The organism is Parasphingorhabdus sp., from assembly GCF_039977335.1.
Lineage (GTDB): Bacteria > Pseudomonadota > Alphaproteobacteria > Sphingomonadales > Sphingomonadaceae > Parasphingorhabdus.
Window position 1 is genome coordinate 1 of record NZ_JBDWDI010000002.1, and the last position, 114,170, is coordinate 114,170.

The following is a 114,170-nucleotide window of genomic DNA, read 5'->3' on the forward strand; positions in this document are numbered from 1 at the left end:
GGATGGTTGTGGCGGCGAACTGGCTGTCCGGCCAGCCCCATCAATCTCGTTTACCAGCTCTGCACAATCATCGCCTTTGCCAATGCCCTCTAACAAATCATCAAACTTCTCCGCTGCCACCCGTGCAGGCTTGCCCGCCAGGTCAACCCCGTCCGCCATCTTGTCGAGCCGGGATAGCGCTGCGAGAAACAAAGGTGCGCTCCAGCGTTCGCGCGTGCCGACTTCCTCCCCTTGATGCCACACCGCCTCACGCCAGCCATTGAGACCCTTGTCCATCAGCTCATCCTGAAAAATATCCCGCGCATGGATGATCGCTGCATCCCACGCCCGGGCAAAGGCCCGCGCGTCCGGTCTGCGTCTCAGCTTATAGGCGCTCTCCCGCGACAGCCCTGCATAGCGCGCCGCCGCCCTAACATTGCCGGTCCGCGCCAAAGCTTCGAGAAACACCACCTGCTTGTCCGGCGACCAGCCATCATGGCGCGCCCGGGGCTGGGCCAGATCGTCGATGGCTGGGATGTCGGTGAAACTGTCGTGTGTAGTTTGTTCGGTCATAGTGGTGTTCCTTTGCGTTAGAGAAACGCTAAAGATAATCTATTTGGTACATTGTAGGAAAGAAGGGCGGTGGGTAATGTCCGCTTCATCCAATCAACGGACGTTCAACTTTATCTGCAAACGCGGTCTGACACTGTTCGAAAAACCGACTGCCTGTTGAGACGATTCTCTTCCATTTTATCGGGGCGATTCCAGTGCGCGATTACATGCTTGTGTAGTGCATCCAAAAACTGTTCGCCGCACGATATGCTCGGATTACCCTCAAAACCAAACATATGGTCGTAAGCGTTCATACGCCAGAAAGGATGAACTGAACAGTTACAAGAGGCCCACGCCGCACATCGCATATCGTTAGATGAAAGGGCTTCTGACAGCCGGACACGCCATCATGGGCCCGGTCGGAGGAAAAGCCGGGAAACCGGCAGGGTCGGCTCATATTATTTGAAGGAGAAGAGCAATGAATAACATTACCAAAAGTTCGCGAATCGCTCTCGTGCTTGCCACGCTTGCCGTAGCAGTACCAGTCAGCGTGTCTGCGCAGCAGGATGCGCCAACCGCTGACAGCGATATCACCGTAACCGGTTTGCCTCCGGCGGACCTTTCTGGCCTGGCAGAAGGTCCAGAGATTAAGGGCTTTATTTCCGCACGCAAAGCCGACCGGATGCAAGTGACCACCGCCGAAGGCGCTCGCACAGCCGTTACGGTTGCGGAAGCCACCGAAATCAAGGCCAGCAAGGGCTTTTTGGGAATTGGCCGCAGTAAACTTGGTGCCGATTCGCTCCTCAATGGTCTGCCGGTTACGGTCAAGACCGTCGAATGGGGCGATGGCCTGGTGGCGAGCAAGATCAGTTTGCGTAACAACGATCTCAAGACCGCCAGCATGATCCGTAATGGCACGGAACAGGGCTTTTCAGAACAGACCGCAGCGACCGAAGCATTACGCGGCCGTGTGGGCGACCTTGATCAATATAATATCAAAGGCACGACAAACGTGAATTTCGACACTGGCAAGGCCGTGCTGTCCGCGGCAGACAAAGCCGAATTGTGCAACACAGCTGCCCAGGCCGAGGGACTGGACAATTCGCTGCTGCTTATTGTCGGTTACACGGATTCTACCGGAGACTATGAATTTAACCAACGGCTTAGCGAAAAACGCGCCAGCCGCGTGGTGAATTATATGCAACAAGCCTGCGGCTGGAAGCCGTATCGCATGTTGACCCCTACCGGGATGGCCGAAGCCGATCCATTGGCGGACAATAGCACCCGTGAAGGGAAAGCACAGAACCGCCGCGTCGCGGTGAATATCATGGTCAGCAAAGGCCTTGACGGTATCTAATATTAAGCGGGGTGGGCTCTTGCTCACCCCGTATTTCTTACGCTCAACCGTACGGCTAACACGGGTCAGGAATACCAATCTTTTCTCAGTATCAAAGCGGTGGCCTCTTTGATCACCTCTGTAGCTGTCCGCCGCATGTGATCCTCACGAGATGGCTCCAGCCCCCAATTTTCCATGAAATGCTGAGCGGCGGCGGCCGTGTAAATCTGCCATAGTGCAAATCTGTTTTCGTCCACATCCCGATATTGGGAATAGGCCTTCTGGAAGCGTAGCATACCCTTTTCCCCGTAAATGTATCGCAACTCCAGACATGTGCAGGCAACATCGGAAAGCGGATCACCAACAGCGGCATCTTCCCAATCCAGAATCGCCGCGATCCGATCTTCCTGCCAAATAAGGTTTGCTGGCCAAAAATCTCCGTGCAGCAGAACAGGTGTCCCGCCAAATGCGGTGTTTTCCAGTTTAGAGAGATTATCGCGTAATTCTTGCCAGTCGGGGCCGACGGGGAGGTAGTCGAATAGCTCCGGCAAGGGATTTAGTCGCGGCGGCAGAACCGGAAACGCTTCGGTCTCCGTTTTGTGCACCATCGCAAGTGTTTCGGCCATTATATCGATATGTTTATCGGCCATAGTCTGCGCTGCGGTTGAGGAACCATCGACAAAGCCAATCAACAGATACGGGTACTCCAACAGTTCGCAGCTGGTATCTACAAAGAGCGGCTGTGCAACGGGAAGGCCTGTCTCCATCAAAGATCCAAGAAGATCGAACTCCAGTTCGGCATCATGTCCCGAATGTGTGGGGCCATGGCATCGCAGAACAACCTTGAGAGCGCTTCCGGTCGGTAGGAGCACGTCAAGCCGGTATACATCCGCCGAAACACCGCCCGTTAGGCGTTTTAAGGTGTCCAGCCGAGCGCCTGGGAAATGCCGTTCAACTACTAACGCGATCTCATTTTCCATGGGGTGAAGGTGACACTACCCTTTTTAAAGGTAAAGAACTTTATCGCTCTAACTGATGCACAGTCACTGAAATTTCGCTTTCATCTCCAAACCAAACGGCAACAACCCTTAATCCGCCAATAAAAAAGGCGACCCGCAGGCCGCCTCTTTCGAAACTCTGATATGATATCGCGGTTTAGCGTTTCGAGAACTGGAAGCTCTTACGCGCTTTCGCCTTACCATATTTCTTACGCTCAACCTTACGGCTATCGCGGGTCAGGAAGCCTGCCGCTTTGACCGTGGCGCGAAGCGTTGGTTCATATTTGGTCAGGGCCTGTGAAATACCATGTTTCACCGCGCCAGCTTGGCCGGAAAGTCCGCCGCCTTTTACGGTAACATCAACATCATATTGACCTTCACGCTCGGTGATGGCGAATACCTGGTTGAGAACCAGACGCAGCGTTGGACGAGCGAAATAGGTTTCCTGATCGCGGCCGTTGACTGTGATCTTGCCTTTGCCAGGCTTCAACCAAACACGGGCAACCGCATCTTTACGGCGACCGGTAGCATAAGCGCGGCCATATTGGTCCAGCTCCTGCTCGCGCAGTGGCATGGTTGATACGGGTGGCTCAACGGTATCGGTAGCGCCGCCTTCAGCAGCAGGCGCGTCGGTTACGGCATCGCCAGCAATTTCTTTAAGATCAGCGAGATCGGTTTTTACATCAGACATTATGCGCTCACCTTGTTCTTACGGTTCATGGAAGCCACGTCGAGCGGCTGTGGGTCTTGGCCAGCATAAGGATGCTCGGTGCCATTAAAGAGGTGCAGGGCACGCATCTGCGCAAAGCCGAGTGGACCTTTTGGAATCATGCGTTCAACCGCTTTTTCCAAAACACGCTCAGGGAATTGACCTTCGAGGACTTTTTCCGCTGTGCGTTCTTTCAAGCCGCCGGGATAGCCGGTGTGCTTGTAATAGATTTTCTGCTTGGTCTTGTTGCCGGTGAACTTCACTTTGCCAGCATTGATCACGATGACATGATCGCCGCAATCAACATGGGGCGTGTAGCTAGGCTTATGCTTGCCGCGCAAGATGTTGGCGATGATCGTGGCAACGCGGCCAACGACCAGATTTTCGGCATCAATAATATGCCATTTCTTTTCGACGTCTGCGGGTTTGACCGACTGCGTCTGTTTGCTGATAGCCTTCATGGGCTTGGGCTCCTTTGAAGCCCTCTTTTTGGGAGGGCGGCGAATCAAAATGATAAAAGCCGAGCTGATGCCCGGCCGAATGAGGCGCTATTGGGGATGTTTTCCGGCTAAGTCAAGCAAAGTGCGGCTTTGCTAGCGGGTATAATGATACCGCCCCATCTATTGGGGCTATTTATCGACCTGCCCGGAAAGCCATTTTGCATAGTCGGGATCACATTGATCGGCGGACCAGCATAATATCGCAGGCGTGTCATAGCTGTGGAGGGTTTTCAATCGTGCCATCGCGGCTTCCGCTTGGGATTCGACAGTTTTCAGGAGCACCGGATATTCCCGCTCTTCGCAATATTCGCCTTCCCAGATATATTGTGAGACAATTGGCGCGATATGATTGGCGCAAGCGATTAGCCTCTCTTCGATCAATGTTCTGGCAACATGCTTTGCTTCAGCGCTTAACCCGAACAGGGTGTAGATCAGAACCGGCTGGTCGGTCATGCCGCTATTGTTGCCGGTTTTTCACGGCCCAATATGTGCACGCCCCAGGCGGTCGAAGCAACAACCAGCGCGCCGACGGCCTGATGCAGGACCGCCAATGTGATATCCATGCTCGTCATTACGGTGGCGATGCCGAGCAATATCTGCGTGCCGAACGCGCTGTGGATGGCGATCGATGCCATGCGCGATTGGTCTCGGATCTTGCGGGCGAGTAAAATCAAAACACCAACCGTCACCCACGCCCACCAGCGGTGAATGAAATGGGTGAGATAGGGGTCATTGTTTATCGCCGCCCATGCGCCAAAGGTGAAATCAATGCCTTCCGGAATGAAGCTGTCATTCATCAGCGGCCATGTGTTGGAGACATAACCTGCATTGAGGCCAGCGACATAAGCGCCGAAGAGCAATTGCAGGAACAGCACCACAGCCACAATGAGGCCAAAGCTGGTCATCCGAGCGGACTTGGTTGCACCGTCGGCCAAACTTCTGAGGTCCAGCGCCGTCCAAACAAGGCAAGCCAATATGAACAGAGCGAGCAACAAATGGGTCGCTAGCCGGAAATGGCTGACATCGGTCAGCTCGGACAGACCGGAACTAACCATCCACCAGCCGATGAATCCCTGCAAGCCGCCGAGAAATAGCAAGCCGGTCAAGCGCCAGCCATAGCCAGCCGGAATGGCGCGTTTCACTGCGAAATAGAGAAACGGCAAAGCAAAAGCCAAACCGATGACACGGCCCAAAAGCCGGTGAATCCATTCCCAGAAATAGATGAACTTGAAATCCGCCAGCGTCATGCCCGCCGGGCCGGTAATTTCAATATATTCAGGGATCTGTTTGTATTTTTCAAATTCCGATAGCCAGTCCGCCTCACTTAGTGGCGGGATCGCCCCCATGAGCGGTTTCCATTCGGTAATCGAAAGACCTGATTCGGTCAGGCGCGTGATACCGCCGACAATCACCATGATAAAAACCAGAAAAGCGACCGATAACAGCCAATTGGCAATCGCCACCGGGCGAGTCCGCGATACATCGTCAATCGGTGCAATAGTCTGAGTTTTGCTGCTCATGCGGCGCTATGTGATGACAAAATCATCACCTGACAAGTATTCTTCATGGAAAACTGAGCAAAATCACCAAATGATATGTTGTATCTTAACACTCTGCCGCCTATATTGTTTGAAACACTCAAGCATAATGGAAAACTGAGTCGTGTTTACGACGTCGAATCTTTGGAACAAAGACGGCCTTACGGGCAAGGATGGATTTTGGGACCGTATCGCGGTGCTCGTCTCTGGCCTGTGCCTGGTCCATTGCATTTCGACCATGGTGTTTGTCGCGCTGCTGTCTTCGGCAGCCGGCGCGTTGCTCGATCCGATTGTCCATGAAATTGGCATTGGCGTTGCGATCGCTCTGGGTCTTTTCACCCTGGGCCGCGGCGTAATGGATCATGGCTTTATCATGCCTGCAGCCATTGGCGGTCTCGGCCTCGGTATCATGGCCGGAGCTATTACCATTGGGCATCAAGGTGATCATGGCAGCACGGAGATCATATTCACCATGGTGGGTGTAGGAATACTCGCGCTGGGCCACGACCTGAATTACCGCGCAACGCATTAGTTTATTTAACCTCAAGCGCCGGGCGCGGGCATCCGCCCGCTTGGCTACCCTCGCATAAGCTCGGGCGCGCAGTCGCGCTTGCCTCGCTGCACTCGGAGATAAGGTCTGTAACTGGCACCAGACCGACGCGAAGCGGAGGCAAGGCCGACCGGCCGCCGCGCCTTATGGCGCGTAGCCAAGCGGGCGGATGCCCGCGCCCGGCGCTTGAGGTCCAACAAAAAACCTTCCAATAAACAACACCTCTCCCACCTCCCCTTGCCCCCGCCCTCAAAAATCCCTAAATCACACCCATGGGAAAACATGATCATCACGAGCATCACGGCGAGTCTCTCGCCGATGCCGCGCGCCATAATCTGGAGGCAGCTGGCGAAAAATGGACCGATACGCGGGCAGCGATTTTTGAAGCGCTTGCTGGATTTTCGCGGCCTGCCTCGGCTTATGATATAGCCGAGCTGGTTTCTGCCGCGCGCGGGAAGCGTGTCGCTCCCAATAGCGTATACCGGATTCTCGATCTTTTCGTCGCCAAAAACCTCGCCATGCGGGTCGAAAGCGCCAATGCCTATCTTGCCAACAGCCATCCCGGCTGTGAGCATGACTGCATCTTCCTCGTTTGCGATACATGCGGAGAGGCTACCCATATTGACGATGATGCCTTGTCGTCCAAAGTGCGCGACGTGGCCCAGAAACAAGGATTTAGCTCGATCCGCCCGGTCATCGAAGTGCGCGGCATCTGCCAGAAGTGCAGCTAGCACCGCTTATATTGCGGACAAAATCAGATCGTCAGCATTCATATTGTCAGCAAATATTCAGGGGCTTTCTGCTGAAAGTTCGACATTAGCGGCCAATATAGCTAAAGCTGGGTCGAAACAGGGAGTACATATGTCAGGTCCAAAAACACCGCTTCTGGATACAGTATCAATTCCAGCGGATCTGCGAAAATTGAAGCCGGAACAATTGCGCCAATTTGCCGATGAGTTGCGCAGTGAAGTGATCGATACCGTTTCCGTGACGGGCGGCCACCTTGGTGCCGGGCTCGGCGTGGTCGAGCTGACCGCCGCGATCCACTATGTTTTCAACACGCCCGAAGATCGTCTGATCTGGGACGTGGGGCATCAATGCTATCCGCACAAAATCATTACCGGCCGCCGCGACCGCATCCGCACCTTGCGTCAGGGCGGCGGGCTATCCGGCTTCACCAAGCGTACGGAAAGCGAATATGATCCATTTGGCGCGGCACATAGCTCCACCTCGATCAGTGCCGCTTTGGGCTTTGCGGTCGCCAATAAAATGGCCGACAAACCGGGCCGCGGCATCGCGGTTATCGGCGATGGCGCGATGAGCGCGGGCATGGCCTATGAAGCGATGAACAACGCGCAGGCCGCTGGCAATCGTCTGGTCGTCATCCTCAACGACAATGATATGTCGATTGCACCGCCAGTGGGCGGCCTCTCTGGCTATCTGGCGCGGCTGGTCTCCTCCAGCGAATATCTCGGCATTCGCAAATTTGCGAGCAAGGTAACAGCCAAACTGTCCCGCCGCGTACACAAGGCCACCGCCAAGGCAGAAGAATATGCCCGCGGCATGGCCATGGGCGGCACATTGTTTGAAGAGCTAGGCTTCTACTATGTCGGTCCGATTGATGGCCATGATATGGACCAGTTGATCCCGGTCCTGGAAAACGTCCGCGACAATGCCGAGGGGCCGGTGCTAATCCACTGCGTCACCGAAAAGGGCAAAGGCTATAAATATGCCGAAGAAGCCGCCGACAAATATCACGGCGTTGCTAAATTCGATGTTGTGTCCGGCAAGCAAGACAAGGGTCCGGGCGGCGGACCACCTGCTTATCAAAATGTCTTTGGCGAAACGCTGGCCAAGCTCGCGGACAAAGACCCGCGCATTTGCGCGATTACAGCTGCGATGCCATCTGGTACCGGCGTTGATAAATTCGCAAAAGCCCATCCCGATCGCGCGTTTGATGTAGGCATAGCCGAACAACATGGCGTGACATTTGCGGCTGGTCTGGCTGCCCAAGGAATGCGGCCTTTTGCGGCGATCTATTCCACCTTCCTGCAGCGCGCCTATGATCAGGTCGTGCATGATGTCGCGATCCAGAACCTGCCGGTACGCTTTGCGATTGACCGCGCGGGTCTCGTTGGCGCGGATGGGAGCACCCATGCAGGATCCTTCGACATTACCTATCTCGCGACCTTGCCTAATATGGTGGTGATGGCGGCGTCCGACGAAGCCGAGCTCGCCCATATGACTTATACCGCAGTGGAATATGACGAGGGTCCGATTGCCTTCCGTTATCCACGCGGCAATGGCACGGGTGTAGAGATACCGGAGAAACTCGAAAAACTCGAAATCGGCAAGGGCCGCATCGTGCGCGAAGGCAGCAAGGTTGCCATATTGTCGCTTGGCGCGCGGCTCGGCGAGGCGTTGAAAGCCGCCGACCGCCTCGATGCCAAGGGGCTGAGTACCACCGTGGCGGATCTGCGCTTTGCCAAACCACTGGATGAAGATCTGATTCGCAAATTGCTGACCAGCCATGAAGTGGCGGTAACCGTCGAAGAGGCATCCGTTGGCGGCCTCGGCGCACATGTGCTGACGCTGGCCTCCGATACCGGCCTTACCGACGCGGGCCTCAAAATCCGCACCATGCGCTTGCCGGATGCCTTTCAGGAACAGAATAAACCCGACCTGCAATATGCCGAAGCGGGTCTCGATGCCGACGGGATTGTCGACACGGTGCTGAAAGCGCTGCGCCACAATAGCGCGAGTGTCGAAGAGGAAACGGGTGCGCGGGCTTAATTTTGGACCTCAGGCGCCGGGCGCGGGCATCCGCCCGCTTGGCTTTCCTCGCATAAGCTCGGGCGCGCAGTCGCGCTTGCCGACGCAGTGCGTCGGATCAGCGCGACATTCAGAGATTACGACTTTGGGCAGACCTCAAGAGCATCATCCGAGCGCAGTGAGGCAAGGCCGACCGGCCGCCGCGCCTTATGGCGCGTAGCCAAGGGCACGGATGTGCCCGCCCGGCGCTTGAGGTTAAACAAAATAACCCCTCAAAACTTCAGCTGAAACCGCACGGCAGCGCCGAAATCATCATCAAGCGCTTCAAAATGTCCCGGCTCCTGCCGCCAGAACAGGTTGGTGTTCAGATAGCCACCCCATAAAGGCGTTGCATAAACCAGTTCGCTGACCAGCTCGCGGCCTTGTGGTGCGAGATTAAGTGTCCTTTGGCCAAATTCGGTTTGCTGCGTTTCATAGCTGTAACCAACCGGCAGATTGAGGTTCAACCCGCCCGATGACACCCGCAGTGGCTGCGCAAAGCGGAAGGCAATCTGGTCTGAACTGCCAAATAGTCCGGCCTTGCTAATATCGGCAGAGAAGCTGTTTGTCCTGAGCGTCCCGCCGGTGACCAGACTGGCACTGTCCACTTGTGTCCAGCCCTGTCGCCAGCTCGCCCCGGCACGCCAGCCATTGCCCATATCATATCCGGCGCGGCCATCAACAAACCAGCTTTGCGCGCCGCGTGCGCCGATGGTGTCGACAAAGCGCGAACCCAAAATGGTGTCGCCTTCGCTGAGCCAGTTGGCCGCGATGCTCAGTGACGCGGCACCGATTTGACGATCAATCGCTAGGCCAAGGCCGCTAAACCGATACCGCTCACGATCTTGCCCGGTCAGATCATCCAGCCGGCTTTCTTCCGAATCCACACGAGCGGAGCCGCTTTCCGCGCTTGCGGTCAGTCCGAAACCAGCAATTTCACGGCGCAGTGCAAGGGCGCTTTTTACTTGTCCGGTAAAGCCGCGCTCGCTGGTCGGCGTCGGCGCGACCAGAAAGGCTGGTGAACGGGCGCCCTGCATCTGCGCGACCAATCCGCTGGCACCGCGCCGGAAGCCGAAGGCGACTTTCATTTCTGGCGAAACTTGCATCATGACCGAAGCTGCCAGCATCTTTGCCTTGCGCGCGTTGGTATCCGACAAAGTCAGATTGTTGCGATCAATCAATCCGGTGGATGTGCGGCCAATATTGACAGCGATCTGCACGCCAGCGCTGGACGCCGTCATATTGCGACGGTCCCCGCTCAGCGCACCAGTCAACTTATATTCCGGCACTGCAACCTTCAGATCATGCGCGAGGTTCAGCGCAAAGGCGCGATCAAAGCCATCCAATATCACGGCACCCACATTCTGTCCCTGCAAGGCCGCATCACCCATGGCTGCTGACGTCAGGCCAACGGATGCCGTCAGATCGACCGCAACCTTGCTACCGGCAAGCGAGGATTGACCCTGCGGCTGAAAGGCAGCGGCAATGTCGAGCACACCGCGGCCATAGATGGCATCGGTCCCGGCATCACCGGCATCACGCGCGCTGGTGAGCAACAGATCGACAATCTGCGCGCCGGTTAAGTTTGGAAAGGCCTGTGCCAACAATGCGACGGCCCCGGAAATTTGCGGTGCAGAGAAAGACGTGCCGCTCCACAAAAAGGCAGTGCCGGCATTATCGTCTGCCTGCACCCGCTCGCCCAATGCAGTCAGAAAATTGGCGGACTGCGCGCCGGCACGATTGCTGAACGAGGAAATATTTTCGCTCGCCCCGACGGAACCGGCGATGATGACGTGACCGTTTCCGCTGTCGGCGATACCGGCGGCGAAACCGTCCGGCGTTGCTGCGCCGTCATTGCCCGCGGAAACCACAACCACCACGCCTGCCGCGGCCGCGTTGGAAATTGCATTGCGGACCGAGTTGGAAATATCGGGGCCGCCCAGCGAGATATTGACCACGCGCGCGCCGCTGACCCGCGCCTGATTAATCGCCGACGAAATCGCGCCGCTATTGTGGCTGCAGCCGTCATCATCGGGATCATCGGGATCATCCATGGCGCAGCTTCCGGGACTGTCAGTGCGCAGCACCAATATTTCGCTGTCAAAAGCTATGCCGTGAATATCGACATTATTCTTACCGGCAGCAGCAACAGATGTCACAGCCGAACCATGGCCGCCTTCATCCCCAATGCCGCGATTACTAGCGAAATCGGCACTGTCAGGATGGATCCGGCCGGCAAATTCCGCACTGTTGGGATTAATGCCGCTGTCGATAACGCCCACTATGATGCCGTCGCCAGTGGCCCCCGCATTATAGGCGGCAATAGCGCCATGCTGGCTCGGCCCATCCGAGCGCCGAAATTCCGCCGTATCAAAGGATGGCGGCGTTGGGGTCGGGGTTGGAGTAGGCGCCGGTGTGGGTGTAGGAGTGGGGGTTGGGGTCGGCGTCGGTGCTGTTGGAGGGGGCGGTGTTGGCGATGGTCCGGACCCTCCGCCGCCGCCACAGGCTGACAATATCACCAGCGGCAATAATGAAGACCCGCAAAACAGTTTTCTGCCAAACCACTTGCTCTTTGTCATGTTACGCACTTCCCCGATTTCCCACTAACCTATAGCCCTATCGCGGTTACCGACAGCTTAACATGGATCAACGCTTGCCGGAACGCGGCGGAGTGATTAGGCGCTTTCGGCATGCCACCGGAATTTTCCCATATCGATCACTGGGTCTTTGATTTGGATAACGTCCTTTATCCTTCGGAATGTGATTTGTTTTCGCTGATCGACATAAAAATGGGCCAATATATCGCCCAAATGCTGGACTGTGATATCGGCGAAGCGCGCAAGGTGCAGAAAGCCTATTTTCATGACCATGGCACAACATTGGCCGGGCTAATGCATCATCACGGTATCGATCCGCACGAATTTCTGGACTTTGTCCACGATATTGACATGAGCCGCCTGTCCCATGCTCCGGACCTGCACAGCGCCATAGCGGCTTTGCCCGGGGAGAAACTGGTCTTTACCAATGGCGACAAACCTTATGCCGAACGGGTGCTGGAAAATCGCGGCCTTGGCGGGCTTTTTGATCAAATTCACGATGTTCTGGCCTGCGATCTGGTGCCAAAACCGGAAACTGCGGCTTATCATAGCCTCGTGAAAACGACCGGCATCGACCCAAAGCGCTCTTTATTTGTCGAAGATATGGCGCGCAATTTGCGTCCGGCGAAAGATTTGGGCATGACGACTATCTGGGTCAATACCGGTTCGGAATGGGGCGCGCGCGATCATGCACCGCACTTTATCGACCATGAAATACCCGATCTGGAAAGCTGGATCACCGGCTTACAAACGAACAAGGAAAACGTAACGTCATGACTGCCAATTTGATCGCCGCCATTGAAGACGCTTGGGAAAAGCGCGAATCGCTGAGTATCACGAGCCAAGGGGCGGAACGCGATGCGGTCAACGCTGCGCTGGCCAGTCTCGACAATGGCAGCGCCCGTGTTGCCGAGAAACAGGGTGACCAATGGGTGGTCAACCAATGGTTGAAAAAGGCGGTGCTGCTGTCTTTCCGGCTCAACGACAATCAGGTCATCGAAGGCCCCGGCGGCGCGAACTATTGGGACAAGGTACCGAGCAAATTTGCCGGCTGGGGCGAGAACCGCTTTCGCGAGGCTGGTTTCCGTGCTGTTCCCGGCGCGGTTGTCCGTCAAGGATCGCATATCGGCCGCAACACCGTGTTGATGCCCAGCTTCGTCAATATCGGAGCCTTTGTTGATGAAGGCACAATGATCGACACTTGGGCTACCGTGGGTAGCTGCGCCCAGATTGGCAAGAATGTCCATATTTCCGGCGGCGCTGGCATTGGCGGCGTGCTCGAACCCTTGCAGGCTGGCCCTGTGATCATCGAGGACGGCGCGTTTATCGGTGCCCGTAGTGAAGTCGCCGAAGGCGTGCGTGTCGGCGAAGGCGCGGTGCTCTCCATGGGTGTTTATCTCGGAGCATCTACCAAGATAATCGACCGGGTAACGGGCAAGGTTCACATCGGCGAAGTTCCGCCTTATGCCGTAGTGGTGCCCGGCGCTACACCGCCCAAGGCCAATATTGACGGCGTACCCGGCCCATCGCTTTATTGCGCGGTGATCGTCAAAACCGTCGATGCGCAGACGCGCTCGAAGACTGGGATTAACGAACTGCTGAGGGACTGATGAATATACCGGTGAACCAGATCAAGACTACATTGGGATCGAATGACCATCCCTATCGCAATGGCGCCTGGACACCGGTTTTTGAAGAGCTTGATACCGATGAACTTGAAATCATCGGGACGATACCGGCGGACATAGACGGCGTTTATATCCGCAATACCGAAAATCCGGTGCATGACAGTATCGGCCGCTATCATCCCTTCGATGGTGACGGGATGATCCATGCCCTTCGCATCAAGGACGGCACGGCCAGCTATCGCAACCGCTTCGTCCGTACCGAAGGTTTTGAGGCCGAGCAGGAGGCAGGCGAACCCCTATGGGTCGGGATCATGGGCAGACCATCCGATTCCAAACGGCCCGGCTGGGGCGCACATGGCAGCGTCAAGGACAGCAGCTCGACCGATGTTGTTGTGCATGCCGGAAAAATCCTCTCCACCTTTTACCAATGCGGCGAAGGCTATCAGCTCGATCCAGAGACACTGGAAACGCTGGGCACGGCAGACTGGGTTCCCGAAGACGGCATTTCCGCCCATCCCAAAGTGGACGAAAAAACCGGCGAACTGCTATTCTTCAACTATAGTACCAAGGCGCCCTATCTCCATTATGGCGTGGTCGGCCCGGATGATCAGCTCAAGCATCTCATCCCGGTTGAATTGCCGGGCGCGCGTCTGCCGCACGATATGGCATTCAGTGAAAACTATGCGATTTTCAACGACTGCCCGCTCTATTGGAAACCGGAGCTGATCGAACAGAATCTCTATATCCCGTCTTACCATCCCGACGAGCCGACACGCTTCGGGGTCATTCCGCGCATGGGGCAGCCGGAAGATATCATGTGGTTTGAGGCTAAACCGACCTATGTCCTCCACTGGGTCAATGCCTTTGAAGATGGGGATGAGTTGGTGCTCGATGGTTATTTCCAGAATCAGCCGGTGCCCAAGCCGCTGACCGATTTCTCGTCCGGCTATGAGAGCATGGGCGCGAGCATTGATCTCCATAGCTTTCAACCCGAACTGCACCGCTGGCGGTTCAATCTGAAAACCGGCGAGACGCGCGAGGAAACGCTGTTCGACGACTATCCGGTCGAGTTTGGTATGTTCAACCAGCAAGTGGCGGGCGGGCCCTATCGCTATGTCTATAGCGTCACCGGCCATCCCGGCTGGTTCCTGTTCAACGGTGTGGTCAAACATGATCTGGAAACCGGTACGGCGGAACGTCTCTATTTTGGCGATGACCGCTTTGGTTCGGAAGCGCCGTTTGTTCCGCGCAAAAATGCGGAATCAGAAGATGATGGTTATCTGATCAGCTTCATCACCGACATGGCGCAGGATCGCAGCGAGTGTATCATTGTCGATGCGCAAGATATATCGGCCGGCCCGGTCTGCACGATCATCCTGCCCCACCGGATCAGCAGCGGCACCCATGCGACATGGGCAGATGCGGAGCAGATTGGCTAGTTCGAGACCAGAAGCCTCGATTGGCTAAAAGCGCATTCGACCCTCGGCGCTCACCCTGAGCTTGTCGAAGGGTGGTTGCTACCAAGCCAGATGCTTCGACAAGCTCAGCATGAGCGCGGTTGGGGAATAAGATATTGCAAAAGCTCCAGAGCCCCGCACAAATCAATCGAACAACTGCCCGTCCACTTCCTTACCGGCAGGCGGTTTCAATCCGAGATGTTGCCAGCCGCGATCATTGAGCGCGCGGCCTCTGGCAGTGCGCGCCACCAGACCGAGTTGGATGAGATAGGGCTCGATCACTTCTTCGATCGTGTCACGCGGTTCGCTCAAACCCGCCGCCAGTGTTTCCACACCAACGGGGCCGCCTTTGTAGATATCGGCAATCATATGGAGATAGCGGCGATCCATGGCGTCGAGCCCGATGCTGTCCACTTCCAGCCGGGTGAGCGAGGCGTCGGCGGTTTTCTGATCGACCGTGGCGGTGCCAGCCACATTGGCGAAATCGCGTACCCTCCGGAGCAGGCGGCCAGCGATACGCGGGGTTCCGCGTGCGCGGCGAGCGACCTCGGTGGCGCCATCAGGTGCAATACCCAGATCCAGCAATTTGGCGGCGCGGTGGACCACCTTTTCCAGTTCCTCGACGCTGTAGAAATTGAGCCGCACCGGAATGCCGAAACGGTCCCGCAGCGGCGTCGTCAGAAGCCCTTGCCGCGTCGTCGCCCCGATTAGAGTAAATTGTGGCAGATCAATCCGCACACTGCGCGCCGACGGCCCTTCGCCAATGATGAGATCAAGCGCGCGGTCCTCCATCGCCGGATAGAGCACTTCCTCGACCACCGGATTGAGCCGGTGAATCTCGTCGATGAAGAGTACATCACCTTCCTCAAGGTTCGTCAGCAGCGCGGCGAGGTCCCCGGATTTGGCAATGACGGGACCGGATGTCGCGCGAAAACCCACGCCCAGTTCGCGGGCAATAATCTGCGCCAGCGTCGTCTTGCCCAGCCCCGGCGGGCCAAAGAACAAGGTGTGGTCCAGCGCCTCGCTGCGACTTTTCGCGGCCTCGATAAACACGCGCAAGTTGGAGCGCGCCGCTTCCTGCCCGATAAATTCATCGAGCGATTTCGGGCGCAGCGCAGCATCGATATCTTCGACTTTGCGTTCGGGATCGGAGAGGCGGTCTTCGTTCATTCCGGAAAACTCAAATGCAATGGTACAACTCTATCACTAGCAAGGTAATATGGATCGCCACCAAATAGATCAACGATCCAGTCAAGCCAACTTCGTTCAAACACATCAGCCACGAACTTTTTCGGATCCTTTGAACGCAGGTCCCTTCTCACAGCCAAATAGCCGACTTCACGGCCAAAGGTAGTGCAAGATGAAAAATCATCCGGACTGACTGAAATTGTATTACCTTTTAGTTCTGCTGGCCCTTCCAGAACCCGAACTCTGACAGTCCAAGATTTGGGCAAGTATTCCGTTATTTTCCCCCTTATCATCGTCGTATTGCCAGAAGCATCTGACGGCTTGGATTTGTATATCATCGCCTGCGGAACTGGCTCAGCCATGCATGCGTTTGCAGCCGATGGAGCCATGCAAACGAGCAAGATGAGAAGGGTGATTCTCACCTCACTTCGCCGCCTTCTTCAATGCCAGCCGCACTAGCGCATCCAATGTCACGCCATCACCCGCCTCGGCATCGGCCGCCGCCACCGCTGCACTCGCCTCCGCCGGTTTGAAACCCAGATTCTGCAGCGCGCTCACCGCATCGGCGCTGTTATTGGACGGTGCATGGACCGCGCCGCCAGCACCGGCAATCGGGTCGGTCGCAATGCCGCCGACTTTGTCTTTCAGCTCGTTGACAATGCGCAGCGCCAGTTTGGGTCCCACGCCATTGGCCCGCGCGACCATCGCCTTGTCGCCGGTCGCCACCGCGCGCGAAATCTCTGCCGTTTCCAGTGCCGAGAGGATCGCCAGCGCGACCTTGCCGCCGACGCCCTGTACCGAGATCAGCAGCCGGAACCAGTCGCGCTCCGACCCCGAAGCAAAGCCCATTAGGCGCATGTCAGTCTCGCTGACCTGCATTTCGGTATAGATGGTCGCGCCGTCGCCGACGCCGCCAATCGCAGTGATAGTCCGCGACGAGGCAAAGACCAGATAGCCGACGCCGTTCACATCCAGCACGATATTGTCGGTGCCGATTTCGTCGATAACGCCGGTGAGTTTTGCAATCATGATAGTGTTTTAGCGCGACTGGCGAATCTGTCGAGTTTTTGTTTTGTTCTTTTTTCTCTCAACGCTTTCGATGATGCGCGTGTGTAATAGCCACGGCCAAAGCATCAGCAGCATCATGGCCAGCCAGCTTCACACCTGGCAGCAGGATTTTGAGCATTGCCTGCACCTGCTCCTTGTCCGCCTTGCCGACACCGACCACCGATTTCTTAACCGCCCGCGCGGCATATTCTCCAACCTCAATCCCGGAACGCGACGCACCGAGCAGCACGACACCACGCGCCTGCCCCAGCTTCAATGTGCTTTGCGGATTGCTATTGACGAACACTTCCTCAACCGCCGCCGCATCCGGCTTATATTCCAGCAGCAGGTCAGTGAGTTCGAGATCGAGCTTCAACAACCGGCTCGCCAAAGCCATTTTGGGGTCGGTCTTTATCTGCCCATTGGCAATATGCGACAGCCGGTTGCCCTCTGCGCTGATCACGCCCCAGCCGGTAGTGCCAAGGCCGGGGTCGAGGCCCAAGATAATCATGGCTTCATGATCACTCGGCGTTCAGTTTTTCCATAATCTCGTCGGACACGCTGTAATTGCCGTGGACCGCCTGAACATCATCATCTTCTTCCAGAGCATCGATTAGACCCAGCAAGGTTTCTGCCTGCGCTGCATCCAGTTCAACCTCAACAGAAGGTCTCCATGCGAGCTTTACGCTTTCCGCTTCACCGAGAGATTTTTCCAACGCACCGGAAACTTCATGCAAATCTTCCATCGCGGTCCAGATTTCATGGCCGTCTTCGGAGGACTGGATATCATCACCGCCCGCTTCCATCACCGCTTCCATCACCGTGTCTTCATCGCCAGCGCTGGCTGGATAGGCAATAAAGCCAACCCGTTCAAAACCGTGACTGACCGAACCGGTTTCGCCGACATTGCCGCCATTACGCGACATGATCGTGCGGACATTGGTGAAGGTACGATTGGTATTGTCGGTCAGTGTTTCGATAATCAGCGATACACCGCCCGGGCCAAAGCCCTCGTAGCGCACTTCGCTATAATCATCGCCTTCATTGGCCGAGGCCTTGTCGATTGCGCGCTGAATGCCATCTTTCGGCATGGAAACCGCTTTGGCGTTGTTCACGGCCAGCCGCAGACGCGGATTCATGTCCGGATCAGGCATGCCCGATTTCGCTGCGACCGTAATCTCGCGGCTGAGTTTTGAAAATTGCGCCGAGCGCTTCTTGTCCTGCGCGCCTTTGCGGTGCTTGATATTGTTAAATTTACTATGGCCTGCCATATGATTCGTCCGTACCTGAATTATTGTTATTGAGGCTCTTTGCCGCATGTTCGAACCCAACTCAACCATTGGATGGGCCACCAGCCGTCTGATGGCGACAGCCCGCGATCTGCTGACCTTTCTGCGCGCGCCGAAACTGCCGGATAATGGCGCTCAGATAGCCGGGCAAATGAAAGGAAAGCCCAGTGACCTTATCTGGCTTTTCTTGATCAATTGCATGATCGTTGCGGCAAGCGCGATTGTCCTGTTCCCGGTCATGCTGGCCTTCGATGTCTCCATGTCTAACAGCATGTCAGACTTGTTTCAGCGTCCAGTCTGGCAGCTTTTGCTCATCGTCGTGATCGCAGGGCCCATTGTCGAAGAGCTGATGTTCCGATCCTGGCTCAGCGGTTCGCCGCGGCTCCTGATCCCCTTTTTCGGGCTCATATTGTGGATGGCCCTGACATATAGCTACGAGCAATTGGGATGGGCGGGCCCCGCTGCCATGGGCACAGCGCCGTTATTGGCGGTGATCGCCGGTGTCGTTCTGATCGGTGTGATCATATTCTGGAAACGGCCGGTGCCAGGATGGTATGTCCGGATATTCCCGGTCGTCTTCTGGATCCAGGCCTTGCTCTTTGGTTCCGTCCATGTGTTCAACTATGCTGGTGACAATCCCGCCGCGCTGCTCCCCTTTGTCTTGCCGCAGACGGTGGGCGGCCTGATCTGGGGCTATGCCCGCATCCGCCATGGCTGGTGGGCCAATATTGCGATGCACATGGCTTATAACCTGATCGCGACCAGCGGGCTGGTCTACGTCCTGCTGACGCGACCAGACGTTCTTTAATCGGTGACGACTGCAGTACCCGATGCCGATACCATCAGCATCGATCCCTTGTCGCCGACGACCTCATAGTCGAGGTCAACGCCAACCACAGCATTAGCACCCAGTTTCGCTGCCTCGGCCTGCATTTCCAGCAAAGCCTCATCGCGGGCGCGCTTCAGGACATTTTCATATTTGCCGGAGCGACCACCGACAATATCGGTGATGCTGGCAAACAAATCACGGAAAAGATTGGCACCGACAATCACCTCGCCAATAACGATACCGCGATAATCGCGTATCGCTCGTCCTTCAATGCTGGGGGTTGTGGTGACAATCATGCTTGCTCTCCCGCCTCTATAGCGTTGATATTAGTTTATTGATCAAGCGATACCAAGGGCCGACTTATAGGTGTCGAGTATCGCTTCCATTTCCTGACGGTCATGGGTTTCCATTTTGCGCAGCCGCACGATCTGGCGCATGATTTTGGCGTCAAAGCCAGTTGATTTGGCTTCGGAATAGACATCACGGATATCGTCCGCGATACCCTTTTTCTCTTCTTCCAACCGCTCGATACGCTCAATAAACAGACGCAGCTGGTCTGCGGCAACATTGCCTTCGCTCATTCTCAAATTCCCCAGAAATTGTGTTTTTGGATTCGGACGCCGTCTTTAATCTACCGCCGCATTCTTGGCTACGCTTTCCTTCATCCGTTGCAGCTTTTCTGGTGTTGCTTCGGTCTGATAGTTTTTCTTCCATTCCGAAGATGGCATGCCGTGAATCGCCTGGCGCGCTTCTTCCTTGGTCATATTGCCGCCGGCATCATTGGTCGCTTCCAGCACCCAGTCGGCAAGGCAGTTGCGGCAAAAACCAGCCAGCCCCATCAGATCGATATTTTCCGCATCATGGCGGTGCTGCAAATGCTTGACGAGGCGGCGAAACGCCGCCGCAGCCGCTGCATCAGAAATTTGTTCTGTCATGTGAAATGCTTCCGTTGCTTTTTGTTTTTATCCTGTCATGATTTGGGGCTAACAGGCGTGAATTTAAAGCACCAAAACAGGAATTTTTAATGGCAGCGCATATGTTCTCCCGCGACCGCAAAGTAAAGGTGCTTGCCACCCTTGGCCCCGCCAGCGGGAGCCCGGCCATGATCGAGAAAATGTACAAGGCGGGCGTCGATGCGTTTCGCATGAACATGAGTCATGGCGAGCATAAGGCCCATGCCAAAAATGTCTCATCCATCCGCGCGCTGGAGAAAAAGGTCGGGCGGCCGATTACAATCCTTGCTGATTTACAGGGACCTAAATTGCGCATCGGTACCTTTGCTAAAGCACCTGTCGCGTTGAAAACCGGGGCAAAATTCACGCTGGATCTGCAAAAGACCAAAGGCGATGCCAAGCGGGTCAACCTGCCTCACCGGGAAATTGTAGAAACGCTGCAACCGGGCCATACGCTGCTGCTCGACGACGGAAAAATCCGGCTGGAAGTTACCAAGACGGATGGCAAGAGCGTTGAGACCAAAGTGATTGTCGGCGGTCCGATATCGGACCGCAAGGGCGTTAATGTCCCCGAAGTTGTCCTGCCGGTCAGTTCACTGACCGACAAGGATCGCAAGGATCTCACCTTTGCACTGGAGCAGGATGTTGACTGGATCGCGCTGAGCTTTGTGCAGCGGCCCGAAGACGTCGCCGAAGCGCGGCGACTCATTGGCCGCAAGGCGGCTTTGCTGGCAAAGATTGAGAAACCGGCGGCGATAGACCGGCTAGAGGAAATATTGGAGCTATCCGACGCGGTGATGGTCGCACGTGGCGACCTCGGCGTCGAATTGCTGCCGGAACAAGTGCCGCCTCTGCAAAAACAAATTGTTGCCGCCGCCCGCAAGCTGGGCCGGCCGGTGGTCGTGGCCACCCAAATGCTGGAATCGATGATCACATCGCCAACCCCTACGCGCGCGGAAGTCTCTGACGTGGCTACGGCCATTTATGATGGCGCTGACGCGATCATGCTGTCGGCAGAATCAGCGGTTGGCGACTGGCCGATCGAATCCGCCACGATGATGGACCGGATAGCCGCGCAGGTTGAAAATGATCCATCCTATGCCGAGCGCGTGCATTTCACCGAAACTGTACCCGATGAAACCACCGCCGACGCACTGGCCGCCGCGAGCTATAATATTGCCCGGACCATAGAAACATCGGCGATTGTGTGCTTCACAACATCCGGCTCGACCGCGCGCCGCATGGCGAGAGAGCGCCCCTCGGTGCCGCTGCTGGTGCTGACCCCCAATCGTCAGACCGCACGCCGCGTCGGCCTGCTATGGGGCGCCCATGCCGTTGTCACGCGCGACGTCAGCGATTTTGAGGAAATGATTGCCAAAGCCAAACGCATGGCGCTGCGCCACAAATTGGGTGAGGCCGGATCGCGGTTGATTGTCTGTGCTGGTGTGCCTTTCGGGACACCGGGATCGACCAACTTGCTGCATGTGGTGCGTTTGTCAGGAAATGAACTGAAGCAGGGTTGATTGGAGGCGGGCTATCTGACCTGCATCCAATCATCATGTGGATGCCAGGAATGACCTCTTCAGACCGACAAGCAATCAATAAAATGATTCACGGTTGGTTCTGATCCGGCATCAACAAGAACAGCGCTGCTGACGGAAAAATGCAAATTATCCGGATGCGGAAACCCGATGACTTTCCCGTTTTGAATCAATGGATCAGCGACGGATTGCGGTATGGAAGTTAAAATATCGGACTGCATGACCAACTCGATACAGGCGGCTTGACTGAGCAACCGGTATTTGGGGAAGTCATGCTGTTTCAGCAGCGCCTGTGTTTCGGGCGGCAGGCTGATTTCAAACAGGCTGTCAAAACCGGCAATGACCCAATCAAACTGTAACACATCGGGCAAAAGACCAGCGGTATTCTTGACGGGATGGTCCGGACGGGCAATCACATAATAAGGTTCCTCAACCACCTTCTTGATACGCAGGCTACCGATATGAGGTAATTTGCTTAGCGTCGCGTCATTATAGAGCAGCAAGTGAATGCGCCGTTGCATCAGCTCTTCAACCGCCAGGGTCGGCGGCATCGTCTCGGCATTGATCTTGGTTTTCGGATAACGCTCCGCAAATTTGGTGATGGCCGGATGGATCATCGTGTCTAGGATCGCCGGTCCGCTGACGATTTGCAGTGTATGTTCCCCGCTTTGGGTCTCCGTTTTGACAGTCTTGGCAAAGCTGATCAGATCAATTGCCATAGGATATAGCTTTTTCCCGGCCTCTGTCGGGACGACCGTCCGGGTGGTGCGGTGGAACAGCTTAACGTCCCAATTTTCTTCCAACGCCTTTATACTTTTGGTCAAAGCGGAATGAGTAAGGTGCAATTCCTCGGCAGCCTGCGAAAAGCTGGAATGCCGGTATATCACTTCAAAATGGCGCATAAGGCGTAATTCATCCATATGTTCCTACTGGTAACAAATATGGTCTAAACTCTCAATTTATTTCAGTAAGCTCTGTCTCTATGAACAGCAAGATCGACGGGAGAGAGGATAAGCATCATGACATTGGAAGCTATCATAACATCGGATATCGCACTGATTGTGATACCGCTTTATTTTGCGGCTATTTTCTTTGAATCGATCTTCAATCATTTTTTTCATGAACGCGGTGCTGGTGACTGGAAAGACAATAGCGTTTCAATGTTCATGGGACTTGTCAGCGCCGTTACCAATGGCGCCATGGCTTTTATTTCGGTCGGAGCCTTGTTCTGGGCGCAACAATTTCAAATCTATACGATTCCCCTAACAATCACATCGCTCGTCGCCTGTTTCATCATTGATGATTTGCGCTTCTATTGGCATCACCGGGTCGCTCATCGTTGCCGCTGGGTATGGGCGATGCACGTAACCCATCATAGCAGCACACAGTTTAATTTCTCGGTCGCCCTGCGTCAGGGCTGGACCAAGCATTTTACCGGAACGATGATGTTTAAGGTGCCGTTGGTGTTGATCGGATTTGACCCTATTGTCATCCTGTTCTGCGGCGTGATTAATCCCACTTACCAATTCTTCCTGCATACCGAGCTGATCAACAAAATGCCGCGCTGGTTTGAAGCAGTTTTCAACACGCCGTCGCATCACCGTGTGCATCATGGCCGCAACCCACAATATCTGGATGCCAACTATGCGGGAACGTTGATCATCTGGGACAAGATGTTCGGGACTTTCGTGGCCGAGGATGAAGAGGATCGTGTCGACTATGGTCTGGTCAAAAATCTTGAAACCCTCAATCCGATCAAGATCATCTTTCATGAATATTGGAATATTGCGAAAGATGTTTGCGCTAGCGGCCTGACGGTTTGGCAGCGTATTCTCTATGTGCTGGCACCTCCGGGATGGAGCCATGATGGATCGCGCTTGTCATCCACCGATATCAAGCGCGCACACGAAAAGCAGATGACGAATGACATGCAGCCATCATCACCTGAACTTCAGATGCAGAAAGTCTGAAACTTGCCCGGCCCACATTATGCAATATCGGAGATGCTGATTGTGGTGGCTGCGATCTGGTCGGCGGCTTCGTGTACACCCAGAAGACTATGGTTGGCCGCTATCGGAAGCATTATCTTCGGGCTAGCTGCGGCTATTGGTGTTTATCGTTTTGGGACGGGGCAAATTGCCGAATTGGGCGGCTTTCATAAAGATTTCTCTCAGACTGGCGGCGCCATAGCTATGGCATTAATGTCAGCACAACTCTTGTTCGCATCAACTTTGGTAAAACGATTTTCCTATGGCCCCATAATCGTTGGAGGTCTGATCATCGCCACCATCATAGTCGCCTTGTTGGTAAGCTGGTCGGCCACATGGCTGTTTATTGGCTGGCTGTCTCTTGCCATATTGGCTGCAGCTTTTATCACCGACAAAGCTTTTGTCCGGCGACTATATTTGACAGCTATTGTCTCGATTTTTCTGATCAATTTGCTTCTTGTAAGGCGGTCCCCAGACCTCGGGCCGGATCTGAGTTGGCATCTCTTTCACGGCTTGATCGCGATTTGGCTAATTGGGATGATCTATGTCTACAAGGACTCTGCGGCACAGAATATGACGAGCTGACGTTCATCATTTGAACAAATGCCAACCTCTTGATTATCAAGACCGGGTGTTAGAGCAATTCCAACGCCTTAAGCGCCCGCTCCAGCATCGGAGCACTCTTAAAATGATGTCCTCTGATGCCAAGCGCTTCGGCACCTTCGATATTTTCGAGCCTGTCATCGATGAATAGGCATTGCTGGGGAGTGACATCAAACCGGTCGAGCGCCAGCTGGTATATCGCCGCATCGGGCTTGAGTAACTTCTCGTCGCCGGACACCACGATATCAATGAATTGGTCGAATATCGCTGCGGTCGGGCGGAAGTCCTGCCATAGTTCGGAACCGAAATTGGTGATCCCGAAAATTGGAACGCCTTTATCAGCAAGCTTCTCTACCAATGATAGGGAGCCGGCTACTGGACCCGGGATAGTTTCATTGAACCGCGCGGCATAGGCTTTGATATGGGTTTCATATTTAGGAAACTCTGCGATCCGCTCGGGCAGCATATCAGCCAACGGACGCCCCGCATCATGCTGGAAATGCCATTCAGGCGTCACAACATTCGCAAGAAACCAATCCAGTTCCTGCGGATCAGCAATCAGCTTTTCAAACAGACAACGCAAATCCCAGCGATATAGGACATTGCCTACATCGAAGATAACCGTATCGATTTTAGAAATGGCAGTCGCTCCTGCCATGAAACGAATTTAGCCCTGGCGCGCTTTGAACCGGCGATTCGTTTTGTTGATCACATAGGTGCGGCCACGACGACGGATCACACGGCAGTCCCGATGACGGTTTTTGAGCGACTTCAAAGAGTTGCGGATCTTCATTTTGGTACCACGCCTTAATATTTTGAATTTCGTGTAATAGCCGAAACTGCATGCAGCCCAACTCAATCAGGGAGTGCAGTTAGGGTTGCAGCCCGCCAAAGTCAAGCATACAGATGGCCTATTCCCCGCGAATTTCACCCAATTTGCGCTCCCAAGCCAGTGCATGGGCCACAATTTTATCCAAATCCGCATATTGAGGCCGCCATGGGAAGCTTTTCATGATCGCGCGATTGTCCGAAATCAGCGAATCGGGATCCCCTGCCCGGCGCCCTTCCATATTGCGGGAAATGGTCAGATTCGTAACCCGGTCCACGGCATCCAGTACCTCCAGTACAGAGAAACCCCGGCCATAACCGCAATTGAGCAAGTGATTCTGGTCAGGATCAGCGATCAAGGCTTCCAGCGCCAAAACATGGGCAGCCGCCAGATCGGAAACATGGATGTAATCGCGGACACCGGTGCCATCTGGTGTGTCATAATCGGTGCCGAAAACCGCAACGCTGTCCCGCTTGCCCAAAGCAGCCTCCACCGCGACTTTTATAAGATGGGTTGCACCTGCCGTGGATTGACCCGTTCGCGCTTCTGGATCAGCGCCGGCAACATTAAAATAGCGCAGCGCACAGAAATTTATATCATGCGCCGCAGACACATCGCGCAACATATGTTCGGTCATCAATTTGGACATGCCATAGGGATTGATCGGCAGCTGTGGTGTTTGTTCGCTCACCGGGCTTTCTTCGGGAATACCATAGGTGGCTGCGGTGGATGAGAAGATGAAATGCTTCACTCCGCCAGTCACAGCCGCATCAATCAGGCTGCGGCTTTTGGCGCTATTATTGTGATAATATTTGAGGGGATTTTCGACCGATTCCGGCACGATGATCGACCCTGCAAAATGCATGATCGCGCCGACATTCTCGTCTTCTATGATCTTCAGGACCAACGCCGTGTCTTCGATATCGCCTTCATAAAAAGCGACATCATCCGGTACGGCCCAACGGAAACCCGTGGTAAGATTGTCGATGACCGCAACTGGCCAGCCCGCATCTTTCAACGCCAGCACCGCATGGCTGCCAATATAACCGGCCCCGCCTGTGACCAATATTGTGAAGCGATCTGGCATATTGTCTCCTCAAAAACCTGATAAGTCAGGCGATATATCTTGAAAAAGTCGTCATCCGGTTAACCATAGAGCCATGCGGATGCAATTATTTACGTCAGGATCGCATTATTTGGGCTAAGATGGCGCACAGTTGGTCGGGAGTTAGAAAATATGTCACTACAAAAGCTTTTTGGGATCACGGCACTGTCACTCGCAATGACTGCCTGTGTCGCCACGACGCCGCCGGTAAATGTTACCCGTTTTCACACTGCACAGGACGCTCAAATAGCGACCGGAACAGTGGCTATTGTCTCGACGTCCGATGAAAGTGAAGGGCGCCTACTGGAACAAGGCACCTATGAAGCAGCGGTGCGGCGCGAGCTACAGCGGATTGGGTTTTCCGATCCAGGAACCGACGCGACCAATGGCGAATATATCGCCCGAGTCTCTGTCGAGCAAAGCCGCCTCTCTGCTGGTGGCGGCCGTTCTCCGGTATCCGTTGGCGTCGGTGGAAGCACCGGCAGCTATGGCTCCGGTGTTGGTCTGGGCATCGGTATCAATCTGAGCGGCAAGCCCAAGGACAAGATTGCAACCGAATTATCCGTTCGCATAACGCGACGCGCCGATGGCGAGACAATCTGGGAAGGCCGCTCGTCCGTAGAGGCCAAAGAAGGCTCACCAGCGTCACAACCCGGCCTCGCCGCATCAAAATTGGCTGAAGCGTTATTCAGGGACTTCCCCGGAGAGTCAGGAACCACTATCAGTGTGCCATGAGCACTAAAAACATTCAGATCACCGCCGCTTTCGATAGCGGAAATATCAACGTCCATGAAATTACCGGCACCAAAGCCGAGCTATCGATCCGAAAGGACAAGGACAGCGAATTTATGCAGTGGTTCCACTTTCGCGTTACCTGCGAAATTGGAGATACGCTTGAACTAAATATCAACGGCCTGAAAGACTCCGCCTATCCCCAAGGTTGGCCGGGCTATAAGGCCTGTGTCAGCGAAGACCGCGAATACTGGGGCCGCGCCGACAGCAGCTATGATGAGAACAAGGGCACGCTCTCGATAAGCTATACCGCCACCAGCAATATCATCTGGTTCGCCTATTTTGCACCTTACAGCATGGACCGCCATCACGACCTGATCGCTGAAGTGGCATCTGTAGAAGGGGTTACATGCCGAACCTTGGGGCATTCATTAGAGGGGCAGCCTATTGATTGCCTGTCGATGGGCGAAGGCGACAAACAAATCTGGCTCTATGCCCGGCAGCACCCCGGCGAAAGCATGGCCGAATGGTGGATGGAGGGCGCACTGGAAATGCTGGCCGATCCTGCCGACCCGCATGCACGAGCATTATTGCAGAAATGCCAGTTCCACATCGTACCAAATATGAATCCAGATGGTTCATTTAGAGGGCATTTGCGAACCAATCATGTCGGAACCAACCTCAACCGGGAATGGCACGAACCAAGTCCCGAAAAGAGCCCAGAAGTCCTGTGCGTCCGAAACGCGATGGATGAAAGCGGCGTGGATTTCGCCATGGATGTTCACGGCGACGAAGCGATCCCTGCAGTTTTTATCGCCGGATTTGAAGGCATACCTAGCTGGACCGACGAAATGGGCCGCAAATATAACGCCTATCGCGATCGGCTAGCGGCTCGCACCCCTGATTTCCAGACAGAACTAGGTTATCCGACAGCCGCCAAAGGCAAAGCGAACCTATCCATGTCCACCAACCAAGTCGCCGAACGCTTCAGCGCCGTGGCGATGACATTGGAAATGCCGTTTAAAGACAACCGTGATTTACCGGACAGCGAACAGGGATGGTCACCGGAACGCTGCAAACTCTTGGCTCGCGAGTGTTTAGCGACATTGGCGGAGTTGGTGGATGAGGTTTAGGGGCGGTTCAGTGGCAGACGCGGAGGGTGCAAGGGGTATTTGAGAGAAGGCTGGGACCATATAAAAAACTCTTGTCGTGGGACAAATGTTCCACAATTTACCTCACAAACTAACTGAGAGCCTTGGCGCTGCAGTGCAAATCGTCCCGCGGGTCCTCTGCTATATCCGTAACAATCCCACGCCATCATAATCTGAAACTAAACTAGCTCTCGAATACCTTAAACACAGTTTGAAATGCCCTTCAGATCATATTCACGACCATAGTGAGAATATATCGAACGCGCCAATAACGTTATCATCTGTTGTAGAACAAGCGAGCTAAATTCATGAAAAATTTGTTATCCAGACGGGCGGCAGTTCGTGGTTTGATGACTGCTTCAGCAGGTTTAGTTCTGGCCAAGCCAAATCAAGGAAAAACTCTGCAAAATCTTGCTGACAACGAGCCCGTCCAAATTGATGAATTTTACCAGACCCTTGATGGAGAAGACCATGCACCTGCCTTGATCAGGGCATTCGCATTCGCCCGCAAGGCTGGACGACCAGTTGCTGCGACGCCCAGGTCTCAATACAGACTGTTGCGACCAGTCGAAATATGGCCGGAGGTCGATGGAAAAATTCCCGATTTTAACGGTGCTTTAGCTGAGTTTATTCTGGGCTCTACTGACAAGTCAGTTAATAATGATGCTTGCGGATTTAGAATCCGCGGACGCAAATCAGGAGCGGCTTCAAATCCAGTGGCCGGAGTGTGGAGCGATTTAGTGATAAACGCCAATCATATTCAATCTCCGAACGGTGTGCGAGGAATATTTATTGAGAATGGAGGTGGGGACCTTCTTTTTAGGAACATTCATGGCAAAAACTATGTACAGGGCTATCATATTCAGAATTTTCGATATGCGGATGGTGGTTCTACAAACGGTGGCTTGAATATCCGAAACTGCGTCGTGAAAGGAGCTCGCGGCGGCGCCCCGCCCACACCCAGATGGTACGCAATAAGTGACGCCGGCGACTTGTCGGTTGCGATGCCCAGCGATTTGATAGCGTCCGGAACTTCTGTTGTGATTTCTACAGTCCAGAATGGCTCAACCGGTGGTGCGGTGCCAAAAGCAGCGACGGCATGCTATTGGAAAAATTCAACAACGCGCCCTATCGCTGTTCCTTCCGATTTGAGTGCCGCTTCCTTGTCAAAAGCCGGGTTCGACCAGGGCGCTTCAAACATTGAGGTCAATGGTGTTCTAACTCCGGCAATAGTGGCAGATTATTATCTATCTGGCGGAAAGAGAAAAGCGAACTGCGTCGTGCCCGCCGAAAACGGAGAAATTGACAATGTCAGAATAGACGGTGGATATTACGGTGCATATCTGTCTGGATGCGAGCAGTACAAGATTACGAAGTATCATTCGATCAACGCTGTTAGAGGCATCGCTTGCGAATGGGGTGCTAAAAATATTAGCCTTGTAGGCGCCAACATCGAAAATACTTTGTCCACCGCGATCTTGTTCGGATATAATTGCCCCAATGGGTTCATCGACAAGATTACTATAACGGAAAGCAACGACCGGTGGATCGGTGAGGCACTAATAAATGTGCAACTTTCTTCGCCGAAATTTCGTATTGCTCGAACTAGCATTACGACAGGAAATAGGCAAATATCAGGACAATATCATATCAAAATTAGTGTGGATTGTAGTGACTTTGAGATTGTGGGCCCGGTCGTCCTTTCGGGCGACTGTGCCAAAGCATATATTTGTGTTGAAAGCGCTTGGAATAGTGAATTAAGCAAAGGCCATATAGAGCACTACCCGCAAAGTCGTTTTTATTCAGGTGCCGCATCCAATGACATGACTGGTGGCTTGATTAGCAATGTATTAATCCATGCCAATAGTGTCAAAAAAGAAGTGCCGACCGTGTTATGCTTGATGCAAGTGAAAGATAGTGCCCATGGTGAAATTGCATTGGGACCAGTACATATTGAGAATATTAGGGTAGATTCGTCCAAACACAAAAAATATCTGAAACTTGTTGAGGGCTCAGATCCTGCCAAACGAATTGACAATTGCAGTTTGAAGAACTGCGCTTTCCCCCATAAGAGAGATATGTTTGAGCTGAATTCCAAAATGCAATTGCCCCGCAAACAGGCTCATTTCGAAAGAATTATAAGTGTCACCAATCTCGATAATTTGTCGCGGTGACACTTTCTGTACCCGACAGTTGACAGCGGATCGGATTAAAACGTATTTTTTACCTTAGAATTCCGAAAAAACCCTCGGATCGTGATTGGAAACTCGCGATGGACTCTTTATAAATATTGCGTTGAGGCTAGGGCAAGTACAGCACAGTTAACGTCCGCCCCCATTAGTTACAGTTTTCAAAGTACCTATTAGTTCGGCCATCTGTGCAATTTTATCACTAGGGATTCTTCCAACTCAGCACGGCGTGTTCGCAGCGCAACAGGGGATGCTGACGACGATAGTCAAAATAGGGAAACTGACACTAAGAGCCACACACCTTCCTTAGCCTAAATAATGGCAGCCTCGCTCACTCAAAGCCGGATACAACCGGGCCCTAGTTTAACAAAATACCTAATTTGTCGATTGCAATAATATCGGCAAGATCATATCGAAGCATAGTTTACCGTAAAAATTTCTGTAAAGTGACGCACTAAAATGGGCAGCTATTGTGAGGCCTTGAACATGCATATATATTTTCACAACTGGAGATACTCATAAAGTGAGTAGTTTACCCAATTCTGTCCTCATAACAGGCGGCACCGGAAGCTTCGGAAAAACGATGCTGACTGACCTTCTGGCTGATGGTGTTCCTGAAATCCGTGTTTTTAGCCGCGACGAAGAAAAGCAGGATGCCTTACGCAATCAGCTGAGCGATAGTAGGGTCCGTTTTTTCCTAGGAGATATCCGGGAACGATCGAGCATTGATCGTGCAATGGAAGGAGTCGATGCGGTTTTTCATGCTGCCGCGTTGAAGCAGGTGCCAAGCTGCGAATTTTTCCCTCTTGAGGCAGTCCGTACCAATATATTGGGTAGCGAGAATGTAATTCGATCGGCCGTTGAACACAGGGTAAAGTCTCTCGTCTGCCTTTCAACTGACAAAGCGGTTTTGCCAATCAACGCTATGGGTATGTCGAAAGCAATGATGGAAAAGTTAGCCCAATCGGCTGCTCGCGAAATCGGAGAGGGAGCCAAAACCACCATCAGTTGCGTGCGCTATGGCAATGTGATGTGTTCCAGGGGCTCTGTAATCCCGCTGTTCATAAAGCAGATAAAAACCGGCCAACCTATAACTATTACAGAACCCAACATGACCCGATTCCTGATGCCGTTGCGCGACAGTGTTTCATTGGTCCGCTTTGCCTTTATGCATGCTAGCCAAGGTGATTTGTTTATCAAGAAAGCGGCTGCCTCGACAATCGCTGATCTAGTGACAGCCTTATTGGGGCTGTTTGAAGTGCCGGATCATGAAGTGCAAGTCATCGGCTGGCGGCATGCTGAAAAACTATACGAAACTTTGGCAAGTGCACAAGAGCTAGCGACTGCAGAGGACATGGATGACTATTGGAGACTGCAACTCGACGAGCGCGACCTAAACTACAAAAAATATTTCAGTGAGGGTGATGTGGAGATCGTTCATCATGACGATTATCATTCGCATAATACCAGTCGCCTGGATGTAGATGGAGTCAAACAACTTTTACTGAGTCTACCGGAAGTTAGTTTAGAACTGGAATCTTGGAGGAAAGACCGTTGAGGATACTTGTCGTCGGGGCCGATGGCATGATCGGCTACTGTATGTGGACATATTTCACCACGCATACCCAAAATGAAGTGATCGGTTCGCTAAGAAGCCGCCGTGATATTGAGGCCTTTGATCCGAACCGTCGCAAAAGCCTATTCATTACAGGCGATATCGATGATGATAAATCTCTCGAGATACTTTTTGCCAACGCATGCCCTGATGTTGTGATCAACTGCGCTGGTGCTACGGCCCACATCGAAAACGGTGAAGATCCACTCACGGCTTTACCTGCCAACGCACTGTTGCCGCATCGGCTTCATAAGATGTCGAGAGAATTTGGAGCCCGTTTCATCCATTTAAGCACGGACTGTGTGTTTGACGGTGATGACGGTAACTATACCGAAGATAATCGTGTTAACGCCAAAACATTTTATGGGCTGAGCAAAGCCCTGGGCGAAGTTGTGAATGAAAGCGACTCCGTTACTATACGGACTTCCCCAGTAGGCTTTGAACTCTCTTCACGACGAGGATTACTAGCCTGGTTTCTTGATCAATCCAGTGTAATAAATGGATTCACCAACGCCTATTTTTCGGGACTCACTAACTTACAGTTAGCGAAAACTATTGATCAATATTTTATTGATCCGAGGCAAAATCTATATGGAATTTACCATGTAACAGGACCAAAGATATCAAAGTTCGATCTGATATCAAAGTTCAAACAACATTTTAAAAGTATCGCCGAAATAGAAGCCGACGGGCAGCTTGTACTCGACAGGTCACTGGATGGTCACAAATTCGCGGATAAAACTGGTTACCAGCAGCCCTCTTGGGATGAAATGATATCGCAGTTAATTGGCTTCGCCAAATACTATCCTGACACGGCGGTAACCCGTGCCCGTACGGATTTTTCAAATGCTTAAAGTCACAACAATCGTTGGCACGCGTCCCGAGATTATTCGCCTCGCTCCAACAATCGCTCTCCTTGATCAAGTTTGTGATCATCAATTGGTACATACAGGTCAGAATTATGATTACGAGTTAAACGAAGTATTTTTCAACGATTTGGGTGTCCGGAAACCTGACGTCTTCATGAAGGTGAATACCGCAAGCTTAGGCGCTGTTCTAGGCGACGTGTTGCTCAAATCAGAACAAGTTCTCAACGACAACCGCCCTGATGCTTTGTTAGTTCTTGGCGATACAAACAGCGCTATCTCCGCATTGATGGCGCGACGTATGAAAATACCTATTTATCATATGGAAGCTGGCAATCGTAGCTTTGATCGCAATGTACCAGAAGAAACCAATCGCCGAATGGTGGATCATATTAGCGATTTCAACTTGCCCTATACAGAGCATGCGAGGCGCAATCTTCTAGCCGAAGGGATTCATCCACGCAGGATATACGTCACAGGGTCCCCAATGCTCGAAGTCTTAAACCGATATCGATCGCAGATTGGATCATCAAATATATTGGATGAATTGGGTCTGGAAAAAGGTAAATATTTTGTTGTTTCGATGCACCGTGAAGAAAATGTAGATAGCAAGGAACGCCTGCTTTCGCTTGTAGCCACGCTAAACGTAATAGCTGAAAAATATGACTTCCCGATTATTATTTCGACTCATCCGCGGACAAAATCACGGTTCGACCAGTTGGAAAATATCGACTTGGATAAGCGCATACGTGATATGAAGCCGTTTGGCTTTCATGACTATAACCAACTGCAAATGAGCTCTTTTTGTGCGATTTCTGACAGCGGAACGATTTCTGAAGAAAGTGCAATTCTCGACTTCCCGGCTATAACACCGCGTGACGCAATCGAGCGGCCAGAGGCTATGGATACCGGAAATATTGTCAATACCGGTTTGAACCAGGACACGATTCTTCGCGCCATCGAACTTGTGACATCATTATATGCCGAACGACGGGAGAGTGGGAAACCCCATGACATCCCGCAAGATTATAAAGTAGCTAATACGTCAGAGCGCGTGGTCAAACTGATCGTTGGGACCGCCAAGCTGTCCAACGATTGGGACGGAGTCAGGATTCATGACTATATCTGAGATAGACAGGTACAATAAGACTGGCCAGAAAGCAGAAGCAGGCGATACTCGCCGTACGATAGTTTATATCGGCGGCTTTGAACTCCCGGACAAAAATGCCGCGGCGCAGCGCGTGATAACCAACGCGCAAATTTTTCAAAAGCTCGGATACCGAGTACTGCTGGTCGGACTGAGCAAAAATCGCCAAGCAAATGGCCATCTTTATCCAGCTGAATCGGGGGAGAGCGGTCTCGAAGCCTGGGAAATGGGATATCCTAGCAACCAAGTCAATTGGCTTAGACAGATTTTATCTGACGCACCCCTGCGAAAACTGATTTTGCTGACCGATATAGCCAATCTGCATACTGTCATTTGCTATAACCATCCTGCCGTATCGCAATGGCGTATAGCACATTTGGCAAGACAACATGGCGCTCTCGCCGTTGCCGACTGCACCGAATGGTACAGCAAACGCCATTGGGGCAGCGTGTCGGGCATTGTAAAAAATTTGGATGTGATGTTGAGAATGCACTACGTCAATTGGCGAATGGATGGATTGATCACTACGTCACCATTTATATCAGGCTTCTATAGATCAAGCCGAAAACCGATCGTTGAAATCCCTACTTTAATGGCACCCAATAGAACCGAGCAGACACCAATAGTGGATCGTTCAAACGGCATTACCAGACTCTTCTTTGCGGGTACCGGATTTGATAAAGCTAGCGCCTCTGAATCTGCCGATGGCATGAAAGATCGATTGGACTGGGTCTTTGATGTATTGCACCGCGCCAAGCTTCTAGGTGCCAGATTTCATATGGATCTATATGGTGTCGATCTTGACCAGTATCGGGAACTCGTTCCCGAGCAAGTTACGATACTGGATGATATGCAGGATGACCTTAGCTTCCACGGTCGTCAGCCTCGTAAATTACTCTTGGAAACGCTGCCAAAGGCCGCGTTCTCGATATTTTTCCGCAAAGAAACGCGAACAAACCTCGCAGGTTTTCCAGGAAAACTCTCTGAATCAATCAGCTACGGTACACCTGTTATAACCAATCCAATGCCCAGCAGCTCACAATATTTAATTGAGCAACAGACCTGTCACCTGGTTGAAATCACTGACTTCGATAAAGCTGCTGCAAAGATTGTCGAACTATTTGCCCAATCAGATAGCCAAGTCAACGCGATGAAGTCCTATTGCTACAATTCAAAGGTCTTTCACTATCAATCTTTCATTTCGCCCGTTGAAGACTGGCTTTACGCCTTAGAAGCATCTTGAACTTTATGTATTTCTCTCACTAACGGAAAATCCGATATGTGGCCTTCGCAATAGAACCAAGCAGCGGAATGGCTGATATCCGTTGCTTCAAGGATAGAATGACTGCGTCAGTTTTGGGTATTTTGCGAAGCTCTGGGGGATTGTCGTCGAATTTTTTAAACCTATCGAGAATAGCTGTAATTGCAGCATCTGACATCCGGTCATTTTCACCTTCCACCGCAGTGACGACCATCACCTGTTGGTTGGCAGAGTTTGATCCGACATAAACCGTTTCCAACCGGGGACGGCTTTCAGTCCAGTCGTCCCAAGCCTTATGTTCACCCCATGACTCACCATGAACGTCACGTGGGTCTTTCCAATCATCCCAATATAGAACGACGCCCGGGCGGAGCATTGGTTCGATAAAATCAAGCAACTCAATTGTCGAACTGTAAATATCAACGTCAATGTTAACAAAAATGAGGGGGTCAAATGTTTTGCGAAGTTCAGAAACAAGACTATCAGAATAAAAACCGTCGATTAATCGGAACTGCTTATCATCGGGTATCACTCCGATAAGATCCAGTTTTCCAAGCACTTCATCCTTCGGTGCAGCGTATTCACCCCGAGCATGTCTTTCTGGGATCCACACGCCCTCGGTTTCATCCGGAAGGCCTTGCCAGGAGTCAAAACCAGCGATGGAACTTGAAGGATAATATTTCTTTATCTGTTCGGCCTGATAAACATATGAACTACCCCGAAAAACACCGAATTCGAAACAGGCGCCGCCTTCTGGGAATATATCGTGAGCCAAATGGAATGCTCGTTCTAGTAAAGACATTTTGTCTCTCTTCCGGTTGATGTTGGAATATTGAGGAAAGTTAAGTGAACTGACGGCTCGTGTTGCCGCGCTTGTCTTTAAGGCCTCTTTTTACCCAGAGGGCACTATGCGGTTTGTCGACGACTGTTTGAGATTCTGGCCTGGCTGCCTTTGTGTAATAATAGAGAATAATCGAACGGCGAGGGTGTTCGTCCGGAAAGTTAATAGCTTCAGGAAAACCGTGGAAGCTATAATCATGGGTGTCAAATATTATCAACCTATTATGCAAAGGTGCTATTTTTTTGACACACTCTTGGCCTTCTGAGTCATAAATCCCAAATGCCCCCCCCCATTCGGGCTTCCACTCGGGATTCAAGTAGATCAGAGCGTTCAAGCGCCGGTTGAGACCCGTTGGGTCATGGTAGTTCCCATCAACATGTGCGCCAAGAAGTCCGCCTTTCACAGACACGTTCAATCCTCCGCCGGCGAAATAGGGATCCGGAACTATTTTGGGGATACCAAACTTCTCTCCCATCGCTAAAAGGAAGGGTGCGGAATTCATAAGACGCACAACGTCAACTATATTTTCTGGAATATCAAATTCGGATTGCCACCTAGACCGGTACTTTACTTCAATATCTTCATCAGTCGATTGGTCCCAATCTCCGTCCGCCACGCTTGGAAAACTGTTAAGACATCGATCGGCCAACTCGGCAGGAAGAAAATTATCAATTACAAGATGCTTGAAGGGTTCAGTAAAAAACTCGCCCTCTGCTTTTTCTCCAGCAATTTTGTCGACGCAGTCCTGGGCTATAATTTTGAGATTCGTCTGGCTAACGCCCGCCATAGCATTTTCCTTAGTCGAGAATTAACAGTTCCCAGCCCATTAGATATCTGTGTCTCCAAATGCAAGCAAAGGGTAAAACATGGAATCACCTTCCTGGCTTTTACTTGGCATCAGCTTTTCCAGCACCTAGTTTCGTTATTTGATGGGCTATTACCAACTTATCAAAATGCTCTGGATTGGGTACGCTGCTTGCCTATGCAATGACCTAAAATCATAACACATCGACTTAGCGAACTGGTTCCACTAAGAATGAAAGTGCAAAGCTGCGCCTATTCATTTAGCCACCCGTCTTATGACCCTGCGATTCTCGCTCACGTCTCAAAACTACCTGGAAGGTTCTTCAGATTGTCATACCGGCTTAAACCTATCGCAAAATTTCTGCCATCAACCGTTCATGCACAGCTATCGGCGGTTAAAATCACCACAGAAATCAATGATTACAAGCATGTCTTTGGGGTCGGGAAAAACCCAGAATGAAGAATGTGACTTCGCCGAGGCCGGTAATGGCATACACACCGCTCCGTTTTCTGCTGGCATATCTGTCGGTCACCTTGTTGATCGCCATTTTCGGACCCACGATCTATTTCAATTTTCCGATACAAAATACTGTTATTTTCATGGTGGCTACGATGGCAGTGATGACATTCGGTTTTATCAATGGCGTACGCTTGCCAATCAAACCACCTAAGTCAGGAGAAAAAGAAGATACCAAATTCGTTCGAAACCTTTTCCGAGTTTCTCTCTTTATTTCCGCAATGTCATTGATTTTTGTGGTTTCCGTAGCCCTTTTCGACGGTAATTTTAACACCGATATTACTGCCATAGGCGCCACCTACTTGGATGGATATGAAGGTTACGAACGAAATAGCGGAACTTACGGCCTGCAATTTCTAATATATTCCTTCGGGCTGCCATTTGCATTCATAACGAATATTTGGGGGCTATATTATTTTCGGACGCTCACAAAAGCGGAAAAACTGGCCGTGCTATTCGTATTGGTAGGTTCGCTTATTTTCTATGTTCTAGGTTCAGGAAAACAAAAACAGCTTGGCGATACAATTATATATATCATTGCTATAGTAGCAATAAAGAAAGGAGTTACAAATCAAGGAATCAAATTACGGACTTTAATTATTGGAATATTTGCCGGTATTTTATCTATATTTAGTTTTGCCTTTATATTAGCGCAGCGCTATGCGGCATTGTCTACTGATGCATTTAACTACAACCAAAAATCCCTTAACAATATCGCGATCAATGTTGATCATCCCATTTTCAAGCTTTTCGGTCCCGATATGGGGTTTTCGTTGACCGTTTTTCTTAGCTACCTCTCGCAAGGCTATTATGGTTTAGGACTGGCCACCACGGTCAATCACTCTTGGACGTATTTTTTGGGCTTCTCTTATTCATTGTCCGTCATTGCCAATCGTATATTCGGGGTCGAGTGGGTATGGCCAGATACATTGCTTTATCAAACCGGCGTCCAGACCGGTTGGGGAGAGACAAAATGGCACACAGCATTCACACATTTTGCTACAGATTTCACTTTTCCCGGCACCATATTATTATTCGGTTTTATTGCCTATTTGTTCGCTCGGTCTTGGATATCGGCAATACGATACGAGAATCCGTTTTCCATTCTAATGTTTTCCTTACTCACCCTTGGCGCATTTTTCTTGCCAGCGAACAATCAGCTTCTTCATTCGCCGGGCAACCTCTTGACCGTGATCATTATCTCTATTCTTTATATGGCAAAAGCACGCTCACACAACCGGCAACCCAGTTGACTAACTTTCGTTTGCGATAGTGATAAAATGACAAACGCTTCGACCTCCCCAGTAAAAAAGGCCGTTATAGTCGCCGTTTTTTTATCGCTTGGCAGCAAATTTCTTGCCTTTTTTAAAGATATCGTGCTGGCAAATTTTTTTGGTGTGGGCATCGCCAGCGATGCCTATTTTATAGCCAACTTAATTCCCGGGCTGCTCTGGTTAGCGATTCTCACAACCATCTCCGCCGCTTTTCTCCCTCAATATATGAAATTGAAGATAGAAAGTGGGAATAAAGATATAGTTTTTGTTCGGCAAAGCGTGAGACTTTATGCATATTTGGCCATGGCTCTGTCGCTAGCCTGTATCGCATTTGCAGACCAGATTGTTAACCTATCGGCCCCGATGGCAGGTGCGGATACGCATGAACTCGCAGCCCAGTTAACACGCCTGATGGCGCTAGCATTTGTTTTTACAGGCTATGTAGGGGTGCAGAATAGTCTACAACAAGCAAATGGAGCATTTATTGCCCCCCTGTTCGTGCCGGTCACTAACAATATGATTGTGATAGCCGCAATTATCATTGCAAGCTATTTTGATAACATTGCTGTGGCAGTTGTCGGTGCTGTTTGTGCTTGGGTGATACAGGCACCAATTCAGAGATGGCAAACCCGCCATATTTATTCCATGCAAATAGGCTGGCGCGTAAGCGAGCAAACATGGAAGCGACTTTCTTTGCTGTCGGTACCGATTGCATTGGCAGTTTTGCTAGATCAGTTAAATATCTTCATTGGTATCTCGATCGCATCGGGTTTTGGCTCTGGAGCGATATCTCATCTGAATTATTCAAGCCGTCTTGCTTTGTTTGCGGCTGGACTATTTTCCTGGCTTGTATCCTATTTCCTGTTTCCTGCGCTGGCCAGCAATGCCGCGAAAAATGACCATATTGCCAACGGCAAACTTCTTACGCGAGGCCTGTCAATAATTTTGCTGTCAACAGCACCCATTGCGGCCGTCGCGCTAGCAATGCGGACAGAAATTGTAACGCTGGTCTATGGCCGGGGGGCCTTCACTCCGAGAGATATCGCCGACACGGCGATAGTATTCGGGTTTTACAGCCTAGGTATCATTTTCATTTCAATGCGTGAGCTACTCAACCGAATGTTCTTTTCATATCAAAAAACAATCACACCTTTGATGATCGGCGTGGGCGCAGCGCTCGTAAATCTCGTCGCCAGCTTTGTCTTGTCGCGGCAAATGGGTGTTGCCGGCATAGCATTGGGTGCCGTCGCTGGAGCGCTGTTTTATTCCGTGTTCCAGATATGGCTACTACGTCGATGGAAACCTGTTTTGATTACACGCGACCTCTTATTGATGTTTATTGTAACTGTTTCCGCAAGCTCTGCTGCTTATGGCGCAGGCAGCATCTTCCTGGAGCAAATCAGGGATTGGCATTATTTTCTTCGCCTTTGTAGCGTTAGCATATTGATGCTTACCCTCTATGTAGCCTTAGCAATATTTCTGCTGCGTGTGGTCGGTATCAAGCTGGCTAACCTTCGCAACCTGTTGCGAGAAAGCGCTCCATAAGTCATCACTCTGAGTGTATGTTCGAATGACTTTTAAACACCGTAATCAGAGGCACCAATATTTGAACGACGGGGGCAATGATGCGGGATCAACCGCAGATTTAACATCAAGGAAGACAGATTCTCGTTTGCACTTTGAAACGATTTTAGAGATATCTTCCAAATAACTATCGTGGTTTACCGTCAATATCACTGCATCTAAATCATGCATCTTTTCCATTGAGCTAAGCTGCAACCCATATTCGCGCATAGCTTCCTCCGAATTGGCATACGGATCGTGGATGATCGGATCAATACCGTATTCCGCCAATTCGGCGATGATGTCTGGGACTTTGCTATTGCGAAGATCTGGAACATTTTCCTTGAATGTCAGGCCTAAAACCCCAACTCTCGCATCCTTGATATTGACTCCGCTTTGAACCAGCAGCTTCACGGTTTTGCGAGCGACAAACGCACCCATTTCATCATTTATGCGCCGTCCGGCCAAAATAACTTCGGGACGATAGCCCAGTTTTTCTGCCGCACTTGTAAGGTAATAGGGGTCAACGCCGATGCAATGACCTCCAACCAAACCAGGAGAAAAAGGTAGAAAGTTCCACTTCGTACCTGCTGCTGCGAGGACATCTTTTGTTCGAATACCCATAAGGTCAAAAATCAGAGCAATTTCGTTCATCAGCGCAATATTCAGATCGCGCTGGGTGTTTTCAATTACCTTTGCCGCTTCCGCCACTTTGATCGATGGCGCCACATGCAAGCCTGCTTCGATGATAGCTCCATAAACTGCCTTAACACGCTCCAAGGTTGCATCGTCCTCGGCAGATACGATCTTTGTAATTGTTTCTAATCGATGAACTTTATCGCCGGGATTGATCCGTTCCGGACTATAAGCCAGAAAAAAATCCTTGCCTCGGACAAGCCCCGACTCTTTTTCCAACAAAGGGCCACAGAAATCATCAGTAACCCCCGGATAGACGGTAGACTCAAAGACGATAACAGCGCCTTTTTTAAGCTGAGGACCAATCAACCGACAGCTAGAAGCAATAGGCCCTAGGTCCGGCCGCTTTTCGTCATCTATTGGCGTCGGTACGGTCACTAGCAGGAATGTTGCATCAGCCAGAGATCCGGCGTTGTCCGAAACTGTTAATGAAGACTCGACGAGATCAGTGTCTGAGATTTCTCCAGTCCAGTCATGGCCTGATTGAAGAGACTCGACCCGCTTGGTGGATGTGTCGAAGCCAACAACCCCATCAAATTTCTTAGCCAGCGAGACCGCGACAGGTAGGCCGACATAGCCGAGTCCTATAACGGCAATTTTTTCATGCATTTATGATTCCAATCCAATGATGGCTAAAATTTTACTCGGCCCTGTCACGCAAATTTTGCACATACCACGACATAGCAGTATTGATGCCATCCCTTATATGGTGCGTAGGCTCATACCCTATTTTCTCGCGTGCTTTGCTGATATCCGCTTGGCTATGTCGCACGTCACCCGCCCTGAAATCCATGTATTTTGGTTCCTTCGCATAGTGAATCTGTAACTCGCCCAAACTTTCTTTCAATGCCAGAAACAGTTCATTAAGCGTCGTACGATCACCAACCGCCACATTATACACCTCACCATGACTGGACTGCGGGGATATGGTTGCTCGTAAGTTCGCTTGCACCGCATTTGCCACGAAACAGAAATCACGGCTTGTTTCACCATCGCCATTGATCACTACCTCATGGTCAGCAATCATCGCTGCGGTCCATTTTGGGATAACTGCGGCATAAGCCCCATCGGGATCCTGCCGCGGCCCGAAAACGTTAAAATAGCGAAGACCAATAGCCTTGAAGTTATAGCTACGTGCATAAACCTCAGCATATAGTTCGTTTACATATTTGGTAACTGCATATGGAGAAAGCGGACTACCAATTCGGTCTTCTCTTTTGGGCAAATTCGGTTCGTCGCCATAAGTCGAGCTAGATGCCGCATACACAAAACTCTTCACCTGAGACAGACGTGAGGCGTCCAACATATTCAAGAAGCCGTTGATGTTCACTTGGTTGGTTGTAAGAGGATCAGCGAGTGAGCGTGGAACTGATCCCAGAGCCGCTTGATGGAGAACGTGGTCGACGCCCTCAACAGCATTAGCGCAGCTGCTAACATCACGAATATCTCCTTCGATAAATAAAAAGCGTGACCAGCTTTCTTCATCAACATTCTTTCTGACCTCATCCAAATTTTCTTGATGGCCAGTGGCAAAATTATCGAGGCCGCGAACGTTCTGGCCAGCCAAAAGTAATGTCTCCAAAAGGTTTGAACCTATGAACCCTGCAACACCGGTTATGAGCCAAGTTGCTGGAGATTTTTCTTGCCATTCCAGCAAGCATTGAGCTGCTTCCGATCTAAAATTGTAATTTTCTGGCAAGGACAAGCTCCAAAAGTTGTGATCCCGAATAATAGGATCGCCAAGTAGCCTAGTTGAGATCATATTACTATTGTGGATCTTAAATACTCAGCCCACAATGTAGTCTACAGGTCAAGATGGTTGATTAGGGTGTTGTTGACCTTCGAGACCGCATATTTCTCTTCACAAAATTTACGCGCTGCCCCGCCCATTTTTGCGCGCATTGCTGGATCTTCTGCCATCGTAAGCATTGCGTCTGCCAATGCGGCGGATTCTCTCACAGGAACGAGATAACCCGTCTCTCCCTGGATAACCGTTTCTCGGCAGCCGGGTGCGTCCGTAACGATCGAAGCCCGTCCCATTGCAGATGCCTCCAACACCGTGCGCGGCGTCCCTTCCCGGTAAGACGGCAGAACATAGATGCTGCAGTTTTCAATGGCCGGGCGTACATCATCAAGATGCCCCAAGAATTCGATCCCCCAGCCGATCCACTCATCCAATTCGTTCTGGCTTACGCTGTCAGGGCCGCCGTCCAGAAATCCCGCTATGAAGAATTTGCAATCCGGCCGCCTTGACATCACAATTCTGGCCGCATTGGCATATTCGCGAACACCTTTGGAAACGAGCAAGCGGGATATAATCAGAAATATCGGAGCCTCTGGTAGTCTTGCGACACTATAATAATTTGTGTCAACGCCAGAACCGTTGATCATCCTTACCTTATTCCGGTCTAAGAGGCATCCGGCCTTGATAAAATCATCCCGATCATCCGGATTCTGAAATATCACCACGCTGTTTGCTGTTGTGGCGCGTTTATAGAGCCACCGGGAAAGAGTCTGTACTACCCGGTGCTTGAAACCATTTGTTTCGTAAAACGCGTATCCCAGACCAGACACTATCGATGCGCTTTCAGATCCGATGCTACGGGCGGCAAGTCCTCCATAAATGTTGGGCTTGATTGTATAATTCAGAACAAGTTCAACGCCAACCTTCTTCATCAAGCGTCTCAGCTGGAAAAAATATTTAACGTCTCCGGCTAATCCAACACCTGTTCTTTGCATCTTCACTTCATGGACCCGCGCTCCCATCTTGAGCAGCCTGTCTACGGTTTCCTTCTCAAAATTTGGTGCGCTCACATGTACTTCATGCCCTCGCGCGATCATCTGCTGGATCAGATGGCCTCTAAAATTTATTAGTGATGGAGCATATGATCCGTTAATCAGGATTTTTCGCATTGTAACCATATTTGATAATTGGTCCATATAGGATAAAACTTGCCGACCAATAGAAGAACAGCTTGCCCAGTTAAACCACAAAGTTTACCCGCAAAAGATCCTAAATCTCGGTTGGAAGTACATGATACAAAATAATCTATCGCCGTGGCCCTATTTTTCAGATGACGAAGCAAATATGGTTCGAGATGTTATCATTTCAAACAATGTAAATTACTGGACTGGACAAATCGGGCGCAAATTTGAAAAGGAATTTGCTACTTGGACCAATACTACCAGAGCAATTGCATTGGCAAATGGAACTCTGGCGCTTGATTTGGTGCTCAAATGCCTTGGTATTGGCGAAGGTGACGAAGTTATCGTTACGCCGAGGACTTTTATAGCTTCTGTCTCGTCGGTGGTCACCACAGGCGCAACTCCGATTTTTGCAGATGTTGATGGTGAGAGCGGGAATATCAGTCCGAAGACTATTGCCGCAGTGATGACCGAGAAAACTCGGGCGATCATCCCCGTTCACCTCGGCGGCTGGCCTTGCGACATGGAGGGGATTATGGCTGTTGCACGCGCGCAGAATTGCTATGTTATAGAAGATTGCGCACAGGCACATGGAGCAAAAGTCGGTGACCGAATGGTGGGATCGATTGGCCATGCAGGCGCTTGGTCATTTTGTCAGGATAAAATCATGACGACCGGCGGCGAAGGCGGTATGGTAAGCACCAACGACGAAGAACTTTGGAACCGGATGTGGTCTTATAAGGACCACGGAAAGAGTTGGGATGCTGTTTATAACAAAAACCACCCCCCGGGTTTTCGCTGGCTGCATGAAAGTTTCGGGACCAACTGGCGAATGCTCGAGGTGCAGGCTGCTATTGGCCGGATTCAGCTAAAGAGGATGGAAGAATGGACCGCGTTGCGCACCCGCAACGCGCGGGCTTTACAGAAGGTTCTTCGTTCATTTCCAGAGGTGGTCCGGTCGCCAAATGTCGATGACAATCATACTCACGCGTATTACCGGCAATACGGCTATATTAATTCAGAGGGCTTGAAAGACGGTTGGACCAGAGATCGGATTGTTGCAGATATTGTTGCGCAAGGATATCCGGCCTTCCAGGGTAGTTGTAGCGAGGTTTATCTTGAAAAAGCTTTTGATGGAACAGGCTGGCGGCCGGAAGAGCGGCTACCGGTTGCTAGAGAGCTTGGCGAGACCAGTATTATGTTCTTGACGCATCCATCTATTAAAGAGGGGCAACTCGAGGGTTATTGCAATGCCGTTCGCCAGTCATTTGGAAAAGCCATGCAATAAACTTTTCAGAGGTTTTATTTAGCCAGTGGACGAGCGGGATTACCAACCACAATAGCGCCAGGCGCCACATCTTTCGTGACCACCGCGCCCATTCCCACAACAGCTCCCCTACCAATGCGCAAGGGCATATCTGATGTTCCCTGTTTCAGGATTGCGCCAGTACCAATATAGGCATGATCTTCAATATGGACATTGCCATTGCATTTGACGCCCGGTGCAAATGTTACAAAATCACCAATCACGCAATCATGTGCTATGTAGCTATAGATATTGCACTGGAAATGAACGCCTATCACAATATTGCTCGTGAGAGTTGTGAAAGGACAGAAAATGGCTCCTTCTCCAACCATACAATTGTCCATTCTGACATGATTGGTTGCGACAACGGACATGCATCCAATGTTAGCGGCGGCGCATCTAGTAGCTAATCGCTCGCGTACCTTGCCGTCAGCAATGGCAATGACTGATCGCTTTTTGAGTGACGAGTGTGCCTCTAGTTCGTCAAAAGTCCATACGCTATGCCCGTTAACCACTTCGTCAGTTTTTTCATCGTCGAGAAATAATGTGACCGAGTCTTGTTCATCACAAAATTGTTCGGCAATAATCGGCATGACTTCTCGTCCAAAGCCGCTTTTTCCGTAGACCGCATAAATTGTCCTATTATCCATAGTTAGCTCCCAGTAAATTTCGACATGGTTGCTTCCCCATCTGCGTCGATGCCATCCCTTTTGAGCACCTTGATAATTGTCATGGCTAAGATTTTGAAATCCAGCATCAGCGACTGATTATCGACATACCATAAGTCAGCTGCGAATTTTTCTTCCCAGCTTATAGCATTGCGGCCGTTCACTTGTGCCCAACCGGTAATTCCTGGTCGTACATCATGACGACGATTCTGTTCGGAATTATACAAAGGAATATATTCCATAAGCAATGGACGCGGACCGATCAAAGCCATATCGCCTTTCAAAACACTCCACAGCCCAGGAAGCTCATCCAAACTTGTGCTGCGAAGCAAACGACCAAAACCTGTCAAACGGTCTCCATCTGGTAGCCGTTCACCGTTTCCTCCGATCAGGTCTTTCATAGTCCGGAATTTGATCATTTTAAAAGGCACGCCATTAAGTCCAGGGCGCTCTTGTACAAAAAAGACTGGTGCTCCCAGGTTAACTCTTACGAGAAGTCCGATGAGGAGGAATATTGGTGCCAAAGAAATTAGTCCAATGGCCGACGCAACAATATCAAAAAATCGTTTCAGCATGAACAAAATTCATCCGGCACGCAGCTTGATTGAATCAATGGTGACATCGAATCCGTCTCCAAATTCAGATGATCGCCCCAAAATATTTAACCAGTAGAATTCACATGCCGATAGCTGATTGCTGATTTTTCGAACGACCATTTTACGATCTAACGAGATTTTTACAGTGGCCGGTCTGTTATCGACGCGCTCAGCACAGGATAACTCTAAAGAAAATATGGCATCTTTTGGCAATTCATCAGCGAGCGTGACTTCGAGATTTAACAGGCTGTCGGGCAGTCGAACCAGTTGCCGAGCAAATAAGCCGCCTGCGCTCCGAACAGCACTTAAATTCAAGCTACCTTCATCAATCACTGCTCCATATTCGCCCGTCGAAAATAATTGCCAATCGAAAGGGGCGTATAATGATGGAAAAACAAACTCCGAATTTCTTATCAATCCAACATCTTTTTTCTGCGGAGACAATTTTTCATAGAGTTGTTCGGCTCTTCCAAACTGATCGCCTTGGATAAGCGCGGCGATCAGAGCGGTGTCCTGATAAACACCGGTTGGCTCTTCCGGATCATGCAGCTTTTGCCGAAGATCCGCCGCATTAACAACCGATTCCGGTGAAATGACGACTTGCCGCCAAAACCGTCTCGCCCAAGGAGGATTGTCATTCAATATCGATTCAAAGGGTTTTACGAAATTCTCATCTGCCAAAGCAGCCGCCATCACAGGAATAACCACCTCAGTGACAGAATTACTCGTTCGCATGGACGTATCGTAATATGTTAAAAGAGCCGAGATATCATCTCGATTCACACTATCTGCAATCAGCCATCCATTTACGAGCTGTTGGCGTCGTGAGAGCTCAAATGCCTTTCGCATCAATTCGGCGCGGACATCTTCTGTATGTGACAATGCTATCACAGCAATCGCATCCGGAACGACAGGTTCGGAATAAAATGCTTTCAGTGCCAAAATATTCCATCCAGAGCGGATCGCATTAGGAAACTTTCCGGCATTCTTTGCAATCGATGCTTTGGTTAAGTCTGCAGCCGCCGTTTCCGCTGCAAACCCATTTTTTGGAAAAAGAGAAAGCCCTAATTCAGGGGTTTTATTTTTGGCAATCGCGCCCAACGCAGTGACACCAGTTCCAATCGAGAGCGCGACAGCCACAAGCCAAATCAAAAGGTTTTTCAACATAGATTCATTGACCTGACACTGCCCTAATCCTCTGCCGATGCCTTATTTCCATAGGTATATTGATATGCATAGCCATATCCATAACCCGAATGTTGCGATTGAACTTTTGTAACAATCCCACCGAATATGTGTGCGCGTGAACTACGGACACGCTGAATGGCCGATTGAATGCCGCGCATTTTAACGCCACCGGCTTCTATCGTGTAAATAACGCCCTCAACCGATTCTGATAGCAATGGGATATCAGCCAATCCCAGAACGGGCGGCGCATCAACGATAACTGTATCGTAAATTTCTCCCAATCTGTTTATCAAATCGCGCATCCTGGAACTGCTCAATAGTTCCGCAGCATTTGGAGGTATCGGCCCTGCCGTCATAGCATCGAAGCCGTAGTCGGTTTTCTCCTGAATTAGTTGCGAGAGATCGTCCGCGCCGGATAGATTATTACTTAATCCAGCGGTATTTTCTTTCCCAAGCATTTGATGAAGCGAGGGGTTACGCATATCTCCATCAATAAGTAAAATACGCTTCCCAGTGCTCGCCAATACCGCCGCCAGAGCCAGTGCCGACGTACTTTTTCCTTCGTTTGGCCGGGTGCTGGTAAGCAGAAACGACCTTGGCACCCCATGGTCAGTCAGGAAAGATAAGCTGGTTCGGATAGAAAGATAGGCTTCCCAAGCAACTGATTTTTTGTCGGTTAGGCTTTGCAATATATCCGTCTTCTCGAAATCCGGTATCGAACCCAGCGGAGCGATGCCAAGTTTGGATTTAAGGTCACCAGGTTCTTTAACAGTCTGGTCGATTTGCTCCATTGTAAACACGTAAGTCACGGCCAATCCCAAACCTCCCAATAACGCCAACGCTACATTAAGAATAAGGTTCGGGCTTGAAGGGCGTTCCGCAGGTTGCGCGCGATCCACAATGGAAATATTATTAGTTCCAACGCCTGCCACGCCGATTTCTTTGTACCGCTGCAGTAAACCATCATAAAGTTGCCGGTTTGTATCCACTTCGCGTTGGAAGATATTATACTGAATCGAGTCTCGCCTCTCACCGCTAAACTGGCGCTTCAGCCGATTGACCTGAGCACGCAATTTTTGTTCTCTCTCCAAGGCTTCGCTGAACCGAGCAGATGTTCCCGTCCGTGATCGAGTTTCTTCAGCCGCAATACTTTGGTTTAGAGCGGAAATCTGGGATTCAATCGCTTTCGCTGCTGGATATTCTGGCTCAAACTGAACCAATAACTTCGCATATTCCGCCTGTGCCTTTGCACGCTCTTCCCGAAGGCTATTGAGAGCAATATTCGCTAATGCATTTTTATTGCCTGACCGCTGCTTGGCTTCACTTTCTGCTAGGATACGGTCCGCGGTTGCTTGCGCAAGTTCAGCATTGAGCGCTTCTAAATTGGCTGAGGCCAGAGTTCTTTGCGAAACGGTTTTGCCCTCAGGCGTCTGCTCGGACGATAAGGTAATAATTTCCTTATTGTCAGCATAGCTAGATAGGTTCCGTTCGGAATCCTCAAGTCGCTGCTTGAGTTCAGCCAGCTGCTCTTCAAGAAATTTTCTGGCATCTGCAGTTGAATTAAACCGCCGGTCGAGATTAGACGCGACAAACTCTTCGATCCAAGCATTCGCAATTTCGGCTGACAAGCTAGAGCTGGGACTTTCAAAATTGACATCTACTAAGCTGGATCCGCGTATAGGCGAAACACTGACATGTTCTTGCAGTAGGTCTACAGCAAGCTTCAGGCGTATATTTCTCTGCGCAGCAGATTGTGCCTTCGGGGCATCTGACAAAATACCGGAATCGTTCGGATCAATTCCAAAAGTTTCAAAAAACACATCTCTCGATGCCAGGTTTTTAGCTCGAACAACCCGCTCTGCCAACGAACGGGATTCGAGCAAAGAATATTGTGTTTGATAAAATTCAAGATTTTGGCCAGCCCCATCTGAGCCGGTGACACCTTCGACATTAGTAACCTTATCTTGCTCACGGCTAATTTCTATTCGAGAGGTAGAGGTGAAATACGGGGTCATTAACAACGTAATAATGATACCAAGAGCGACACAGACCGCAAGAATTGCAGCTATAGCGATTTTGTGGCGCAAAACGGCCTGCCAATATTGGACCAATATTGGAGTTTCATGGGCCATGTCATTATATGGGTCGTAGCCCACAGCAAGTTGCTCGTTTTTTTCAGTCATACTGTTCATTTAAATCTCAAAGCCTAGCAGCATCATTATGGGATATTATCGTCTGAACAAGATAATCAGAGGCGTAGTGATGAGTGGCGACGCCTCAATAATAGTCTTGAATAAACGCCTGGCCTGAGAATCGCCAACGACGATAACATCATTAGCAAATACTTCCGGATCACCGTAGTTCCCTCGCCTTATGGCTTTGAGATTATACAGGCCCGCAAGTTGCTTACCATCTACAGTTCGGAAAATTACAACATCATTTAATTTGGCAAATTCCCCCGTACCGCCCGCAGTGGCGACCGCTCGCATCAGTGTCATTCGTCCGATAACCGGATAAAGTCCTGGCTTATCAACTTGCCCATCGACCGTAATCACCTGACTAACAGTCTCTTCCAGATTAACAGTCACTTCAGGATTACGGACATAGCGCCCCTGAAGGCGGCCTTCAATCTCATCGGCAAGCTCTCCTGGCGTTAAGCCGGAAGCTTCGACGACACCGATCAAAGGAAACGACAAACGCCCGCTTGCGTCAATCTGCACTTCCTTGCTTAAATCTTCGATACCAAAAACATCGATCTTCAGCTTATCGAAAGGCCCAATCAAATAAGGACGATTCGAACTCAGCAGATCACCGCGCGTCGGCTCCGGCAGACCCGCAGTTGAGACCACGGAAACATCGCTCCCCCCTCCCAAAACAGTCTGTCCTGCGCAAGATGGCAGGAGAAGCAATATAAACAACAGCGAACAGTGCTTTATCATTGTAAAATTATAATCCATCATTATTGATCTCCGTTAGACTAAGCGGTTTCACACGTAAACCGTTCACTACAGAAAATGCCGATTTTGAAAGCGATTTGCTGCTTCGCTTTACAGCTGATTAATGTCGTGTCGCTGAACAGAACAAACACTGTCATTGAAAACTGAGATTATAACCGCAAATATTGCCATTATTGAAGGCACGCGCAGAGGATAGTCGCCAATACTGGCTGCCAGAAAAAACAATATCACCATAGCGCACATTAGAGCGCGATATTTGGAATGGCCAGAACCACGCCAATTTTTAGCCAATTGAAATAAGTGAAACGCAAACCAAAGAAAAGCACAGATCGCAATTAAAAGAGCCGAAACGCCACCCTCGATAAGAAATTGCAGCCAGTCATTATGAGCTTGGTTCAAATAACTTAAGTTCAGGAGATCCAGCGGTTCATAAATCTTATAGACATGCTCGAATGAACCGAACCCGCTTCCCCACGGGAAATAGTCTTTCAACATTGCGAACAATGTTGGCAAAAGCTGCAAACGCAGTTCATCGACTTTATTAACATCTAATAGCCGGTCAAACGCCAGTGAACGTGAAAGCAGGACCGACGAGACAGCAATCCCTGTGATTACGACTAAGCTACTAACTAAGATCAATCCGCGACGAGAAAATAAACTGGTTTTACGACGATGGGACCTATCTCTTCGATGGAAGCGATCCGCATTATAGTCTCCGACGTATATGAAAAACAAAGCCAGAATTAGGGCTGGCACCATTAGAAGCAATCCGGCCCGCGAACCAGTCAAAAAAATCAGTGGGACAAAAACGAGAATAGTGGCCATACTACCGTAAAATTTCAATGTCGCTTGCTTGATGCGAGGTTTCAATGAAGCCGCGTACCAGCTTAGCATTACAATACCAGCGGCTAGTACCACTGCCTGATGGTTGCGGTTGGCAAAAAGACCTACTCCGGTGCCGAAATTGGCTATCCGATAAATATATAAAGGGCCGCGAGCAGGGCCGACGATTTGAAGAATTGCCCACAGCGCACTGATCGCGCAGAGTATAACAATTACGGGCACAGCCCGTTTACGATACTCGCGGTCAAGATTAAGATAGAGCATCATAGCTGCAATCGGGACTGCCAGCGAGGACAAGCTATTCAGTGTTTTCGACGGTGACAATGTTAAAGGGCGCCAAGGCTGCTCGATCCCGGCAATATTGGCAATGTCAGCAAAAATCTGCCGGCTTGGCAATTCAGTCCAGATAGACGGTGGCAAAGGAATCAGCTGGAGAATCATTAACCCCAACAATGCGCCTGCGATATAGAGCGGAAACATTCGCCCTTTCCATTCTTCAGGAGCCTTTACGGTCAGTGCATAAGCGCAAAACAGAACTGCAAGTGGTCGCAACAGGAGCAACGATTGAATATCATCCCTCGAACCGCCGCCGGTAAAAAACACCAATACAAAAAATGTCATAAACGCATAAAACCGCGCTACTGGTGTAGAAAGTTTTGCTGCGATCGTGCTCAGCGTCCTTTTGGAGGATTTCATAGCTTGAATACTTGCTGTTTGTTTTTTATCAAAGATAAGCTCGTAAGTCCTGTGATTAGCAAGCCGCTGATGCGGAAGGCTCGGTCACCAATTCCAAGCTCCGTAGCGCGTGGTATTTAAGCTTACAAGCCCATATCCAATACTTCCTAGGTTGGAATCATCGAGGCCTTCAGCCTCCAAGTATAATAAACAGATCAATCTGGATAATTTTCTGCTTTTCCCCAATCGCTTCGCCGCTTCATAATCTGCAAGAGCACATCACCTATTTTCCGGCAGACCTCCGAGCGGCTGAGGCCGGTTCTGTCGAGCACGGCTTTGAGGCGAACAATTCTGTCTCTGTTATCGATCATGCGAAAGGACTCCGTCTTTAAGCTATCAACGGCCAGGATGAGAAAGGGTTGATCATGTTGATCTGGCTTACAATGCAGAAAGGCTGAGATTCGGTACAGGCGCAGTATGACGCAGAAAAACTGTAAGGAGTGTATGATGTAAAAATGGCTGCAGCCGCCATCAACACTGCACCGATCAACTTTTGCCATCAAGGCGTGGGCAGTAAAATCAACCGCTACTTTAGAATTTTTATGTACCTCTGAATTATTGGTAGAGCGTTCTTTGACGCTAGCCAGCAACTTGGTTTATCCTCAGGATGCTTTTTCAATTTTCACATTATCCCGCTCATGTTCAAATTCTGGAACCAGTCTTTTCAAAAGCCCAACCGCTTCATCCGAAGCGCGACATTTTCTAATTTGAACCAATAACCGATCCAGATCAGCCTGCTCCAGATAGCTTTCATGCGCCATCATAATCCGATTGTGAGCCGTTGATTGCGGATCATTGCCGATTATCAGCTCTTCATAGAGCTTCTCGCCGGGACGCAGGCCCACTTCCTCAATCTCTATATCGCCATCGGGATGGGCATCATCACGGACAGTCAGACCAGACAGCTGAACCATCGTCTTCGCCAAATCGATAATTCGCACTGATTTACCCATATCGAGCACGAAGACCTCCCCGCCTTTGGCCATGCCGCCAGCCTGAATGACCAGTTGCGCCGCTTCCGGAATTGTCATGAAATAGCGAGTGACGTCCCGGTGCGTCAGCGTGATCGGCCCGCCCATCTCAATTTGTTGCCGGAACAGGGGAACGACCGAGCCGCTGGAACCCAGAACATTGCCAAAGCGCACCATGGAAAACCGGGTTTCACTAGTTTCTGCAAATGCCTGAACAATCTGTTCGGCACCCCGTTTGGTCGCGCCCATAACGTTGGTCGGGCGCACGGCTTTATCAGTACTGATCAGAATGAAATCACTGACTTTCGCGACATGAGCCGCCTTGGCTACTTCATAAGTGCCCAATATATTGTTTCTTATGCCTTCAACGGGATTAGCCTCGACCAGTGGTACATGCTTATAGGCTGCGGCATGGAAAACCGTGTCGGGTTGCCAAAAAGCGAAGACTTCCTCCAGGCGATCGGCATCTGCAACCGAGCCCAACACTGGGATCAGTTCGGTATTCTGCAGATCATTATCCTGCGAATATTTTCTGAGTTCTTTCTCGATGGCATAAAGCGAGAATTCCGACAGTTCGTACAATATCAACTGATGTGCGCCCGATTTCGCGATTTGTCGGCAGAGTTCGCTGCCGATAGATCCTCCAGCCCCCGTCACCATGACCTTCTTGCCGACAATCGTCCGGCCTAACAGCAATTCATTCGGCGCAACCGGTTCCCGGCCCAGCAGGTCTTCAATATCCAGCTCGCGGATATCGTTAAACGATACCTGGCCGTCCATGATATCCTTCATGTTTGGTAGGGTCTGGACGTGGACCTTGAACTCCTGAATTTGATCAACAATCGCTCGCCGTTTTTTTCGAGAGATATTCGGAAGCGCCAGCAGGATGTGAGTAACGGCATATTTATCGATGATGTCCGGTAAATCGCCGCTCCAGAAAACCTTGTCGCCATCCAGCTTTTGTCCGTGGAGCCGCCGGTCATCATCCACATAGCCGCGCAACCGCATCGCGGGCTCGGACCGCATGGACGATGCCAGCTGCTGGCCAGCACTACCCGCACCATAGATCAGGACCGTCTTAACCTGTCCTCCAAAACGGTTGCGACCCAATATATCAACCATCAAATAGCGCGCGGTAACGCGCGAAAAACCAACCATTATAAAGAAAATAATCGGTTGAATGACCCCGATGGTTCGCGGAACACCAGCCATTCCGATAACCGAAAACAGAACAATCATGGGAGCACCGTAAATGACAAAAGCCCTGACCAGAGTCTTCATCATACCGGAGCCTGCGTAACGAAAAATCGCGTTATACACGCCGCCGAAATAGAATATCGGTATCATCATCAACAGCGCGGCGAGCACGACTTTCTGGATCGCTAAATCCCAATAGATCCAGACGCCGACGCGCAGGGAATAAGCTATCCATATCGACTGGACGCAAAGGATCATATCCAACACGAGCACGATGGCTTGCTTCTGCCAGCGCGACATATTTGCGATTTTTTCTAAAATAGCGGTGATTAAGGCGGTAATGGCTTCGATTGTTCAGAATCCTGGATTATTTGAACCACTGCTTCTCAATTGATAGTTTTGCATTAGCTGATTTCACGGCGTTTTCCAAATGTTTGGATTTAACGTGCAAATATGTTGATATATTCAGACGGGCAAACTGCTTATTTCGATCGGATCGTAGCAACAAAGGACAGAATATATTATAGAAGAGCATCCGATATTAGCTGTTATGAAAATTTTAGGCATAGGTTGCTAGTCAATTTACCATGGAAGCCCGTTCATCATCGCAGCCTAAAGTCGTCACGATTTTCGGAACAAGGCCGGAAGCAATAAAGCTCTTTCCGGTCGTTCGTGCCTTGTCAAAGCGCAGCGCTTTGCAAAATCTCAGCTGCGTCACCGCCCAGCATCGCCAAATGCTCGATCAGGTGCTGGATATTGCCGATATCGTACCCGATTACGACCTCGACTTGATGCGCGCAGATCAAAGCTTGGATGAGTTAACCGGCCGTCTGCTTGCAGGCATTGGTCAAACGCTGGATACGATTCAGCCGCAGCGTGTGGTTGTTCAGGGTGATACGGCCACAGCGATGTGCGGAGCGCTCGCGGCTTATTATCGGAAAATCCCGGTTAGCCATGTTGAGGCGGGCTTGCGCAGCTATAATATATATCATCCCTGGCCCGAAGAGGTGAACCGCAAGATTATTGGCACGATTGCCGATCAGCATTTTGCGCCCACCGAGACTTCTGCCACAGCTCTGCGTAAGGAAAACGTGTCAGAGGATAAGATCAGCGTGACCGGCAACACGGTGATCGATGCATTGTTGACCACCGTTCAAAAAAGTCAGGAAATAGGCCTTTTTGATAAGCGTCTAAAGGACTTGTTTGAAAGATTTTCGGACAAGAAAATAATCGGCGTAACGAGTCATAGGCGAGAGAATTTTGGCGATGGTTTGACCAACATCGCATCGGCTCTGCACGAAATTGCGGGTCGGGATGACGTTGCGCTAATTTTCCCGGTTCATCTCAACCCTAATGTCCGAACCATCATGAATGATGCGCTGGGCGGCTTGAGCAATGTTGCCATGATTGAACCGCTTGATTACCCCAATTTTGTGGCACTTTTAGACGCTTGCATATTCATGCTAACCGACAGTGGAGGCGTGCAGGAAGAAGCGCCGGCACTGGGGAAGCCCGTATTGGTGATGCGCGATACGACTGAGCGGCCAGAGGGCGTTGAAGCCGGGACTGCCAAGCTGGTTGGAACCAATAAAGACCTGATCGTGAGAGAAGCTAACAAGCTGCTCGATAATGAGGAATATTACGATTCAATGGCAAAAGCTCATAATCCCTTTGGAGATGGTCAAGCCAGCGAGCGAATTGCAGATATAATCGAGCAAAGTCTGATATCATAAGGCTACAAGCGCCATCCTGGAAAATCGGACGGCATTACCTAATTATTTACGATGTTCGGTTATCGGAGATCTTGAATAATTGCGCCCTGTCGGGCGCCTTCAGGAGATCTTGCGATCATGCTTTCCGACGAAAAACCTACTGTCTGCGTTTTGGGCCTTGGATATATAGGCTTACCGACCGCCGCCGTTATAGCGCGTTCAGGGTGCCCGGTCCTGGGCGTTGATGTAACAGCCCATGTCGTTGACACGATTAACAGCGGCAAAATCCATATCGAAGAAGTAGACCTTGATGGTCTAGTGCAAGGTGTGGTGTCGCGCGGTACCTTGCGGGCTTCGCTGCAGGTCGAGCCCGCTGACGTATTTGTTATCGCGGTTCCGACGCCTTTTGGTGATAATCATGTGCCGAATACCAGCTATGTTATGGATGCTGCTACCAATGTTGCGGCAGCCCTAAAAGCTGGCGATACGATTATTTTAGAATCGACATCTCCGGTCGGAACGACAGAAAAGATGCGGGATTTGATTGCGAAGCTCCGTCCTGATCTCAAGGTACCAGGTTTGACCAATGACATACCGGATGTTGCGATTGCTTATTGTCCGGAACGGGTTTTGCCAGGCAAGATACTGGAGGAACTGACCAATAATGATCGCTGCATTGGCGGCATTACGCCGCGTTGTGCCAGAAAAGCTCTGGATTTTTATCGCCGCTTTGTCCGCGGAGAATGCGTCACCACAAATGCACGAGCTGCGGAAATGACGAAGCTGGTCGAAAACAGCTATCGCGACGTGAATATCGCCTTTGCCAACGAGCTTTCCATAGTGTCTGACGAGATGGATTTGGACGTCTGGGAGGTGATCCGGCTCGCTAATCGCCATCCGCGCGTGAATATATTGCAGCCTGGCCCTGGCGTGGGCGGACATTGTATTGCGGTGGACCCATGGTTCATTGTCCACAGTGCACCAGATCATACGCCGCTTATCCGCATCGCCCGCGAGGTGAATGATGGCAAAACGGGTCATGTTCTTGAGCAGGCCTCATTGATGATCGACGAGCTACAAGGTGTCTCAATCGCTTGCTTCGGATTGGCATTCAAAGCCAATATCGATGATTTCCGCGAAAGCCCTGCCTTGAAGATAGCCGCCAATCTCGCGCGGCGCTATGGTGGACGGATTAAGATTGTAGAGCCTTATGCTAACGCACTACCCGCCGCGTTTGAAGGGACGGGTGCGGAGTTGATCGACATCGACGAGGCTCTGGAGAGCTGTTCCGTCATGATCACGTTAACCGACCATGATATGTTCAAATCCATTCCATTGGACGAGCGCGCTGGCAAAGTTGTGTACGACACGCGCGGTATTTGGCCAGATCAGCCAGATAATTTGAAAGCTGCCAGCAAGCTAAGACTTGCAAGTTAGAAGGCCTTTCAAAATCAAAATCTTATAGGCAAGATGAGATTCTCTTGGATATCGAAAAATGGCGGACACGGAGGGATTCGAACCCTCGAAGGACCGTGAGGCCCTTGCCTCCTTAGCAGGGAGGTGGTTTCAGCCGCTCACCCACGTGTCCGCATGACTGGCTTGGCCAAGGCCATGCGCTATAACGGGGCATTGCACCGGCTGCAATGGGTAAAGTGCTCACCATAGCGACGATTATCGGGGCCTGGGAAAATTCGGCGTAGAAGTCATCAATCCGGGGGCGAACAGATCATATTTTTACCAAGAACTCGGAAAAACACTCAACAGGTCGCAAAATCGACTCGGGTCGTCGTCCGTTCATTGCGCAGTCATCGCCGAACGCCAAAGACAAAATTGGCTGGTATGGGAAGGAGTTTACCCATGACTAAGTCGTGCCCAAAGGAAATGTCTGTGAAAAAAACTAACCGTGAGACTCTCGGCAGGAAGCTGCTTGGTCTATTCGCTGTCGCTGCGTTGGCCTGTTCGCCAACCCTGTCCCCCGCATTTGCGCAGGTCGAGACAATTGATCCCAATGACGCGATTGATGCGGATCTCGACAATCCCGACTATGACGGGAATTTCGAAGCTCCTGCGCCCGAGCAAGACACGTCAGTGAGCACCGACATAGACAGCGATCTTAACCAGCCAGAACAGGTTGATGATGGCACGACCTATGACAGCACTGGAAATAACGACACTGTAGCTAACGACAGCTATAATCAAAATAGCATCGACGAAAATGGTAACGTGATTGCCAATGTCGACGAAGCAACCACCTATCAGGACGACGATCTCATCGGTGCTGCTGAGGGCGTGTTTGGCAAAGGTGCCAAGGGCCTCGCAAAAGTTATCGAGGACATTTTGAAGAAACAGGGCCGACCCAATGCCTATATTGCGGGACGTGAAGCCTCTGGCGCGTTTGTCGTCGGCCTGCGCTACGGTTCTGGCAAGCTGCACCATAAGATTGAAGGCGAGAAACCGGTATATTGGACCGGCCCATCCATCGGCTTTGATGTTGGCGGCAATGCGGCGAATAGCTTTGTGCTAGTTTATAATCTCTATGACACCGAAGACCTTTACCAACGCTTTCCCGCTGGCGAAGGCGCAGCCTATTTTATTGGCGGCTTTCACGTGAGCTATCTGCGCAGCGGCGACAAAGTGCTGATCCCGGTGCGGCTGGGTGCCGGCCTGCGGCTAGGTGCGAATGTTGGCTATATGAAGTTCAGCAAAAAACAGAGATGGCTGCCCTTCTAAGGCAAGCCTAGGCTGTAACGGCGCGCAATTTTTCCATCCGCGAGAGATAGCGCGCCAATATATCAATCTCCAGATTGACTTGATCGCCAGCTTTCAGGTTGGCAAATGTCGTGACACTGGCAGTATGCGGAATGATGTTCAGGCCGAAAACTGTACTGCCATCTGATTGATCGTCGACGATGTTGACGGTCAGTGAAATGCCATCAACCGTGATGGAGCCTTTTGGCGCCAAATAGGCGGCAATTTCGGCAGGTGCGTGAATACGGATGGGATGGGAATCACCTTCCGTTTCAACGGACACAACATCACCCACGGCATCGACATGACCTGTGACAATATGGCCGCCCAGTTCATCACCGACTTTGAGTGCACGTTCGAGGTTGAGCTTGCTGCCCTCCGCCCACATGGATTTTGCGGTTTTCGATATGCTTTCGGCGGAGATATCGACGGCAAACCAGTCTGATCCTTTGTCGACAACAGTCAAACACGCGCCGGAACAGGCTATGGACGCGCCGATATCCACGCTGCTCATGTCATAATGACAGGATATGACCAGCCGCAGATCGCCGCGCTCTTCTAACTTGGTGATCGTACCGATATCCGAAACTATGCCTGTGAACATGGGAAGTCCTTATAAAATGATAGGTCGCGAACTTAGGCGGCACGCTCATATATCTCAAGCATATCCTCGCCCAGATCGCGGCGGTCCAGCCGAATCCATTGATCATGAGCGGCGTCAAGACTGCCAAGTCCAATATCACCAATACCTTGCAAACCGCCGCCAATGATGATCGGCGCGCGATAAAGCAGCAACCGGTCGACCAGATCCGCCTTCAGGAAAGACGCCGCCGTTGCTGCGCCGCCTTCGACCAACAGCCAGTTTGTCTTATCCAGACCGGCAATGGCTTCGGGTTCTGCAATTTCGATCCAATGGTCACCGGTCTCGGCTTTGCCAAGGACCACCGGAATTGGGCAGCAATCTTCCAATCCCATCAGGCGAACGTCGAGACTGGGATTATCCGCCGCCACCGTGCCTGCGCCAACTAAAATGGCGTCACAGCGTGCCCGTTCGAGATGAGCATGGGCCCGTGCGCGATCCCCGGTGATCCATTTGCTGGTGCCATCAGCCTTAGCGATACAGCCGTCTAGTGACATAGCGAGCTTGAGGGTGACGTGAGGACGTCCCTTCTCCATCCGTGCGAAAAATCCAGCCATCGCTCGGTGTGCTTGCTGCTCCAATAAGCCGACAGAGACCGAAATGCCTGAATCGCCAAGCCGGTCAATGCCCTGCCTTCGGGTTCGCTCATCAATATCAAGCGTGGCGACTATCACCCGTGCTGGCGCTGCTGCTTTAACAAGGTCAACGCATGTCGGTCCGCGTTTGCTCTTATGCGCGCAAGGCTCCATCGTTACATAGATATCAGCACCTTTGGCGGCCTTCCCAGCCTGTGCCAACGCCATAGCTTCAGCATGGGGCCGTCCGCCCGGTTGTGTCCAGCCGCGCCCGACGATCCTACCGTTTTTGACAATAAGACAGCCAACATTCGGGTTGTCGCCGGTTCGGCCGCGTCCCCGTTCAGACAAGGCAATGGCCGCAGCCATATAGCGCACATCCATATTGCTGTTCAGCATGTTACGTCGGCGGGCCGCTCCACTTCTATGTCGCCCCGTGCCAGTCGGTCAGCTTGGGCCTCCCGTTCAATCGCTTCGACATCCATTCCCGACATCCTGCCGAGAGATTTCATAGCCTCGCGCCGTTTGGCATCACGCTTGTCTTTCAGGCATTGCACCGCCCAACGATCGGCCATGATGTCTTCGTCAGTGCGCTCCAGCGACCAATTCTCGACATAGACAACTTCTTGCGGAACATAGACATCCGTATTGATTTTCGGGTCGATGATAAACAGGAAGAAGATGAATCCCGAACATCCTAATGCTAGCAGAGCCGGAACCGCCTGTTCTTTTGGGTGACGGCGCAAAAGGGTGAATAAGTCACTTAAACCGCCGCCGACGGAAACATCTTTTAACATTTTCATGATTGCTAAATAGGGAGCAAAAGCGGCGATGACCAGCCCCGATGCAGCAGTTTATGTCTGCAACGGTGCTGGCCTTCAGAACTTTCAGGCTCAGCTATTAATCTCAAACCGGACTTTTAGCGTGATCCAGCTTTCAAAGCGTACACCATCTTTGGTCGCTGGTTCAAAGCGCCATTTCTTGAGAGCGTGGCGCTGGGTTGCCGTCCAGAAATCCTGGTGTGGGCTATCAACTAGCTCAATCTGCTTGGCCCTCCCATCAGTTCCCACCAGAACGCGCACGGTAATCATGCCCTCGTCGCCCATACGCAGTCGGCCCGATGGATAGGGTGGTTGAAACTGACGACTATAGCGCGTGTTAAGCTTGGCGTCCGCTATGACAGGCTCCGGAATCGTCTCAATTGGAGCAATTGGAGTCGTAATCCGGTCTCCTATATTGCTGATGTCTATGCCGGTTTCGATACCAACGGATGTTATCGCAGGCGGATCATTGAACACCGGTGGATTCACTATAGACGGTACAGTGGTGACCGTCGTTGGAGGGGGATTCGTCGCCACAATCGGGTCTTCTATAGCAGTGACGGGTGGCGGCGGTTCTTTGTCAACTTCGATCGGATAGGCCGTAATTACGCCTTCAAAAGGTATCTCAGCGGTTATCGCCGGTAGAGCCATTGCACCGGCAAAAAGCAAGGCATGAAAGCCAATCGTCAGGCCAATGCCTTTATAATTAGGTGGTTTATGTGCGTAACTTGATGTGAAGCTCATAAGTCTGTCCTTTCATCCGTCTCCTCGGATGACAGTGCAGTTGCCCCATTTGTTGGCGCTATATATCTGCACCGTCATGAGTAATGTTATACCATTACATCAAGAAAATCAAACGCATGGCCAGCCAAAGCGCGATACGCTGGGAAATCGGAGGTTAAGAAGAAATATTCTGCAGCCGTGCAAGAGCGGATTCGCGTCCAATTAGCGGAAGCAACGCGCCCATGTCTGGGCCGTGGTCAAGACCCGTCAGGGCCTGACGCAGCGGCATGAACAATGGCTTGCCTTTCCGGCCAGTGCTTTCCTTTAGGGCACCCGTCCAGTCTTTCCAGATTATGTCCGACCAGGACAAGCCTTCCAAAGTCGCGCGGGCCTGATTCAGGAAATCCTGATCTTCGGTCGAAAGGTCGGGAGCGGTCACCGGACCCGTCACCACCTGCCACCAGCGATCAACCTCGCCCATATCATGCAAATTGGGGCGAATAACATCCCACGAAGCTGCCGACATCGCATCGGGCAGTCTATCTCGCACATCTTCATAGTCCAACATGTGCACGATCTTCTGATTAAGCTGGGCCAGTTCTTCATCGTCGAAACGTGCTGGAGCCCGTCCAAAGCGTGAAAAATCAAAGCCTTCTACTAGCGTCATAACGTCAGCAATCGGTTCCACCGGGTCACTCGTCCCGATGCGCGCGAGCAGTGCAACAATGGATTGCGGTTCGATATTACGTTCCCGAAAGCCGCTAACGCCTAGCGAGCCGAGCCGTTTGGATAGCTTGCCCTCAGTCCCCACCAACAGCGCTTCATGCGCAAATTCTGGTGTGTCCGCGCCAAAAGCCTGGAACATCTGAATCTGGACTGCGGTATTAGCAACATGATCCTCGCCGCGCACAACATGGGTGATGCCCATATCCATATCATCAATGGTCGATGGCAGCATGTAGAGCCAACTGCCATCTTCGCGCCGGATCACCGGATCAGATAATAATGCCGGGTCAAAATGCTGGTCACCGCGGATCATATCTGTCCACTCAATCGGCGTGCCATGGTCCAACTTGAATCGCCAATGCGCCTGCCGCCCCTCAGCTTCAAAGGCCGCGACCTCAGCATCGGTCAGGTCCAGCGCACCGCGATCATAAGTCGGCGGCTTGCCACGACCCAGCTGGACCTTGCGTTTCAGATCCAGTTCTTGTGCGGTTTCATAAGCGGGATAAACCCGGCCCGCTGCCTTCAATTCCTCAAACCGCTCTTCATAACGACCAAACCGCGCCGACTGCCGCTCTTCGCTATCCGGATTGATTCCGAGCCAAGCGAGATCGGCACGAATGGCCGTGACATATTCGTCTTTGGAACGCGCCTTATCGGTATCATCCAGCCGCAGAAGAAATTCGCCGCCTTGTTTCTTGGCAAACATCCAATTGTGAAGCGCGGTACGGATATTGCCGACATGAAGATGGCCGGTGGGTGATGGCGCGAAGCGGGTTTTAATGGTCATAACGTCCTAAATGCATTGGTGATGGGATAGCGCCGGTCACGGCCAAAATTTCTAGTGCCCAGCTTTACACCGGGAGGCGCCTGCCGTCGCTTATATTCGGCTATATAGAGCAATTTTTCGATGCGTATAACGGTGTCCCGGTCGAAGCCGCGGTCTACCAAATCTGACACCGATAGTTCTTCCTCAACCAGACCGTGAAGCAAGGGATCGAGGATTTCGTAATCGGGTAGGCTGTCGCTGTCCTTTTGATCCTCGCGCAGTTCTGCTGTCGGTGGTTTGGTGATGACGGTGTTGGGCATGACCGGCCCATCGGGTCCCATGCCTAATGAAGGCTTATTGCGATTGCGCCATTCCGACAGTTTGAAACATGTCAGTTTATAAGCGTCCTTCAACACCGAATAGCCACCGGCCATATCGCCATAAATCGTGGCATAGCCGACACTCATCTCGCTCTTGTTGCCGGTAGTCAGCAACATATGGCCAAATTTGTTGCTCATCGCCATTAATGTGACGCCACGGATACGAGACTGGATGTTCTCTTCGGTGATATCGACATCCTCATCGGCAAAACTGCCTTCAAGCATGACGTCAAAACCTTCAACCGCTGGCACAATCGAAATTGTATCCAGCCTGGTGCCCAGCATTTCGGCACAGCCCGCCGCATCGTCCAGGCTTTCCTGACTGGTAAAGCGTGACGGCATCATTACGCACCATACACGGTCCGCGCCCAGCGCATCGACAGCTACGGCTGCGGACAGCGCGCTATCAATGCCGCCAGACAGTCCCAATATGACGCCAGGAAAGCGGTTGGCATTCACATAGTCGCGCAAGCCAACTATCATCGCATTATAGATATCGGCCGGATGATCATCCAGTTTGTGAATTTCGCCGGGCGCGCAAGTCCAACCGCCCGTGCCTTTAGACCATAGGGTATCAACAATCGCTTCATCCCAATCCGGCAACTGATGCATCACACTGGTATCGCCGTTGAGGACAAAGCTCGCGCCATCGAATACCACTTCATCCTGACCACCAATGCGATTGAGGAAGAGCAGCGGCAGGCCGGTTTCGCGAACCCGCTGCGTCGCCACTTGACCCAGACGGCGATCATCTTTTTCAATTTCATAAGGGCTGCCATGCACCGAAATCAGCATTTCGGCGCCCTGAGCCTTCAGATGTTCGCAAACGGTCGGGAACCAGACATCCTCGCAAATTGGCAAACCGATTTTGCAGCCGCGAAAGTCGATAGGCTCTGGCAGCGGGCCAGAAGCGAACAAACGTTTTTCGTCAAATGTACCGTAGTTGGGAAGCTCCACCTTATACCGAACATGTTTGATTTGACCGTCTTCTAGCAGCGCAATCCCGTTATAGAGCTTTCCGTCATCGCGGAAAATAGAGCCCACCAGCATTGCCGGTGCGCTATCTTTCGTTGCGTCGGCTAGCCGCTGCAATTCTGTTTCGGCGCGTTCCACCACTGCGGGTTTCAATACAAGATCCTCGGGCGGATAACCAATAAGCTGCAGCTCCGGAAACACGATGAGATCGCTCTCCGGTTTTGACTGATAAACCGCGATCATCGCGTCTGCATTGCCACGCAAATCGCCAACCGCCTGAGTCATTTGGGCAAGGGTAATGGTAAGCTGTGCTGTCATCTGGCCCTGATAGAAAGCAGCGCAGCGCGGGGCAAATGAATTGTTCTAAATGATTTAACCGAAAACCAGCGATCCCATGATCCGGCCTGGAATGAACGCGAATAAGCCAGCGATGAGAAGGCCGATATAGGGGCCTTGCATCGCACGGTAATGCTCCACAACATTGCCGCGCCGGATTTGCCAGATGCCATAGGGTATTGACACCAGCGTCACCACAGAAAAGATATGTATGAAGCTGAACCCGCTGCCGCCAATCCCCTGTCCAGGACGCCCAATCCAGAAGCTCGCAATGGCGGTGGTGACCATCAGCACCGCCCAGATACGTCCCATATGCTTGTGCAGCTTATCGCCTTTTTTGCGCCACAGCACATAAGTGCCAAGGGGTAGACCGGGAATGACAGTCGCTAGATGGATCATGACGGGCAGGCTCATCGATCGGCTTTGTTGTGCTGCTGACTCAGACCCAGAGGCAAAACCGCCGGACAATGATGATAGAGCCATCAGCATCATTGTCGCTAATATCGTCGCACCGCCCATCAGAATCATATTCTGCACAGTGAAGCCACTCTGCGTCAGTGCCTGTGACTTCGTCGATTTTTCTGGCTTCGTCATGCGTTAATCCTTTTCACCTGCTTCGTTGACAGCGAAACTGGCGGAACCGAAAACTATTTCCAGCTTGCTTACGCCGCTGGTTGTGGCTTATTCGTGAAACTCGCTCAAAACAGGCAGTTTACCCATTCACGAAGCGTCAATGGGCCACTTGGACGGCGATTTTTGGGGACGAGTATGGAAAGCAATACCAGAAATTTGACCCTTAAATGGATTGCCGTCGAATTGCTGATCATGGTGCTTATCGGACTCGTCTTCGGTTTTCTGGGTCCGTTTGGCACCTATTCAATGCCGGTCGGATTGCGTCTAGCCTATTGGGTGGGCTTCATCATCATCGGCTATGCGATTTTCAGACCGGTTTCCATCAGCGCCGGATGGTTGAGGGAAACTATTGCTATCCCAGCATGGGCGTCCGAATTGCTGGCAACCGCAGTGGCCGCATTCCCGCTAACTTTCCTGATCGGTTTCGCTATATCTGGAATGCGCTTTGATCCGCAATTTTTCGGAAACCGATTTCTGCTGCTCTATCTACAATGCGCCGCGATCGGCTTTGGTATTTTTCTGTTCATGCGGATGCTGTTCGGGCCCGATGGTACAGATCAAGGGCAGCACGCGCGCATTAATGAAGAAATAGACGAAGTAGAACTCGTTCCCGACAATGCTCCGCCAGTCCAAACCCAATTGCACAATCGGTTGCCGCCTCACTTTTCCGGTCCGATCATCGCTCTGGGCGTTGAAGATCATTATGTTCGCATCCACACCGCCGAACGTTCCGAAATGCTGTTGATGCGATTGAGCGATGCGATCCGGGAAATGGAGCCATTGGAGGGCATGCAGGTCCACCGGAGTTGGTGGGTGGCCCGCGATGCGATCTTGACGTCAAAGCGAGAGGGACGGAACCTGCGCCTATCGCTATCCAGCGGACTGGAAGTGCCGGTTTCCCGCGCCTATGTCACAAAGTTGAAACAAACTGGCTGGATTTGACCGAAAGGCACTTTTGATTTGCGGCGCACCTGTTAAACGGGGTCTCGAAACATTCACATAGGGTCCGCGATTCTGATGCAATGGCTGACCTGATCAAGGGGTAGCTAATCAATGAAACTCATGTCCGGCAACAGCAATTTGTCGCTCGCCCAGTCCGTCGCCGATTATCTGGATATCAAGCTGACCGATGCGAGCGTGAAACGCTTTGCGGATGATGAGATTTTTGTCGAGATCCATGAGAATGTGCGCGGTGAAGATGTTTTCATCATGCAGTCGACCAGCTTTCCGGCCAATGACAACCTGATGGAATTGCTGATCGGTATCGACGCCTTGCGCCGCGCCTCTGCCAAACGCATCACCGCCGTCATCCCCTATTTCGGCTATGCGCGCCAAGATCGGAAACCGGGACCCAGAACGCCCATTTCAGCCAAACTGGTTGCCAACCTGATCACCGAAGCGGGTGCTGACCGCGTTCTTTCGATTGACCTACATGCGGGCCAGATTCAGGGCTTTTTCGATATTCCCACCGACAATCTGTACGGCGCGCCTGTGATGTCCGCAGATATTCAAGCGCGTTTTGCGGGCCATGAGCTGATGGTCGTATCACCCGATGTTGGAGGCGTTGTGCGTGCTCGTGCGCTAGCCAAACGGCTCGACAACGCTCCGCTGGCGATCGTTGACAAACGCCGCGAACGCGCCGGTGAATCCGAAGTCATGAATATCATTGGTGATGTTTCCGGACGCTTCTGCATCCTGATCGATGATATTGTCGATTCCGGCGGAACGCTGTGCAACGCTGCCCAGGCACTGAAAGGCAAGGGCGCAACCGAGGTTGTTGCCTATTGTACCCATGGGGTTCTTTCCGGCGGAGCGGTAGCGCGCGTCAATGACAGCGCGTTGAAAGAACTCGTTATCACCGATTCCATTGGCGCAACCGAAGCGGTTAAGGAATCGGATCGCGTCCGCCATTTGACGATCGCGCCTTTGCTAGGTGAAGCGATCAAACGGATCGCAGATGAAAGCTCTGTATCCAGCCTTTGGGACTGATCTGAATTCCGGTTTCAAGAACCCTTGAGGGAGGGAGAATTGTTGTGCCAAGTTTAGATACAATGATGAAATACCGGATTCATATCGCGATCCTAGCGATAGTGATTTCGGTCTTCGCCTGGATCACCGAGCTGGCTGGCTGGGTTTACATCTGCCCCTATTGCCGCGCCCAAAGAACCGTAATCGGATTACTTGGGCTCCTTCTTTTAACCAACCCACAGCACTGGTTAAACCGCTGGATATCGTCGGCACTTGCCATCTTGGGGCTGGTTGTCGCAGCAATGCAGCATTTCAATGGCTGGAAAAAGATAATGGCGGGAAAATTTTCCTGGGGTGATTATTGGTACGCAAACTCGTGGGTATTGTCAGGCTGCGCCTTGTTCATCATCACCGGCTTGATCCTTTTCCTATGGGCCTGGCGGCCTGCTGAACCGGAATCATCTTAATTCGCGTTGATGTCCGCAATTAACTGCCGGGCAAATTGCCGCTGCTGATCATTTAGCCCCGACCCTCGCCGCACGGCGGTCTGAAGAAAGGGCAATGCAGCATGGTCATTGCCTGCGAAATAATGACTAGCGCCGGCCAGATAATAGGTCATTTTGCTCGGGCTTGGCGACGCAATGCGAGACGGTTTGCTCAAAAGTGAATCGAATTGAGCTGCCGCTTCATCGAATTTCTTCTCTTGCAGGCTATGCACTGCCGCGACGTACAGTTTCTGATCCTTGCGGCCACGAATGAGGGAATTTGATCCACTGAATATTTCAGAATCATTATTCGAAGCATTGTTCAACAAAGTATCAGTGTAGCTTGGCAGCGAACCGAAATTTTGAGCCATTGCGGTTGAGCTAGATAATAGCAGACCAGTTACAATCGCAGTTGATATGTACTTCATCATCATTCTCCTGTTATGCTTCGGTTATCATGGTGCTTTTCTGCCAATGAACAGCCGCTTAATGGCTAATGACATGCCATGAGCAATATTCTAAAGTGTCGGCACAGCCTTTTGATACGAGTGCCAAACCAGCGTAACGGAGCGGACAATGACCCCCAAGGATATCACTCTCGCCGAAAAACTGGCCGAGGCCGCTGGTGAAGCGATCCGCCCGCTATTCCGTGCCAAGTTTGACCAGGAATCGAAAAGCGATTCTACACCCGTCACCGAAGCAGATCGCGCCGCAGAAGCCGCGATGCGCAAGATTATCGAAACCGAATGCCCGGAAGACGGTATTATCGGTGAAGAATATGGAACGATCAACGAAGGCGCTTCCCGTCAATGGGTGCTCGATCCGATTGATGGCACCACCAGTTTCATCGCGGGCCGACCGATTTTCGGAACGCTGATCGCGCTGATGCAGGATGGCTGGCCGGTTATTGGGATTATCGATCAACCGATTGCACGGGAACGCTGGATGGGTGTGGTGGGACGGCCAACCACCTTTAACGGGGCGCAAGCAAAATCCGCGCGATGTCGTGATTTAAAGGACGCTGTCCTCGCAACCACAACACCGCATCAATTTGACGAGCATGATGCCGAGCATTTCATGGGTCTTGTCAGCAAAGTTGCGCCGCGCAAGATTATCTATGGCGGCGATTGCTATAATTACGGTCTGGTCGCTAGCGGTCATGTCGATGTCGTCTGCGAAGCGGGCTTGATGTTGCATGATTATGCCGCGCTTGCCCCGATTGTCGATGGTGCTGGCGGGATGATGTGCGATTGGAATGGTGAGCCGCTGCATGCTGAGGCAGACGGCCGTGTTCTGGCGATTGGCGATCAGGCGCGGATTGATGATGTGCTGGAGGCAATTGCATGCAACCATTAGAGCCTGTCAGCAAAACCCGGTTTGTCGCGCCACCGCCGCCGCTACAGCGCTATCTGACAACCTATTATTTCTCAGAGATCGAGAGCGCGGATGGATCCGATGTTTCGGACCTTTTGCTGCCGCAATGGGCAAGCATTCGCTATATCTATCGCGGTAGCGTCAAAATGATGGGGCCGGACCAGAAGCTTCAGGATTCACCTCTTGCAGCCATGACCGGACCAACCAGTCTCGCCGCGCCTATTGCAAGCCAATCTGCGCGTATTGCCGCTTTTGGGCTGTTACCGCTGGGCTGGTATAAATTTGTCGGCCAACCAGCATCGCGCTGGGCCAATAAAGTCATTGATACGGAAACGGCGCATAAATTCGATCTATTCGCCAACATCTGGAACGCTATTCGGAACTTGGAATCCGAAGCAGAGATGGTCGATATGTGCAATCACATGCTGCTAGAAGCCATGTCGCCAGCCGATCCGGAAGAGGAGTTGATCGAGGCCGCGCATCTTGCGCTCACCGACCCCATGATTGATAGCGTCGGTGCGCTTTGTGAACGCCTTGATATGGATACCAAACAGCTGAGCCGATTCTCGAATCGCGTTTTCGGCTTTCTGCCCAAATTGTTGCTGCGGCGACAGCGTTTCGTTCGCACATTGGGCGAAGCTCTGATGAACCCCTCACAAAGTTGGAGCGAATGCGTTGATCTCAACTATTATGATCAAGCCCATTTCAATCGCGACTTCAAACGATTCATGGGACTCACACCGAGACAATATATGGCCCAGCCGCATCCGATTTTTGGCATCGGTGCTAGGGAACGGACCAAGGCCTTGGGCCGTCCGTTGCAGGCCATGGACAGGCCCGAAGACCCTGACTCGGAAGATAATTGTAACGCTGCCTGACTCTAAGCCCGATAATCCAGCACCGTTTTTGCATTATTTCTTGCATTTCGGGCGAATCTAGCTATTGCCGCCCTTCCGATGTGACGCACTGGCCAGTGTTGGGCTGCCACATGTGTCCGTAACGGTAACTTCTAGAGGAGACCAAAATGCCCAAGTTGAAGACCAAAAGTGGTGTGAAGAAACGCTTCAAAATCACCGCAACCGGCAAGGTTACGCATGGCGTAGCTGGCAAACGCCACCGTTTGATGAGCCATAACAGCAAATATATCCGGCAAAACCGCGGCACCAAAAACTGTGCTGATGCAGATGCTAAAACAATCAAGAAATGGGCACCTTACGGGCTTTAACAGCACCGGAGTTTCCATCGCTTCACAAAATTCAAGGATATAGAAAATGGCACGTGTAAAACGGGGTACGACCACTCGTACAAAACATAAAAGATTATTGGTACAGGCGAAGGGCTATTATGGCCGTCGCAAAAACACCATCCGCGTCGCGCGGCAGGCTGTCGAAAAAGCCGGTCAATATGCGTATCGCGATCGTAAAGTTAAAAAGCGGGCTTTCCGCGCTATCTGGATCCAGCGTATTAACGCTGCAGTTCGTGCAGAAGGCATGACATACGGCACATTCATTCACGGCACGAAGCTCGCCGGCATTGAACTGGACCGTAAAGTAATGGCCGACCTGGCGATGAATGAACCTGCTATGTTTAGCGGCATCATCAAACAGGCGCAGGATGCTCTAGCGAAAGCTTAAGTGTTTCAATAATTTCAAAGAAGCGCCGGAGAGCAATCTCGCGGCGCTTTTTTATTGGGTTTTTCGCCGCAGCCTGCTTTAGACGGTCAGCAAAGAAAATAGGGTAAAGTCATGAGTGACAGTGAAGCAATTAAAGAGAAATATCTCGGACAGGTAGAAGCGGCTGCCGACGGCGACGCTTTGGAAGCCATTCGCGTCGCCGCACTTGGTAAAAAAGGCGAGATATCGGCGCTGCTCAAAACGCTTGGCAAAATGACACCCGAAGAACGTCAGAGCGAAGGCCCGAAAATTAATGGCGCTCGCCAAACCGTTGCGGATGCGATTGCCGCGCGTAAGGACAGCATCGAGACCGAAGCGCTGAACGCACAGCTTGCAACCGAAAAACTCGACATGACCCTGCCCTCGCCCAGCGGGCCCAAGGGCAGTATCCATCCGGTTAGTCAAGTCATGGACGAACTGGCCGAGATTTTTGCGGATCTCGGTTTCTCGGTCGCAACCGGTCCGGAAATCGAAGATGACTGGCATAATTTCACCGCATTGAATATTCCGGAGACCCATCCGGCGCGCGCGATGCATGATACATTCTATTTCCCGCAAACGGATGAAGGTGGCATGCCCAAGCTGCTGCGCACCCATACGTCTCCGGTACAAATCCGCACGATGATGGATGTTGCGAAACAGACAGATGGCGCTGGTGAGCCGATTTACATTATCGCACCCGGCCGAACTTATCGCAGCGACAGCGACGCGACCCACACGCCGATGTTCCATCAGGTCGAAGGTCTGGTGATCGACAAGGGTATTCACATGGGTCATCTCAAATGGACGCTTGAAACTTTTGTTCGCGCGTTTTTCGAGCGTGATGACATCACATTGCGTCTGCGCCCGAGTTATTTCCCGTTTACTGAACCTTCCGCTGAAGTGGACTTGGGCTTTACCGTTGAAAAAGGCCGCCGGATCATTGGTGGTGATCCGCGCAGCGAAAATGGCGGTTGGATGGAAATCCTGGGTTCCGGCATGGTGCATCCCAATGTCATCCGCAATTGTGGTCTTGATCCTGATGTCTGGCAGGGCTTTGCCTTTGGTTGCGGTATCGACCGGCTCGCCATGCTCAAATATGGCATGGATGATCTGCGTGCCTTCTTTGACGGCGATCTGCGCTGGACCGAGCATTACGGCTTTGACGCGCTTGACGTACCCACATTGAGCGGAGGAGTTGGCGCATGAAATTTTCACTAAGCTGGCTCAAAGCCCATCTCGATACCGATGCGAGCCTCACCGAAATTACTGACAAGCTGACCGACATTGGTCTGGAGCTGGAGGGATTGGAAAATCCCGCCGATGCTCTGAAAGCCTTTCGCGTTGCCAAAGTGATCGAAGCAGGCCCGCATCCCAATGCGGATAAATTGCAATTGTTGAAGGTTGACGATGGTTCCAATGAGCCATGGCAAGTCGTGTGCGGTGCGCCCAATGCGCGCAAGGACATGATCGGCGTCTTTGGCCCTCCCGGCACCTATATTCCGGGCAGCGATTTCACATTGAAGCCAGCCAAAATTCGCGATGTCGAGAGTTTCGGCATGATGTGCAGCGCGCGGGAGCTGGAGCTGGGCGAGGATCATGATGGTATCATCGAATTGCCAGACGAGGCCGCATCTGCGGTTGGCACGAGCTATGCTGATTATGCAGATCTGGATGATCCGGTCATAGACGTTGCGATTACGCCCAATCGTCAGGATTGCATGGGCGTGCGCGGTATTGCTCGTGATCTGGCGGCTACCGGTATCGGTACGCTCAAACCTCTAACGATCGGTGACGTCATGCGCAGTGGCGCAGGCCCTGATGTGCGCACCGATGACCCTGAGGGTTGCCCGGCATTTTATGGTTGCACCATTAGCGGCCTCACAAACGGGACAGCGCCAGATTGGATGCAGGCCCGGCTTAAGTCTGCTGGTCAGAAACCGATTAACGCGCTGGTCGATATCACCAACTATGTCATGCTCGATCATGGCCGGCCTTTGCATGTTTATGATGTCGCAAAACTAAGCGGCGGACTAGTCGCACGCAAAGCCACAACAGGTGAAAAGCTCACAGCGTTAAACGACAAAGAATATGTGCTCGACGAGACCATGACCGTCATCGCCGATGACAATGGCGCCCACGATATTGGCGGCATCATGGGCGGCGCGGAGACAGGATCGGAAGAAACAACCACCGAAGTGTTGATCGAATGCGCCTTTTTCGATCCCGCTTCAATTGCCAAAACCGGTCAGAAATTATTGCTGACCAGTGATGCGCGTCAACGGTTTGAACGCGGCGTTGATCCAGCTTTTCTGAACGATGGCATTGATATAGCCACAGCTCTGGTGCTGGAGCTTTGTGGCGGCAAGGCAAGCGAAGTGACTCGTGCGGGAACCCCGCCGACAGACACACTCACCATCAGCTACGATCCCAAGCAATCTGCTACTCTGGGCGGCATTGATGTAACGCCTGAAAAGCAGAAATCCATATTGGAGGCCTTGGGCTTTGGGGTGGATGCAAGCTGGCAAGTGACTGTTCCCACATGGCGTCGTGACGTCGCGGGTTGGCAAGATCTGGTTGAAGAAGTGATCCGGATAGAAGGACTGGACTCCATTCCATCCACACCATTGCCGCGCAAAGCCGGTGTTGCCAAACCCACCGCATCGCCGGAACAGCTGGCTGAACGCAAAGCCCGCCGCGCTGCTGCTGCGCGTGGTCTCAACGAGACTGTGACGTGGAGCTTTATCTCCGACAAAGAGGCCGCGCCCTTTGGCGGTGGCAACTGGTCGCTCGCCAATCCGATCAGCGAAGACCTGAAAGTCATGCGGCCATCCTTATTGCCCGGCTTGATCGCAGCGGCGCAACGCAACGCCGATCGCGGCGCATCGTCCATTCGCTTGTTTGAAGTGGGTCGGCGCTATCTGGAGTCCACCGAGCATCAGACCATCGGTCTGGTGCTGGCGGGCGAAAATCGGGCCCGCAGCTGGCAATCCGGTGCAGCTACAAAATATGATGCTTTCGATGCCAAGGCCGAAGTGCTCTCGATTTTGGAAGCCGCTGGCGCGCCTACGGCCAAGCTGATGGATTTTGCTGAAGCAGGCGACCATTATCATCCTGGCCAATCCGGCACGCTGCGTCTGGGGCCCAAGAAAATATTGGCGGCCTATGGCGTGCTGCATCCGTCTGTGACCAAGGCCATGGGCCTGAAAGGCACAGCCGTGGCCGCCGAGATTTTCCTCGACGCCATACCGGTAAAGAAAGCCAAAGATCATATGCGTGAGGCCTTTGCCCCGCCCGCTCTGCAGGCGGTGACTCGCGATTTTGCTTTCATTGTCGATGCAGACCTGCCAGCTGGCGATCTGGTGCGCGCAGTCAAAGGCGCGGACAAGAAACTGATCACGGGCGCGCGCCTGTTCGACCTGTTCGAAGGCGAGAGCGTGGGCGAGGGCAAAAAATCGCTGGCGGTGGAGATTACATTGCAGCCGACAGACGCGACCTTGACCGAAGAGGATTTGAAAGCCGTTTCGGACAAGGTTGTGGCCGGTGCAGCGAAGCTGGGTGCGGAATTGAGGGGTTAGAATATGACCCAAACCAATCCACGCCGCACATTTGCTATTATCTCTCACCCCGATGCGGGTAAGACGACGCTCACGGAAAAACTGCTGCTGAAAGGCGGCGCCATTCACTTAGCGGGTGAGGTCAAGGCGCGTGGCGATAACCGGCGGGCGCGGTCCGACTGGATGAAGATTGAGCAACAGCGCGGGATTTCCGTGACCAGCTCGGTGATGACGTTTGAACGCAATGGCATTACCTTCAACCTGCTCGACACGCCGGGCCATGAGGATTTTTCGGAAGATACTTATCGCACGCTGACCGCCGTCGACAGCGCGATCATGGTGATTGATGCGGCCAGCGGGATCGAAGCGCAGACCCTGAAACTGTTCGAGGTCTGCCGCCTGCGCAGCGTGCCGATTATTACTTTCGTCAACAAGGTAGACCGCGAAGGCCGCGATCCATTTGAGCTGCTCGACGAAGTGGCGGACAAGCTTGCGCTCGACGTTTGCCCGATGAGTTGGCCGACCGGCATGGGCGGGCAATTTGAAGGTATTTATGACCTCAATCGCAACCAGCTGCACCAGCCGGATGGCGACAGCAAAGTATATGATGGCAAGGTCCAGCAATTTGACGGGCTGGATGATCCCAAACTGGCAGATGTGCTCAGTGACGAGGCATTGGAACGACTCACCAGCGAAGGCGAACTGGCGCAAGGTGGCTATAACAGCTTTGATCTGGAAGCTTATCAAAATGGCGATCTCACGCCCGTCTATTTCGGCTCCGCACTCAAACAATTTGGTGTCGAAGAGCTGATCGAGGCGATTGCCGACTATGCACCTAGCCCTCGCCCGCAACCCGCCGAACCAGCCCCGATCGCGCCGGACAGCAAGGATGTCACCGGTTTCATTTTCAAGATTCAGGCGAATATGGACCCGCAGCACCGCGATCGCATTGCGTTTATGCGGCTTTGCTCCGGCGAGTTTAAGCGCGGCATGAAGCTGACGCCTTCCGCGCTCGGCAAACCGATTGCCATTCACAGCCCGATATTATTCTTCGCGCAAGACCGTGAAATTGCCGACACTGCGCAACCTGGTGACATCATCGGCATCCCCAATCATGGGACACTGCGTGTCGGCGATACTTTGTCCGAGAAAAATCAGGTGCGGATTACGGGTTTGCCCAATTTTGCGCCGGAAATATTGCGCCGGGTAATCCTGAAAGATCCAACCCAGACCAAGAAGCTCCGCAAGGCGCTTGATGACTTGTCAGAAGAAGGCGTCGTACAAGTCTTCTATCCCGAAATTGGTGCCAACTGGATTATCGGCGTGGTCGGACAATTGCAGCTCGAAGTATTGGTCAGCCGCCTATCCGCAGAATACAAGGTCGAAGCCGGCCTTGAACCCGCTCCCTTTGAAACCGCCCGCTGGATCAGCGGCAATGATGAGGTGCTGAGCGCTTTCGCGAATATCAACCAGACCAGCCTTGCCAAAGACCGCGATGATAATCTGGTGTTCCTCGCCAAATCGGGCTGGGATGTAAATTATCAGGAAGAGCGGAACCCAGAGATTAAGTTTAGCGCGACGCGGGAACGATAGAGGAAAAATCATGCCAGATATTTGGTCAGTCTATCTTTCAGGTGAAATCCACACCGATTGGCGTACAGAAATTGCCGAAGGCGCTGCTGCAAGAGACCTTCCCGTGCGTTTTTCTGGCCCGGTTACCGATCATCCTGCCTCCGATGATTGCGGCGTGACTATATTGGGCAGCGAAGACAAAAAATTCTGGCATGATCGCAAGGGCGCGCAAATAAATGCCATTCGGACGTCCACGCTGCTAAAAAAGGCAGACATTGTTGTTGTGCGCTTTGGTGAAAAATATAAGCAATGGAATGCCGCTTTTGATGCGGGCTATGCCGCGGCATTGGGCAAACCACTGATCATCAATCACGGACCTGATATCGTCCACCCGCTTAAAGAAGTGGATGCTGCGGCCTTAGCTGTCGCGGAAACACCCGTACAGATTGTCGAGATATTGGACTATGTGATCAACGGCAAATTGGCGGGTTATACGGATTAAAATTCGTGCCGTGATTAGAAGATATAATAGATCGCGAAACAGGCCGCTAAGCCAACGCCAATATTGAGCGGCAAACCAATCCGGACAAAATCGGAAAACCGGTAATTGCCAGCGGTATAGACCAGCGTATTCGTCTGATAGCCCACCGGTGTCGCAAAGCTGGCCGATGCGCCGAACATCACGGCGACCAACAGGCTGCGGACATCCACGCCGGTTTGTTCTGCAATACCGATCACCAGCGGCGTCATGATAACGGCAACTGCGTTATTGGTCGCGGTTTCGGTGAGCAGAGAGGTCAGCGAATAGACCGCGATAATCAGCCAAAGCGGAGAGATCATGTTGAGTAGCGGCAGCAGCGCGTCAACAATCAGCTGCACCGTGCCAGCATTTTCTAACCCCTTGCCGACCGCCAGCATGGCGAAAATCAGCACCAGCACGTTGCCGTCCATCGCGCCCCATGCCTCTTCGCTATCGATACATTTGGTCAGCAACACCACCGCAACACCAAGCATGGCCAAGGCAGCAATGGGCATCACGCCTAGCGCCGCCGCAATGATGATGATCGCCAAGGTCAATATGGCGACCGGTGCGCGCCGCCGCCGATAGGAACGTGCCTCTGGTTCCTGCAAATGCACGAGGTCGGCATTTTCCTGCAATGTGCTGATGGAAATATCATCGGTCTGCACCAGCAAGCTGTCGCCATGGCGGATGCGCGCATCGGATAGCGTTGGTCCGGCGATATGGCGCGGCCGCGAAAGGCCGAGCACGCGCGCAGGCACACGCGATAAAAAGGGCAGACTGGGTAAGGATTTGCCGACGGACCGGTGAGAGGGTCCAATGACCAGTTCGACCAGCCGCGTATGCTCATCACCCATCGGTGTGGCAGGCTGCTTGACGCCAGCATAGCCCAATGAAATTCCGTCAATTTCAGCCAGAGACAGCAATTCTTCCTGCGTCACTGCGGCAACCAGTGTCTCCCCGCCTTCCAGGATATGGTCGGAAAACTGGAACCGATCAATCTCGCGCCCGACCCGCCGTCCGATGATATCTACGCCAGAATGGGTGAACGCATTAATGCTGGAAATTTGCTTACCGACATAATCGCTGCCATCGCTTATTCGGATATCGGTCAGATATTGGGATTCCGGCATCTGGTCGGCGAGGCTTTCGCTGTCCCGTTTCGGCAGGAAAAGCGGTCCCAATATCGCGATCATGACTATCCCTGTCACTGCCGCAATAAGGCCGACCTGGGTTATCTCAAACAAACCAAAGGCTGCTTGCCCGTTTTCCTGGGCAACACCATCCACCAGCAAGTTGGTTGATGTGCCGAGCAAGGTCAGGCTGCCGCCCAATATGGATATATAGGAGAGCGGAATGAGCAGCTTGCTCGCCGCAATGCCTGATACCTTGGCAATTTTGCGCATGATCGGGATCAGGATGATGACCACCGGCGTGTTGTTGACAAAGGCTGATGCTGTAAACGTCCCACCCAAGAAACCGCCAATAGCCATGAAAGGCCGGTTTTCCGCCTTGCGCGCAGCAAAACCGGCAAGCGCCTCGATCACGCCGGTCCGCACCAGCGCGCCGGACAAGATAAACATCGCCCCTATGGTCAGCGGCGCGGGATTGGAAAAGACCGACAGCATATCATCACTGCTCAGCAAACCAAGCAACAGCATCAGCCCAGCAGCAACAACGGCTGTAACCGCTGGCGGGCGCCGCTCGCCTACAAAAGCAGTGAACAGAGCAAATAATATCGCCAATCCGACATAGGGTTTCGCGATATCCCAATAAAATGCCCAATCCACGCTCTACTCCTAAACTATGGGTTACGACCTAGTGCTTTAACAGGAAAACTGCATGCTCTGCGAGCAGATTGGCCATGCTGCGCCCGGTTTGTTTGTCGCCGCTAAGGAACCATTGGCCCTCTTGTTTCAACTTGCCATCGCGTACCAATGCGCGGAAATCGTCGATCGTTACATGGTGGATATTAGGCGTATCATACCAAGTCTGTGGTAATAGCCGTGTGACCGGCATCCGACCACCTATCAACAGCGACATACGCACCCGCCAATGAGCAAAATTGGGAAAGCTGACAAAGGCCTGCTTACCGATGCGTAGCAGTTCATCGACAATCACGTCCGGCCGGTGGGTCGTCTGCAACGTCTGGCTCAAGATCGCATAGTCGAAACTGCCGTCCGGATAAGCGGACAGGTCAGTATCTGCATCGCCCTGCACGACCGACAGACCTTTGCTCACCGCACTAGCAACATTGGCCGGTTCTATTTCCAGCCCGCGCGCATCAACCTGCTTCTGATCGCGCAGCGCCGCCATTAAGGCACCGTCGCCGCAACCAATGTCCAGTATACGGGCATTGGGACTGATATTGTCGGCGATAACCTGCAAATCAGGGCGGAGCTTACTCATGCGCCTTCTCCCGCTTTCAGAAAGCCATCAACAATCCGGTTCATCTCCGGATTTTCGAGCAGGAAGCTGTCATGACCAAAAGCGCTGGATAATTCGACAAAGCTTGCCGCCGCCCCTGCTCCATTGAGCGCATGGACAATGGTCCGCGATTCACTGGTCGGATAGAGCCAATCGGTATCGAAGCTGATCAGACAGAAACGCGTTTTGGATCCCTTGAACGCGTTGGCCAACGTGCCGCCATGGGCTTCGGCCAAGTCGAAATAGTCCATCGCCCGGGTGATATAAAGATAGCTGTTGGCGTCAAAACGATCGACAAAGCTGATCCCCTGATGCCGCAAATAGCTTTCCACCTGAAAATCGGCATCAAAGCCGAAAGTCTTGCTGTCACGATCCTGAAGTCTTCGACCAAATTTTTCGGTCAGTCCTTCTTCGGAAAGATAAGTGATATGCGCCGCCATCCGCGCCACCGCAAGTCCACTGCTCGGTGGATCATCATCGGCATAATAGGCACCGCCGCGCCATCGCGGGTCGGCCATGATTGCCTGGCGCCCGACTTCGTGAAAGGCGATATTTTGCGCCGAATGACGGGCGGCGGAGGCGATAATCACCGCTGATTTGACCCGCTCCGGATAGAGCGCAGTCCAGCTTATCGCCTGCATTCCGCCCATCGATCCGCCGATGACGGCATGAAGCCGTTCAATGCCGAGATGGTCGAGCAACAGCGCCTGCGCCCGCACCATGTCGGCGATTGTGAGGACCGGAAAATCCATACCCCAAGGCTTTTCCATCGCCGGATTGATCGTCGCCGGGCCGGATGAACCCATGCAGCTACCGATGACGTTCGCGCAGATGACGAAATGCCTGTCGGTATCAACCGGTTTACCCGGACCGACCATGCGGGTCCACCACCCGTCCTTGCCAGTCATCGGATGCGCGGAGGCAACATATTGGTCACCGGTCAGCGCGTGGCAAATCAGCACCGCATTGCTGGCATCGGCGTTGAGTTTGCCATAAGTCTCATAGGCAAGATCCACAGGCGCTAGTTCGCTGCCGCTATCCAGCGGTAACGGTCCCAGCAAACGGACCTCTTTATCCAGCCCAAAACGTGCATCTTCACTCATAAATTCAGTGGCTAAGGACCGATTGCGCGCCGGTCAAACGATATTGCGGTTGACTGACAAGCTGTGGCGGCTAGTCCGGCTGCATATTCAGACATAAGCATTGAGAGTCTCCTATGGGAAATCAAACACCACAGCCAAAAGACTGGATTATGGACATTGCCGCCTATGTCCCCGGCAAAGCGGGTAGTGATGACGGCAAAAAGCTAATCAAATTGTCGGCCAATGAGAATCCGCTAGGGTGCAGCCCGGATGCGACCGATGCAATGAAAGCCGCCGCTGCCAGTGTCGATCGCTATCCCGATGGCGGCTCCAACGCCTTGCGCGCAGCCATAGGTGCCAAATATGACCTTGATCCCACACGCATCATTTGCGGCACAGGGTCGGATGATGTGCTGCAACTGGTTGCCAATGCCTTTACCGGGCCGGGCGATGAAGTCATCTATGTACGTTACGGTTTTGCGGTCTATGAAATTGCCGCCAAGCGCTATGGCGGCACGCCCGTGGTCGCCGATGACCGCGATTATGGGACCGACATTGACGCCATACTCGCCAAGGTTACGGACAAGACCAAACTGATCTATCTGGCCAATCCCAATAATCCGACCGGCACATTGTCCCGCGCAGACGAGATAAAACGCCTGTATGACGCGTTGCCCAGCAACGTACTGCTGGTGCTCGACGGCGCTTATGCCGAATATCTGGAGAGCGATGAGGATGATGGTGCGCTGGAGCTTGCCAAGACGGCTTCCAATGTTCTGATCACAAGAACTTTTTCGAAGATTCATGGTCTGGCAGCCGAACGGATCGGCTGGGGCTATGCCTCGGCGGACATTATCGACGCAATGAATCGCATTCGGCAGCCGTTTAATGTCACCACTGCGGGTCAGGGGGCCGCGCTTGCGGCATTGGCTGACGATGAATTTGTGAAAAACAGCCGGGACCATAATCGCGAGTGGCGCGACTGGATGACCGGCGAAATCGAAGCGCTCGGCAACCATGGGCTGCGGGTTATTCCATCTCATACCAATTTCCTCTTGGTCTTGTTTGACGGCAATCTCTCGGCAGAAGCAGCGAACAGCGCTTTGATGGAAAAAGGTTATGTTGTCCGCTGGCTTCCTGGTCAGGGACTGGTCAACGGACTGCGTATCACCATCGGCACAGAGGAAGAAAATCACGGCTTTATGGATGCGCTACGCGGCATATTGGAAGCCGCCGACTGATGCTGCCTTTTGCGAACATCACGATTATCGGCCTCGGCCTGATCGGATCCTCCATTGCGCATGGCGTCAAAGCCAGCATGCCATCTGCGCGTATCACAGGCTTTGATGCCGACACCGCCGTCCGCGCACGGGTGCAGGAACTCGGTTTTTGCGATGACGTGGCTGACAGCGCTGGTGCGGCGGTCATTGATGCCGATCTTGTGCTGCTCTGCGTGCCGGTTGGCGCCATGGCGGCAATTGCAGCAGATATGGCGGAAGACTTGCCCAAAGACGCTGTCATCAGCGATGTGGGATCATCCAAAGGCAATGTGATTGCGTCGCTCAGCGAAGTCTTGCCCGGCGCGCGGATCATTCCAGCACACCCTGTTGCTGGAACCGAGCACAGCGGACCGGACGCCGGTTTCGCGACCCTGTTCCACGATCGCTGGTGCATATTGACGCCGCCCGAGGATGCTCAAGAGGGCGATATTGAACGCGTGCGCGCCTTCTGGGAAAAGCTGGGCGCGAATATCGAAATTATGGATGCGAAACATCATGATCTGGTACTTGCGGTGACCAGCCACCTGCCGCATCTGATCGCCTATACAATTGTCGGCACCGCGTCCGACCTCGAAGATGTCACGCGCAGCGAAGTGATCAAATATTCCGCTGGGGGTTTTCGTGATTTCACACGCATTGCCGCGTCTGACCCGACCATGTGGCGCGATGTGTTTATGTCGAACAAGGATGCGGTCCTGGAAATGCTGCAACGTTTTTCAGAGGATCTCACTGCCCTGCAACGCGCCATCCGCTGGGATAAGGGTGACGAGCTGTTCGACCTGTTCACCAAAACCCGCGCCATCCGCCGCCGGATTATCGAAGAGGGTCAGGATGATGCTGCCCCCGATTTCGGCCGGAGTCATGAATAAGGGGCGATACGAGATTGATCTGCTCAGTCTAAGTTGAGTTCGCTTTATCCCGGAAGCGGACGCTAGAAACAATCACCGCGCGCCATAAAACGGTCACCAAAACTCATATGAACCGGATTTCCATGGCGCTTTGTGTTTCCATCCTCGACGATAGTTTCTGCATGAATATGTAGGTGCGGTTCAATCGTATTGCCAGAATTGCCTATATGCCCAATCTTCTGTCCTGCTTTTACGATCTCACCGAGCTGTGTCAGTACACTGCCGTGTTTCAAATGATGCAAATGAACATGATGCGTTCCACACTTTAGTACCACACCGTTCCCTCCCGTGTTGATTTTATCTGATTCACCTATGGCTTGGTCTGGCGAATCATTCTCATACTCCACGACCTTCCCGTCACAAGGTGAATAAACAGCCGTATCGAACATTGCATAGTGCCGCATGTCCTTAGGTTTTGGATCAAGTCTGTGCTCAGGCCGCGTTCTGAATCCATTGGGACCGACCCTAATAATGTCTAGGCCATATGTTTGTGCAATGTCTCTGGGACTGTCGCTCGGAAAATTGTGAAAATTCAAAAGTGGCGATAACCCGCCAGACAAAACGCAAATTCCTTCTGCCGACTTGAAAGGTGAGTCTAAAGCGATCGCATCGCCCTTTGGTTCAAAGCGCCCCGCAGTGCCTTGCCAGAGTAGAAAACTGCCTAAAGGTATCAATATCAACAAAGGCGCGTTGCTTATGATACTGCGCAAAAGAGTTGTTTGTGATCGGGTTTTGCGGAGATGAGCTATAAATAGGCCAACAAAAACCAAAGCGGCAATCAACAGTCCACTCAATGGTGGGTAAAACCACACTCCGCCCACGCCTAAACCTGCACAAAACAATATCGTCGCAATTACCTTGATGGCAGTATCTGCAGCTGTTCTGCGTTTAGAGAATGCAATCCATAAACCCGTCAAAATCAACAATGTAATTTGAGCGTATATGGCATCTAGTAGCATCCCACCTCCCGTCAAGCACGTGTATTATATATATAATACACATTGAGCGAGAACTGTCAAAACTTCGTTAGTATGCAAGAGGACTGAAGCCGCTTATCAAATGTCCGCTTTTGCGCCCTTAACGGACATCATCGCACTAGGCGCTCAATCATTCAGCGCATTGATCGCTTCATGCACTCTGTCGCGAATATCATCACGGTCGAGGCCTGGTTCGATTTCCGGTTGCACTTCATAGGTGATCACACCGCTTTTTTGCACGAACGTATCGCGCGGGGAAACGAGGCCGCTGTCGAGCGCGACCGGTACCAAAGGTAATCCCATCAGCTTGTAGATGCCGGCAAAACCGGTTTGCAGTTCTGGTCGCTCGCCATGATGAGCGCGACTGCCTTCGGCGAAAATGACAATCGGACGCCCTTCGGCAACCGCCTTTTTGGCTTGCTTGATAATCTGCCGCATCGCCGCACCGCCGCCATTGCGGTCGATGCCCAACAACCCGTGCTTCTTCGCGATCCAGCCCCAAAGCGGAATGACCAGCAGTTCCTTTTTGGCAATCACCACCGGCTTGTCGAAGATACGTAACAGGTCAATCGTCTCAAACATGCTTTCATGCTTGAAGACATAAAGCAGCGGTTCGTTGCGAATTTCGCCCTTAATCTCAACCTTTATGCCGAGAATGAATCGCGCGCAGAAATAGTGATAGCGGCTCCAGACCTGCGCCATATAATGGGTCCCGGATTCAGAAAACAGCGCAACGAGGAATGATAAAATGATGATCGGAGTTGATCCGCCATAAAATAACGGAATGAACAATATCGACCGGATCGCTGCCAACATGCCTACACCCCCGCAAAGGCCGCCAGGCGGCGCATCAGAAATTTATTATATTCCTTGAACAAGGTGCCAAGCGATGGCGCGCTGGGAACCGCATCGGATATGATTGCAATATCTGATGGCACGGCGCGTTCCAGCTCTAGACGGGCCCGCCGCATATGCCAGTCAGAAGTCACCAGACGGATTGACGTATCTTCCCGGCGGGCAGCCCAGCGCGCGGTCTCGAGCGCGTTGGAACGGGTGTCCACCGCCTGAAAGCCCAGATCAATGCAGCAACTAAACAATGTATCTTCACGATCATAAGCAGCAGCCAGCTCACCCGGTTTCACATCGCGGTCCACTCCAGAAATCAGCAAGTTCTTCGCTTTATTTGCCTCGAGCAGCTGCAGCGCATGCTCAATCCGTTGCGGACCACCGGTTAGGACGACAATTGAGTTGGTGCGCACATCATCCGCGGCCGGACGCGGCAAATCTACAGCAAACCAGACGAACCCAATCATCCAGAAAAGCAGCAGAAAACAGAAGAAACGAAGGATCATATCATGTGACTACAATATTTTTCTGAGCGCGCCCATGACCGTCATCCGCGCAGTCACCATCGCAAGGACCATTCCCAATATCGGAACCGCACCGATAATCAACCAGCTATACCAAGACAGTCCCAATGACTGCACCAGTCCGGAACCAAGGGCAGAGAGCTGTATGCCAAGCAACAGGATGATCGCCGTACCGCAGATTAATCCCAATATCCCGCCCAGCAGCGCATCGAGTGCGATCCGGCGCTGAAAAAGGCGGCTAATCTGCCGATCAGTGCCGCCGAGCAAATGAATCACACCAATGGTTTCCTTATGCGTGTTGAGAGCGGCTCGAGCCGATATAATGACCGCTGCGGCGGTGGCCATCGCCAGCAGGACGACGAGACCAAAGGCAATCCATTGGAGCGATTGAACCAGTGAAATAACCGGCGCGATCAGACCGCTACTGGGCTCGACACGTGCGCCTTCTGCCAAAGGACTGACCGCCGCGCGCAACTCTCCCAGCTCTTTTTGGCCAGCTGGCCGCACGAGCTTCAAATCAATCAACGCGGGCAACGGAATATCTTCCAGCAAGCTGCCTGTTTCAGGAGCTTCCGCTATGTCCGTCTGGCCCAACCATGGCGCAATCAGTTCTTCAATTTCTGCGGGCGGCAAGACGCGCACTTCCTCAACCAACGCCATGCCGCGCAATCGGGCCGCCGCGTCATTGGCTTGCCGCGCCTTGATATCCGGATTGGCTTGGATGATCTGAACCGTTGCCCGGCTGGAAAGCTGATCGGACACATTTTGCCCTGCTTCGGCGAAGGCCAGGCCGGTTGCGGTTGCCAGCACCATCAGAAAGATCATGATGGCAATGACCCAGGGCATAGGGCCGGAAAGTCGTCCTTCCGGAATCAGGCGGCGATCATGGCCGGGAATGACGAAAAGGCTAAGCATCAGGCCGCTACCTATGCTCTATCTCGCGGCAGGGGCGGATTACGCAAGGAACCCGTCGGATCAGAAAGCCCGCCTTTTTCGAGCTTCATCATTTGCGCGCCAGGCACTTTGCTAAGCAGGTGAATATCATGGGTGGCCACCACAATCGTCGTGCCCAAGGTGTTGAGTGCTTCAAAAAGCTGTAACAGGCGTACGGCCATTTCGGGATCGACATTGCCGGTGGGCTCATCGGCCACCAATATTTCTGGCCTGCCAATAACCGCTCGGGCAATGGCGACGCGTTGTTGTTCCCCGCCCGATAAGGTTGCGGGCCGCGCCTCCGCGCGGTCGCCCAGGCCGACCCAATCGAGCATTTCGGCGACAGGCGTGGTGAGATCCTTTTCTTTCACACCCGAAACCCTGAGCGGCAAGGCAATATTGTCAAAAGCAGACAGATGCGGCACCAGCCGGAAATCCTGAAACACCACCCCAATCCGGCGCCGAAATCCGGGCAACCGTTCCCTTGACATGGTCACCGCGTCCTCACCAAATAGTCGGATCAAACCGCGACTGGGTCGCTGTGCGAGATAGAGCAGCTTCAGGAGCGATGTTTTGCCAGCTCCAGAAGCGCCGGTTAGAAAATAGAAACTGCCCGGATAAAGGGTGAAGCTGAGGTCGGATAGCGTTTCCACGCCTGCCCCATAGCGCAGGCCAACATTTTCAAATTGAACAATTTCATTCATCGGGATTTTTCAAATCATTTGATCGGGTTGGAACGCTTTATATTGCCCTGCTTCAATAGGACGTTACTTCCCCTTAAATCAACTGCCGCGTGCTGCGCCGCCAATCAAATCGACTTCAAGACGCGGAAAAAAAGGCTCTTGTCTCAAAAGCATGCAGCACAGACTTGCAGTTTCATGGATTGCCGTGTTTAGAGGAACGTCATGATATTGAATTGCCCGGCCTGCAAGACACGTTATCTCGTGCCCGACAGTGCGATTGGCCCCACCGGCCGGTCGGTTCGCTGCGCTTCATGCCGTCATAACTGGTTCCAGGAGCCCCCTCCTCCACCGGAACCTGCCAAAACGCCCCCGCCAGCCGAGCGGCCGTTGCCAGGAGCAGCCCCTGTTGCGGAGCCGGTCACCGAACAAGCTGCCAAGCCTGCATCGTCTGACCAATCCGGCCAACCGGAAACCACTGCAGCTGCGCCCATGGCGCCTTCCGCACCGCCAACAACCGCTGCGACACCCCCTTTCGTGTCCGAAACCAGCAGCTTTGCACATGAACCTCCATTCAAACCGCGCCGGAATCCAGCCAAATTATGGACAATCGCGGCAATTGCTTTTGCAAGCATCGTTATCATAGGCGGCGGCGCGCTTTATGCCTTTGGTCCGAAAAATTGGTTTGAAAACTACCAGATGGCATCCGTGGACGATACGCCGCTGCTGATCGAACTGAGTGAGAAACAGGATCGCCGAACGCTGCAAGATGGCACAGAATATTTCGCCGCCAGCGGGACCATCATCAATCCGTCCGATACCGAACAATCAATCCCACCCATGCTGGTTATCCTGCGCGATGCCAGCGGCCGGATTGTCTATAGTTGGAAAATGAAGGCACCTGCCAAATCGCTTGCTCCCGGTGCAAAGGTCAATTTCAACGAAGCCAAGCTGGACGTGCCGCGCGCTGCCAGCCAGCTGGAAGTCGGCTGGGCGGATGTTACGCGCGAATAGCGGTGACTAAAATTCCGGATCAGTGAAATTCAGTAACTGAAATCTGCGGCTGACCGTCAACAACGACACGTCCGCGTGTTCGCGCCAGCGGGAATATATGATCACTTTTACGGTTGATTTCCTGTTTCGCGGCAACCTGCCTTGTCGAAGCACCAAAGCGTATGGACTCACCGCTAATGATTCGCGCTGAAGCGGTCGCCTGCGCTCGCGCATCCGATTGCCCGGATTGCGACACCTGTTGCGCAGTGGCTGGAGCGCTAGCCAGCATCAGGGCCATCATGGTCAAAGGAAGCAAACTATTGCGCACAAATTCAGGAAAGCCTGCAAAACTGCCATCTGACAAGGTAAATAAAAGGTTAACGCATCCATTTTCAGTTCTCTTCCCCTATAAAACGGACGAAGCGAGTAAAACTGTATGAGAAGGGGACAATTTTGGACCCGGTGTTAATGCTGCAAAGACGAGGCATCCGCGACAACAATATCTGTTGCGGGCCTACCCACCCTTTGCTAAGGGCACGCGCCTACCAGGGGCTAATGGCCCGGTTCGGATGACAGTGCGGTCGTGGCGGAATTGGTAGACGCGCAGCGTTGAGGTCGCTGTGGGGTTAATACCCCGTGGAAGTTCGAGTCTTCTCGACCGCACCAGTTTTTCTTTTCGTGGCTTCGTTTCACGACAACGAAATAGACCCGTTTCAGAAATATATAGTCAGCATCAGAGGCGTATCGACAACCAATGGTTTGCAAATGGTGCAGAAGAGGCCTCGAAACTCCACATCCTTGCGAATACTAGCACCTGAAGCTAGCGCGTCTGCTAATACCGCCATCTGGGCCAACCGACATGTTGTCGGTGTAGGAGCCGGCGATTGGCGTCACGGGGGCGATATTGTCAATGATTCATCTGCCTATATGGCCGATCTTATGTCTGGCAGCGCGCGGTTGCCGGAAATATGCTATAAACGCGCTGGCAATAAAGTGGATTCGGATATTGCGTGCAACGGGCCGGTCATGCAAAAGCGCGCGGAAAGACGATCACAAACTTTCGTAAAAGAAACGGACATTCAGACTATGACGCTCGACGGACAATTAATTTGCATTTTTGGCGGTGGCGGGTTTTTGGGTCGCTATATATCGCAGCAGCTTTTGTCTCGCGGTGCGCGGGTGCGGGTCGCCGAACGCAATGTTAAAAATGCCATGCATATCAAGCCGCTGGGCAATTTGGGCCAGACCCAATTTGCAAGCGCTGATGTAACCAAGAAGGGCAGCGTTGCGCGGGCTGTGCATGGCTGTGACGCCGTCATCAATCTGGTCGGCATATTGGATGGTGACTTTGAGGCGGTGCACGTAGCCGGCGCGCGTAACGTGGCCGAGGCTGCGGCAGAGGCAGGATGCAGCGCGCTTGTCCAGATGTCTGCCATTGGCGCCGATACCGGATCGCCGTCCCGCTATGGACAGAGCAAAGGTGAAGGCGAAGAGGCCGTGCTCGATGCTTTTCCGAGCGCGATAATCCTGCGGCCCTCGATCGTATTTGGCCGGGAGGATCAGTTTATCAACCGCTTTGCCGCGATGATCCAGATGATGCCTATCGTGCCGATAATCGGCGGTGACACCAAGTTCCAACCGGTTTTTGTCGGCGACGTTGCGCAGGCCATGGCAGCGGCACTGGAAAATCCGGCGCGCTATGCCGGGCGGACTTTTGAGCTGGGCGGACCAGAAGTCATCTCAATGGGTGATCTTAATCGCCGGATTGCCAAAATGACCAAGCGGGATCGTGGCTTTTTCGAAATTCCCGATTTCGCGGCGAAGTTGATGGCAACGTGCACCGGTTTTCTTCCGGGTGCGCCGATTACGTCCGATCAGTATAAGATGCTGCAGAAAGATAATGTCGTTGCAGATGGCGAGGCCGGGTTGGAAGCTTTTGGCGTAACAGCTACACCGCTTGCAACAGTCGCCCGCGGTTGGATGGACAAATATACCACCTATGGCCGGTTTGGAGCGCGCGCCAAGGCCGGTTAGCTCGCTGCTGCTCTAGAACCAGATTAGCAAAGCCGCGCCCATCGCGACGCGGTAGATCACAAATACCATCATCGATGCCTTGCGCAGGAACTGCATCAGGAACGTCATCGTGGCGAAGGCCGCGACGAAGGTCAGTGCGCCGGTAATCAATGCTTCTTTCAACAGATCATTACTGGCATCCATAAGATCAGGGACAATCAAAATCCCGGCACCTGCGACGGCCGGGATAGACAGCAGGAAAGAGAAACGGGCCGATTCCACGCGGCTATAGCCAAGGAAACGGGCCGCTGTCATCGTAACACCCGAACGGCTTGTGCCTGGAATCAGCGCCAGTGCTTGTGCCAAGCCGACAATCAATCCGTCTTTCAAGGTCATGTCCTCAAACGACTTCACTTGCTGTCCAACGCGATCGGCAATGCCCAGGAGCACGCCGTAGATGATCAGGTTAATGCCCACCAACGTCGTGCTGCGAAAGCCTTCCAGATAGCCTCCGGTTTTCAGGAATAGGCCTACAATTACCGCTGGGATGGTTCCGATGACTATCCACCAAAGCAGTCGCCGTTCCGCATCCGCCTTGCCAATGCCGATGGTGGCAAAGCCTCCCTTGCCGAGGGAAATCACATCCTTGAAGAAATAGGTGATAATCGCGAGCAAGGATCCAACATGCACGGCAATATCAATCATCGGCCCCTGATCGGCATAACCGGTAAAAACGGGAAGCAATATGAGGTGGCCAGAGGAGGAAATTGGCAAAAATTCGGTAACACCCTGCACAACGGCGAGGAGCAGCATTTGAATAAATGTCATGATGGGACCCGGAGCAAGTGAAGGAAATAGGCTTATAGAAGCGGCATTCCACTTTGTCGTTGATGAATTTAGGGCCGATTTGATACTTTTATTGCATGGAGAGATACTGCCGTTGCCCAAAAACCCCTGAAACACGTTATATAGGTTAGTATTACTGTCCCTTATGGCTGTTTTCTCGTGACTCTGCCCCGCGTTTCGCCTATCGCGATCCCAACGCCCGCTCAGCAGGGCAGGGCCACCTTAATCGAAAAACACAAGAAACGAGCGATCTGCATGCCAAAAGGCACGAAAAAATTAGATATGTTGAAATTTGTGGGCACGGGACAAACCTATCCGGAAAAGCGCGAACCAAAGCTGCGTGCTGAGGATTTTCAGGAAATTGCCGACCGTTATGCCCCCGAGAAAGCGGCAGAACAGGCTGCGCGTTGTTCACAATGCGGCGTACCTTATTGCTCGACCCATTGCCCGCTGCACAACCATATTCCCGACTGGCTGCGTCTGACCGCAGAGGGCCGAGTGCGCGAAGCCTATGAAATGTCGAATCTGACATCGACCATGCCGGAGATTTGCGGCCGCATCTGCCCGCAGGACCGTTTGTGTGAAGGCAATTGCGTGATTGAATTTTCCGGCCATGGCGCCGTGACCATCGGCGCAGTGGAGAAATATATAACCGATACCGCTTGGGAAGAAGGTTGGGTTGAGCCGCTGGTCGCGGGCAAGTCGCGCGGCCAGTCTGTGGGTATAATCGGCGCTGGTCCCGCTGGCTTGACTGCTGGCGAGTATCTGCGTGTCGCGGGCTATGATGTGCATATATATGACCGCCATGACCGTGCCGGAGGATTGCTCACCTATGGCATTCCTGGTTTCAAACTGGAAAAAGACGTCATCATGCGGCGCGTTCAACGTCTGAAAGACGGTGGCATCCATTTCCACGAGAAATTCGAAGTCGGCAAGGATGCGACATTGGATGAGCTGCGTACCAAGCATGACGCGATTCTGATCGCAACAGGCGTATATAAAGCGCGCGAAATCAAGATGCCTGGCGTCGGTGCTCCAGGTGTCGAGGAAGCGCTTGATTTCCTCACTGCCTCCAACCGCAAAAGCTTTGGCGATGATGTGCCGGATTTCGACAATGGCCGTTTCAATGCAGAGGGCAAGAATGTCGTCGTCATCGGCGGCGGCGATACTGCGATGGACTGTGTCCGTACTTCGGTGCGGCAAGGGGCCAAGTCGGTCAAATGTCTCTATCGCCGCGACCGCGCGAATATGCCAGGCTCGCAAAATGAAGTGAAAAATGCCGAGGAAGAAGGCGTTGAATTTGTCTGGCTCTCCGCGCCCAAAGCGGTGGAGGGCACCGAGCACGCGACCGCCGTCAAAGCGACCAAGATGCGCCTCGGTGCGCCCGATGCCAGTGGCCGCCGCGCACCCGAGGTACAGCCCGATAGCGAATTCACCCTGGAGGCCGATCTGGTCATTAAGGCCTTGGGCTTTGATGCCGAAGAGCTGCCCAGCTTGTTCGATTGCCCCGATCTCAGCGTCACGCGCTGGGGCACATTACGGGTTGATCACAAGAGCATGATGACCAATCTCGACGGTGTTTTTGCTGCCGGTGATATTGTTCGCGGTGCCAGCCTTGTGGTATGGGGTATCCGTGACGGTCGCGACGTGACCGAGCATATGCACAAATTTTTGCGTGAAAAAGCAAGGGCGGAAAAAGAGGCCGCCTGACGACCCTATTTTGGCCATCCATTTAGGCCTCAAATTCTGCGCCCCCATTTCGGAGTTATAAATGAAAAAATATTTTGCGATTACTGTAAGTTCGTTGGTTTTGGCTTTGAGTGCCCCCGCCATCGCACAAGATGCTGATACATCAGCTACAGCGGAAACCGAAACAGCACCAATCGACCCAGCCCGCCTCGACGCGGCAAAAAGCACTGTCGATTATCTCTTCCCACTCGGCACGTATGAGCGGATGATGAAGGGCACCATGGACCAGATGATGGACCAGATGATGATGAGCATGGGCAATATGCGCATGGGTGATCTGGCGGGAGCAGGTGGCGTTGCCAGAGGCGATATGCCCGATGGCATGGGTGAAAAAACGCTGGCCGAGATGGCGACAGAAATGGATCCTGCCTATGCAGAGCGGACAAAAATCTCGACCAAGGTGATAATGGATGAAATGGTCAATATCATGATCACCATGGAACCCTCCGTCCGCAAAGCATTGACCAATATCTACGCGCGCAAGTTCACGGTTGGCCAACTCAACGAAATGAACGGCTTTTTCGCCACCGATACCGGCAGCGCCTTTGCACGGGACTATATGATGGTCTTTGTCGATCCGGAAATGATGCAGTCGATGATGACGATGGTCCCGGAAATGATGCAGGCCATGCCGGAGATCATGAAGAAGGTAGAGGAAGCCACAGCGCATTTACCGCCCGTCAAAATACCTGGTGCCGGTGATGCATTTGGCTCGGTCGAAGAGGTTATGGAAGACGTTAACAATGCTGACGATAGCACGGATTGGGAAGACCCTGACAACTGGTCAGTGGAAGATCGAGACTTAGTCAACAAACTCAGCACCGATTCCGACACCGCCTTTGAGAAATATTATGAAGCGCTGGAAAAGGCGCAGAAGAACGCCAAAGCCAAAATGGCGAACGGCAAATAAACGGCGGCACCAAATGCTGTTTCCACCTACTGAAATGAAATTGATATGACGCACCACTATCCAACGCCCGAACATAAACGCCTTGCCGAAACCGGCATGTACCGGCCTGAATTTGAATCCGATGCCTGCGGCGTCGGACTGGTCGCGGCGACTGATGGCAAGCCATCGCGGCGGGTGGTGTCGTCAGCAATTGATGCGCTGAAAGCGGTGTGGCATCGCGGCGCAGTAGATGCGGATGGCATGACCGGTGATGGCGCGGGGCTGCATGTCGACCTGCCTGCGCGCTTCTTTGATGATGCGATTGCGGATAGCGGTCATAAAGTCATGCCCAACCGGCTCGCGGTCGGCATGATCTTTTTACCGCGTACCGATCTCAGCGCGCAGGAAACTTGCCGGACCATTGTCGAAGCGGAAATTATCGAAGCCGGGTATAAAATCTACGGCTGGCGGCAGGTGCCGGTCGATGTGTCGGTCATTGGTGTGAAGGCGCAAAATACGCGGCCTGAAATTGAGCAGATCATGATCGCCGGCCCGTTGCCGGAGCGCCAGAGCGCTGCGGAGTTCGAAAAAAACCTCTATCTCATTCGCCGCCGGATTGAGAAGAAAGTTGTCGCCGCGCAGATTCATGATTTCTATATTTGCAGCCTGTCGTGCCGTTCGATCATCTATAAGGGCCTGTTCCTCGCGGAGTCCCTGTCGGTATTTTATCCTGATCTGACAGACGAGCGGTTTGAAAGCCGCGTCGCGATTTTCCATCAACGCTATTCGACCAACACTTTCCCGCAATGGTGGCTGGCTCAGCCGTTTCGGACGCTGGCCCATAATGGCGAGGTCAATACGATCCGCGGCAACAAGAACTGGATGAAAAGCCACGAGATCAAAATGGCGAGTCTCGCCTTTGGTGATCACTCGGAAGATATCAAGCCGGTTATCCCGGCGGGTGCGTCCGATACCGCTGCCCTCGACGCGGTGTTTGAAACCATCTGTCGGTCGGGCCGTGATGCGCCGACCGCCAAGCTGATGCTGGTCCCGGAAGCATGGCAGAATGAAGCGGATATAGATCCTGCACATAAAGCCATGTATGAATATATGGCGAGCGTTATGGAGCCGTGGGATGGCCCCGCTGCGCTGGCGATGACCGACGGTCGGTGGGCGGTGGCAGGTGTGGACCGCAATGCGCTGCGGCCGCTGCGGTACAGCAAGACCTCTGACAATCTGCTGATCATCGGATCGGAAACCGGCATGGTCGTGGTTCCCGAAAGCCAGATTATCGACAAAGGCCGGCTTGGTCCCGGCGAGATGATCGCCGTTGATTTACAGGAAGGCGTCGTCTTCACAGATAAAGCGATTAAAGACCAAATCGCGTCCGAGGAACCCTATGCCGAGCGCGTCAAAGGCTTCCGCACGATGGAAGATTTGCCGCCTGCTCCGACGGATGCAGGAATGAATTTCTCCAAGGAAGAATTGATCCGCCGCCAGACCGCTGCCGGCCATACACTGGAAGACATGGAGGTGATCCTCGCCCCGATGGTTGAGGATGCCAAGGAAGCCATTGGGTCCATGGGCGATGACACACCGCTTGCGGTGATCAGCCTGAAACCGCGTCAGGTCAGTCATTTCTTCCGCCAGAATTTTTCGCAGGTCACCAACCCGCCCATCGACAGTCTGCGTGAACGGCATGTGATGAGCCTGCGCACACGCTTTTCCAATCTCGCGAATATTTTGGAAAAAGACAGCCAGAATGAAAATGTTCTGGTGCTCGATAGTCCTGTGCTCAGCTGTGGTGCGTGGGAGCGGCTCAAGGCCAGCTTTGGCGATGCGGTAGCCGAAATTGATTGCACCATGTCCAACACTGGCGGCGCGATTGAATTGCGCGATGCTATTGCTCGGATCCGCGATGAAGCAGAACAAGCGGTGCGTCAGGGCAAGACCGAAATTTTCCTGACCGACGAGAATATCGACGAAGATCATATGTGTATCTCGATGGTCATCGCGACCGCCGCCGTGCACACGCATTTGGTGCGCAAGGGATTGCGGGCCTATGCTTCCGTCAACGTGCGCGCTGCCGAATGTCTCGACACCCATTGCTATGCTGTGCTCATCGGCGTCGGCGCAACCACCGTGAACGCCTATCTATCGGAAGCAGCGATTGAAGACCGCCATAAACGCGGTCTATTCGATGGCCTGACTCTGGAAGACTGTATCGCCCGTCACAAGAAAGCGGTGGATGAAGGCTTGCTCAAAATCATGTCCAAAATGGGCATTGCCGTCATTTCCAGCTATCGCGGCGGCTATAATTTTGAATCTGTGGGATTGTCGCGTGCGCTGTGTAACGACTTGTTCCCCGGCATGCCGACCAAGATTTCCGGCGAAGGCTATGCATCGCTGTTTATCAATGCGCAGGAAAAACATGAGGCAGCCTTTGAAGCGGCGGTTGTGCGTTTGCCAGTCGGCGGTTTCTACAAGCAACGCGATGGCGGAGAGGCTCACGCCTATAGCGCGCATCTGATGCACTTGCTGCAAAGCGCAGTCGCGCATGATAGCTACTCCTCTTACCTGCAATTCTCCCAAGGTGTGCGCGAACTGGAGCCTGTTTACCTACGCGACCTGATGGAATTTAACTACGCGCCAGAACCGATTCCGATCGACGAAGTGGAAGCGATTACCGAAATCCGCAAACGCTTTAACACACCCGGCATGTCCCTCGGCGCACTTAGCCCAGAGGCGCATGAAACGCTCGCCATTGCGATGAACCGCATTGGTGCGAAATCCGTATCAGGCGAAGGCGGGGAAGAAAAGCGCCGCTACACGCCATTCGAGAACGGCGACAATGCCTCCAGCCCAATCAAGCAAGTAGCGTCTGGCCGTTTTGGTGTCACCGCCGAATATCTTGGCGCTTGCGAAGAGGTCGAGATCAAGGTCGCTCAAGGCGCCAAGCCTGGTGAAGGCGGCCAATTGCCTGGTTTCAAGGTCACCGAATTTATCGCTAAGCTGCGTCACTCGACGCCGGGTGTCACGCTGATCAGCCCGCCACCGCATCACGATATCTATTCTATCGAAGATCTCGCCCAGCTGATTTACGATCTCAAACAGATTAACCCGAAAGCGCGGGTCTGTGTGAAACTCGTTTCCGCCGCTGGTATCGGTACGATTGCCGCTGGTGTTGCCAAGGCCCATGCCGACGTGATCCTGATTTCCGGCAATACCGGCGGCACCGGGGCATCACCGCAAACGTCGATTAAATTTGCGGGTACGCCATGGGAAATGGGCCTGACCGAAGCCAATCAGGTGCTGACCCTCAACGGTCTGCGTCACCGCGTGAAACTGCGCACCGATGGCGGCCTGAAAACCGGCCGCGACATTGTCATCGCCGCGATTTTGGGCGCGGAAGAATTTGGCCTCGGCACGCTGAGCCTTGTCGCCATGGGCTGTATCATGGTCCGGCAATGTCACAGTAATACCTGCCCTGTCGGCGTCTGCGTGCAGGATGAAAAACTGCGCGAGAAATTCACCGGTACACCGGAAAAGGTCATCAACCTGATGACTTATATGGCCGAAGAGGTTCGTGAAATTCTCGCACGGCTCGGCTACCGGACATTGGAAGAAGTCATCGGGCGCACCGAATTGCTGCGGCAAGTCAGTCGCGGAGCCGAGCATCTGGATGATCTCGACCTCAACCCGATCCTTGCAAAGGTCGATGCCCCCGATACCGAGCGGACGTTCAATCTACCCACCCACCGCAATGAAGTGCCCGACAGTCTCGACGCCCAGATGATTGCCGATGCAAAACCGGTTTTCGAACGCCGCGAGAAAATGCAGCTCACTTATACCGTACGCAACACGCATCGCGCGGTCGGGACGCGCTTTTCCGCCGAAGTGACCGCCAAATATGGCATGACCGCGCTAAACGAAGATCATGTCCATGTCCGCCTACGCGGCAGTGCCGGTCAATCGCTCGGCGCGTTTCTCTGTCAGGGGATCACGCTGGAGGTCTTTGGCGATGCCAATGACTATGTTGGCAAAGGCCTGTCCGGCGGCAAGATTGTCGTGCGTCCAATGGTAAGCTCTCCGCTCGACAGCAAGGCCAATACAATTATCGGCAACACCGTGCTTTACGGCGCGACTTCTGGTCAGCTTTTTGCAGCGGGACAAGCCGGCGAACGGTTTGCCGTCCGCAATAGCGGCGCGGATGTGGTTGTGGAAGGCTGCGGTGCCAATGGCTGCGAATATATGACCGGCGGCAATGCAGTGATCCTCGGCGCGGTTGGTAATAATTTTGGCGCTGGTATGACCGGCGGCATGGCCTTCATCCTAGATCTCGATCGTGATTTTGAGAAACATGCCAATCCCGAAAGCATCATCTGGCAGCGGCTGGACAGCGACTATTGGGAAGAGCATCTCAAATCCCTGATCGAAGCCCATCACCGGACCACCGACAGCAATTGGTCGGAAACGATCTTGCGCGACTGGGACCGCTGGCGCGAACGCTTCTGGCAGGTTTGTCCGAAGGAGATGGTGAACCGATTGGATCATCCCCTGTCGGATAGTGAAGCGATTGAGGCTGCGGAGTGAGCCAGTTGCAATGACGACGACGACAGATGTTGTTGTTCAAAGCCTCACGGCCGCCGATGCTGATGCTATTCTGGATATCTACCAGCAAGGCATGGATACCGGTCACGCGACATTTCAGGAACGCGCACCAAGTTGGGATGAGTGGGACCAGAGTCACCTGGAAACACCCCGCCTCGGCGCCTTTGTAAACGCCGAGCTAGCGGGATGGGCAGCGTTAAGTCCGACGTCTTCGCGCTGCGTCTATGCAGGAGTTGCCGAAGAAAGTGTCTATGTCAGCAAAAAATTCATGGGTATGGGAATCGGCATGGCGCTCCTACAAGCCATAATCTCGGCCTCCGAAGATCAAGGTATTTGGACCCTGACTGCTGGTATTTTTCCCGAGAATGAAGCGAGTATGCAGCTGCACCAAAAAGCCGGTTTTAAAACCTTGGGTCGCAGGGAACGGATTGGGAAAATGACCTTTGGGCCTTTGGCTGGGCAATGGCGAGACGTAGTAACCTTGGAGCGACGTAGCGGCCACCCGAAATTTGGCTAGACCAAAACGTCTTAGACCTGCACCCTCTATGTTCTTGTTTTGATCTCACCTTCTGCTATAACTGATCTATGACAGATCGGCGCAATGTGGTGGCAGGGATTGGCCTGCTTGGGCTTACCGGCCTTGTCTCCTGTGCACCCAAATCTGCTTCCCTATCAATAGGAGCCAAAACCATGCCAAAAATCACTCCCAATTATATGGAAATGAAAGCGTCCGATCTTGGCGCGAGCAAGGCCTTTTACGAAAAAGCGTTTGGCTTTGCCTTTACCGATTATGGTCCAGAATATGCGGCGGTCGAAGGCGGGCCCGTACAAATTGGCCTCGCCACTGGCGAGGAACCAGCAGCACCCATGCCGACCTTTGAAACGGATGATCTTGAAACCGCTCTGGCGCAGGTGAAAGCGGCGGGAGGTGAAATCGTCAAAGAGATTTTCGCTTATCCTGGCGGTCGGCGTTTTGAATGTCTCGATCCTTCCAGGAACCGCTTGGCGATCTATAAGTCTGGCTGAACGCGATAGCCCTCTCGTTCTCGTTACAACTGTTTACAATAGTTGCTGGCAGAATCTTTGTGGGTTCAGCTTTGACTCAGATGCAGCTTGCTAGACGGAGTCTAACGACAATGATCTAGGAGGCTTTATGCGACATTTTCTTGCTCTTCCCCTTTTGGCGGTATCTATGAGTCTTGCCGCACCTGCCTCCGCCCAAGACGAGGCACCTGAATCCGAGATGATCGAGAAACTCAATGATCCCGCTTTTCAAGACGGCATGGTTGCCATGATGTCTGGCTTTATGACCGCGATGATGGACCTGCCCATTGGCCAATTTGCCAGCGCAATGGAGAAAGCCGTGCCTGAAGGCATGGATGATCGCGATACATTTTCTCTTATTGATCCCGACGCCACTCTGGGCGATCTGGCCGCAGGCGATAACCCGAATTTCAATGCCGATATGGAAGACAAGATGCGCACTGGCACCGCAATGATGGGGATCATGGCCAGTGAATTTGGCGCCTTGCTTCCGCAGCTCAAAGCCATGGGGGAAAGAATGAAACGCCGGATGGAAGAGCGCGAATAGCGCCTAACCATAGCCTATATCCGGGCGCCTGACCCGCTATTGACAGTTTCAGGCATCAAGCCCCTTCCCCCGCAGCACAAACCCGATTAACAGCAACAATATGTGGCAGTTATTCCAATTTCCTCTTTGTCCGTTTTCGCGCAAAGTCCGCCTGCTGATGGGCGAGAAATCCGTCGGCTATGAGCTGGTGCGCGAATCGCCCTGGGAACAGCGGGATCAATTTCTGGATATGAACCCGGCTGGCCGCACACCGGTTATGCGGCACGATCAACGGGATATTGTCCTTGTCGATAGCATCGCGATTTGCGAATATATTGAAGAGACCGTCGAAAAGACCCCGATGATCAACGGCACCGCGACCAACCGGGCCGAAATCCGACGGCTCGTTGCCTGGTTTGATGAACAGTTTTACGGCGATGTCACCGCGCCTCTATTATACGAACGGATGCACAAGCGCATTGTCCACCGTCAACCACCCGATGCCAAAATGCTGCGCGAAGCGATGCGCCGCGCCAATGTCCATCTCGATTATATCGACTATCTGATCGACCATCGCAGCTGGCTGGCCGGCGCGACGATGAGCCTCGCGGACCTGACCGCCGCGGCACAAATCTCCGTCGCGGATTATCTCGGCGGGATTGACTGGACCGGCCATGAGCAGACCAAGGCCTGGTATGCGATGTTCAAATCGCGGCCCTCTTTCCGGCCATTATTGTCAGAGCGCATGGAAGTCATCACGCCCCCCGCCCATTACGAGAAAGTGGACTTTTGATAGCAAGAAGCCCTTTTATTTTTGCGGTCACAGCCTCCCTAATGGCAGCTGGTCCGGCGGTAGCGGAGGAAATGAAAATGCATCATGGCAGCGGCGCTTTCGAAGTTGATGTGAAGCCAGTCTCCGGCGAAGGCGAAAGCCCGGCGCGCATGGCGCTTAACAAGACCTTCACCGGCGACTTGACTGGAACCAGCACGGGCCAGATGATGGCTGGCGGCAACGAAGCCACTGGCGCACGCGTCTATGTTGCTCTGGAAACCATCACTGGCTCGCTAAACGGGAAGCAGGGAAGCTTCATCGTCACCCATCGCGGTACGATGACCAAAGATAGTCAGGACCTTTCGATCGTCATCGTCCCGGACAGCGGCACCGATGAGCTAAGCGGCATTAGCGGAACTATGGATATTCAAAATGTCGAGGGAAAGCATAGCTATACGATTGACTACAGCCTGCCGGAAAGCTGATTGATCGTCCGTTATTCCGTCAGCGATATTTCCAGTTTCTATCCTTGCCCTCGGACATCCATATAACCGCTTGGGCAATCCGGCGTTGCCGCGTTTCCTTCCGCTTCGCTTCGATCACCCATTCAATGTAATCGCGCTTTTGGCCGGGTGCAAAACCGTCATAACACCTTTGTGCGGTCGCGTTGGCCGTTATCGCCTCGGCAAGATCATCCGGTAATGGCGGCACCTTCACCGGCTTCGATCTAGCAGGTCGAACTTTAGGACTACTACCCTGTTCCAGCCGTTTGGCGACCGAGATAATCATCTCAATCAGCTCGCTATCGGGCGGCAAATCATCCAATGATTCTATCCGTCCAAAGTGACCCATCGCCTCTCCGGCTTTAGGCGTTTCGACATTCAAACCTTCCCAGAAACCGAATGCAGCATGCTCTTTAAAAGCGGCCATGTTACAAAGATTTTTGCCGCCCAGCGTGAAAAACGGCATGCTCCACTTCATCGCCTCTTCAATGTCCGGGCAGGCTTGATGCACCAAAGCGCGCAGATGAAGCAATATCGGTTTGGCAAAATCCTGCACCTTATCAATATAATCGTCGATGCGCGGATCTCGTTTTGTCACCCTAACCGGCCTGTTCCGCCACAGTCAGTTTCTTGAGCATCTGTACCTTGTCCATATCCGGCGCAAAGCCATCTTTCTCGACACCCATGGTTTTAAAACCGAATTTTGCGAAGAAAGGCGCAATTTGCGGCGTCGTGAAAAGCTCCACTTCCTGAAATCTGCCAGACGATTCAATCGCTTGCAGACGATATTCCGCGAGCATCCGGCCAAGCCCGGAACCATGATGAGCATTATCGACCATGCCCCAGGTGAAATGCGCCTGCCCGCGATCTTCTCTCGCAAAACCGCCGCAACCGCAGATTTGAGAGTCCCGCTCAAGGACAAAATAATCCCCGTCTGGCCCGTCCAGAAAATCAGCAAAGGCGGGGCGCTCGCTCGCATCAAAATAACGCGGCACGTTGCTGTCGAACAAAGCCAGGCAGGCAGCCTTATCCGCCACGACATAAGGACGAACTGTGGCGCTCATCCTCGCACCACTGTCATCAAATAATTGAGCGCCAGATTGTCCGACAACGAAAAACCATGAGCCGGGCTGTATGATATTCCTGTGGTATCGATCACCTGCAGGCCCGCCTGCCCGAGCAGTTTTTCCAGCTCAACCGGCGTGAAAAACTGATCATGATGATGTGTCCCCTTGGGAATGCGTCCCGTCATTTCAGCGAGATCTACCAACATCAGTTTCGACATCGCGGTGCGATTGGGCGTCGACAGGATCATCAAGCCATCATCCGCCAACGCATTGGCCAATCCCGCCACAAAACTATCGCTATCATCAACATGTTCGATCACTTCGAGCGAAGTCACCAGATCAAAGCCGCTCTCACCGAACTTTTCGATCGCGATATTGCGATAGTCGATATCCAGCTGCTGGGGCTCCGCATGGGCTTTGGCCGCAGCGATATTTTCCGGCGCAGCATCAAGACCAGTAACCGACGCGCCCATCCGCGCCAGAGGCTCGCAAACCAGCCCGGCGCCGCAGCCTACATCCAGCCCACGTTTGCCCGCCAGTGGCCGCAAATCAGTGGCTTCGACGCCGAAATGCAGGTTGATCGCATCCCTTATATAGCCGAGCCGTACCGGATTGAGCCGATGCAGCATGGCCGACGACCCGTTCGAGTCCCACCAGTCCGCCGCTAAGGCACCAAAATGCGCGGCTTCTTGTGGGTTTATCGTGCTTTTGGTTGTGCCTGAAAGCTGATCAGTGCTTGGGCTCTTGCTGATGCTTGCGTTTGTCATATCCTCTCTTTATCACAGCCTGCGCGTCTCGTTCAGACCCTTTTTCAACAGAAAGACAGATAACAGGCATCATGGCACGGATAGTGATGAAATTTGGCGGCACGTCGATGGCGGGGATCGAACGTATCCGCCGGGTTGCGCAAATCGTCAAGCAACAGGCCGATGCCGGGCATGAAGTCGCTGTCGTCGTCTCAGCCATGGCAGGTGACACCGACCGGCTGGTCAATTTCTGCCGCGAAGCCAGCTCGCTTTACGATGCTGCGGAATATGACGTTGTAGTCGCCAGCGGCGAGCAAGTCACATCCGGCCTGCTAGCCATTGCCCTGCAATCGCTGGGTGCCAAGGCGCGCAGCTGGCTGGGTTGGCAAATGCCGATCCGCACGATCGAATCGCATAGCAAGGCGCGGATCGAAACCATTGATGCCGATGACTTGACCGCCTCTATGGAAAGCGGTGAAATCGCGATCATCCCGGGCTTTCAGGGGATTAGTCAAGATGGCCGGATAACGACTTTGGGGCGCGGCGGATCTGATACCAGCGCGGTTGCGATTGCGGCAGCGGTCAAAGCCGACCGCTGCGATATCTATACCGATGTCGACGGCGTTTATACGACCGACCCGCGCATTGTAACACGGGCGCGCAAGCTGAAAACCGTGACCTTCGAAGAAATGCTGGAACTGGCCAGCGTCGGCGCGAAAGTGCTGCAGACGCGCTCGGTCGGCCTGGCGATGAAAGAAAATGTGCGTATTCAGGTGCTGTCCTCCTTTACCGAGGATGGCGCACCGAGTGCTGATGATCTGCCGGGAACGATGATCGTCAGCGAAAGTGAAATGGAGAAAGAGGATATGGAGCGTCAACTCATAACGGGTATTGCCCATGACAAGAATGAATCCAAAATCACCCTGACCCGCGTGCCCGACCAACCGGGTGCTGTGGCAAATATCTTTGAACCGCTGGCGGAAGCCGCCATCAATGTGGATATGATCATTCAGAATGTCGGCCGCGAAAAAGGCGAGACCGATGTGACCTTTACCGCGCCAACCAGCGATCTCGACCGGACCATGCAGGTACTCGAGACCGCTAAGGAGAGCATCGGTTATAACCGGCTGATTTCCGATACGAATGTCGCGAAAATCTCAGTCGTCGGTGTCGGTATGAAAAGCCATGCCGGTGTCGCCTCGACCATGTTTAAATCGCTCGCCGATCGCGGCGTTAATATTCAGGCGATTACGACATCCGAGATCAAGGTCAGCGTGTTGATCGAGGAAGATTATACCGAATTGGCGCTGCGGGTGCTTCACACTGCCTATGGCCTGGATGCAGAGGATGCAGCTTAATGGTGTTTCATTGTTAAAAGTCTGTACATTGCGAACAACGCGATAAAACAAAACAACAGGCCCATGCCTAGGGTGAAGAACGTCGGCTCAAGGTCTCTATCCATTAAGAAAACTTTTCGGATACCCAATCTACTTGCGATTAGCTGAGCATGGATTGGAAACTTATAGGTGTATAAGAGAAACGGCCCATAGACCGAAAAAAGTATCGCGCCAAAGAATACCTTTGTAGATTCCGACATCTAACCTCCTTAAAGACAAGTGCAAACAGATACAGGCTGAGCTCTAATTTATCGTAAACCCTTCTGAATAAAGTTGATCTATGACCCAATCAAAACTCTCCACTTTAATGCAACGCGGTACAGACCTGCTGGGCAGCGAAACCGCGATCATGTGCGGCGCGATGAGCTGGGTGTCCGAGCGCAACCTCGTTAGCGCGATTTCCAATGCAGGCGGCTTTGGCGTCATTGCCTGCGGCGCGATGACCCCGGAATTGCTCGATACCGAGATTGCAGAGACGAAAAAACTGACCAGCAAGCCCTTTGGCGTCAACCTTATCACCATGCATCCCGACCTGATGAAGCTGATCGAAACCTGCGGCAATCATGACGTCAGCCATGTGGTTCTTGCCGGTGGTCTTCCACCGAAGGGCAGCCTCGAGGCGATCAAGGAAATTGGCGCGAAGGTGATTTGCTTTGCCCCTGCCATGGCGCTGGCCAAGAAGTTCATCCGCTCTGGCGTGGACGCCATTGTCATCGAAGGCATGGAGGCGGGCGGTCATATCGGGCCGGTCTCTACCTCTGTGCTCGCGCAAGAAATCCTGCCGCAAATTGCCGATCAATTGCCGGTCTTTGTTGCTGGCGGTATTGGCACCGGCGAGATGATTGGCGCTTATCTCGAAATGGGTGCAAGCGGTGTTCAGCTCGGCACGCGCTTTGTCTGCGCGCATGAATCGATTGCCCATCCCGATTTCAAAAAAGCCTTCATGCGCGGCAATGCCCGCGATGCTATAACCAGCGTTCAAGTTGATCCACGCCTGCCGGTCATCCCGGTGCGCGCATTGAAGAACAAAGGCACCGAGGAATTCACCCGCAAGCAGATTGAGGTCGCCAAGCTGCTCGACGCTGGCGAGATTGAAATGGGCGAGGCGCAGTTGCAGATTGAACATTTCTGGGCCGGAGCTCTGCGCAAGGCTGTGATTGATGGTGATGTCGAAACTGGCAGCGTGATGGCCGGACAGTCGGTCGGCATGGTCAAGGCCGAGGAAAGCGTTGCGGATATTATCAAGACGCTGACTGACGAAGCCGAAACAGCACTGGCACGTTAGCACGAAGACCTATCTGTCTTGCCTAAATAACACAGCTGCGGCATAGTCTGGCAATGACAGAAACCGTTTCTACCATCGACGACCCTCTCGCGGAAATGGAACAGGACAAGGCGCGGGCCTATAATCAGGGGCTGACGCCGCTTCATCCACCGCAAAAATCCCTCATCCGCCTGAATGTTGGGATAATGACCGGCATTTTATTCATCGCGGCGGTGATTGTCGAATTCGCGATCCGCAATGAACTGCCTCTAGCCGCCGGATCGATCATCGGGCCGGTCGCTGCGTTCGCGCTCTTCCTTTTCGTAATGCTTCCTGGTCGTATCTATCGCCGCTGGGGCTATGACATGGGCGACGAGCAATTGCGCGTGCTTCGTGGCTTCATGTGGCGGACCGACACCATCGTGCCCTTTAACCGCATCCAGCATATCGATGTGGCGCAAGGACCGTTTCAGCGCATGTTCGGGCTGTCGACCTTGATCGTCCACACTGCCGGAACGCATAACAGCATCGTCACTTTACCGGGCCTTAGCACGCCAGATGCGGAATCCATGCGCGATACTATCAAGGGCCATATTCGCCAAGACATGATATGAATGACGCGCCCATAACATCGGCAGAAGCCATGGTGCAGGAAACGGATGATGACACATCCTTCCGCCGCCTGCATCCGCTCAGCATCATTTTGAAATCGGTTTCCGCCATCGGTCAGAATCTGATCGCCATGGGCGTGCTCTATTTCAGCGTGTTCGATCAGAATATCGTCTATGCCGGCCTGGCCGCCCTCGCCCTGATGACCATCATTATCGGCGTAACAGCATTAATCTGGTCGCGCTTCACCTATCATATTGGGCCTAAGGAAATCCGCATCAAAAGCGGTCTCATCAGCCGCAATAATCGCTCCATCCCGTTTGACCGGATACAGGACGTCAGTCTGGAGCAGAAACTGGTCAGCCGGATATTGGGTCTCGCCACAGTGAAGCTGGAAACCGGTGCTTCAGCGGGCGAAGATGGCAAGCTGGATGCACTGGCCCTGGCAGACGCGCAAGCGCTCAGGGACGCATTGCGCGACTATAAATCAGGGATTGCCGCCAGTGGTTCGGATAGGACCGATGGGGCTATCGACAGTTCGGAAACAGACGCACGCCCGCCGATTTTTGCCATGGACAACCGCCGGATATTCATTGCCGGACTGTTCAACTTTTCCTTCGTCCTGCTCGCCATATTGGCGGCCATTGCCCAGAATCTCGACTTCCTGTTGCCGGATGAATTTTTCAATCCCTGGTATTGGGCAGAGCAATTGTCCGAACAGGATGTGGTCAACGGGCTCAGCTTTACCGCGCAAATTGCCGGGGCTGTTGGCGCGCTGATTTCGCTGATCGCCGTTGGCATAGGCAGCGGTATCATCCGGACCTTTATTCGCGAATATGGCTTCCGCCTGGATCGTGTGGACACCGGCCAGCCGGGTTTTCGGCGTCGGCGGGGGCTGTTCACACTTACCGATATGGTGATGCCAATCCACCGCGTGCAGGCGGCGATTCTGCGAACCAGTCCGATCCGTCAGCGCTTTGGCTGGCATCATCTGAAGTTCCAGTCCCTTGCCAGCGATGGCAGCGGAGAGAGCGACCATAGCGCGGCGCCCTGTGCCCAGATAGAAGAAGTTGATCCAATATTGGCCGAGACCAATATCGCCAATGTCACGCCCGATCTGCAATTCCAGCGCGTTGATGCTGCGCTTTGGTGGCGCGATGCTGTGATACTGACCATCGTCCTGAGTGCGGTCAGTATAGGCAATGGCCTTTTCGTTCATCCCGGCCTGTATGCGCTGATATTACTTGCCATTCCGATCATCGCGGTGATGTTCCTGAACTGGCGCTATCATCAATATGCGCTGACCGCGACGCAGCTCTTTGTCCGCGCCGGATGGTGGCGGCGCAAGCTGACGATATTGCCGATCCGCAAGATTCAAACGGTCGACATCAGCCAGTCACCGCTGGACCATCCGCTTGATCTTGCCACCGTGACAGTGGGGATAGCTGGCGGTTCAGCCATGTCCCCGCTCAAAATCAACGATATTCCGAGAGAGCAAGCCATGGCACTGCGCGAACAGCTTATATAGCCGCGCAAATAAACATGGCGCTTGACACCAGCCGCCGAATATCCACGATAGTTACAAGAGATATTTTTTGGAGGAGGGCTTTATGCGCCGGGGACATTTCACAATATTGGTTTCATTATCGGCGCTGGCGTTCAGCGCGCCGATCCATGCACAGGACGGTGACACGCCAAAGTCATCGGAGCTGCACCAGATTATCGATGATTTCTGGGCCTATAGTCTGGAACAATATCCCGAATTTGCGTCTTCGCTAGGCGTTGATGATCCGGATGGCCGGGTGAGCGACTACAGCCTTGCGGGCGAAGACAAGAGAGTTGAGAAAGCCAAGGCTTGGCTCAGTCAGCTCGACAAGATTGATCAAAACAGCCTTTCGGAAGACGACAAAACTAATTTCGGTATCCTCCACCGCAGCCTGTCCGAACAGGTCGAGGCCAGCACCTATGGCCAGCGCACGATCAATTTCACCAATCGCGGTGGCTGGCATCAAAGTTTTGCAAGCATGCAAAACAACCTGCCCTTTCGCAACGCGCAGGATTATCAGACTTATATCAATCGGCTGAAGAAATATGGCGCGATCCACAGCCAGTCACTATCGGTTGCGAATCAGGCGCTGAAAGGCGGCTATGTCCAACCGTGCGTTTCGATGGTCGGCTATGAAACCAGCATTTCCGGACTGATCAAGGAAGATCCAAAGGAATCGCGCTTCTTCGATCCGTTTGAGCGCACTAAACCTGATGGCATTGATCAGGCCAGTTTTGACCAGCTCGCTGCTAGTGCAGCCGAAACGATCAACACGGTCATTACACCGGCGCTGAAAGAGCATCTCGACTGGTATGAGACTCAATATGCGCCCAAATGCGCCAAGGCTCCGGGTGTGTCTGCCCAACCCGGTGGTGATAAATATTACGATTTCCGGATCCGCCAGATGACGACGACCGAAAAGTCAGCGGACGAAATCCACAATATCGGCGTTTCCGAAGTTGCCCGCATCCGTGCCGAGATGGTGCAGGTTGCGAAAAAAGCCGGCTTTGAAAGTCGCGAGGCATTTATCGAGGACCTTCGCACCAACCCCAAATATTATGCCAAAACGCCTGAAGAGCTGATGGAAAAAGTCGCACGGGTGACCAAGCTGATCGATGGCAAAATGCCGTCCATCATCGGCAAACTGGCGCGCTTGCCTTATGGCATCAAGGAAATCCCGGCTGAAACCGCAGAAGGCACAACCACGGCCTATTATAATCCGGGATCGCCGGATGTTGGCATTGCCGGTTTCTACTATGTCAACACTTCCAAGCTGGACCAGCGGCCCTTCTGGGAAATTCCCGCGCTGAGCGTCCATGAAGCGGTGCCCGGACATCACATGCAGATCGCCCTGCAACAAGAACTCGACATGCCTGACTTCCGCAAGCACGGCGCATTTTTCACTGCCTTTGTCGAAGGCTGGGGCCTCTATTCAGAACGACTTGGCATTGAAATGGGCCTCTATGATACGCCCGCTAAAGATATGGGCCGACTGTCCTATGAAATGTGGCGCGCGACCCGCTTGGTGGTGGATACCGGCATCCACAGCAAAGGCTGGAGCAAGCAGCGGGCAATTGATTTCATGACCGATAATACGGCCCTGAGCCCCGCCAATATCGAGGCTGAGGTGAACCGCTATATCAGTTGGCCCGGACAGGCGCTGGCTTATAAAATGGGTGAACTGAAAATCCGCGAACTACGGACAAAAGCGACCGAGCAACTCGGTGCGAAATTTGATCTGCGCGAATTTCATGACGTGGTGCTGGGCCAAGGCGCAGTGCCGCTCGATATATTAGAGGCGCAGGTAAACCGCTGGATTGAAGGGAAGAAATAGGGTGAACATCTTTCGAACCACGCTGGCAATCGCTAGCCTTGTCATCGCGGCACCCTCTTTTGCGCAGGCAACGCCCGAGAGCATAGCAGATTCGATTATGGGCGACCTCAAGAAAGGAGACGCTAAGAGCACAATAGAAAACTTGCTCGTCAAAGCACCTTTGGTTGAGACCGGACCAGCGGAAAAAATAAACCTAATCCAAACTCTCGACACATTCCTCATCAATTACGGCAAAGTGGAGGGTTGGGAGTTAATTAGCTCACGAAATGCGTCGAACAAATATGTCGAGCATAGCTATATCGTATTTCAGGAAAAATATGCGCTCTATGCCGAGCTAAAATTCTACCGAGGGAAAGAGGGTTGGGCCGTTACATCATTCAGCTTCAAAGATACGTTGGATGATTTGTTAGAAATTCAATCAAGGGAAGATTTCAAACAATCCTTCAAAAGCCTGAATTCTGGAAATTAGGCGTTTTACTGACTTTCATCATCCGCAGGAACAGGCGGCGGCGTTTCGTCTGCTCCCGGCGGAACTGCCAAATCATTGCCGGCACGTTCGGCTTGTAGCGCTTCGGCATCTTGCGCTTCCAACCGCGCGCGCGCTTCGGCGGCACCGGCTTCGCGGGCCTCACGCTGTGCTTCAATTTCGCGCAGCCGCTCTTCGACCGCTTCGGCTTCGCCATCAATTCGGGCGAGGCGTTTCTGGCGTTCTTCTTCGATTAACCGGCCCCAGTTGACCGTATCATCCTGCCCTTTTTCGGCATAAGCCTGTGTCAGCAATTGCTGCGTACAACCGGTGAAACCGCCAGCGCCCGTCGGGGAGCAGCTTTGTGTCCCACTTTTACCAACATATTCATAAGAACGGACACGTTCCGCCCATGCATCATTTTTTGGGTTATTGGGATCGGCCCGCAATGTCTCGGGAATCCTATATCGTTCCGATTCATCCTTGCGCGCGCAGACAACAATCTCACCATCGGTGCTTTGCGGACAGGGGTCGTCGCCATAAATAACCAGCTGATTGACCCGGTCACCAGCCGCATCCTGCGCCATTGCCGGGGTTGCGAACATACCGGCTGCGAGCAGCAGTGGGGCGGAAAAAAGAGCGGTTTTAATCATGATAATCCTTTGCCAGCGACTGAATGAACCCGCGCTGAAGAGCAATAATCCAGTCAGAAACGTTTGACCAATTAAATTCGTTTGGAAAGCCCGATCGCAACCTTGCAGCCCAGTCGAATGGCGGCACTCAATACCGGATAACCTGGCGTCTCTTCAGCACCCGATTCAATCGCTGTCTGTTTATGCTCGAGTTCTTCTTCACGAAACTCCGCAATCTTACTGAGCAGCTCTGGCTCATTTTCGGATTCCAGCTGCTCCATCTGCTCCTGATAATGCAGGTCAATTTCGGTTTCGACCGCGGCGGTACAAGCCATGGCGGCGCGCGGCCCCATAATCGCTGTTCCCGCACCAAGCGCATATCCGGCAACCTGCCAAAAGGGCTGCAATATCGTTGGCCGGACATTGCGCTCGACAATCATCCGGTCAAAAGCCTCAAGATGGCGTTCTTCCTGCTCTGCCATATGATGGATAGCGCTGCTGTCCGGCGCATCGTCGCCCATAACGGCTAGCTGGCCTTTATATATTTGTGCTGCACCATATTCACCGGCCTGATTGACGCGGATCATCGAGGCGATATCCGGTTTGGTTTTGCCTAATGTTTCTTCAGCCATCACGCATCCTTTCGGCCCATTGCCAATAAGACCAAGATGAGGATCGCACCGCCAACAGACAAGAGGAAATTAAACCCGGCTAGCGAAATACCAAAGAGCGACCAAGGCGCAACGTCACAGCGCACCAGTGGCGCATTCATAATCGAATCGAGCATATCGCCGCCCGCTGGCACGGTGGTGGCACAGGACGTAATCCCTTCCCACCATCCATATTCAACCCCGGCGTGAAATCCGCCAATTAGCCCACTGACCAATATCGCCAACGCTGCATCAGCGACGATAAATTTTGATAGCTTATGGCCACGCAGAGCCATCGCCCCCATCGCCAAGATGATCGCGACCAAATGCGGCCAGCGCTGCCACATGCACATTTCGCAGGGATAGAGGCCAAAGACATATTGGCTGATCAGAGCCCCGCCAAGCAAAGCGCCGGGAACGATCAGAGACAGCCAAAGGGCTGCACGGGAAAAGGCCATATCCGGCTTCCTAGTTTTTAGCGGTTACCGGTTTCGCTGACTTTTTCGCTGCCGCCTTGTTCATCGCCACTTTCAAACCTTCTGGTCCCAAACGCCCGATAGCTTGCAGCGCATAGTGCAACTGGAAATCCTCAATGCCTTCTTTTTCCAGCTCTTCCGCTGTTTTCGTGAAGCGCGGATCGTCCTTTGCATCTTCTTCCAGCACATCATCTTCCAGCTTCACCTCGTTAATGAGATGCTTGCGCAGATCAGATTCGCGGAACCGCGGACGGGTCTTGTAATCCGGGTCAGACAATTGCGGGACCATGATATCTGGCTCAATGCCGCCTTCCTGCACCGATTTTCCGGACGGCGTGTAATAACGCGCCGTGGTCAGGCGCAGCGCCGAGGTGTTGGACAGGGGCAGCAATGTCTGGACGGATCCCTTACCAAAGCTGCGTTCGCCCATGACCAGACCGCGATGATGGTCTTGCAGAGCGCCGGCAACAATTTCCGAAGCCGAGGCAGAGCCTGCATCAATCAAAACAATGACCGGCAGGCCGTTGGCCGCATCGCCGGTTTTAGCAAAATACCGCTCAATATCGGACTTACCACGGCCACGCTGCGACACAATCTCACCGCGTGACAGGAAGACGTCAGAGACATTGACCGCTTCATCGAGCAGACCGCCCGGATTGGAGCGCATGTCCAGAATATAGCCCAGCGGCTTCTTGCCCAGTGACTTGTCAATGGCGACAATCGCAGCTTTCACGTCTGCACCGGTATCGTTCGAGAAGCTGGTAATGCTGATCACACCGACCTTGTCTTTCACTTCCCAGTTTACCGGCTTGAGATCAATGACGGCCCGGTTCATCGACACATCAAATGGCTTGTCCCGGCCCGGCCGAACGATTGTCAATTTAATCGGCGAACCTGGCTTGCCGCGCATTTCTTCCACAGCTTCATCGAGCGAACCGCCATAGATGAGTGAACCATCGATATGGGTGATATAGTCGCCGGCCTTCACGCCTGCTTTATCTGCCGGTGTATCCTTGAACGGGGCAATGACTTTTACGGCACCATCTTCCATCGTGACCGACAGACCAAGACCACCATAATTGCCGTCTGTCTGTGTCCGCAGATTTTCAAAATCGCGCGCATCCAAAAAGCTGCTGTGCGGATCAAGGCTGCCCAGCATGCCATTAATCGCGCCCTTGATCAGGTCTGCATCATCCACTTGATCGACATAATCCGTGCGTACCCGGTCAAACACGCTCATAAACTGCTCCATCTCGCGATAGGTATTCGCGTCGACAGCGGAAATCGCAGAGGTGGTCGCGGGCAACAGCGCTACAGTCAGTACCAGAGCTGTCGCTTGCAAGAATGGCTTTTTCATATTTGGAGTCCTGTGAATCTCTATAAGCGCGAATATAGGCGCGAAACAGTGATAATGCCAAGGACCTTAACCAACTATGACGATGAAACGCTTTCCTACACCGCCATCGCTGTGATATTTTCAGCGCGGCTCTTTCTCAAATTTGAATATCAATCTGCGTCTATCTTGGCAGGAATGTGCCATGGCCAAGAGTATTCGCCCCTTGCGAAGACGGGTGTGAATTGTGTGAACTTTGACCGGGCACCGCGCTTGTCTGCAGAGACCTTGGGGGAAGTGAGAATTGTGTGAACTTTGCCGACGTCAGATAAAACCGTGCCGAACGATCACGACACAACCAAATGGGCCTGAAAAGACCGTTTGTGCCACCTGATATGCCATTGGCCGCACCTCGTATTAATTGACACAGTGCGGACGAAGCAGACAATCGAACAGATAGCCTGACTGCCCGCTTCAAGATGCTAATTTATGTTTCGAATTCTTCCAGAATATACCCATTCTCATAGGTTTTTGTATTGATCCGAGACATGTTAAGAGAATGTGACATTTTTCCAAATAGCCCCGTGCCAGTCCCGAAGAGGCATGGTGCTCGCTTTAGGACCACTCGGTCAATCAACCCCTGATCCAGCATCCAACCGGAGAAATCTCCACCACCGCAAAGGTAAACAGATCCGGCTGAATTGCGTGCTATTTCTCGGATATCTTCAGACGCAGGACGTTTGCGAACGGAAATCTCCGATCCGTCAGGCACCTGCAATGTGTTAGAGAACACAATTGTTTCCATGTGAGGATAGGGGTTTTGTCCGGGTTTCAGACCAAAATCATACCCAAACTCATAGGTCTTTCGACCCATGATTGCGGTTTTGTAGTAGGCAAGCCGCTTTGCGTAATCTTCAACAGCCGGACCTTCATGTGCGAATTTTGAAATGTCTCCGGACTCGCCAGATATGAAACCGTCAAGCGAGACGGCGACATCATAGATAATGGGGTGCATTTTATGCTCCTGTACAGAAATTTCCAATGAAGCCTATTGGCTTCGACATAACGGGAAATTACTTGATCACTGACAGAGCACTCCTTTTACTGCTTACTTTGATATGGAAAAGTCCCTAGCGGGTCAACGTGCTTTTGCTCTAAAGCAGCCGTTTTCGCTTCATCGAGCCTCCTTGGTGCTGATGACAAAAAGTCGTATGAATTCTAGAGTGGATTTAAGCGATGAGTGCTTAACCCAGCCCCTAAATCAATCAACGACTTTGGCACCGTAGATGTCATTATGAAGCCTTTAAAAACAGGGCCTGCCATTACCGAAGTGCAGTTTGACTGGAAGTGGAAAGACGTTAGAGACGCCGCTTACACCACCATCGAAAAGCCCCATACGGACTCTGTGAACTCTGTGAACTTCGCTGGAAAAGCGTCGGTTAAGCGGCTTTATCGTCCGAAGTCAGTTCCAAGGGTGGAGACTTTTTCGCCATATCGACGGTGGTCTTTGCCAGATTCGGGGATTTTGCGCTCTTATGCTTGAACTTGCCGTCAACATGACCGCCTTGTTCAATCGTGACATTTTCATAAGATACGTCACCGCCGATACGGGCGCTGGAGCTGATCACGAGATCGCCAGCTTCAATCGACCCTTCGACTGAGCCGGACAGGCTGGCATTCTGAGCGACGATAGCGCCCTGGATCTTGCTTGATGGACCTTGAACCAGCGACAGGCATCTGATGTCGCCGATGACCTCACCGTCAATATGCAGGTCGACTTTCGCTTCGATATTGCCGGTGATGGTGATGCCGTCTCCAATGATGGAGAAGCTTGATCCGTTACTTGCGCTGCTTCTAGCCACGGCTGGAGCCTGACTTTTCGGTACGCTTCTTTGGTGCGTTGGTTCGCTGTCTTGCGACGGCTTGGACTTTGAGAACATCTGTATTCGCCTCCAGAAATGGTCGGGGGTTTACTGCGGTGCCGTTCAGGCGCACTTCGAAATGAAGATGTGTTCCAGTTGAACGTCCGGTACTTCCCATAGCCCCCACTTGTAAGCCTTGTTTCACTTTTTGACCAGTGGTCACATGAATTTTGGACAGGTGCGCATAGCGCGTCATCAGGCCATTGCCATGCGTTATTTCCACCGTTTTGCCATAGCCCGATTTCCACCCTGCATGAGAAATCGTGCCGCCCGCAGCTGACAATATAGGCTGGCCATGCGGCCCTTTAAAATCAATCCCGCTATGCATCGCGCCGCCGCCGGTAAAGGGATCGCGGCGATAGCCATAGCCGCTTGACATCATCGTGATATCCG

At 52.5% G+C, this 114,170-nt stretch carries 113 protein-coding genes and 2 tRNA genes (1 of these 115 running past the window's edge); 54 read left to right on the top strand and 61 right to left on the bottom strand.

Features of this window, described 5'->3' with window-relative positions:
• Positions 1-552: hypothetical protein (locus ABJM21_RS04830; RefSeq protein ID WP_348303394.1), on the bottom strand; the 552-nt coding region annotated here is incomplete at its 3' end.
• Positions 553-1,009: 457 nt separating this feature from the next.
• On the opposite strand from ABJM21_RS04830, the gene ABJM21_RS04835 reads away from it, so the two are divergent.
• The gene (locus ABJM21_RS04835) at positions 1,010-1,888 is read left to right on the top strand and encodes an OmpA family protein (protein WP_348303396.1); all 879 of its coding nucleotides are present in this window, start codon (positions 1,010-1,012) and stop codon (positions 1,886-1,888) included.
• Between the two features lie 65 nt (positions 1,889-1,953).
• On the opposite strand, the gene ABJM21_RS04840 is transcribed toward ABJM21_RS04835, so the two are convergent.
• The 5 genes from ABJM21_RS04840 to ABJM21_RS04860 form a co-directional block, all read right to left on the bottom strand.
• Positions 1,954-2,847, bottom strand: a complete 894-nt coding sequence (locus tag ABJM21_RS04840) for a phosphotransferase (protein ID WP_348303398.1) — start codon at positions 2,845-2,847, stop codon at positions 1,954-1,956.
• A gap of 175 nt (positions 2,848-3,022) precedes the next feature.
• Entirely contained in the window at positions 3,023-3,556 is a 534-nt protein-coding gene (gene rpsI, locus ABJM21_RS04845) for a 30S ribosomal protein S9 (protein WP_348303400.1), read from the bottom strand.
• Complete coding sequence (gene rplM / locus ABJM21_RS04850; RefSeq protein WP_348303402.1) at positions 3,556-4,035, bottom strand: 50S ribosomal protein L13; 480 nt, start codon at positions 4,033-4,035, stop codon at positions 3,556-3,558. The genes rpsI and rplM overlap by 1 nt, the downstream gene beginning before the upstream one ends.
• Before the next feature lie 168 nt (positions 4,036-4,203).
• Positions 4,204-4,527, bottom strand: coding sequence for a divalent-cation tolerance protein CutA (gene cutA, locus ABJM21_RS04855; RefSeq protein WP_348303404.1), 324 nt, complete (start codon positions 4,525-4,527; stop codon positions 4,204-4,206).
• Entirely contained in the window at positions 4,524-5,594 is a 1,071-nt protein-coding gene (locus ABJM21_RS04860; protein WP_348303406.1) for a COX15/CtaA family protein, read from the bottom strand. Before ABJM21_RS04860 ends, cutA begins: the two co-directional genes overlap by 4 nt.
• A gap of 142 nt (positions 5,595-5,736) precedes the next feature.
• Between ABJM21_RS04860 and ABJM21_RS04865 the strand changes: the two genes are divergently transcribed.
• The 3 genes from ABJM21_RS04865 to dxs all read left to right on the top strand — a co-directional run bounded on the left by ABJM21_RS04865 (position 5,737) and on the right by dxs (position 8,955).
• The gene (locus ABJM21_RS04865) at positions 5,737-6,144 is read left to right on the top strand and encodes a MerC domain-containing protein (RefSeq protein ID WP_348303408.1); all 408 of its coding nucleotides are present in this window, start codon (positions 5,737-5,739) and stop codon (positions 6,142-6,144) included.
• A gap of 290 nt (positions 6,145-6,434) precedes the next feature.
• A complete protein-coding gene (locus ABJM21_RS04870) occupies positions 6,435-6,893 on the top strand; it encodes a transcriptional repressor (protein ID WP_348300112.1) in 459 nt (152 codons plus the stop codon).
• 130 nt (positions 6,894-7,023) lie between these two features.
• Complete coding sequence (gene dxs / locus ABJM21_RS04875) at positions 7,024-8,955, top strand: 1-deoxy-D-xylulose-5-phosphate synthase (RefSeq protein WP_348300111.1); 1,932 nt, start codon at positions 7,024-7,026, stop codon at positions 8,953-8,955.
• A gap of 251 nt (positions 8,956-9,206) precedes the next feature.
• Here the strand turns inward: dxs and ABJM21_RS04880 are convergent, their stop codons facing one another.
• Positions 9,207-11,552, bottom strand: a complete 2,346-nt coding sequence (locus ABJM21_RS04880; protein WP_348371549.1) for a S8 family peptidase — start codon at positions 11,550-11,552, stop codon at positions 9,207-9,209.
• A gap of 111 nt (positions 11,553-11,663) precedes the next feature.
• On the opposite strand from ABJM21_RS04880, the gene ABJM21_RS04885 reads away from it, so the two are divergent.
• Genes ABJM21_RS04885 through ABJM21_RS04895 form a run of 3 tightly spaced genes read left to right on the top strand, consistent with a single transcriptional unit; the run spans position 11,664 to position 14,637 of the window.
• Positions 11,664-12,347: a pyrimidine 5'-nucleotidase gene (locus tag ABJM21_RS04885; protein ID WP_348300359.1), complete on the top strand. Its 684-nt coding sequence runs from the start codon at positions 11,664-11,666 to the stop codon at positions 12,345-12,347.
• On the top strand, positions 12,344-13,180 hold the full coding sequence (dapD, locus tag ABJM21_RS04890) for a 2,3,4,5-tetrahydropyridine-2,6-dicarboxylate N-succinyltransferase (RefSeq protein WP_348300358.1): 837 nt from the start codon (positions 12,344-12,346) through the stop codon (positions 13,178-13,180). Before ABJM21_RS04885 ends, dapD begins: the two co-directional genes overlap by 4 nt.
• On the top strand, positions 13,180-14,637 hold the full coding sequence (locus ABJM21_RS04895; protein WP_348300357.1) for a carotenoid oxygenase family protein: 1,458 nt from the start codon (positions 13,180-13,182) through the stop codon (positions 14,635-14,637). Before dapD ends, ABJM21_RS04895 begins: the two co-directional genes overlap by 1 nt.
• A gap of 162 nt (positions 14,638-14,799) precedes the next feature.
• On the opposite strand, the gene ruvB is transcribed toward ABJM21_RS04895, so the two are convergent.
• From ruvB to ABJM21_RS04920, 5 genes are all read right to left on the bottom strand, one after another.
• A complete protein-coding gene (gene ruvB, locus ABJM21_RS04900) occupies positions 14,800-15,825 on the bottom strand; it encodes a Holliday junction branch migration DNA helicase RuvB (protein ID WP_348300356.1) in 1,026 nt (341 codons plus the stop codon).
• On the bottom strand, positions 15,822-16,205 hold the full coding sequence (locus tag ABJM21_RS04905; RefSeq protein ID WP_348300355.1) for a hypothetical protein: 384 nt from the start codon (positions 16,203-16,205) through the stop codon (positions 15,822-15,824). The genes ruvB and ABJM21_RS04905 overlap by 4 nt, the downstream gene beginning before the upstream one ends.
• Positions 16,206-16,266: 61 nt before the next feature.
• Positions 16,267-16,872, bottom strand: a complete 606-nt coding sequence (gene ruvA / locus ABJM21_RS04910; RefSeq protein ID WP_348300354.1) for a Holliday junction branch migration protein RuvA — start codon at positions 16,870-16,872, stop codon at positions 16,267-16,269.
• 58 nt (positions 16,873-16,930) lie between these two features.
• Positions 16,931-17,401 (bottom strand): crossover junction endodeoxyribonuclease RuvC, encoded by a 471-nt coding sequence (gene ruvC, locus ABJM21_RS04915; protein ID WP_348300353.1) that lies wholly within the window; start codon positions 17,399-17,401, stop codon positions 16,931-16,933.
• A gap of 10 nt (positions 17,402-17,411) precedes the next feature.
• Positions 17,412-18,161, bottom strand: coding sequence for a YebC/PmpR family DNA-binding transcriptional regulator (locus tag ABJM21_RS04920; RefSeq protein ID WP_348300351.1), 750 nt, complete (start codon positions 18,159-18,161; stop codon positions 17,412-17,414).
• A 46-nt stretch (positions 18,162-18,207) separates the two neighbouring features.
• On the opposite strand from ABJM21_RS04920, the gene ABJM21_RS04925 reads away from it, so the two are divergent.
• Positions 18,208-18,987 carry a CPBP family glutamic-type intramembrane protease gene (locus ABJM21_RS04925; RefSeq protein WP_348300350.1) on the top strand — a complete coding sequence of 260 codons (780 nt, stop codon included), beginning with the start codon at positions 18,208-18,210 and terminating at the stop codon, positions 18,985-18,987.
• Here the strand turns inward: ABJM21_RS04925 and ABJM21_RS04930 are convergent.
• Genes ABJM21_RS04930 through ABJM21_RS04940 form a run of 3 tightly spaced genes read right to left on the bottom strand, consistent with a single transcriptional unit; the run spans position 18,984 to position 19,943 of the window.
• Positions 18,984-19,304, bottom strand: coding sequence for a heavy metal-binding domain-containing protein (locus ABJM21_RS04930; RefSeq protein ID WP_108811613.1), 321 nt, complete (start codon positions 19,302-19,304; stop codon positions 18,984-18,986). The two genes, ABJM21_RS04925 and ABJM21_RS04930, sit on opposite strands and share 4 nt — an antisense overlap.
• A gap of 42 nt (positions 19,305-19,346) precedes the next feature.
• Positions 19,347-19,589, bottom strand: coding sequence for a DUF2312 domain-containing protein (locus ABJM21_RS04935; RefSeq protein ID WP_348300349.1), 243 nt, complete (start codon positions 19,587-19,589; stop codon positions 19,347-19,349).
• A 45-nt stretch (positions 19,590-19,634) separates the two neighbouring features.
• Complete coding sequence (locus ABJM21_RS04940; RefSeq protein WP_348300348.1) at positions 19,635-19,943, bottom strand: DUF1244 domain-containing protein; 309 nt, start codon at positions 19,941-19,943, stop codon at positions 19,635-19,637.
• An 89-nt stretch (positions 19,944-20,032) separates the two neighbouring features.
• On the opposite strand from ABJM21_RS04940, the gene pyk reads away from it, so the two are divergent.
• Positions 20,033-21,484 carry a pyruvate kinase gene (gene pyk / locus ABJM21_RS04945; protein WP_348300347.1) on the top strand — a complete coding sequence of 484 codons (1,452 nt, stop codon included), beginning with the start codon at positions 20,033-20,035 and terminating at the stop codon, positions 21,482-21,484.
• Positions 21,485-21,543: 59 nt separating this feature from the next.
• Here the strand turns inward: pyk and ABJM21_RS04950 are convergent, their stop codons facing one another.
• Positions 21,544-22,422, bottom strand: a complete 879-nt coding sequence (locus ABJM21_RS04950) for a LysR family transcriptional regulator (protein ID WP_348300346.1) — start codon at positions 22,420-22,422, stop codon at positions 21,544-21,546.
• A 99-nt stretch (positions 22,423-22,521) separates the two neighbouring features.
• Between ABJM21_RS04950 and ABJM21_RS04955 the strand changes: the two genes are divergently transcribed.
• Both ABJM21_RS04955 and ABJM21_RS04960 read left to right on the top strand, forming a co-directional pair.
• The gene (locus ABJM21_RS04955; protein WP_348300345.1) at positions 22,522-23,472 is read left to right on the top strand and encodes a sterol desaturase family protein; all 951 of its coding nucleotides are present in this window, start codon (positions 22,522-22,524) and stop codon (positions 23,470-23,472) included.
• Positions 23,473-23,505: 33 nt separating this feature from the next.
• Complete coding sequence (locus ABJM21_RS04960) at positions 23,506-24,075, top strand: hypothetical protein (RefSeq protein ID WP_348377604.1); 570 nt, start codon at positions 23,506-23,508, stop codon at positions 24,073-24,075.
• Between the two features lie 49 nt (positions 24,076-24,124).
• Here the strand turns inward: ABJM21_RS04960 and ABJM21_RS04965 are convergent, their stop codons facing one another.
• From ABJM21_RS04965 to galE, 3 genes are all read right to left on the bottom strand, one after another.
• Positions 24,125-24,751 (bottom strand): HAD family phosphatase, encoded by a 627-nt coding sequence (locus ABJM21_RS04965; RefSeq protein ID WP_348300343.1) that lies wholly within the window; start codon positions 24,749-24,751, stop codon positions 24,125-24,127.
• Between the two features lie 9 nt (positions 24,752-24,760).
• Positions 24,761-24,886, bottom strand: coding sequence for a type B 50S ribosomal protein L36 (gene ykgO / locus ABJM21_RS04970; RefSeq protein ID WP_007165381.1), 126 nt, complete (start codon positions 24,884-24,886; stop codon positions 24,761-24,763).
• 118 nt (positions 24,887-25,004) lie between these two features.
• Positions 25,005-26,009: a UDP-glucose 4-epimerase GalE gene (galE, locus tag ABJM21_RS04975; RefSeq protein WP_348300342.1), complete on the bottom strand. Its 1,005-nt coding sequence runs from the start codon at positions 26,007-26,009 to the stop codon at positions 25,005-25,007.
• A gap of 150 nt (positions 26,010-26,159) precedes the next feature.
• On the opposite strand from galE, the gene ABJM21_RS04980 reads away from it, so the two are divergent.
• The 7 genes from ABJM21_RS04980 to ABJM21_RS05010 all read left to right on the top strand — a co-directional run bounded on the left by ABJM21_RS04980 (position 26,160) and on the right by ABJM21_RS05010 (position 34,970).
• Positions 26,160-26,762 (top strand): DUF4136 domain-containing protein, encoded by a 603-nt coding sequence (locus ABJM21_RS04980; RefSeq protein ID WP_348300341.1) that lies wholly within the window; start codon positions 26,160-26,162, stop codon positions 26,760-26,762.
• Positions 26,759-27,892 (top strand): M14-type cytosolic carboxypeptidase, encoded by a 1,134-nt coding sequence (locus ABJM21_RS04985; protein ID WP_348300340.1) that lies wholly within the window; start codon positions 26,759-26,761, stop codon positions 27,890-27,892. Before ABJM21_RS04980 ends, ABJM21_RS04985 begins: the two co-directional genes overlap by 4 nt.
• Before the next feature lie 326 nt (positions 27,893-28,218).
• Complete coding sequence (locus tag ABJM21_RS04990; RefSeq protein ID WP_348300339.1) at positions 28,219-30,084, top strand: hypothetical protein; 1,866 nt, start codon at positions 28,219-28,221, stop codon at positions 30,082-30,084.
• A gap of 538 nt (positions 30,085-30,622) precedes the next feature.
• A complete protein-coding gene (locus ABJM21_RS04995) occupies positions 30,623-31,657 on the top strand; it encodes a polysaccharide biosynthesis protein (RefSeq protein WP_348300338.1) in 1,035 nt (344 codons plus the stop codon).
• Positions 31,654-32,568: an SDR family oxidoreductase gene (locus ABJM21_RS05000; protein ID WP_348300337.1), complete on the top strand. Its 915-nt coding sequence runs from the start codon at positions 31,654-31,656 to the stop codon at positions 32,566-32,568. The genes ABJM21_RS04995 and ABJM21_RS05000 overlap by 4 nt, the downstream gene beginning before the upstream one ends.
• Positions 32,561-33,709 (top strand): UDP-N-acetylglucosamine 2-epimerase (non-hydrolyzing), encoded by a 1,149-nt coding sequence (wecB, locus tag ABJM21_RS05005; RefSeq protein ID WP_348300335.1) that lies wholly within the window; start codon positions 32,561-32,563, stop codon positions 33,707-33,709. The genes ABJM21_RS05000 and wecB (ABJM21_RS05005) overlap by 8 nt, the downstream gene beginning before the upstream one ends.
• Positions 33,696-34,970 carry a glycosyltransferase gene (locus ABJM21_RS05010; protein WP_348300334.1) on the top strand — a complete coding sequence of 425 codons (1,275 nt, stop codon included), beginning with the start codon at positions 33,696-33,698 and terminating at the stop codon, positions 34,968-34,970. Before wecB (ABJM21_RS05005) ends, ABJM21_RS05010 begins: the two co-directional genes overlap by 14 nt.
• 19 nt (positions 34,971-34,989) lie before the next feature.
• On the opposite strand, the gene ABJM21_RS05015 is transcribed toward ABJM21_RS05010, so the two are convergent.
• Both ABJM21_RS05015 and ABJM21_RS05020 read right to left on the bottom strand, forming a co-directional pair.
• Positions 34,990-35,790, bottom strand: a complete 801-nt coding sequence (locus ABJM21_RS05015) for a TylF/MycF/NovP-related O-methyltransferase (protein WP_348300333.1) — start codon at positions 35,788-35,790, stop codon at positions 34,990-34,992.
• A 40-nt stretch (positions 35,791-35,830) separates the two neighbouring features.
• Entirely contained in the window at positions 35,831-36,616 is a 786-nt protein-coding gene (locus ABJM21_RS05020) for a 2OG-Fe(II) oxygenase (RefSeq protein ID WP_348300332.1), read from the bottom strand.
• A 473-nt stretch (positions 36,617-37,089) separates the two neighbouring features.
• Here ABJM21_RS05020 and ABJM21_RS05025 point away from each other — a divergent pair, with 473 nt between their 5' ends.
• Positions 37,090-38,403: a hypothetical protein gene (locus ABJM21_RS05025; protein WP_348300330.1), complete on the top strand. Its 1,314-nt coding sequence runs from the start codon at positions 37,090-37,092 to the stop codon at positions 38,401-38,403.
• A gap of 27 nt (positions 38,404-38,430) precedes the next feature.
• Positions 38,431-39,969: a lipid II flippase MurJ gene (locus ABJM21_RS05030; RefSeq protein ID WP_348300329.1), complete on the top strand. Its 1,539-nt coding sequence runs from the start codon at positions 38,431-38,433 to the stop codon at positions 39,967-39,969.
• 45 nt (positions 39,970-40,014) lie between these two features.
• Here ABJM21_RS05030 and ABJM21_RS05035 read toward each other — a convergent pair whose 3' ends face one another.
• From ABJM21_RS05035 to ABJM21_RS05045, 3 genes are all read right to left on the bottom strand, one after another.
• Complete coding sequence (locus tag ABJM21_RS05035; protein WP_348300327.1) at positions 40,015-41,292, bottom strand: nucleotide sugar dehydrogenase; 1,278 nt, start codon at positions 41,290-41,292, stop codon at positions 40,015-40,017.
• 31 nt (positions 41,293-41,323) lie between these two features.
• Positions 41,324-42,382, bottom strand: coding sequence for an SDR family oxidoreductase (locus tag ABJM21_RS05040; protein WP_348300326.1), 1,059 nt, complete (start codon positions 42,380-42,382; stop codon positions 41,324-41,326).
• 104 nt (positions 42,383-42,486) lie between these two features.
• Positions 42,487-43,623 (bottom strand): glycosyltransferase family 4 protein, encoded by a 1,137-nt coding sequence (locus ABJM21_RS05045; protein ID WP_348371565.1) that lies wholly within the window; start codon positions 43,621-43,623, stop codon positions 42,487-42,489.
• A 94-nt stretch (positions 43,624-43,717) separates the two neighbouring features.
• Between ABJM21_RS05045 and ABJM21_RS05050 the strand changes: the two genes are divergently transcribed.
• Complete coding sequence (locus tag ABJM21_RS05050) at positions 43,718-44,896, top strand: DegT/DnrJ/EryC1/StrS aminotransferase family protein (RefSeq protein WP_348300324.1); 1,179 nt, start codon at positions 43,718-43,720, stop codon at positions 44,894-44,896.
• A gap of 14 nt (positions 44,897-44,910) precedes the next feature.
• Here ABJM21_RS05050 and ABJM21_RS05055 read toward each other — a convergent pair whose 3' ends face one another.
• The 8 genes from ABJM21_RS05055 to ABJM21_RS05090 form a co-directional block, all read right to left on the bottom strand.
• Entirely contained in the window at positions 44,911-45,564 is a 654-nt protein-coding gene (locus tag ABJM21_RS05055; RefSeq protein WP_348300323.1) for an acetyltransferase, read from the bottom strand.
• A 2-nt stretch (positions 45,565-45,566) separates the two neighbouring features.
• Positions 45,567-46,157: a sugar transferase gene (locus tag ABJM21_RS05060; protein WP_348300322.1), complete on the bottom strand. Its 591-nt coding sequence runs from the start codon at positions 46,155-46,157 to the stop codon at positions 45,567-45,569.
• A gap of 9 nt (positions 46,158-46,166) precedes the next feature.
• Positions 46,167-47,345 carry a hypothetical protein gene (locus tag ABJM21_RS05065; protein WP_348300320.1) on the bottom strand — a complete coding sequence of 393 codons (1,179 nt, stop codon included), beginning with the start codon at positions 47,343-47,345 and terminating at the stop codon, positions 46,167-46,169.
• Positions 47,346-47,368: 23 nt separating this feature from the next.
• The gene (locus ABJM21_RS05070; protein ID WP_348300319.1) at positions 47,369-49,558 is read right to left on the bottom strand and encodes a polysaccharide biosynthesis tyrosine autokinase; all 2,190 of its coding nucleotides are present in this window, start codon (positions 49,556-49,558) and stop codon (positions 47,369-47,371) included.
• A 36-nt stretch (positions 49,559-49,594) separates the two neighbouring features.
• A complete protein-coding gene (locus tag ABJM21_RS05075) occupies positions 49,595-50,326 on the bottom strand; it encodes a polysaccharide biosynthesis/export family protein (protein WP_348300318.1) in 732 nt (243 codons plus the stop codon).
• Positions 50,327-50,413: 87 nt separating this feature from the next.
• A complete protein-coding gene (locus tag ABJM21_RS05080; protein ID WP_348300317.1) occupies positions 50,414-51,862 on the bottom strand; it encodes an O-antigen ligase family protein in 1,449 nt (482 codons plus the stop codon).
• Positions 51,863-52,056: 194 nt separating this feature from the next.
• On the bottom strand, positions 52,057-52,491 hold the full coding sequence (locus tag ABJM21_RS05085) for a hypothetical protein (RefSeq protein ID WP_348300316.1): 435 nt from the start codon (positions 52,489-52,491) through the stop codon (positions 52,057-52,059).
• A 12-nt stretch (positions 52,492-52,503) separates the two neighbouring features.
• Complete coding sequence (locus ABJM21_RS05090) at positions 52,504-54,369, bottom strand: nucleoside-diphosphate sugar epimerase/dehydratase (protein WP_348300315.1); 1,866 nt, start codon at positions 54,367-54,369, stop codon at positions 52,504-52,506.
• A gap of 287 nt (positions 54,370-54,656) precedes the next feature.
• Between ABJM21_RS05090 and wecB (ABJM21_RS05095) the strand changes: the two genes are divergently transcribed.
• Both wecB (ABJM21_RS05095) and wecC read left to right on the top strand, forming a co-directional pair.
• Entirely contained in the window at positions 54,657-55,802 is a 1,146-nt protein-coding gene (gene wecB, locus ABJM21_RS05095) for a UDP-N-acetylglucosamine 2-epimerase (non-hydrolyzing) (RefSeq protein ID WP_348300313.1), read from the top strand.
• 117 nt (positions 55,803-55,919) lie between these two features.
• Positions 55,920-57,218, top strand: a complete 1,299-nt coding sequence (gene wecC, locus ABJM21_RS05100; RefSeq protein WP_348300312.1) for a UDP-N-acetyl-D-mannosamine dehydrogenase — start codon at positions 55,920-55,922, stop codon at positions 57,216-57,218.
• Positions 57,219-57,277: 59 nt separating this feature from the next.
• Here the strand turns inward: wecC and ABJM21_RS05105 are convergent.
• A tRNA-Ser gene (locus ABJM21_RS05105) sits at positions 57,278-57,369 on the bottom strand.
• Between the two features lie 293 nt (positions 57,370-57,662).
• On the opposite strand from ABJM21_RS05105, the gene ABJM21_RS05110 reads away from it, so the two are divergent.
• Positions 57,663-58,511, top strand: a complete 849-nt coding sequence (locus tag ABJM21_RS05110; RefSeq protein WP_348300367.1) for a DUF1134 domain-containing protein — start codon at positions 57,663-57,665, stop codon at positions 58,509-58,511.
• Positions 58,512-58,518: 7 nt separating this feature from the next.
• Here the strand turns inward: ABJM21_RS05110 and ABJM21_RS05115 are convergent, their stop codons facing one another.
• The 7 genes from ABJM21_RS05115 to ABJM21_RS05145 all read right to left on the bottom strand — a co-directional run bounded on the left by ABJM21_RS05115 (position 58,519) and on the right by ABJM21_RS05145 (position 65,065).
• Positions 58,519-59,133 carry a riboflavin synthase gene (locus tag ABJM21_RS05115; protein ID WP_348300311.1) on the bottom strand — a complete coding sequence of 205 codons (615 nt, stop codon included), beginning with the start codon at positions 59,131-59,133 and terminating at the stop codon, positions 58,519-58,521.
• Between the two features lie 32 nt (positions 59,134-59,165).
• Entirely contained in the window at positions 59,166-60,143 is a 978-nt protein-coding gene (gene ribD / locus ABJM21_RS05120) for a bifunctional diaminohydroxyphosphoribosylaminopyrimidine deaminase/5-amino-6-(5-phosphoribosylamino)uracil reductase RibD (RefSeq protein ID WP_348300310.1), read from the bottom strand.
• On the bottom strand, positions 60,137-60,541 hold the full coding sequence (locus tag ABJM21_RS05125; RefSeq protein WP_348414149.1) for a hypothetical protein: 405 nt from the start codon (positions 60,539-60,541) through the stop codon (positions 60,137-60,139). The genes ribD and ABJM21_RS05125 overlap by 7 nt, the downstream gene beginning before the upstream one ends.
• 96 nt (positions 60,542-60,637) lie before the next feature.
• Positions 60,638-61,309, bottom strand: a complete 672-nt coding sequence (locus ABJM21_RS05130; RefSeq protein ID WP_348300307.1) for a TonB family protein — start codon at positions 61,307-61,309, stop codon at positions 60,638-60,640.
• Positions 61,310-61,463: 154 nt separating this feature from the next.
• Entirely contained in the window at positions 61,464-62,801 is a 1,338-nt protein-coding gene (gene gltX, locus ABJM21_RS05135) for a glutamate--tRNA ligase (RefSeq protein WP_348300306.1), read from the bottom strand.
• A complete protein-coding gene (locus ABJM21_RS05140) occupies positions 62,798-64,453 on the bottom strand; it encodes an NAD+ synthase (RefSeq protein WP_348300305.1) in 1,656 nt (551 codons plus the stop codon). Before ABJM21_RS05140 ends, gltX begins: the two co-directional genes overlap by 4 nt.
• A gap of 54 nt (positions 64,454-64,507) precedes the next feature.
• Positions 64,508-65,065 (bottom strand): DUF2306 domain-containing protein, encoded by a 558-nt coding sequence (locus ABJM21_RS05145; RefSeq protein ID WP_348300304.1) that lies wholly within the window; start codon positions 65,063-65,065, stop codon positions 64,508-64,510.
• 174 nt (positions 65,066-65,239) lie between these two features.
• Here ABJM21_RS05145 and ABJM21_RS05150 point away from each other — a divergent pair, with 174 nt between their 5' ends.
• The 3 genes from ABJM21_RS05150 to ABJM21_RS05160 all read left to right on the top strand — a co-directional run bounded on the left by ABJM21_RS05150 (position 65,240) and on the right by ABJM21_RS05160 (position 67,539).
• On the top strand, positions 65,240-66,046 hold the full coding sequence (locus ABJM21_RS05150; RefSeq protein ID WP_348300303.1) for a LytTR family DNA-binding domain-containing protein: 807 nt from the start codon (positions 65,240-65,242) through the stop codon (positions 66,044-66,046).
• A gap of 111 nt (positions 66,047-66,157) precedes the next feature.
• Positions 66,158-67,093, top strand: a complete 936-nt coding sequence (locus ABJM21_RS05155; protein ID WP_348300302.1) for a ribose-phosphate pyrophosphokinase — start codon at positions 66,158-66,160, stop codon at positions 67,091-67,093.
• Positions 67,094-67,137: 44 nt separating this feature from the next.
• Positions 67,138-67,539 (top strand): hypothetical protein, encoded by a 402-nt coding sequence (locus ABJM21_RS05160; protein ID WP_348300300.1) that lies wholly within the window; start codon positions 67,138-67,140, stop codon positions 67,537-67,539.
• On the opposite strand, the gene ABJM21_RS05165 is transcribed toward ABJM21_RS05160, so the two are convergent.
• Positions 67,536-67,985: a hypothetical protein gene (locus ABJM21_RS05165; protein WP_348300299.1), complete on the bottom strand. Its 450-nt coding sequence runs from the start codon at positions 67,983-67,985 to the stop codon at positions 67,536-67,538. The two genes, ABJM21_RS05160 and ABJM21_RS05165, sit on opposite strands and share 4 nt — an antisense overlap.
• 148 nt (positions 67,986-68,133) lie before the next feature.
• Here ABJM21_RS05165 and hisN point away from each other — a divergent pair, with 148 nt between their 5' ends.
• The 8 genes from hisN to ABJM21_RS05205 all read left to right on the top strand — a co-directional run bounded on the left by hisN (position 68,134) and on the right by ABJM21_RS05205 (position 76,214).
• Complete coding sequence (gene hisN, locus ABJM21_RS05170) at positions 68,134-68,913, top strand: histidinol-phosphatase (RefSeq protein ID WP_348300298.1); 780 nt, start codon at positions 68,134-68,136, stop codon at positions 68,911-68,913.
• The gene (locus tag ABJM21_RS05175; RefSeq protein ID WP_348300297.1) at positions 68,901-69,809 is read left to right on the top strand and encodes a helix-turn-helix domain-containing protein; all 909 of its coding nucleotides are present in this window, start codon (positions 68,901-68,903) and stop codon (positions 69,807-69,809) included. Before hisN ends, ABJM21_RS05175 begins: the two co-directional genes overlap by 13 nt.
• A gap of 146 nt (positions 69,810-69,955) precedes the next feature.
• Positions 69,956-70,156 (top strand): 50S ribosomal protein L35, encoded by a 201-nt coding sequence (gene rpmI, locus ABJM21_RS05180; RefSeq protein ID WP_348300296.1) that lies wholly within the window; start codon positions 69,956-69,958, stop codon positions 70,154-70,156.
• Positions 70,157-70,202: 46 nt separating this feature from the next.
• Entirely contained in the window at positions 70,203-70,565 is a 363-nt protein-coding gene (gene rplT, locus ABJM21_RS05185) for a 50S ribosomal protein L20 (RefSeq protein ID WP_348300294.1), read from the top strand.
• Positions 70,566-70,676: 111 nt separating this feature from the next.
• Positions 70,677-71,792 (top strand): phenylalanine--tRNA ligase subunit alpha, encoded by a 1,116-nt coding sequence (gene pheS / locus ABJM21_RS05190; RefSeq protein ID WP_348300293.1) that lies wholly within the window; start codon positions 70,677-70,679, stop codon positions 71,790-71,792.
• On the top strand, positions 71,789-74,161 hold the full coding sequence (pheT, locus tag ABJM21_RS05195; protein WP_348300291.1) for a phenylalanine--tRNA ligase subunit beta: 2,373 nt from the start codon (positions 71,789-71,791) through the stop codon (positions 74,159-74,161). Before pheS ends, pheT begins: the two co-directional genes overlap by 4 nt.
• Before the next feature lie 3 nt (positions 74,162-74,164).
• Positions 74,165-75,733 carry a peptide chain release factor 3 gene (locus ABJM21_RS05200; RefSeq protein WP_348300290.1) on the top strand — a complete coding sequence of 523 codons (1,569 nt, stop codon included), beginning with the start codon at positions 74,165-74,167 and terminating at the stop codon, positions 75,731-75,733.
• Positions 75,734-75,743: 10 nt separating this feature from the next.
• Positions 75,744-76,214: a YtoQ family protein gene (locus tag ABJM21_RS05205; protein ID WP_348300289.1), complete on the top strand. Its 471-nt coding sequence runs from the start codon at positions 75,744-75,746 to the stop codon at positions 76,212-76,214.
• A gap of 14 nt (positions 76,215-76,228) precedes the next feature.
• Here ABJM21_RS05205 and ABJM21_RS05210 read toward each other — a convergent pair whose 3' ends face one another.
• The 3 genes from ABJM21_RS05210 to ABJM21_RS05220 are packed head-to-tail and all read right to left on the bottom strand — an operon-like array spanning position 76,229 to position 79,762.
• A complete protein-coding gene (locus ABJM21_RS05210) occupies positions 76,229-78,022 on the bottom strand; it encodes an SLC13 family permease (RefSeq protein ID WP_348300288.1) in 1,794 nt (597 codons plus the stop codon).
• 28 nt (positions 78,023-78,050) lie between these two features.
• On the bottom strand, positions 78,051-78,641 hold the full coding sequence (gene metW / locus ABJM21_RS05215; RefSeq protein ID WP_348300287.1) for a methionine biosynthesis protein MetW: 591 nt from the start codon (positions 78,639-78,641) through the stop codon (positions 78,051-78,053).
• Positions 78,638-79,762 carry a homoserine O-acetyltransferase gene (locus ABJM21_RS05220; protein WP_348300285.1) on the bottom strand — a complete coding sequence of 375 codons (1,125 nt, stop codon included), beginning with the start codon at positions 79,760-79,762 and terminating at the stop codon, positions 78,638-78,640. Before ABJM21_RS05220 ends, metW begins: the two co-directional genes overlap by 4 nt.
• A 113-nt stretch (positions 79,763-79,875) precedes the next feature.
• On the opposite strand from ABJM21_RS05220, the gene hisC reads away from it, so the two are divergent.
• Both hisC and ABJM21_RS05230 read left to right on the top strand, forming a co-directional pair.
• Complete coding sequence (hisC, locus tag ABJM21_RS05225) at positions 79,876-80,982, top strand: histidinol-phosphate transaminase (protein WP_348300284.1); 1,107 nt, start codon at positions 79,876-79,878, stop codon at positions 80,980-80,982.
• Entirely contained in the window at positions 80,982-81,890 is a 909-nt protein-coding gene (locus ABJM21_RS05230) for a prephenate/arogenate dehydrogenase family protein (RefSeq protein WP_348300283.1), read from the top strand. Before hisC ends, ABJM21_RS05230 begins: the two co-directional genes overlap by 1 nt.
• Positions 81,891-81,952: 62 nt before the next feature.
• Here the strand turns inward: ABJM21_RS05230 and ABJM21_RS05235 are convergent, their stop codons facing one another.
• From ABJM21_RS05235 to ftsE, 5 genes are all read right to left on the bottom strand, one after another.
• Positions 81,953-82,888, bottom strand: coding sequence for a M23 family metallopeptidase (locus tag ABJM21_RS05235; protein WP_348300282.1), 936 nt, complete (start codon positions 82,886-82,888; stop codon positions 81,953-81,955).
• A 144-nt stretch (positions 82,889-83,032) separates the two neighbouring features.
• Positions 83,033-83,722: a lysophospholipid acyltransferase family protein gene (locus ABJM21_RS05240; RefSeq protein ID WP_348300281.1), complete on the bottom strand. Its 690-nt coding sequence runs from the start codon at positions 83,720-83,722 to the stop codon at positions 83,033-83,035.
• Positions 83,723-83,724: 2 nt separating this feature from the next.
• Positions 83,725-84,258: a YdcF family protein gene (locus tag ABJM21_RS05245; RefSeq protein WP_348300280.1), complete on the bottom strand. Its 534-nt coding sequence runs from the start codon at positions 84,256-84,258 to the stop codon at positions 83,725-83,727.
• A gap of 9 nt (positions 84,259-84,267) precedes the next feature.
• Positions 84,268-85,191: an FtsX-like permease family protein gene (locus ABJM21_RS05250; protein WP_348300278.1), complete on the bottom strand. Its 924-nt coding sequence runs from the start codon at positions 85,189-85,191 to the stop codon at positions 84,268-84,270.
• An 11-nt stretch (positions 85,192-85,202) separates the two neighbouring features.
• The gene (gene ftsE / locus ABJM21_RS05255) at positions 85,203-85,913 is read right to left on the bottom strand and encodes a cell division ATP-binding protein FtsE (protein ID WP_348300277.1); all 711 of its coding nucleotides are present in this window, start codon (positions 85,911-85,913) and stop codon (positions 85,203-85,205) included.
• Positions 85,914-86,114: 201 nt separating this feature from the next.
• Here ftsE and ABJM21_RS05260 point away from each other — a divergent pair, with 201 nt between their 5' ends.
• Entirely contained in the window at positions 86,115-86,903 is a 789-nt protein-coding gene (locus ABJM21_RS05260; RefSeq protein ID WP_348300276.1) for a zinc-ribbon domain-containing protein, read from the top strand.
• Between the two features lie 19 nt (positions 86,904-86,922).
• Here ABJM21_RS05260 and ABJM21_RS05265 read toward each other — a convergent pair whose 3' ends face one another.
• The gene (locus ABJM21_RS05265; protein ID WP_348300275.1) at positions 86,923-87,210 is read right to left on the bottom strand and encodes a hypothetical protein; all 288 of its coding nucleotides are present in this window, start codon (positions 87,208-87,210) and stop codon (positions 86,923-86,925) included.
• 249 nt (positions 87,211-87,459) lie between these two features.
• On the opposite strand from ABJM21_RS05265, the gene ABJM21_RS05270 reads away from it, so the two are divergent.
• Together ABJM21_RS05270 and ABJM21_RS05275 are read left to right on the top strand one after the other, a co-directional pair.
• Positions 87,460-87,548 (top strand) — tRNA-Leu (locus tag ABJM21_RS05270).
• Positions 87,549-87,968: 420 nt separating this feature from the next.
• Entirely contained in the window at positions 87,969-88,916 is a 948-nt protein-coding gene (locus ABJM21_RS05275) for a complex I NDUFA9 subunit family protein (protein ID WP_348300366.1), read from the top strand.
• 12 nt (positions 88,917-88,928) lie between these two features.
• On the opposite strand, the gene ABJM21_RS05280 is transcribed toward ABJM21_RS05275, so the two are convergent.
• A complete protein-coding gene (locus tag ABJM21_RS05280; protein WP_348300274.1) occupies positions 88,929-89,723 on the bottom strand; it encodes an undecaprenyl-diphosphate phosphatase in 795 nt (264 codons plus the stop codon).
• 300 nt (positions 89,724-90,023) lie between these two features.
• Between ABJM21_RS05280 and ABJM21_RS05285 the strand changes: the two genes are divergently transcribed.
• The 8 genes from ABJM21_RS05285 to ABJM21_RS05320 all read left to right on the top strand — a co-directional run bounded on the left by ABJM21_RS05285 (position 90,024) and on the right by ABJM21_RS05320 (position 99,817).
• On the top strand, positions 90,024-91,451 hold the full coding sequence (locus ABJM21_RS05285) for an NAD(P)-dependent oxidoreductase (RefSeq protein WP_348300272.1): 1,428 nt from the start codon (positions 90,024-90,026) through the stop codon (positions 91,449-91,451).
• A gap of 61 nt (positions 91,452-91,512) precedes the next feature.
• The gene (locus tag ABJM21_RS05290; protein WP_348300271.1) at positions 91,513-92,400 is read left to right on the top strand and encodes a DUF2059 domain-containing protein; all 888 of its coding nucleotides are present in this window, start codon (positions 91,513-91,515) and stop codon (positions 92,398-92,400) included.
• 45 nt (positions 92,401-92,445) lie between these two features.
• Positions 92,446-96,972 carry a glutamate synthase large subunit gene (gene gltB, locus ABJM21_RS05295; RefSeq protein ID WP_348300270.1) on the top strand — a complete coding sequence of 1,509 codons (4,527 nt, stop codon included), beginning with the start codon at positions 92,446-92,448 and terminating at the stop codon, positions 96,970-96,972.
• Between the two features lie 10 nt (positions 96,973-96,982).
• Entirely contained in the window at positions 96,983-97,507 is a 525-nt protein-coding gene (locus tag ABJM21_RS05300; RefSeq protein ID WP_348300269.1) for an N-acetyltransferase family protein, read from the top strand.
• Between the two features lie 173 nt (positions 97,508-97,680).
• A complete protein-coding gene (locus ABJM21_RS05305) occupies positions 97,681-98,016 on the top strand; it encodes a VOC family protein (RefSeq protein ID WP_348300267.1) in 336 nt (111 codons plus the stop codon).
• 127 nt (positions 98,017-98,143) lie between these two features.
• Positions 98,144-98,581: a hypothetical protein gene (locus tag ABJM21_RS05310; protein ID WP_348300266.1), complete on the top strand. Its 438-nt coding sequence runs from the start codon at positions 98,144-98,146 to the stop codon at positions 98,579-98,581.
• Between the two features lie 100 nt (positions 98,582-98,681).
• A complete protein-coding gene (locus ABJM21_RS05315; protein WP_348300265.1) occupies positions 98,682-99,353 on the top strand; it encodes a glutathione S-transferase family protein in 672 nt (223 codons plus the stop codon).
• Positions 99,354-99,394: 41 nt separating this feature from the next.
• The gene (locus ABJM21_RS05320) at positions 99,395-99,817 is read left to right on the top strand and encodes a DUF3224 domain-containing protein (RefSeq protein ID WP_348377516.1); all 423 of its coding nucleotides are present in this window, start codon (positions 99,395-99,397) and stop codon (positions 99,815-99,817) included.
• A 19-nt stretch (positions 99,818-99,836) separates the two neighbouring features.
• On the opposite strand, the gene ABJM21_RS05325 is transcribed toward ABJM21_RS05320, so the two are convergent.
• From ABJM21_RS05325 to ubiG, 3 genes are read right to left on the bottom strand one after another with little or no spacing between them, the layout of a single operon-like run.
• Positions 99,837-100,433 (bottom strand): YdeI/OmpD-associated family protein, encoded by a 597-nt coding sequence (locus ABJM21_RS05325; RefSeq protein ID WP_348300263.1) that lies wholly within the window; start codon positions 100,431-100,433, stop codon positions 99,837-99,839.
• A gap of 1 nt (position 100,434) precedes the next feature.
• Positions 100,435-100,899 (bottom strand): GNAT family N-acetyltransferase, encoded by a 465-nt coding sequence (locus tag ABJM21_RS05330; RefSeq protein WP_348300262.1) that lies wholly within the window; start codon positions 100,897-100,899, stop codon positions 100,435-100,437.
• Positions 100,896-101,669 (bottom strand): bifunctional 2-polyprenyl-6-hydroxyphenol methylase/3-demethylubiquinol 3-O-methyltransferase UbiG, encoded by a 774-nt coding sequence (ubiG, locus tag ABJM21_RS05335; protein ID WP_348300261.1) that lies wholly within the window; start codon positions 101,667-101,669, stop codon positions 100,896-100,898. The genes ABJM21_RS05330 and ubiG overlap by 4 nt, the downstream gene beginning before the upstream one ends.
• A 71-nt stretch (positions 101,670-101,740) precedes the next feature.
• Here ubiG and ABJM21_RS05340 point away from each other — a divergent pair, with 71 nt between their 5' ends.
• The 6 genes from ABJM21_RS05340 to ABJM21_RS05365 all read left to right on the top strand — a co-directional run bounded on the left by ABJM21_RS05340 (position 101,741) and on the right by ABJM21_RS05365 (position 108,767).
• Positions 101,741-103,006, top strand: coding sequence for an aspartate kinase (locus ABJM21_RS05340; RefSeq protein WP_348300260.1), 1,266 nt, complete (start codon positions 101,741-101,743; stop codon positions 103,004-103,006).
• Between the two features lie 319 nt (positions 103,007-103,325).
• Positions 103,326-104,330 (top strand): nitronate monooxygenase, encoded by a 1,005-nt coding sequence (locus ABJM21_RS05345; protein ID WP_348300259.1) that lies wholly within the window; start codon positions 103,326-103,328, stop codon positions 104,328-104,330.
• Positions 104,331-104,383: 53 nt separating this feature from the next.
• Positions 104,384-104,923, top strand: coding sequence for a PH domain-containing protein (locus tag ABJM21_RS05350; protein ID WP_348300258.1), 540 nt, complete (start codon positions 104,384-104,386; stop codon positions 104,921-104,923).
• A complete protein-coding gene (locus ABJM21_RS05355) occupies positions 104,920-106,446 on the top strand; it encodes a PH domain-containing protein (RefSeq protein WP_348300257.1) in 1,527 nt (508 codons plus the stop codon). The genes ABJM21_RS05350 and ABJM21_RS05355 overlap by 4 nt, the downstream gene beginning before the upstream one ends.
• 82 nt (positions 106,447-106,528) lie before the next feature.
• Positions 106,529-108,298, top strand: a complete 1,770-nt coding sequence (locus ABJM21_RS05360) for a DUF885 domain-containing protein (RefSeq protein ID WP_348300256.1) — start codon at positions 106,529-106,531, stop codon at positions 108,296-108,298.
• Position 108,299: 1 nt separating this feature from the next.
• Positions 108,300-108,767: a hypothetical protein gene (locus tag ABJM21_RS05365; protein WP_348300255.1), complete on the top strand. Its 468-nt coding sequence runs from the start codon at positions 108,300-108,302 to the stop codon at positions 108,765-108,767.
• Positions 108,768-108,772: 5 nt separating this feature from the next.
• On the opposite strand, the gene ABJM21_RS05370 is transcribed toward ABJM21_RS05365, so the two are convergent.
• The 7 genes from ABJM21_RS05370 to ABJM21_RS05400 form a co-directional block, all read right to left on the bottom strand.
• The gene (locus ABJM21_RS05370; protein WP_348300254.1) at positions 108,773-109,417 is read right to left on the bottom strand and encodes a hypothetical protein; all 645 of its coding nucleotides are present in this window, start codon (positions 109,415-109,417) and stop codon (positions 108,773-108,775) included.
• Positions 109,418-109,488: 71 nt separating this feature from the next.
• A complete protein-coding gene (locus tag ABJM21_RS05375) occupies positions 109,489-110,028 on the bottom strand; it encodes a demethoxyubiquinone hydroxylase family protein (RefSeq protein WP_348300253.1) in 540 nt (179 codons plus the stop codon).
• On the bottom strand, positions 110,028-110,504 hold the full coding sequence (locus ABJM21_RS05380) for a disulfide bond formation protein B (protein ID WP_348300252.1): 477 nt from the start codon (positions 110,502-110,504) through the stop codon (positions 110,028-110,030). The genes ABJM21_RS05375 and ABJM21_RS05380 overlap by 1 nt, the downstream gene beginning before the upstream one ends.
• Positions 110,505-110,514: 10 nt before the next feature.
• Positions 110,515-111,879 (bottom strand): S41 family peptidase, encoded by a 1,365-nt coding sequence (locus ABJM21_RS05385; RefSeq protein WP_348300251.1) that lies wholly within the window; start codon positions 111,877-111,879, stop codon positions 110,515-110,517.
• Positions 111,880-112,342: 463 nt separating this feature from the next.
• Positions 112,343-112,897 (bottom strand): dihydrofolate reductase family protein, encoded by a 555-nt coding sequence (locus ABJM21_RS05390; RefSeq protein WP_348300250.1) that lies wholly within the window; start codon positions 112,895-112,897, stop codon positions 112,343-112,345.
• A 397-nt stretch (positions 112,898-113,294) separates the two neighbouring features.
• Complete coding sequence (locus tag ABJM21_RS05395) at positions 113,295-113,717, bottom strand: polymer-forming cytoskeletal protein (protein WP_348300249.1); 423 nt, start codon at positions 113,715-113,717, stop codon at positions 113,295-113,297.
• A protein-coding gene (locus ABJM21_RS05400; RefSeq protein WP_348300248.1) for a M23 family metallopeptidase crosses the window boundary here: on the bottom strand, positions 113,710-114,170 show its 3' end. Its footprint extends 736 nt past the window's final position; the window shows 461 of its 1,197 coding nt (coding positions 737-1,197); the start codon falls outside the window, past its right edge; it ends in the stop codon at positions 113,710-113,712. Before ABJM21_RS05400 ends, ABJM21_RS05395 begins: the two co-directional genes overlap by 8 nt.

What these genes read in the sequence shown, in the direction of transcription:
- ABJM21_RS04835 (WP_348303396.1), top strand. Translation starts at nt 1,010, where the DNA reads ATGAATAACATTACCAAAAGTTCGCGAATCGCTCTCGTGCTTGCCACG.
- ABJM21_RS04840 (WP_348303398.1), bottom strand. Translation starts at nt 2,847, where the DNA reads ATGGAAAATGAGATCGCGTTAGTAGTTGAACGGCATTTCCCAGGCGCT.
- rpsI (WP_348303400.1), bottom strand. Translation starts at nt 3,556, where the DNA reads ATGTCTGATGTAAAAACCGATCTCGCTGATCTTAAAGAAATTGCTGGC.
- rplM (WP_348303402.1), bottom strand. Translation starts at nt 4,035, where the DNA reads ATGAAGGCTATCAGCAAACAGACGCAGTCGGTCAAACCCGCAGACGTC.
- cutA (WP_348303404.1), bottom strand. Translation starts at nt 4,527, where the DNA reads ATGACCGACCAGCCGGTTCTGATCTACACCCTGTTCGGGTTAAGCGCT.
- ABJM21_RS04860 (WP_348303406.1), bottom strand. Translation starts at nt 5,594, where the DNA reads ATGAGCAGCAAAACTCAGACTATTGCACCGATTGACGATGTATCGCGG.
- ABJM21_RS04870 (WP_348300112.1), top strand. Translation starts at nt 6,435, where the DNA reads ATGGGAAAACATGATCATCACGAGCATCACGGCGAGTCTCTCGCCGAT.
- dxs (WP_348300111.1), top strand. Translation starts at nt 7,024, where the DNA reads ATGTCAGGTCCAAAAACACCGCTTCTGGATACAGTATCAATTCCAGCG.
- ABJM21_RS04880 (WP_348371549.1), bottom strand. Translation starts at nt 11,552, where the DNA reads ATGACAAAGAGCAAGTGGTTTGGCAGAAAACTGTTTTGCGGGTCTTCA.
- ABJM21_RS04885 (WP_348300359.1), top strand. Translation starts at nt 11,664, where the DNA reads ATGCCACCGGAATTTTCCCATATCGATCACTGGGTCTTTGATTTGGAT.
- dapD (WP_348300358.1), top strand. Translation starts at nt 12,344, where the DNA reads ATGACTGCCAATTTGATCGCCGCCATTGAAGACGCTTGGGAAAAGCGC.
- ABJM21_RS04895 (WP_348300357.1), top strand. Translation starts at nt 13,180, where the DNA reads ATGAATATACCGGTGAACCAGATCAAGACTACATTGGGATCGAATGAC.
- ruvB (WP_348300356.1), bottom strand. Translation starts at nt 15,825, where the DNA reads ATGAACGAAGACCGCCTCTCCGATCCCGAACGCAAAGTCGAAGATATC.
- ABJM21_RS04905 (WP_348300355.1), bottom strand. Translation starts at nt 16,205, where the DNA reads ATGGCTGAGCCAGTTCCGCAGGCGATGATATACAAATCCAAGCCGTCA.
- ruvA (WP_348300354.1), bottom strand. Translation starts at nt 16,872, where the DNA reads ATGATTGCAAAACTCACCGGCGTTATCGACGAAATCGGCACCGACAAT.
- ruvC (WP_348300353.1), bottom strand. Translation starts at nt 17,401, where the DNA reads ATGATTATCTTGGGCCTCGACCCCGGCCTTGGCACTACCGGCTGGGGC.
- ABJM21_RS04920 (WP_348300351.1), bottom strand. Translation starts at nt 18,161, where the DNA reads ATGGCAGGCCATAGTAAATTTAACAATATCAAGCACCGCAAAGGCGCG.
- ABJM21_RS04925 (WP_348300350.1), top strand. Translation starts at nt 18,208, where the DNA reads ATGTTCGAACCCAACTCAACCATTGGATGGGCCACCAGCCGTCTGATG.
- ABJM21_RS04930 (WP_108811613.1), bottom strand. Translation starts at nt 19,304, where the DNA reads ATGATTGTCACCACAACCCCCAGCATTGAAGGACGAGCGATACGCGAT.
- ABJM21_RS04935 (WP_348300349.1), bottom strand. Translation starts at nt 19,589, where the DNA reads ATGAGCGAAGGCAATGTTGCCGCAGACCAGCTGCGTCTGTTTATTGAG.
- ABJM21_RS04940 (WP_348300348.1), bottom strand. Translation starts at nt 19,943, where the DNA reads ATGACAGAACAAATTTCTGATGCAGCGGCTGCGGCGGCGTTTCGCCGC.
- pyk (WP_348300347.1), top strand. Translation starts at nt 20,033, where the DNA reads ATGGCAGCGCATATGTTCTCCCGCGACCGCAAAGTAAAGGTGCTTGCC.
- ABJM21_RS04950 (WP_348300346.1), bottom strand. Translation starts at nt 22,422, where the DNA reads ATGGATGAATTACGCCTTATGCGCCATTTTGAAGTGATATACCGGCAT.
- ABJM21_RS04955 (WP_348300345.1), top strand. Translation starts at nt 22,522, where the DNA reads ATGACATTGGAAGCTATCATAACATCGGATATCGCACTGATTGTGATA.
- ABJM21_RS04960 (WP_348377604.1), top strand. Translation starts at nt 23,506, where the DNA reads ATGCTGATTGTGGTGGCTGCGATCTGGTCGGCGGCTTCGTGTACACCC.
- ABJM21_RS04965 (WP_348300343.1), bottom strand. Translation starts at nt 24,751, where the DNA reads ATGGCAGGAGCGACTGCCATTTCTAAAATCGATACGGTTATCTTCGAT.
- ykgO (WP_007165381.1), bottom strand. Translation starts at nt 24,886, where the DNA reads ATGAAGATCCGCAACTCTTTGAAGTCGCTCAAAAACCGTCATCGGGAC.
- galE (WP_348300342.1), bottom strand. Translation starts at nt 26,009, where the DNA reads ATGCCAGATCGCTTCACAATATTGGTCACAGGCGGGGCCGGTTATATT.
- ABJM21_RS04980 (WP_348300341.1), top strand. Translation starts at nt 26,160, where the DNA reads ATGTCACTACAAAAGCTTTTTGGGATCACGGCACTGTCACTCGCAATG.
- ABJM21_RS04985 (WP_348300340.1), top strand. Translation starts at nt 26,759, where the DNA reads ATGAGCACTAAAAACATTCAGATCACCGCCGCTTTCGATAGCGGAAAT.
- ABJM21_RS04990 (WP_348300339.1), top strand. Translation starts at nt 28,219, where the DNA reads ATGAAAAATTTGTTATCCAGACGGGCGGCAGTTCGTGGTTTGATGACT.
- wecB (WP_348300335.1), top strand. Translation starts at nt 32,561, where the DNA reads ATGCTTAAAGTCACAACAATCGTTGGCACGCGTCCCGAGATTATTCGC.
- ABJM21_RS05010 (WP_348300334.1), top strand. Translation starts at nt 33,696, where the DNA reads ATGACTATATCTGAGATAGACAGGTACAATAAGACTGGCCAGAAAGCA.
- ABJM21_RS05015 (WP_348300333.1), bottom strand. Translation starts at nt 35,790, where the DNA reads ATGTCTTTACTAGAACGAGCATTCCATTTGGCTCACGATATATTCCCA.
- ABJM21_RS05020 (WP_348300332.1), bottom strand. Translation starts at nt 36,616, where the DNA reads ATGGCGGGCGTTAGCCAGACGAATCTCAAAATTATAGCCCAGGACTGC.
- ABJM21_RS05025 (WP_348300330.1), top strand. Translation starts at nt 37,090, where the DNA reads ATGAAGAATGTGACTTCGCCGAGGCCGGTAATGGCATACACACCGCTC.
- ABJM21_RS05030 (WP_348300329.1), top strand. Translation starts at nt 38,431, where the DNA reads ATGACAAACGCTTCGACCTCCCCAGTAAAAAAGGCCGTTATAGTCGCC.
- ABJM21_RS05035 (WP_348300327.1), bottom strand. Translation starts at nt 41,292, where the DNA reads ATGCATGAAAAAATTGCCGTTATAGGACTCGGCTATGTCGGCCTACCT.
- ABJM21_RS05045 (WP_348371565.1), bottom strand. Translation starts at nt 43,623, where the DNA reads ATGGACCAATTATCAAATATGGTTACAATGCGAAAAATCCTGATTAAC.
- ABJM21_RS05050 (WP_348300324.1), top strand. Translation starts at nt 43,718, where the DNA reads ATGATACAAAATAATCTATCGCCGTGGCCCTATTTTTCAGATGACGAA.
- ABJM21_RS05055 (WP_348300323.1), bottom strand. Translation starts at nt 45,564, where the DNA reads ATGGATAATAGGACAATTTATGCGGTCTACGGAAAAAGCGGCTTTGGA.
- ABJM21_RS05060 (WP_348300322.1), bottom strand. Translation starts at nt 46,157, where the DNA reads ATGCTGAAACGATTTTTTGATATTGTTGCGTCGGCCATTGGACTAATT.
- ABJM21_RS05065 (WP_348300320.1), bottom strand. Translation starts at nt 47,345, where the DNA reads ATGTTGAAAAACCTTTTGATTTGGCTTGTGGCTGTCGCGCTCTCGATT.
- ABJM21_RS05070 (WP_348300319.1), bottom strand. Translation starts at nt 49,558, where the DNA reads ATGAACAGTATGACTGAAAAAAACGAGCAACTTGCTGTGGGCTACGAC.
- ABJM21_RS05075 (WP_348300318.1), bottom strand. Translation starts at nt 50,326, where the DNA reads ATGATGGATTATAATTTTACAATGATAAAGCACTGTTCGCTGTTGTTT.
- ABJM21_RS05080 (WP_348300317.1), bottom strand. Translation starts at nt 51,862, where the DNA reads ATGAAATCCTCCAAAAGGACGCTGAGCACGATCGCAGCAAAACTTTCT.
- ABJM21_RS05090 (WP_348300315.1), bottom strand. Translation starts at nt 54,369, where the DNA reads ATGTCGCGCTGGCAGAAGCAAGCCATCGTGCTCGTGTTGGATATGATC.
- wecB (WP_348300313.1), top strand. Translation starts at nt 54,657, where the DNA reads ATGGAAGCCCGTTCATCATCGCAGCCTAAAGTCGTCACGATTTTCGGA.
- wecC (WP_348300312.1), top strand. Translation starts at nt 55,920, where the DNA reads ATGCTTTCCGACGAAAAACCTACTGTCTGCGTTTTGGGCCTTGGATAT.
- ABJM21_RS05110 (WP_348300367.1), top strand. Translation starts at nt 57,663, where the DNA reads ATGTCTGTGAAAAAAACTAACCGTGAGACTCTCGGCAGGAAGCTGCTT.
- ABJM21_RS05115 (WP_348300311.1), bottom strand. Translation starts at nt 59,133, where the DNA reads ATGTTCACAGGCATAGTTTCGGATATCGGTACGATCACCAAGTTAGAA.
- ribD (WP_348300310.1), bottom strand. Translation starts at nt 60,143, where the DNA reads ATGCTGAACAGCAATATGGATGTGCGCTATATGGCTGCGGCCATTGCC.
- ABJM21_RS05125 (WP_348414149.1), bottom strand. Translation starts at nt 60,541, where the DNA reads ATGTTAAAAGATGTTTCCGTCGGCGGCGGTTTAAGTGACTTATTCACC.
- ABJM21_RS05130 (WP_348300307.1), bottom strand. Translation starts at nt 61,309, where the DNA reads ATGAGCTTCACATCAAGTTACGCACATAAACCACCTAATTATAAAGGC.
- gltX (WP_348300306.1), bottom strand. Translation starts at nt 62,801, where the DNA reads ATGACCATTAAAACCCGCTTCGCGCCATCACCCACCGGCCATCTTCAT.
- ABJM21_RS05140 (WP_348300305.1), bottom strand. Translation starts at nt 64,453, where the DNA reads ATGACAGCACAGCTTACCATTACCCTTGCCCAAATGACTCAGGCGGTT.
- ABJM21_RS05145 (WP_348300304.1), bottom strand. Translation starts at nt 65,065, where the DNA reads ATGACGAAGCCAGAAAAATCGACGAAGTCACAGGCACTGACGCAGAGT.
- ABJM21_RS05150 (WP_348300303.1), top strand. Translation starts at nt 65,240, where the DNA reads ATGGAAAGCAATACCAGAAATTTGACCCTTAAATGGATTGCCGTCGAA.
- ABJM21_RS05155 (WP_348300302.1), top strand. Translation starts at nt 66,158, where the DNA reads ATGAAACTCATGTCCGGCAACAGCAATTTGTCGCTCGCCCAGTCCGTC.
- ABJM21_RS05165 (WP_348300299.1), bottom strand. Translation starts at nt 67,985, where the DNA reads ATGAAGTACATATCAACTGCGATTGTAACTGGTCTGCTATTATCTAGC.
- hisN (WP_348300298.1), top strand. Translation starts at nt 68,134, where the DNA reads ATGACCCCCAAGGATATCACTCTCGCCGAAAAACTGGCCGAGGCCGCT.
- ABJM21_RS05175 (WP_348300297.1), top strand. Translation starts at nt 68,901, where the DNA reads ATGCAACCATTAGAGCCTGTCAGCAAAACCCGGTTTGTCGCGCCACCG.
- rpmI (WP_348300296.1), top strand. Translation starts at nt 69,956, where the DNA reads ATGCCCAAGTTGAAGACCAAAAGTGGTGTGAAGAAACGCTTCAAAATC.
- rplT (WP_348300294.1), top strand. Translation starts at nt 70,203, where the DNA reads ATGGCACGTGTAAAACGGGGTACGACCACTCGTACAAAACATAAAAGA.
- pheS (WP_348300293.1), top strand. Translation starts at nt 70,677, where the DNA reads ATGAGTGACAGTGAAGCAATTAAAGAGAAATATCTCGGACAGGTAGAA.
- pheT (WP_348300291.1), top strand. Translation starts at nt 71,789, where the DNA reads ATGAAATTTTCACTAAGCTGGCTCAAAGCCCATCTCGATACCGATGCG.
- ABJM21_RS05200 (WP_348300290.1), top strand. Translation starts at nt 74,165, where the DNA reads ATGACCCAAACCAATCCACGCCGCACATTTGCTATTATCTCTCACCCC.
- ABJM21_RS05205 (WP_348300289.1), top strand. Translation starts at nt 75,744, where the DNA reads ATGCCAGATATTTGGTCAGTCTATCTTTCAGGTGAAATCCACACCGAT.
- metW (WP_348300287.1), bottom strand. Translation starts at nt 78,641, where the DNA reads ATGAGTAAGCTCCGCCCTGATTTGCAGGTTATCGCCGACAATATCAGT.
- ABJM21_RS05220 (WP_348300285.1), bottom strand. Translation starts at nt 79,762, where the DNA reads ATGAGTGAAGATGCACGTTTTGGGCTGGATAAAGAGGTCCGTTTGCTG.
- hisC (WP_348300284.1), top strand. Translation starts at nt 79,876, where the DNA reads ATGGGAAATCAAACACCACAGCCAAAAGACTGGATTATGGACATTGCC.
- ABJM21_RS05230 (WP_348300283.1), top strand. Translation starts at nt 80,982, where the DNA reads ATGCTGCCTTTTGCGAACATCACGATTATCGGCCTCGGCCTGATCGGA.
- ABJM21_RS05235 (WP_348300282.1), bottom strand. Translation starts at nt 82,888, where the DNA reads ATGCTACTAGATGCCATATACGCTCAAATTACATTGTTGATTTTGACG.
- ABJM21_RS05240 (WP_348300281.1), bottom strand. Translation starts at nt 83,722, where the DNA reads ATGTTGGCAGCGATCCGGTCGATATTGTTCATTCCGTTATTTTATGGC.
- ABJM21_RS05245 (WP_348300280.1), bottom strand. Translation starts at nt 84,258, where the DNA reads ATGATCCTTCGTTTCTTCTGTTTTCTGCTGCTTTTCTGGATGATTGGG.
- ABJM21_RS05250 (WP_348300278.1), bottom strand. Translation starts at nt 85,191, where the DNA reads ATGCTTAGCCTTTTCGTCATTCCCGGCCATGATCGCCGCCTGATTCCG.
- ftsE (WP_348300277.1), bottom strand. Translation starts at nt 85,913, where the DNA reads ATGAATGAAATTGTTCAATTTGAAAATGTTGGCCTGCGCTATGGGGCA.
- ABJM21_RS05260 (WP_348300276.1), top strand. Translation starts at nt 86,115, where the DNA reads ATGATATTGAATTGCCCGGCCTGCAAGACACGTTATCTCGTGCCCGAC.
- ABJM21_RS05275 (WP_348300366.1), top strand. Translation starts at nt 87,969, where the DNA reads ATGACGCTCGACGGACAATTAATTTGCATTTTTGGCGGTGGCGGGTTT.
- ABJM21_RS05280 (WP_348300274.1), bottom strand. Translation starts at nt 89,723, where the DNA reads ATGACATTTATTCAAATGCTGCTCCTCGCCGTTGTGCAGGGTGTTACC.
- ABJM21_RS05285 (WP_348300272.1), top strand. Translation starts at nt 90,024, where the DNA reads ATGTTGAAATTTGTGGGCACGGGACAAACCTATCCGGAAAAGCGCGAA.
- ABJM21_RS05290 (WP_348300271.1), top strand. Translation starts at nt 91,513, where the DNA reads ATGAAAAAATATTTTGCGATTACTGTAAGTTCGTTGGTTTTGGCTTTG.
- gltB (WP_348300270.1), top strand. Translation starts at nt 92,446, where the DNA reads ATGACGCACCACTATCCAACGCCCGAACATAAACGCCTTGCCGAAACC.
- ABJM21_RS05300 (WP_348300269.1), top strand. Translation starts at nt 96,983, where the DNA reads ATGACGACGACGACAGATGTTGTTGTTCAAAGCCTCACGGCCGCCGAT.
- ABJM21_RS05305 (WP_348300267.1), top strand. Translation starts at nt 97,681, where the DNA reads ATGCCAAAAATCACTCCCAATTATATGGAAATGAAAGCGTCCGATCTT.
- ABJM21_RS05310 (WP_348300266.1), top strand. Translation starts at nt 98,144, where the DNA reads ATGCGACATTTTCTTGCTCTTCCCCTTTTGGCGGTATCTATGAGTCTT.
- ABJM21_RS05315 (WP_348300265.1), top strand. Translation starts at nt 98,682, where the DNA reads ATGTGGCAGTTATTCCAATTTCCTCTTTGTCCGTTTTCGCGCAAAGTC.
- ABJM21_RS05320 (WP_348377516.1), top strand. Translation starts at nt 99,395, where the DNA reads ATGGCAGCTGGTCCGGCGGTAGCGGAGGAAATGAAAATGCATCATGGC.
- ABJM21_RS05330 (WP_348300262.1), bottom strand. Translation starts at nt 100,899, where the DNA reads ATGAGCGCCACAGTTCGTCCTTATGTCGTGGCGGATAAGGCTGCCTGC.
- ubiG (WP_348300261.1), bottom strand. Translation starts at nt 101,669, where the DNA reads ATGACAAACGCAAGCATCAGCAAGAGCCCAAGCACTGATCAGCTTTCA.
- ABJM21_RS05340 (WP_348300260.1), top strand. Translation starts at nt 101,741, where the DNA reads ATGGCACGGATAGTGATGAAATTTGGCGGCACGTCGATGGCGGGGATC.
- ABJM21_RS05345 (WP_348300259.1), top strand. Translation starts at nt 103,326, where the DNA reads ATGACCCAATCAAAACTCTCCACTTTAATGCAACGCGGTACAGACCTG.
- ABJM21_RS05350 (WP_348300258.1), top strand. Translation starts at nt 104,384, where the DNA reads ATGACAGAAACCGTTTCTACCATCGACGACCCTCTCGCGGAAATGGAA.
- ABJM21_RS05355 (WP_348300257.1), top strand. Translation starts at nt 104,920, where the DNA reads ATGAATGACGCGCCCATAACATCGGCAGAAGCCATGGTGCAGGAAACG.
- ABJM21_RS05360 (WP_348300256.1), top strand. Translation starts at nt 106,529, where the DNA reads ATGCGCCGGGGACATTTCACAATATTGGTTTCATTATCGGCGCTGGCG.
- ABJM21_RS05370 (WP_348300254.1), bottom strand. Translation starts at nt 109,417, where the DNA reads ATGATTAAAACCGCTCTTTTTTCCGCCCCACTGCTGCTCGCAGCCGGT.
- ABJM21_RS05375 (WP_348300253.1), bottom strand. Translation starts at nt 110,028, where the DNA reads ATGGCTGAAGAAACATTAGGCAAAACCAAACCGGATATCGCCTCGATG.
- ABJM21_RS05380 (WP_348300252.1), bottom strand. Translation starts at nt 110,504, where the DNA reads ATGGCCTTTTCCCGTGCAGCCCTTTGGCTGTCTCTGATCGTTCCCGGC.
- ABJM21_RS05385 (WP_348300251.1), bottom strand. Translation starts at nt 111,879, where the DNA reads ATGAAAAAGCCATTCTTGCAAGCGACAGCTCTGGTACTGACTGTAGCG.